The sequence below is a fragment of the Pseudonocardia sp. DxW genome (genome assembly GCF_058448985.1).
In genome coordinates, this window is record NZ_JBZFLK010000006.1 from 167046 (window position 1) to 279147 (window position 112102).

Annotated in this window: 111 protein-coding genes and 5 pseudogenes (2 of these 116 only partly in view); 50 read left to right on the forward strand and 66 right to left on the reverse strand. The window is 74.2% G+C overall.

Annotated features, from left to right (window positions below):
- From ACVJO7_RS11480 to ACVJO7_RS11500, 5 genes are all read left to right on the forward strand, one after another.
- Positions 1–636, forward strand: the 3' portion of a protein-coding gene (locus ACVJO7_RS11480; protein ID WP_491672845.1) for an NDMA-dependent alcohol dehydrogenase. The gene continues 492 nt to the left of window position 1, outside the view; 636 of the gene's 1128 nt are visible here — the last part of the coding sequence; its start codon lies off the left edge, out of view; it ends in the stop codon at positions 634–636.
- Positions 633–2246, forward strand: a complete 1614-nt coding sequence (locus tag ACVJO7_RS11485) for an AMP-binding protein (RefSeq protein WP_491672846.1) — start codon at positions 633–635, stop codon at positions 2244–2246. Before ACVJO7_RS11480 ends, ACVJO7_RS11485 begins: the two co-directional genes overlap by 4 nt.
- Positions 2239–2958 carry an SDR family NAD(P)-dependent oxidoreductase gene (locus ACVJO7_RS11490; RefSeq protein WP_491672847.1) on the forward strand — a complete coding sequence of 240 codons (720 nt, stop codon included), beginning with the start codon at positions 2239–2241 and terminating at the stop codon, positions 2956–2958. The genes ACVJO7_RS11485 and ACVJO7_RS11490 overlap by 8 nt, the downstream gene beginning before the upstream one ends.
- 23 nt (positions 2959–2981) lie before the next feature.
- Entirely contained in the window at positions 2982–4148 is a 1167-nt protein-coding gene (locus tag ACVJO7_RS11495; protein ID WP_491672848.1) for an acyl-CoA dehydrogenase family protein, read from the forward strand.
- 73 nt (positions 4149–4221) lie between these two features.
- A complete protein-coding gene (locus ACVJO7_RS11500) occupies positions 4222–4800 on the forward strand; it encodes a TetR/AcrR family transcriptional regulator (RefSeq protein ID WP_344020751.1) in 579 nt (192 codons plus the stop codon).
- Between the two features lie 53 nt (positions 4801–4853).
- Here the strand turns inward: ACVJO7_RS11500 and ACVJO7_RS11505 are convergent, their stop codons facing one another.
- The 4 genes from ACVJO7_RS11505 to ACVJO7_RS11520 are packed head-to-tail and all read right to left on the reverse strand — an operon-like array spanning position 4854 to position 9171.
- A complete protein-coding gene (locus tag ACVJO7_RS11505) occupies positions 4854–5906 on the reverse strand; it encodes a uroporphyrinogen decarboxylase family protein (protein ID WP_491672849.1) in 1053 nt (350 codons plus the stop codon).
- Positions 5907–5933: 27 nt separating this feature from the next.
- Positions 5934–6818, reverse strand: a complete 885-nt coding sequence (locus ACVJO7_RS11510; protein WP_491672850.1) for a fumarylacetoacetate hydrolase family protein — start codon at positions 6816–6818, stop codon at positions 5934–5936.
- 11 nt (positions 6819–6829) lie between these two features.
- Positions 6830–7909 (reverse strand): cupin domain-containing protein, encoded by a 1080-nt coding sequence (locus ACVJO7_RS11515; RefSeq protein WP_344020757.1) that lies wholly within the window; start codon positions 7907–7909, stop codon positions 6830–6832.
- The gene (locus tag ACVJO7_RS11520; RefSeq protein ID WP_491672851.1) at positions 7906–9171 is read right to left on the reverse strand and encodes an FAD-dependent oxidoreductase; all 1266 of its coding nucleotides are present in this window, start codon (positions 9169–9171) and stop codon (positions 7906–7908) included. The genes ACVJO7_RS11515 and ACVJO7_RS11520 overlap by 4 nt, the downstream gene beginning before the upstream one ends.
- A 58-nt stretch (positions 9172–9229) precedes the next feature.
- Between ACVJO7_RS11520 and ACVJO7_RS11525 the strand changes: the two genes are divergently transcribed.
- From ACVJO7_RS11525 to ACVJO7_RS11550, 6 genes are all read left to right on the forward strand, one after another.
- On the forward strand, positions 9230–10030 hold the full coding sequence (locus tag ACVJO7_RS11525; protein ID WP_344020761.1) for an IclR family transcriptional regulator: 801 nt from the start codon (positions 9230–9232) through the stop codon (positions 10028–10030).
- Between the two features lie 215 nt (positions 10031–10245).
- Entirely contained in the window at positions 10246–11211 is a 966-nt protein-coding gene (locus ACVJO7_RS11530) for an ABC transporter substrate-binding protein (protein WP_491672852.1), read from the forward strand.
- Between the two features lie 43 nt (positions 11212–11254).
- Positions 11255–12151, forward strand: coding sequence for an ABC transporter permease (locus ACVJO7_RS11535; RefSeq protein WP_344020765.1), 897 nt, complete (start codon positions 11255–11257; stop codon positions 12149–12151).
- Positions 12148–12981, forward strand: a complete 834-nt coding sequence (locus ACVJO7_RS11540; RefSeq protein ID WP_491672853.1) for an ABC transporter permease — start codon at positions 12148–12150, stop codon at positions 12979–12981. The genes ACVJO7_RS11535 and ACVJO7_RS11540 overlap by 4 nt, the downstream gene beginning before the upstream one ends.
- A 5-nt stretch (positions 12982–12986) precedes the next feature.
- Entirely contained in the window at positions 12987–13805 is an 819-nt protein-coding gene (locus tag ACVJO7_RS11545) for an ABC transporter ATP-binding protein (RefSeq protein WP_491672854.1), read from the forward strand.
- 14 nt (positions 13806–13819) lie between these two features.
- Positions 13820–15436 carry a thiamine pyrophosphate-binding protein gene (locus tag ACVJO7_RS11550; RefSeq protein ID WP_491672855.1) on the forward strand — a complete coding sequence of 539 codons (1617 nt, stop codon included), beginning with the start codon at positions 13820–13822 and terminating at the stop codon, positions 15434–15436.
- Positions 15437–15508: 72 nt separating this feature from the next.
- Here the strand turns inward: ACVJO7_RS11550 and ACVJO7_RS11555 are convergent, their stop codons facing one another.
- Genes ACVJO7_RS11555 through ACVJO7_RS11585 form a run of 7 tightly spaced genes read right to left on the reverse strand, consistent with a single transcriptional unit; the run spans position 15509 to position 21910 of the window.
- The gene (locus ACVJO7_RS11555) at positions 15509–15934 is read right to left on the reverse strand and encodes a MaoC family dehydratase (protein WP_491672856.1); all 426 of its coding nucleotides are present in this window, start codon (positions 15932–15934) and stop codon (positions 15509–15511) included.
- The gene (locus ACVJO7_RS11560) at positions 15931–16383 is read right to left on the reverse strand and encodes an FAS1-like dehydratase domain-containing protein (RefSeq protein WP_491672857.1); all 453 of its coding nucleotides are present in this window, start codon (positions 16381–16383) and stop codon (positions 15931–15933) included. Before ACVJO7_RS11560 ends, ACVJO7_RS11555 begins: the two co-directional genes overlap by 4 nt.
- A gap of 20 nt (positions 16384–16403) precedes the next feature.
- A complete protein-coding gene (locus ACVJO7_RS11565; RefSeq protein ID WP_491672858.1) occupies positions 16404–17621 on the reverse strand; it encodes an acyl-CoA dehydrogenase family protein in 1218 nt (405 codons plus the stop codon).
- A complete protein-coding gene (locus tag ACVJO7_RS11570) occupies positions 17618–18781 on the reverse strand; it encodes an acyl-CoA dehydrogenase family protein (protein ID WP_491672859.1) in 1164 nt (387 codons plus the stop codon). Before ACVJO7_RS11570 ends, ACVJO7_RS11565 begins: the two co-directional genes overlap by 4 nt.
- Positions 18763–20241, reverse strand: a complete 1479-nt coding sequence (locus ACVJO7_RS11575) for a class I adenylate-forming enzyme family protein (protein ID WP_491672860.1) — start codon at positions 20239–20241, stop codon at positions 18763–18765. The genes ACVJO7_RS11570 and ACVJO7_RS11575 overlap by 19 nt, the downstream gene beginning before the upstream one ends.
- Positions 20242–20252: 11 nt before the next feature.
- Positions 20253–20999 carry an SDR family NAD(P)-dependent oxidoreductase gene (locus ACVJO7_RS11580; protein ID WP_491672861.1) on the reverse strand — a complete coding sequence of 249 codons (747 nt, stop codon included), beginning with the start codon at positions 20997–20999 and terminating at the stop codon, positions 20253–20255.
- The gene (locus tag ACVJO7_RS11585) at positions 20996–21910 is read right to left on the reverse strand and encodes an amidohydrolase family protein (RefSeq protein ID WP_491672862.1); all 915 of its coding nucleotides are present in this window, start codon (positions 21908–21910) and stop codon (positions 20996–20998) included. Before ACVJO7_RS11585 ends, ACVJO7_RS11580 begins: the two co-directional genes overlap by 4 nt.
- 128 nt (positions 21911–22038) lie before the next feature.
- Here ACVJO7_RS11585 and ACVJO7_RS11590 point away from each other — a divergent pair, with 128 nt between their 5' ends.
- Entirely contained in the window at positions 22039–22758 is a 720-nt protein-coding gene (locus ACVJO7_RS11590; protein WP_491672863.1) for an IclR family transcriptional regulator, read from the forward strand.
- Positions 22759–22792: 34 nt separating this feature from the next.
- On the opposite strand, the gene ACVJO7_RS11595 is transcribed toward ACVJO7_RS11590, so the two are convergent.
- Positions 22793–23152, reverse strand: coding sequence for a hypothetical protein (locus ACVJO7_RS11595; protein WP_491672864.1), 360 nt, complete (start codon positions 23150–23152; stop codon positions 22793–22795).
- A gap of 74 nt (positions 23153–23226) precedes the next feature.
- A complete protein-coding gene (locus ACVJO7_RS11600; RefSeq protein WP_491672865.1) occupies positions 23227–23973 on the reverse strand; it encodes a GntR family transcriptional regulator in 747 nt (248 codons plus the stop codon).
- A gap of 119 nt (positions 23974–24092) precedes the next feature.
- On the opposite strand from ACVJO7_RS11600, the gene ACVJO7_RS11605 reads away from it, so the two are divergent.
- A complete protein-coding gene (locus ACVJO7_RS11605) occupies positions 24093–24377 on the forward strand; it encodes a hypothetical protein (RefSeq protein ID WP_491672866.1) in 285 nt (94 codons plus the stop codon).
- A 601-nt stretch (positions 24378–24978) separates the two neighbouring features.
- Here ACVJO7_RS11605 and dmpG read toward each other — a convergent pair.
- Genes dmpG through ACVJO7_RS11620 form a run of 3 tightly spaced genes read right to left on the reverse strand, consistent with a single transcriptional unit; the run spans position 24979 to position 27754 of the window.
- On the reverse strand, positions 24979–25989 hold the full coding sequence (dmpG, locus tag ACVJO7_RS11610) for a 4-hydroxy-2-oxovalerate aldolase (protein ID WP_344020822.1): 1011 nt from the start codon (positions 25987–25989) through the stop codon (positions 24979–24981).
- Positions 25986–26948, reverse strand: a complete 963-nt coding sequence (locus ACVJO7_RS11615; RefSeq protein ID WP_491672867.1) for an acetaldehyde dehydrogenase (acetylating) — start codon at positions 26946–26948, stop codon at positions 25986–25988. Before ACVJO7_RS11615 ends, dmpG begins: the two co-directional genes overlap by 4 nt.
- Complete coding sequence (locus tag ACVJO7_RS11620) at positions 26945–27754, reverse strand: 2-keto-4-pentenoate hydratase (protein WP_491672868.1); 810 nt, start codon at positions 27752–27754, stop codon at positions 26945–26947. The genes ACVJO7_RS11615 and ACVJO7_RS11620 overlap by 4 nt, the downstream gene beginning before the upstream one ends.
- Before the next feature lie 51 nt (positions 27755–27805).
- On the opposite strand from ACVJO7_RS11620, the gene ACVJO7_RS11625 reads away from it, so the two are divergent.
- Positions 27806–28585: an IclR family transcriptional regulator gene (locus tag ACVJO7_RS11625; RefSeq protein WP_491672869.1), complete on the forward strand. Its 780-nt coding sequence runs from the start codon at positions 27806–27808 to the stop codon at positions 28583–28585.
- Here the strand turns inward: ACVJO7_RS11625 and ACVJO7_RS11630 are convergent.
- Positions 28578–29480, reverse strand: coding sequence for a cyclase family protein (locus tag ACVJO7_RS11630; RefSeq protein WP_344020830.1), 903 nt, complete (start codon positions 29478–29480; stop codon positions 28578–28580). The genes ACVJO7_RS11625 and ACVJO7_RS11630 overlap by 8 nt on opposite strands.
- 55 nt (positions 29481–29535) lie before the next feature.
- Here ACVJO7_RS11630 and kce point away from each other — a divergent pair, with 55 nt between their 5' ends.
- From kce to ACVJO7_RS11675, 9 genes are all read left to right on the forward strand, one after another.
- Positions 29536–30465, forward strand: coding sequence for a 3,5-dioxohexanoate:acetyl-CoA acetone transferase (gene kce, locus ACVJO7_RS11635; protein WP_491672870.1), 930 nt, complete (start codon positions 29536–29538; stop codon positions 30463–30465).
- A gap of 20 nt (positions 30466–30485) precedes the next feature.
- Positions 30486–31187: a GntR family transcriptional regulator gene (locus ACVJO7_RS11640; protein WP_344020835.1), complete on the forward strand. Its 702-nt coding sequence runs from the start codon at positions 30486–30488 to the stop codon at positions 31185–31187.
- A 218-nt stretch (positions 31188–31405) separates the two neighbouring features.
- Positions 31406–32461 (forward strand): zinc-dependent alcohol dehydrogenase, encoded by a 1056-nt coding sequence (locus tag ACVJO7_RS11645; RefSeq protein ID WP_344020837.1) that lies wholly within the window; start codon positions 31406–31408, stop codon positions 32459–32461.
- A 37-nt stretch (positions 32462–32498) separates the two neighbouring features.
- Positions 32499–33311 carry an FAD binding domain-containing protein gene (locus tag ACVJO7_RS11650; protein WP_491672871.1) on the forward strand — a complete coding sequence of 271 codons (813 nt, stop codon included), beginning with the start codon at positions 32499–32501 and terminating at the stop codon, positions 33309–33311.
- Positions 33308–33829 carry a (2Fe-2S)-binding protein gene (locus ACVJO7_RS11655; RefSeq protein WP_491672872.1) on the forward strand — a complete coding sequence of 174 codons (522 nt, stop codon included), beginning with the start codon at positions 33308–33310 and terminating at the stop codon, positions 33827–33829. Before ACVJO7_RS11650 ends, ACVJO7_RS11655 begins: the two co-directional genes overlap by 4 nt.
- Positions 33822–36143: a xanthine dehydrogenase family protein molybdopterin-binding subunit gene (locus ACVJO7_RS11660; protein WP_491672873.1), complete on the forward strand. Its 2322-nt coding sequence runs from the start codon at positions 33822–33824 to the stop codon at positions 36141–36143. Before ACVJO7_RS11655 ends, ACVJO7_RS11660 begins: the two co-directional genes overlap by 8 nt.
- Before the next feature lie 54 nt (positions 36144–36197).
- The gene (locus tag ACVJO7_RS11665; RefSeq protein ID WP_491672874.1) at positions 36198–37466 is read left to right on the forward strand and encodes a Tm-1-like ATP-binding domain-containing protein; all 1269 of its coding nucleotides are present in this window, start codon (positions 36198–36200) and stop codon (positions 37464–37466) included.
- Between the two features lie 36 nt (positions 37467–37502).
- Positions 37503–38156, forward strand: coding sequence for a histidine phosphatase family protein (locus ACVJO7_RS11670; RefSeq protein WP_491672875.1), 654 nt, complete (start codon positions 37503–37505; stop codon positions 38154–38156).
- A gap of 59 nt (positions 38157–38215) precedes the next feature.
- Positions 38216–39256 carry a Dyp-type peroxidase gene (locus tag ACVJO7_RS11675; protein WP_491672876.1) on the forward strand — a complete coding sequence of 347 codons (1041 nt, stop codon included), beginning with the start codon at positions 38216–38218 and terminating at the stop codon, positions 39254–39256.
- Here ACVJO7_RS11675 and ACVJO7_RS11680 read toward each other — a convergent pair.
- Together ACVJO7_RS11680 and ACVJO7_RS11685 are read right to left on the reverse strand one after the other, a co-directional pair.
- The gene (locus ACVJO7_RS11680; protein ID WP_491672877.1) at positions 39253–40284 is read right to left on the reverse strand and encodes a GPP34 family phosphoprotein; all 1032 of its coding nucleotides are present in this window, start codon (positions 40282–40284) and stop codon (positions 39253–39255) included. The genes ACVJO7_RS11675 and ACVJO7_RS11680 overlap by 4 nt on opposite strands.
- Positions 40281–42569, reverse strand: coding sequence for a S9 family peptidase (locus tag ACVJO7_RS11685; RefSeq protein ID WP_491672878.1), 2289 nt, complete (start codon positions 42567–42569; stop codon positions 40281–40283). The genes ACVJO7_RS11680 and ACVJO7_RS11685 overlap by 4 nt, the downstream gene beginning before the upstream one ends.
- Before the next feature lie 147 nt (positions 42570–42716).
- On the opposite strand from ACVJO7_RS11685, the gene ACVJO7_RS11690 reads away from it, so the two are divergent.
- From ACVJO7_RS11690 to ACVJO7_RS11700, 3 genes are all read left to right on the forward strand, one after another.
- Positions 42717–43349: a TetR/AcrR family transcriptional regulator gene (locus ACVJO7_RS11690; RefSeq protein ID WP_344020857.1), complete on the forward strand. Its 633-nt coding sequence runs from the start codon at positions 42717–42719 to the stop codon at positions 43347–43349.
- A 76-nt stretch (positions 43350–43425) separates the two neighbouring features.
- Positions 43426–44736, forward strand: coding sequence for a flavin monoamine oxidase family protein (locus tag ACVJO7_RS11695; protein WP_491672879.1), 1311 nt, complete (start codon positions 43426–43428; stop codon positions 44734–44736).
- Positions 44737–44805: 69 nt separating this feature from the next.
- The gene (locus ACVJO7_RS11700; protein WP_491672880.1) at positions 44806–45213 is read left to right on the forward strand and encodes a hypothetical protein; all 408 of its coding nucleotides are present in this window, start codon (positions 44806–44808) and stop codon (positions 45211–45213) included.
- Positions 45214–45252: 39 nt separating this feature from the next.
- Here the strand turns inward: ACVJO7_RS11700 and ACVJO7_RS11705 are convergent, their stop codons facing one another.
- Positions 45253–46185, reverse strand: a complete 933-nt coding sequence (locus ACVJO7_RS11705) for a LysR family transcriptional regulator (RefSeq protein ID WP_491672881.1) — start codon at positions 46183–46185, stop codon at positions 45253–45255.
- Positions 46186–46258: 73 nt separating this feature from the next.
- On the opposite strand from ACVJO7_RS11705, the gene solA reads away from it, so the two are divergent.
- Together solA and ACVJO7_RS11715 are read left to right on the forward strand one after the other, a co-directional pair.
- The gene (solA, locus tag ACVJO7_RS11710) at positions 46259–47443 is read left to right on the forward strand and encodes an N-methyl-L-tryptophan oxidase (RefSeq protein WP_491672882.1); all 1185 of its coding nucleotides are present in this window, start codon (positions 46259–46261) and stop codon (positions 47441–47443) included.
- Positions 47444–47466: 23 nt separating this feature from the next.
- Positions 47467–48786, forward strand: coding sequence for an aromatic ring-hydroxylating oxygenase subunit alpha (locus ACVJO7_RS11715; protein WP_491672883.1), 1320 nt, complete (start codon positions 47467–47469; stop codon positions 48784–48786).
- 9 nt (positions 48787–48795) lie between these two features.
- Here ACVJO7_RS11715 and ACVJO7_RS11720 read toward each other — a convergent pair whose 3' ends face one another.
- Positions 48796–49371 (reverse strand): DinB family protein, encoded by a 576-nt coding sequence (locus tag ACVJO7_RS11720; RefSeq protein ID WP_491672884.1) that lies wholly within the window; start codon positions 49369–49371, stop codon positions 48796–48798.
- A 143-nt stretch (positions 49372–49514) separates the two neighbouring features.
- On the opposite strand from ACVJO7_RS11720, the gene ACVJO7_RS11725 reads away from it, so the two are divergent.
- A complete protein-coding gene (locus tag ACVJO7_RS11725; RefSeq protein ID WP_491672885.1) occupies positions 49515–49703 on the forward strand; it encodes a hypothetical protein in 189 nt (62 codons plus the stop codon).
- Here the strand turns inward: ACVJO7_RS11725 and ACVJO7_RS11730 are convergent.
- On the reverse strand, positions 49672–49911 hold the full coding sequence (locus ACVJO7_RS11730) for a MarR family transcriptional regulator (RefSeq protein ID WP_491672886.1): 240 nt from the start codon (positions 49909–49911) through the stop codon (positions 49672–49674). The genes ACVJO7_RS11725 and ACVJO7_RS11730 overlap by 32 nt on opposite strands.
- A gap of 660 nt (positions 49912–50571) precedes the next feature.
- On the opposite strand from ACVJO7_RS11730, the pseudogene ACVJO7_RS11735 reads away from it, so the two are divergent.
- The 3 genes and pseudogenes from ACVJO7_RS11735 to ACVJO7_RS11745 all read left to right on the forward strand — a co-directional run.
- Positions 50572–50970: pseudogene (locus ACVJO7_RS11735) on the forward strand (amidohydrolase family protein); the annotation flags it as partial.
- Positions 50971–50992: 22 nt separating this feature from the next.
- Positions 50993–51547, forward strand: a complete 555-nt coding sequence (locus ACVJO7_RS11740; RefSeq protein WP_491672887.1) for a hypothetical protein — start codon at positions 50993–50995, stop codon at positions 51545–51547.
- Positions 51548–51597: 50 nt separating this feature from the next.
- Positions 51598–51903: a BMC domain-containing protein gene (locus ACVJO7_RS11745; RefSeq protein WP_344020879.1), complete on the forward strand. Its 306-nt coding sequence runs from the start codon at positions 51598–51600 to the stop codon at positions 51901–51903.
- A gap of 13 nt (positions 51904–51916) precedes the next feature.
- Here the strand turns inward: ACVJO7_RS11745 and ACVJO7_RS11750 are convergent, their stop codons facing one another.
- From ACVJO7_RS11750 to ACVJO7_RS11785, 8 genes are all read right to left on the reverse strand, one after another.
- Positions 51917–54088: a helix-turn-helix domain-containing protein gene (locus ACVJO7_RS11750; RefSeq protein ID WP_344020881.1), complete on the reverse strand. Its 2172-nt coding sequence runs from the start codon at positions 54086–54088 to the stop codon at positions 51917–51919.
- A 13-nt stretch (positions 54089–54101) separates the two neighbouring features.
- On the reverse strand, positions 54102–55133 hold the full coding sequence (locus ACVJO7_RS11755) for an alcohol dehydrogenase catalytic domain-containing protein (protein ID WP_491672888.1): 1032 nt from the start codon (positions 55131–55133) through the stop codon (positions 54102–54104).
- Positions 55133–56440 carry a malate dehydrogenase gene (locus tag ACVJO7_RS11760; RefSeq protein ID WP_491672889.1) on the reverse strand — a complete coding sequence of 436 codons (1308 nt, stop codon included), beginning with the start codon at positions 56438–56440 and terminating at the stop codon, positions 55133–55135. The genes ACVJO7_RS11755 and ACVJO7_RS11760 overlap by 1 nt, the downstream gene beginning before the upstream one ends.
- A complete protein-coding gene (locus ACVJO7_RS11765; protein WP_344020884.1) occupies positions 56437–57069 on the reverse strand; it encodes a BMC domain-containing protein in 633 nt (210 codons plus the stop codon). The genes ACVJO7_RS11760 and ACVJO7_RS11765 overlap by 4 nt, the downstream gene beginning before the upstream one ends.
- A complete protein-coding gene (gene eutJ / locus ACVJO7_RS11770) occupies positions 57066–58073 on the reverse strand; it encodes an ethanolamine utilization protein EutJ (protein ID WP_491672890.1) in 1008 nt (335 codons plus the stop codon). Before eutJ ends, ACVJO7_RS11765 begins: the two co-directional genes overlap by 4 nt.
- Positions 58074–59480, reverse strand: a complete 1407-nt coding sequence (locus ACVJO7_RS11775) for an aldehyde dehydrogenase family protein (RefSeq protein ID WP_491672891.1) — start codon at positions 59478–59480, stop codon at positions 58074–58076. It lies immediately after the preceding gene.
- A 97-nt stretch (positions 59481–59577) separates the two neighbouring features.
- Positions 59578–59901 (reverse strand): BMC domain-containing protein, encoded by a 324-nt coding sequence (locus ACVJO7_RS11780; RefSeq protein ID WP_358484148.1) that lies wholly within the window; start codon positions 59899–59901, stop codon positions 59578–59580.
- A 24-nt stretch (positions 59902–59925) separates the two neighbouring features.
- Entirely contained in the window at positions 59926–60219 is a 294-nt protein-coding gene (locus tag ACVJO7_RS11785; RefSeq protein WP_491672892.1) for a EutN/CcmL family microcompartment protein, read from the reverse strand.
- A 235-nt stretch (positions 60220–60454) separates the two neighbouring features.
- Here ACVJO7_RS11785 and ACVJO7_RS11790 point away from each other — a divergent pair, with 235 nt between their 5' ends.
- From ACVJO7_RS11790 to ACVJO7_RS11810, 5 genes and pseudogenes are all read left to right on the forward strand, one after another.
- A complete protein-coding gene (locus ACVJO7_RS11790; RefSeq protein WP_491672893.1) occupies positions 60455–61453 on the forward strand; it encodes a DUF7064 domain-containing protein in 999 nt (332 codons plus the stop codon).
- Between the two features lie 7 nt (positions 61454–61460).
- A complete protein-coding gene (locus ACVJO7_RS11795) occupies positions 61461–62516 on the forward strand; it encodes an HAD family hydrolase (protein ID WP_491672894.1) in 1056 nt (351 codons plus the stop codon).
- A pseudogene (locus ACVJO7_RS11800) lies at positions 62513–62716 on the forward strand (tyrosine-protein phosphatase); the annotation flags it as partial. The gene ACVJO7_RS11795 and the pseudogene ACVJO7_RS11800, both read left to right, overlap by 4 nt.
- 106 nt (positions 62717–62822) lie before the next feature.
- A pseudogene (locus ACVJO7_RS11805) lies at positions 62823–62975 on the forward strand (tyrosine-protein phosphatase); the annotation flags it as partial.
- 62 nt (positions 62976–63037) lie between these two features.
- The gene (locus ACVJO7_RS11810) at positions 63038–63229 is read left to right on the forward strand and encodes a hypothetical protein (RefSeq protein WP_491672992.1); all 192 of its coding nucleotides are present in this window, start codon (positions 63038–63040) and stop codon (positions 63227–63229) included.
- Between the two features lie 48 nt (positions 63230–63277).
- On the opposite strand, the gene ACVJO7_RS11815 is transcribed toward ACVJO7_RS11810, so the two are convergent.
- The 5 genes from ACVJO7_RS11815 to ACVJO7_RS11835 all read right to left on the reverse strand — a co-directional run bounded on the left by ACVJO7_RS11815 (position 63278) and on the right by ACVJO7_RS11835 (position 68951).
- Positions 63278–65794, reverse strand: coding sequence for a pyruvate, phosphate dikinase (locus tag ACVJO7_RS11815; protein WP_491672895.1), 2517 nt, complete (start codon positions 65792–65794; stop codon positions 63278–63280).
- Positions 65795–65808: 14 nt separating this feature from the next.
- Positions 65809–66429, reverse strand: a complete 621-nt coding sequence (locus tag ACVJO7_RS11820; protein ID WP_344019383.1) for a hypothetical protein — start codon at positions 66427–66429, stop codon at positions 65809–65811.
- Positions 66430–66542: 113 nt separating this feature from the next.
- Positions 66543–67973 (reverse strand): hypothetical protein, encoded by a 1431-nt coding sequence (locus ACVJO7_RS11825; protein WP_491672896.1) that lies wholly within the window; start codon positions 67971–67973, stop codon positions 66543–66545.
- A 47-nt stretch (positions 67974–68020) separates the two neighbouring features.
- Entirely contained in the window at positions 68021–68440 is a 420-nt protein-coding gene (locus ACVJO7_RS11830; RefSeq protein WP_344019387.1) for a PEP-utilizing enzyme, read from the reverse strand.
- A gap of 181 nt (positions 68441–68621) precedes the next feature.
- Positions 68622–68951 (reverse strand): hypothetical protein, encoded by a 330-nt coding sequence (locus ACVJO7_RS11835; RefSeq protein ID WP_491672897.1) that lies wholly within the window; start codon positions 68949–68951, stop codon positions 68622–68624.
- A gap of 113 nt (positions 68952–69064) precedes the next feature.
- Here ACVJO7_RS11835 and ACVJO7_RS11840 point away from each other — a divergent pair, with 113 nt between their 5' ends.
- The 4 genes from ACVJO7_RS11840 (at position 69065) to ribB (ending at position 73238) form a co-directional block, all read left to right on the forward strand.
- On the forward strand, positions 69065–70030 hold the full coding sequence (locus ACVJO7_RS11840) for a sugar-binding transcriptional regulator (protein ID WP_491672898.1): 966 nt from the start codon (positions 69065–69067) through the stop codon (positions 70028–70030).
- Positions 70031–70098: 68 nt separating this feature from the next.
- Entirely contained in the window at positions 70099–71463 is a 1365-nt protein-coding gene (locus tag ACVJO7_RS11845) for a spinster family MFS transporter (protein WP_491672899.1), read from the forward strand.
- Between the two features lie 189 nt (positions 71464–71652).
- Positions 71653–72147, forward strand: coding sequence for a flavin reductase family protein (locus tag ACVJO7_RS11850; protein ID WP_344019401.1), 495 nt, complete (start codon positions 71653–71655; stop codon positions 72145–72147).
- A 65-nt stretch (positions 72148–72212) separates the two neighbouring features.
- The gene (gene ribB / locus ACVJO7_RS11855) at positions 72213–73238 is read left to right on the forward strand and encodes a 3,4-dihydroxy-2-butanone-4-phosphate synthase (protein ID WP_491672986.1); all 1026 of its coding nucleotides are present in this window, start codon (positions 72213–72215) and stop codon (positions 73236–73238) included.
- 20 nt (positions 73239–73258) lie between these two features.
- Here ribB and ACVJO7_RS11860 read toward each other — a convergent pair whose 3' ends face one another.
- Together ACVJO7_RS11860 and ACVJO7_RS11865 are read right to left on the reverse strand one after the other, a co-directional pair.
- Positions 73259–73948 (reverse strand): response regulator, encoded by a 690-nt coding sequence (locus ACVJO7_RS11860; RefSeq protein ID WP_491672900.1) that lies wholly within the window; start codon positions 73946–73948, stop codon positions 73259–73261.
- Positions 73936–75102, reverse strand: a complete 1167-nt coding sequence (locus ACVJO7_RS11865; RefSeq protein ID WP_491672901.1) for a sensor histidine kinase — start codon at positions 75100–75102, stop codon at positions 73936–73938. The genes ACVJO7_RS11860 and ACVJO7_RS11865 overlap by 13 nt, the downstream gene beginning before the upstream one ends.
- Before the next feature lie 131 nt (positions 75103–75233).
- Here ACVJO7_RS11865 and ACVJO7_RS11870 point away from each other — a divergent pair, with 131 nt between their 5' ends.
- From ACVJO7_RS11870 to tatA, 3 genes are all read left to right on the forward strand, one after another.
- Entirely contained in the window at positions 75234–75914 is a 681-nt protein-coding gene (locus tag ACVJO7_RS11870; RefSeq protein WP_491672902.1) for a CPBP family intramembrane glutamic endopeptidase, read from the forward strand.
- A gap of 283 nt (positions 75915–76197) precedes the next feature.
- Complete coding sequence (locus ACVJO7_RS11875; protein ID WP_491672903.1) at positions 76198–77199, forward strand: ferritin-like domain-containing protein; 1002 nt, start codon at positions 76198–76200, stop codon at positions 77197–77199.
- Positions 77200–77248: 49 nt separating this feature from the next.
- Positions 77249–77488: a Sec-independent protein translocase subunit TatA gene (gene tatA, locus ACVJO7_RS11880; protein ID WP_344019417.1), complete on the forward strand. Its 240-nt coding sequence runs from the start codon at positions 77249–77251 to the stop codon at positions 77486–77488.
- A 66-nt stretch (positions 77489–77554) separates the two neighbouring features.
- Here tatA and ACVJO7_RS11885 read toward each other — a convergent pair whose 3' ends face one another.
- Entirely contained in the window at positions 77555–78262 is a 708-nt protein-coding gene (locus tag ACVJO7_RS11885; protein ID WP_491672904.1) for a GAF and ANTAR domain-containing protein, read from the reverse strand.
- 68 nt (positions 78263–78330) lie between these two features.
- Entirely contained in the window at positions 78331–78987 is a 657-nt protein-coding gene (locus ACVJO7_RS11890; RefSeq protein ID WP_491672905.1) for a hypothetical protein, read from the reverse strand.
- 85 nt (positions 78988–79072) lie between these two features.
- On the opposite strand from ACVJO7_RS11890, the gene ACVJO7_RS11895 reads away from it, so the two are divergent.
- Positions 79073–79717: a TetR/AcrR family transcriptional regulator gene (locus tag ACVJO7_RS11895; RefSeq protein ID WP_491672906.1), complete on the forward strand. Its 645-nt coding sequence runs from the start codon at positions 79073–79075 to the stop codon at positions 79715–79717.
- Here ACVJO7_RS11895 and ACVJO7_RS11900 read toward each other — a convergent pair.
- The 9 genes from ACVJO7_RS11900 to ACVJO7_RS11940 form a co-directional block, all read right to left on the reverse strand.
- Positions 79679–80413, reverse strand: a complete 735-nt coding sequence (locus ACVJO7_RS11900; protein ID WP_491672907.1) for a TetR/AcrR family transcriptional regulator — start codon at positions 80411–80413, stop codon at positions 79679–79681. The genes ACVJO7_RS11895 and ACVJO7_RS11900 overlap by 39 nt on opposite strands.
- A 43-nt stretch (positions 80414–80456) precedes the next feature.
- Positions 80457–81686 (reverse strand): alpha/beta hydrolase, encoded by a 1230-nt coding sequence (locus tag ACVJO7_RS11905; RefSeq protein ID WP_491672908.1) that lies wholly within the window; start codon positions 81684–81686, stop codon positions 80457–80459.
- Positions 81686–82468 (reverse strand): maleate cis-trans isomerase family protein, encoded by a 783-nt coding sequence (locus tag ACVJO7_RS11910; RefSeq protein WP_491672909.1) that lies wholly within the window; start codon positions 82466–82468, stop codon positions 81686–81688. The genes ACVJO7_RS11905 and ACVJO7_RS11910 overlap by 1 nt, the downstream gene beginning before the upstream one ends.
- Positions 82465–82782, reverse strand: a complete 318-nt coding sequence (locus ACVJO7_RS11915; protein ID WP_491672987.1) for a hypothetical protein — start codon at positions 82780–82782, stop codon at positions 82465–82467. The genes ACVJO7_RS11910 and ACVJO7_RS11915 overlap by 4 nt, the downstream gene beginning before the upstream one ends.
- Before the next feature lie 5 nt (positions 82783–82787).
- Positions 82788–83438, reverse strand: coding sequence for a VOC family protein (locus ACVJO7_RS11920; protein WP_491672910.1), 651 nt, complete (start codon positions 83436–83438; stop codon positions 82788–82790).
- Positions 83438–85048 (reverse strand): FAD-dependent monooxygenase, encoded by a 1611-nt coding sequence (locus ACVJO7_RS11925; RefSeq protein WP_491672911.1) that lies wholly within the window; start codon positions 85046–85048, stop codon positions 83438–83440. The genes ACVJO7_RS11920 and ACVJO7_RS11925 overlap by 1 nt, the downstream gene beginning before the upstream one ends.
- On the reverse strand, positions 85045–86736 hold the full coding sequence (locus ACVJO7_RS11930) for a (2,3-dihydroxybenzoyl)adenylate synthase (RefSeq protein WP_491672912.1): 1692 nt from the start codon (positions 86734–86736) through the stop codon (positions 85045–85047). Before ACVJO7_RS11930 ends, ACVJO7_RS11925 begins: the two co-directional genes overlap by 4 nt.
- 51 nt (positions 86737–86787) lie before the next feature.
- Entirely contained in the window at positions 86788–88071 is a 1284-nt protein-coding gene (locus ACVJO7_RS11935; RefSeq protein ID WP_491672913.1) for an MFS transporter, read from the reverse strand.
- A gap of 135 nt (positions 88072–88206) precedes the next feature.
- Complete coding sequence (locus ACVJO7_RS11940) at positions 88207–89022, reverse strand: LysR family substrate-binding domain-containing protein (protein WP_491672988.1); 816 nt, start codon at positions 89020–89022, stop codon at positions 88207–88209.
- Between ACVJO7_RS11940 and ACVJO7_RS11945 the strand changes: the two genes are divergently transcribed.
- Both ACVJO7_RS11945 and ACVJO7_RS11950 read left to right on the forward strand, forming a co-directional pair.
- A complete protein-coding gene (locus tag ACVJO7_RS11945) occupies positions 88961–89716 on the forward strand; it encodes an acyl-CoA dehydrogenase family protein (protein ID WP_491672989.1) in 756 nt (251 codons plus the stop codon). The genes ACVJO7_RS11940 and ACVJO7_RS11945 overlap by 62 nt on opposite strands.
- Positions 89717–89752: 36 nt before the next feature.
- Positions 89753–90428 (forward strand): annotated as a pseudogene (locus ACVJO7_RS11950) (SDR family NAD(P)-dependent oxidoreductase); the annotation flags it as partial.
- A 43-nt stretch (positions 90429–90471) separates the two neighbouring features.
- On the opposite strand, the pseudogene ACVJO7_RS11955 reads toward ACVJO7_RS11950, so the two are convergent.
- Positions 90472–90876, reverse strand: a pseudogene (locus tag ACVJO7_RS11955) (isocitrate/isopropylmalate family dehydrogenase); the annotation flags it as partial.
- A gap of 335 nt (positions 90877–91211) precedes the next feature.
- On the opposite strand from ACVJO7_RS11955, the gene ACVJO7_RS11960 reads away from it, so the two are divergent.
- Positions 91212–92327: a type I restriction endonuclease gene (locus tag ACVJO7_RS11960; protein WP_344019429.1), complete on the forward strand. Its 1116-nt coding sequence runs from the start codon at positions 91212–91214 to the stop codon at positions 92325–92327.
- 21 nt (positions 92328–92348) lie between these two features.
- Here ACVJO7_RS11960 and ACVJO7_RS11965 read toward each other — a convergent pair whose 3' ends face one another.
- The 5 genes from ACVJO7_RS11965 to ACVJO7_RS11985 form a co-directional block, all read right to left on the reverse strand.
- The gene (locus tag ACVJO7_RS11965) at positions 92349–93521 is read right to left on the reverse strand and encodes a DUF418 domain-containing protein (RefSeq protein WP_491672914.1); all 1173 of its coding nucleotides are present in this window, start codon (positions 93519–93521) and stop codon (positions 92349–92351) included.
- A 112-nt stretch (positions 93522–93633) separates the two neighbouring features.
- The gene (locus tag ACVJO7_RS11970) at positions 93634–94584 is read right to left on the reverse strand and encodes a quinone oxidoreductase family protein (RefSeq protein ID WP_491672915.1); all 951 of its coding nucleotides are present in this window, start codon (positions 94582–94584) and stop codon (positions 93634–93636) included.
- Between the two features lie 112 nt (positions 94585–94696).
- Positions 94697–95278: a GNAT family N-acetyltransferase gene (locus ACVJO7_RS11975; RefSeq protein WP_491672916.1), complete on the reverse strand. Its 582-nt coding sequence runs from the start codon at positions 95276–95278 to the stop codon at positions 94697–94699.
- A 67-nt stretch (positions 95279–95345) separates the two neighbouring features.
- Positions 95346–96248, reverse strand: a complete 903-nt coding sequence (locus ACVJO7_RS11980; RefSeq protein ID WP_491672917.1) for an SDR family oxidoreductase — start codon at positions 96246–96248, stop codon at positions 95346–95348.
- A 34-nt stretch (positions 96249–96282) separates the two neighbouring features.
- A complete protein-coding gene (locus ACVJO7_RS11985) occupies positions 96283–97026 on the reverse strand; it encodes an SDR family oxidoreductase (protein ID WP_491672918.1) in 744 nt (247 codons plus the stop codon).
- A gap of 87 nt (positions 97027–97113) precedes the next feature.
- Here ACVJO7_RS11985 and ACVJO7_RS11990 point away from each other — a divergent pair, with 87 nt between their 5' ends.
- Positions 97114–97830 carry a TetR/AcrR family transcriptional regulator gene (locus ACVJO7_RS11990; RefSeq protein WP_491672919.1) on the forward strand — a complete coding sequence of 239 codons (717 nt, stop codon included), beginning with the start codon at positions 97114–97116 and terminating at the stop codon, positions 97828–97830.
- On the opposite strand, the gene ACVJO7_RS11995 is transcribed toward ACVJO7_RS11990, so the two are convergent.
- The 11 genes from ACVJO7_RS11995 to ACVJO7_RS12045 form a co-directional block, all read right to left on the reverse strand.
- Entirely contained in the window at positions 97831–99102 is a 1272-nt protein-coding gene (locus ACVJO7_RS11995; RefSeq protein WP_491672920.1) for an MFS transporter, read from the reverse strand. It abuts the gene before it with no gap.
- 54 nt (positions 99103–99156) lie between these two features.
- Positions 99157–100509: an SLC13 family permease gene (locus tag ACVJO7_RS12000; protein ID WP_491672921.1), complete on the reverse strand. Its 1353-nt coding sequence runs from the start codon at positions 100507–100509 to the stop codon at positions 99157–99159.
- Between the two features lie 112 nt (positions 100510–100621).
- Positions 100622–101818 (reverse strand): LLM class flavin-dependent oxidoreductase, encoded by a 1197-nt coding sequence (locus ACVJO7_RS12005; RefSeq protein ID WP_344019445.1) that lies wholly within the window; start codon positions 101816–101818, stop codon positions 100622–100624.
- A 23-nt stretch (positions 101819–101841) separates the two neighbouring features.
- The gene (locus tag ACVJO7_RS12010; RefSeq protein WP_344019447.1) at positions 101842–103092 is read right to left on the reverse strand and encodes a dipeptidase; all 1251 of its coding nucleotides are present in this window, start codon (positions 103090–103092) and stop codon (positions 101842–101844) included.
- Complete coding sequence (locus tag ACVJO7_RS12015) at positions 103089–104096, reverse strand: ketopantoate reductase family protein (protein WP_491672922.1); 1008 nt, start codon at positions 104094–104096, stop codon at positions 103089–103091. Before ACVJO7_RS12015 ends, ACVJO7_RS12010 begins: the two co-directional genes overlap by 4 nt.
- A gap of 5 nt (positions 104097–104101) precedes the next feature.
- Positions 104102–105691: an ABC transporter substrate-binding protein gene (locus ACVJO7_RS12020; RefSeq protein WP_491672923.1), complete on the reverse strand. Its 1590-nt coding sequence runs from the start codon at positions 105689–105691 to the stop codon at positions 104102–104104.
- The gene (locus tag ACVJO7_RS12025; RefSeq protein WP_491672924.1) at positions 105688–107325 is read right to left on the reverse strand and encodes a dipeptide ABC transporter ATP-binding protein; all 1638 of its coding nucleotides are present in this window, start codon (positions 107323–107325) and stop codon (positions 105688–105690) included. Before ACVJO7_RS12025 ends, ACVJO7_RS12020 begins: the two co-directional genes overlap by 4 nt.
- Positions 107322–108194, reverse strand: a complete 873-nt coding sequence (locus tag ACVJO7_RS12030; RefSeq protein WP_491672925.1) for an ABC transporter permease — start codon at positions 108192–108194, stop codon at positions 107322–107324. The genes ACVJO7_RS12025 and ACVJO7_RS12030 overlap by 4 nt, the downstream gene beginning before the upstream one ends.
- Complete coding sequence (locus ACVJO7_RS12035) at positions 108191–109177, reverse strand: ABC transporter permease (protein ID WP_344019457.1); 987 nt, start codon at positions 109175–109177, stop codon at positions 108191–108193. The genes ACVJO7_RS12030 and ACVJO7_RS12035 overlap by 4 nt, the downstream gene beginning before the upstream one ends.
- Positions 109146–110009, reverse strand: a complete 864-nt coding sequence (locus ACVJO7_RS12040; RefSeq protein ID WP_491672926.1) for an alpha/beta fold hydrolase — start codon at positions 110007–110009, stop codon at positions 109146–109148. Before ACVJO7_RS12040 ends, ACVJO7_RS12035 begins: the two co-directional genes overlap by 32 nt.
- A 23-nt stretch (positions 110010–110032) precedes the next feature.
- A complete protein-coding gene (locus tag ACVJO7_RS12045) occupies positions 110033–110821 on the reverse strand; it encodes an SDR family NAD(P)-dependent oxidoreductase (protein ID WP_344019461.1) in 789 nt (262 codons plus the stop codon).
- Between the two features lie 144 nt (positions 110822–110965).
- Here ACVJO7_RS12045 and ACVJO7_RS12050 point away from each other — a divergent pair, with 144 nt between their 5' ends.
- On the forward strand, positions 110966–111892 hold the full coding sequence (locus ACVJO7_RS12050; RefSeq protein ID WP_491672927.1) for a MarR family winged helix-turn-helix transcriptional regulator: 927 nt from the start codon (positions 110966–110968) through the stop codon (positions 111890–111892).
- Positions 111893–111960: 68 nt separating this feature from the next.
- Here the strand turns inward: ACVJO7_RS12050 and ACVJO7_RS12055 are convergent, their stop codons facing one another.
- Positions 111961–112102: the end of an aldehyde dehydrogenase family protein gene (locus ACVJO7_RS12055; RefSeq protein ID WP_344019465.1), read on the reverse strand. The gene runs 1352 nt beyond the window's last position; only the last 142 of its 1494 coding nucleotides appear in the window; the start codon falls outside the window, past its right edge — the gene reads right to left on this strand; the stop codon is at positions 111961–111963.

Consider the following 112102-nt stretch of genomic DNA (forward strand, 5'->3'; position numbering starts at 1 on the left):
AAGGCGGCGCTGGTCGGCTGCGGCGTCACCACCGGCTGGGGCTCGGCGTTCCACACCGCGGGCACCGAGCCGGGCGACACGGTGGTCGTCGTCGGCGCCGGCGGCATCGGGATGAACGCCGTGCAGGGCGCCCGCTACGCCGGGGCCCGCGACATCGTCGCCGTCGACACCGTGGAGTTCAAGCGCGACCGGGCCAAGATGTTCGGTGCGACGCACACCGCGGCGTCGGTGGCCGAGGCGTTCGAGCTGGTCCGGGAGCTGACCCGGGGCACGATGGCGCAGCGGGTCGTGCTCACCACCAGCACCGCCGACGGCGCGCTGATCGAGCCGTGCCTGCAGCTGGCCGGCAAGCGCGGGGTGCTGGTGGTCACCGCGATCGCCCCCGGCGACCAGCTGAAGGTGGATCTCGACCTGTTCACCCTCACCTGCTACGAGAAGCAGATCCGGGGCGGGCTGTTCGGGTCGGCGAACCCGCGGATCGACATCCCGCGGCTGCTCGACCTCTACGCCGAGGGCGAGCTGAAGCTCGACGAGCTGGTCACCGCCACCTACACCCTCGACGAGATCAACCAGGGCTACCGGGACATGCTCGACGGCCGCAACGTGCGCGGGCTGATCCGGTACGCGGACCTGTGACCGCCTGGGACGACGTCGAGCGGGGCCTGTCCCGGGACCCGGCGACCGGGCTGAACACCGCCCAGGAGGCGTGCGGCCGGTGGACCTCCGACCCGGGCCGGCTCGCACTCGTCGTCCGGCACCCGGACGGGTCGCGGGAGCGGTGGACGCACGCCGAGCTGTACCGCGCCGCCGCCCGCGCGGCCGGGGTGTTCGCCGGGGCCGGGCTGCGCCGCGGGGACCGGGTCGCCGCGCTGCTCGGCCGCCAGGTGGAGAGCTGGATCGTGGCGCTGGCCGCCTGGCGCAGCGGGCTGGTCCTCGTCCCGCTGTTCGGCGGGCTCGGCACCGACGCGCTGGCCTACCGGCTGCGCACCTCCGGCACCCGGTTGCTGGTCGTCGACCACGCCCGGCGGGCGGCCGCGGCGGCGGCACTCGCCGCCGCCGACAGCGACGCCGTCGTCCTCACCGTCGCGGCCCGGGACGGATCGCCGGTCGCACCGGGCGACACCGACTTCCGGTCCGCGCTGGCCGCCGCCGACGACGGCCCGGACCGGCACACCTCGGCCGCCGACCTGGCGACCCTGCTGTTCACCAGCGGGACCACCGGCGAACCGAAGGCGTGCACGATGCCGCACTCGGCGCTGCTGTCGGTGCTGCCGTTCGCCCGGTACTCGCTCGGGGCCGGGCCGCGCAGCACCGTGTTCACCGCCGCCGACCCGGGCTGGGCCTACGGGCTCTACTCGACCGGCGCGGCGCCGATGGCGCTCGGCTCGCCCCGGGTGCTCTACAGCGGCGACTTCGATCCGCAGGCGTGGTGGCGGGTGGCCCGCGAGGAGTCGGTGACCTGCCTGGCCGCCGCCCCCAGCGCGTACCGCAGGCTGCTCGGTCCGCTGCGCGAGCACGGCGCCCCGGCGACGCTGCAGGTGGCCGCGGCGGCGGGTGAGCCGCTGGACGCCGGGACCGCGACCGGCTGGCGGAGCGCCGGCGGGCCCGCCGTGCGGGACGGCTACGGGCTGACCGAGGTCGGCATGGTGCTCGCCGACCTCGCGGACGGGACGCCGCCGGAACCCGGCACCCTCGGCGGCCCGGTACCGGGGTTCGACGTGCTGCTGGTCGATCCGGCCGGCGACCCGGTCGAGCCCGGCGGGGACGGCCTGATCGCCGTGCGGCGGCCCCGCCACCAGCTCTGCGACGGCTACGAGAACCGGCCGCAGGCGTGGGCCGAGCGCCTGCGCGGCGACCTGTTCGTCACCGGCGACCGGGCCGCGCCCGCACCCGGCGGGCGGTGGCGCTTCCTCGGCCGGGACGACGACATGATCGTCGCCTCCGGCTACAACATCGGCCCGGTCGAGGTGGAACGGGTGCTGGCCGACCACCCGGCGGTCCGGGAGGCGGCGGCCGTCGCTGGGGCAGGGCCGGGCGGGGCCACCGTCGTCCGCGCCGTCCTGGTCCGCGACGCCGATCACCCGCCGGCCGAGGTGCTGGAGGGCGAGCTGCGCGACGCCATCCGGCAGCGGATCGGGGCGCACGCCCGGCCGCGACTGTTCAGCTACGTCGAGGCGTTGCCGCGCAACGAGGTCGGCAAGCTGCAACGGGCCCGGCTGCGGATGCAGGACGGCAGCGGTGGGTGAGCCGCGCACCACCCTGGTCACCGGGGCGTCCCGCGGGATCGGCGCCGGGATCGCCCGGCTGCTGCTCGACCGCGGCGGCCGGGTCGCCTGCACCTCGCGATCCGGGCACAGCGCCGTCAGCGAGCAGGCCGGCGGGCGGACCCTCCCGATCGCGCTGGACCTGGCCGATCCGGCCGGCCCGGAGCACGCCGTCGAACGGGTCCGGGAGCACTGGGGCCGGCTCGACTCGCTGGTGCTCAACGCCGGCGTCTGGCACGGCGGCCGGTTGTCCACGATGGACCCGGACCTGTGGTGGGAGGTCGTGCGGACCAACCTCGGCGGGACCGCGGCGCTGGTCCGCGCCGCGACCGGGCTGCTCACCCGGGGGACGGAGCCGAGCATCGTGCTGGTCGGGTCGGTGGTCGGCGAGGTCGGCTTCGCCGGGGACACCGCCTACGCCGCCGGCAAGGCCGCGCTGGTCGGGTTCGCCCGCTCGCTGGCCAAGGAGCTCGCCCCGGACGGGGTGCGGGTCAACGTGCTCGCCCCCGGCTTCGTCGAGACCGACATGACCTCGGCCGTCCCCGACCGGTCGCGGCAGCGGATCGCCGCGGCGACCCTGCTCGGCCGGTTCGGCACCGTCGACGAGATCGCCCGCGCCGCCGTCTTCCTCGCCGACGACGCCACCTTCTGCACCGGCTCGGTGCTCACGGCCGACGGCGGCTGGTCCCTGTGAACCCTTCAGGAGGTACCCCGATCATGGCCACCGGCCTGTCCGACGACGAGTACACCGCGCTGCGCGAGCGGGTGTTCGACACGATCTGGTCCGTGCTCGATCCGCTGGAGCGCGAGATCGAGGACACCGAGCGGATCCCGCTCGACGTCGTCATGCCCGCGCTGCGCTCGTGCGGCGCGCTCGGGCTGATCGTCCCCCGCCGCTACGGCGGCTCCGGCCTCTCGATCGCCCAGTACCTGCCGATCCTCGCCGAGTTCGCGAAGATCCAGGGCGGCATCCGGACCCTGGTGCACGTGCACAACTCGTTCGCGCACGCGCTGTCCGAGATCGGCGACGAGCAGCAGCGCGCGGAGATCCTGCCCGGCGCCGCCACCGGTGAACGCTCGCTCGCCTTCGCGCTCACCGAGCCGGGCAACGGCACCGGGATGGACCTGTCCACCACCGCCCGGCGGGACGGCGACGACTACGTGATCGACGGCCGCAAGTGGCTGATCACCAACTCCGACATCGCGTCGCACTTCCTGGTGCTCGCCAGGACCGGGCCCCGGGACGTGTCGGCGATCATCGTCGGCCGGGACACCCCCGGACTGACCATCGCCGCGCTGCCCGAGACGATGGGCTGCAAGGGCGCCGAGCACGGCGAGCTGACCTTCACCGGGGTCCGGGTCCCGGCCACCGGCCTGGTCGGCACCGAGGGCGACGGGATCGCGCACCTGGAACGCGCGCTGGAGATCAGCCGGGTGTTCATCGCGGCGTCGTCGCTGGGGACCGCGACCCGGGCGTTCGACCTGTCCCGGTCCTACGCGGAGCAGCGGGTCACCTTCGGCAGGCCGATCGCCGAGCGCCAGGCGGTGCAGCGCTACCTCGCCGAGATGGCCGTCGACATCTACGCGCTGCGCGGGATGCTCGCCGACGTCGCCGCCAAGTGGGACCGCGGCCGCCGCATCCCGGCCGAGGCCAGCCTGCTCAAGCAGTTCGGGCTGGAGGCCGTCGGCCGGGTCACCGACCGGGCGCTGCTGGTGCACGGCGGCATCGGCTACACCCGGGCGCACCCGATCGAACGCCTCTACCGGGACGCCCGGCTGAACTGGCTGGAGGAGGGCCCGCCCACCGTGCAGTACCTGGTCGCGGCCCGCGCGCTGCTCGACGGCTACACCTTCGACGACGCCTTCGATCCGCTGCCGGTGTGAGGCCGCCGGGCGGGGCACTAGCCTCGTCGCCGGGCCGGGTACAGCGAGACGGGGACAGGAGCGGGGGCGGGCGATGACGGTGATGTCGTACGACGTCAACCGGCGACGGGTGATCGCGGTCGCGGCGGAACTGTTCGCCCGCAACGGCTACCACGGCACCGGGATCGCCGAGCTCGGCCGCGCGGCCGGGCTCGGCCGGGGCGCGCTCTACCACTACATCGGCAGCAAGGAGGCCGTCCTCTACGCGATCAGCAAGGACCAGGTCGACTCGATGAACGCGGCCGCCGAGGAGGTCCTCGACCGCGGGCTGCCCGCCGACGAGCTGCTCCGCGAGATGGCCCGGGTGCTGGTGCGCAACATCTCCGACCACCGGTCCGAGTGGGCGGTGTTCTTCCGCGAGTACCGGGCGCTGACCGGGGAGCGGCGGGACGCGGTCGTCGCCGCCCGGGAACGCTACGAGGGCTACTGGCGCCAGGCCCTCGACCAGGGCGTGCGCAGCGGGCTCCTGCGGCCGACGCCGCGGCTGCTGGTGAAGGGGCTGCTCGGGATGCTGAACTACACCTACCTGTGGTTCACCCCGGACGGCGACCTGAGCCCGGAGGAGCTGGCCGATCTGTTCCTGGACGCGCTGATCGACGGCATCCGCCGCTGAGCCGGTGCGCGCCCGGCCCGGGTGTCACGGTCCCGGGCCGGGCGCGCCGCGCGTCAGGCGGCGAGCTCCGCGCGCAGGATCCGCGCGGCACCGGACATGGCGCGCATCTTCCCGTCGGCGACGGCGCGCGGGAGGTACTTCATGCCGCAGTCGGTGGCGATGACGATCCGCTCCGGGCCGGTGTGGGCGAACGCCCGGCGCACCCGCCCGGCGACCACCTCGGCCGTCTCCACCTCCGGATCCGACAGGTCGATCACCCCCAGGATGATCGTCTTCCCGGACAGGTCCGCCAGCACACCCAGATCCAGCCCGGACTGCGCCGTCTCGATCGACACCTGGTCCACCGGACAGTCCGCCAGCTCCGGCAGGAACGAGTACCCCTCCGGCCGCTCGTGGATGATCGCCGCATACCCGAAACAGATGTGCACCGCCGTCGTCCCCGACACACCCTCGAGCGCCGCGTTCAACGCCGCCAACCCGTACGCCCGCGCCGCATCCGGCCGCGCCTGCATGTACGGCTCGTCGATCTGCACCACGTCCGCACCCGCCGCGTGCAGGTCCCGGATCTCCGCGTTCACCGCCGCCGCATAGTCCATCGCGGCCGCCTCGGCGTCCGGGTAGTGGTCGTTCTGCGCCTGCTGGCTCATCGTGAACGGCCCCGGGATGGTGATCTTCGTGCCGGCCCGGGTGTGCTCCCGCAGGAAGCGCAGGTCCTCGACCTGGACCGGCCCGCGGCGGCGGATCGGGCCGGTGATCCGCGGGACCGGGTTCGGGTGCCCGCTGCGGTCCAGGGCGGTGCCCGGATTGTCGACGTCGACGCCGTCCAGCGCGGTGGCGAGATGGTTGGAGTAGCTCTCCCGGCGGACCTCGCCGTCGGTGACGATGTCCAGGCCGGCCTCTTCCTGGGCCCGGATCGCCAATAGGGTCGCGTCGTCGAGCGCCTCGGGCAGCAGGTCCGGCGCGACCCGCCACAGCTCCTTGGCGCGGACCCGCGGCGGGAACCGGTCGGCGAGCCGGGCGCGGTCGATCAGCCACTCCGGCTGGGCGTAGCTCCCGACCAGCGAGGTGGGCAGCAGGGGCAGGGCGGTCACGGCTCCGGAACTCACGGTTCTCCTGGGGGTCGGCGGGGCGGATCAGGTGACGGTGACGTCCATGGCGCCGATCCGGCTGATGCTCATCTCGAGCTTCTCGCCGGACGAGATCGGCCCGACGCCCGGCGGCGCGCCGGTGAACAGCAGGTCACCGGGGTTCAGGGTCATGATCGACGAGGCGTAGGCGACGATCTGCGCGACCGGGACGACGAGATCGCGGGTGTTCACCGACTGCCGGGTCTCGCCGCCGCACACCAGCTCGATGTCCAGGTCGGAGCCGTCGCCGATCTCGTCGGCGGTGGCGATCCACGGCCCGAGCGGGGTGAAGGTGTCGTAGCTCTTGCGCCGCGACCGGTCGGCGGCGCTGCGCACGGTGATGTCCAGCCCGGCGGTGAAGCCGAGCACGGCGTCGAGTGCGGACTCCGCCGGGATGTCCCGGCCGCCGCGGCCGATCACCACGACCAGCTCGGACTCGTGGTGCACCTCGTGCCCGGCGGCGACGACGTCGGGCGGCAGCACGATCGACGCGCCCGGCCCGACCACCGACGACGGGGCCTTGAGGAAGATGTCGAAGTTCATCATCCAGGACTCGACCCGGCCCAGCGTGCGCTCCTGGACGTCGTGCATCTCGGCGACGTGGTCGGCGTAGTTGGACGCCGCGGCGACGATCTTGGACGGGCCGAGCACCGGCGCCCGCAATGCGGTCCCGGACAGCGGGACCGGGGTGCCGGCCGCGGCGGCGTCGGCGAGCGCCGGGCCGAGCGTGTGGAAGTCCCGGCACAGACCGCGCCACCAGCCCGCGGTGACCGGATCGGGATCGTGCGGCCAGGGCAGGGCGGCGGTGACGTCGACGAGGGTCCCGGCGGCGTCGTCGACCACGCCGAGCCGGGCCGCCCCGTCGGCGCTGTCGAACAGTGCGATCTTCACGGTGGGTCTCCTCAGCGGGGGGTGAAGCGGTCGGTGACGGCCTGCGGTCCGGCGAGCGTCTGCTCCCGGTAGATCCCGAGTGCGCGCAGGATCGGGGCGTCGCTGAGCACGAACAGGTCGGCCTGCTCGTCGGCGGCGTGCTCGACGGCGGACCAGGACGGGACGACGAACATGTCCCCCGGGCCCCAGTCGAACCGCTTCTGGTCGATCACGCTGGACCCGCGCCCCCGGTACACGACGACGACGGCGTTCCCGGCCCGCCGCACCGGCGCGCTGCGGGCACCGCCGCGGACCCGGTGCACCGCGCAGGACAGCGTCGGCAGCACGCTCGCGCCGGTGACCGGGTTGGTGAACTCGACGACGGTCAGCGGATCGTCGTCGAGCGCGGCCAGCTCGGTGAGCCGGGCGTCGGTGTCGGTCCACCGGTAGACCAGCAGCGGCGAGTGCGCCGGATCGAGCGGCCCGTCGACGTGACCGGCGTGCAGTCCGCCGCCGGTGTGCGCCCGCTCGGAGCGGTTGTGCTCGGCCGGCTCGGGCTGCTGCTCCCCCGGCCCGGGATAGCCCTCGAAGAAGATCGCGTCGAGCGCCTCGACGACCGGCAGGTCCAGGCCGTCGAACCAGAACATCTCGGAGTCCCCGCCGTTGACGTGGTCGTGCCAGGCGTAGGCGGGGGTCAGCACCAGATCGCCGGGGTGCATGTCGCAGGCGTCGCCGTCGACGGTCGTCCAGACGCCGGAGCCCTCCAGCACGAACCGGATCGCGCCCGGCGAGTGCCGGTGCGCGGGCGCCGACTCGCGCGGGCCCAGGCACTGCAGCGCGCCCCACAGCGTCCCGGCGGCGTAGGGCAGCCCGCCGAGGCCGGGATTCTGCAGGCTGAGCACCCGCCGCTCGCCGCCGCGCTCGACCGGCACCAGCCGGATCGCGCGCCGGGCCAGCGGCTTCATCGTCTCCGCCGACCACAGCCAGGGCACCGCGCGCGGCCGCGGCGCCGGGGTGAGCAGCTGCTCGGTGATCGTCCACAGCGGACGGAGGTCGACCGCGTCGAGATCGCGGTAGAGCTCGTCCAGCTCGGTGTCGGCCGATGCGGTCATCGCGGCCCCTCCAGCTCCAGCTCGGCGGGCGGCGTCCCGATGCCGAAGCGCTGCACGCTCTCCAGCAGCGAGACCCGGCGGATGTAGGCGCGGGCGCGCTCCGGGTCGGCGGCGATGGCCCGCATGTCGTCCTGGTGGCGGCGGCGCACCGACTCGTCGCGCTCGCGCAGCCGGTCGGTGTTGCGCTGGGTGTCGGCCTGCACGTACTCGACGGCGACGGTGCGCCGGATCCGGTCGTAGGTGTCCAGTTCGGTTTCCGGATCGGCGCCCTCGCGCAGGATCCGGGCGATCCGGCGGGTGGCGTCCATCGCGTCGTGGATGCCGGAGTTGAGCCCGACGCCGCCGATCGGCGAGTTGATGTGCGCGGCGTCGCCGGCCAGCAGCACCGGGCCGGACCGGAACGACGACGCGACCCGCTGGTGCACGCCGTAGACCTGGTGGTCGATCACCGGGTAGCCGCCGGGGCGGGCGGCGACGGCCTGCAGCTGGCCCTGCAGCAGCTCCGGGTCGCGGGCCTCGTCGTCGGTCAGGCCGGGCGGGACCGGCCACACCACCCGCCACGACTCGGGGGTGCGCAGGATGAACAGCCACTGCTCCGGGTCCGCGACGTAGTTGACGTGCCCCAGGTCGGGCAGCAGCTCCTGCAGGTCGACCGACGTCGAGGTGATGGCGAACCGCTCGGGGTAGGTGAAGCCGTCGAACTCCACGCCGAGCGCGCCGCGCACGGTGCTGCGCGGCCCGTCGGCGCCGATCACGTAGGACGCGGCGATCTCGCGCTCGCCGTCCGGGCCCAGCACGGTGAGCAGTGCGCCGCCGTCGTCGAGCCGCAGGCCGGTCAGCCGGGTGCCGAACAGCAGCTGCGCGGTGGGCTCGGTGCGCAGCCGGTCGTGCAGCATCCGCACCAGGTGCTGCTGGTTGAGCTGCAGCCGGTAGGGGTAGCGGGTCGCGTCGGAGAGCAGCCGGAAGTCGAACTCGGCGACCAGCCCGTCGCGCCGGTCCCGGAACTGGTAGGTCGGCACGACGAGACCCTCGTCGTGCATCTGCGCGGTGATGCCGATGGTGTCGAGCAGCTCCAGGGTGGCCGCGTGGAAGGTGCTTGCCCGCCAGTCCGGCCGCGGCTCGTCGTTGAGCTCGACGAGCACGACGGGGACACCGGCGCACACCAGCGCCGCGGCGGCCGTCATCCCGACCGGGCCACCCCCGACGACGGCGACGGGCCGCTCGCCGGGCGGGACCGGAGGGAGGGCTGGGTCACGGGTCATACGGCGAGGTTAACCAGAGTTTTCCGGTATTGAGCACACTCTCGGCTACAGTTCCGCTATGTCGAACGAACTGCCGCAACCGACGGAACCGGGCATCGGATCACCGACCACGTCCGCGGACAACGTCCTGCTCCTGCTCCAGCTGATCGGCGAGCGTCAGGCGCTGCGCGTCGCCGAGGCGGCCGAGCTGCTCGGCGTCGCCCGGTCCACCGCGCACCGGCTGCTCACCACGCTGCGGCGGCGCGGGTTCGTCAGCCAGGACCGGCCCAACGGCGCCTACCGGCCGGGCCCCGCGCTCTACGAGGTCGGGCTCGCGGCGGTCAGCCGGATCGACATCCGGCGGGTGGCCCGCCCGGTCCTGGAGCAGATCCAGCAGGAGACCCAGGAGACGGCCAGCCTCGCCGTGCTGGAGGGCGCGACGATCCGGTTCGTCGACTGCGTGGAGAGCCCGCGCTCGGTGCGGGTCGGCAACCGGACCGGGGTGGTGCGGCCGGCGCACGCCTCCGCGGTCGGCAAGGCGATCCTGGCCGGCCTGCCGGACGAGGAGATCGACCGGCGCTATCCCGGCGACGAGCTCCCGGCAGCGACCACGCCGGCCGCGATGACGTCCGCGGCCGACCTGCGCGCCGAGCTCACCGAGATCCGCGCCCGCGGGTTCGCGGTCAACTGGGAGGAGAGCTCGGACGGCGTCTGCGCGGTCGCGGTCGCACTGCGCGACACCCTCGGGCACCCGCTGGCCGGGCTCGGCGTCGCCGCCCCGATCAGCCGGACCGGCTCCCGGGAGGCCATCACCGACTTCGCGCCGGTCGTGCTGCGCGCCGCCGATCTGGTGCGGGAGAGATTGCGGCGCCCGCACTAGCCTCTCGCTTGAATCGGTGCAATTCGACACTGCGGAATAACACCGAATATAAGTCCACATACGTAGACAGTTGCACGGTACCGCCTTACTGTGACTCGCATCTCGACCGGCGATCCAGGAGGCGCGAACCGCCCTCCGACGAGCTGACCTCCGGCACTGCGGCGCCGGTCCGCTCCCCTGCCGCAGTGGCCGCAACGACGCGTTCTGGAGGAACTGTGCGCAAGCGACTGATGGCCGGCGCCCTGGCGGCCACGATGTTCGTGGCGACCGCCTGCGGCACCGGCGGTACCGGCGGTGCCGACGGCGACCTGCGCGAGGTGACCGTCAACATCGTCCCGTTCTCGCCGAACGCCGTGCTGTTCCTCGGCATGGAGAAGGGGATGTTCGCCGAACGCGGGATCGAGGTGAACATCCAGCGCGCGGCGTCGCCGGTGCCGGTCGTGGCCTCGCTCGTCGCCGGGCAGGCCGACTTCGGCTTCGTCACCACCCCGGTCCTGATCAACGCCAACCGCGAGGGCACCCCGGTGCAGTGCGTCAGCCCGATCGACGGCCAGGTGAGCCCGGACCGCGACGCCAGCGCGCTGGTCGCCTCCGCCGACAGCGGCGTGCAGGAACTCGCCGACCTGGCCGGCCGGACGGTCGCCGTCGTGCAGCTCGCCAGCATCAACCTGATCGGCGCCAAGAAGATGATCGAGGACGCCGGCGCGACCGGCACAGAGTTCGTCGCGATGCCGTTCCCGCAGATGCCCCAGGCACTCGCCGACGGCCGGGTGGACGCCGCGGTGATCACCTCGCCGTACGTCGAGCAGGCCGTCGACGCCGGCGCGGTCACCCTGGCCAACCCCAGCTCGGACCTGCTGCCCAACAGCACCATCTACTGCTACGCCGCGACCGCGCAGGCGCTGGAGCGCGATCCCGAGCTGGCCCGCGACTTCCAGGCCGCGATGACCGAGGCGATCGAGTACGCCCGCGACAACGAGCCGGAGACCCTGGACACCCTCGTCGAGCACCTGGACCTGTCCCCCGAGGAGGCCAGGGCCCAGGTGATCCCGAGCAACTGGGTGCCCGAGATCAACGTCGAGTCGATCGGCACCATCCAGGACCTCATGGCCGAGCAGGGCGCGATCGACAGCACCGTCGAGCCCGGCGACCTGGTCTGGCAGCCGGGCGCGACCGGATAGGCCCGACCCCGCCCACCACAGCTCCGACGACAGGGACTTGCGGATGTCAACCCTCTGGCTCGACTCCCCGCACGGCACCGGTTCCGCCGGTGCCGGCGGGCCGGACGCGGACCGTGCCGCACCACCACGGCGCGAACCGTTCGTCGACGGACCGGTCTTCCGGGCCGGCGCCCGGGTGCTGGTGGTGGCCGTCCTGCTCGGGGCGTGGGAGGCGGTCAGCCGATCCGGGCTGGTCGACGCCGGCGCCTTCCCGAGCATGACGGCGACGATGGCCGAGCTGGGCCGCCAGCTCGTCTCGGCGGAGCTGTGGACGGCGATCGGCGACACCCTGCGGGGCTGGTCGGCCGGCGTGCTGATCGGGGTCACGCTGGCCGTCTCGGTCGGCACCCTGCTCGGGCTGAACCGCTTCGCCTACCTCAGCGTCATCCCGGTCGTCGAGTTCGTGAAGACGGTGCCGGTCATCGCGATCCTGCCGCTGGCGATCGTCGTGTGGGGCGCGACCACCGAGATGAAGGTCTTCCTGGTCGCCTTCGGCGTGTTCTGGCCGCTGGTCATCCAGGTCATCTACGGGGTGCGCGCGGTCGACCCGGTGGTCCGGGACACCGCGACCGTGCTGCGGCTGCGCGGGCTGCGCCGGTTCAGCACCGTGACCCTGCCGAGCGCCGCGCCGTTCGTCGCCACCGGCATCCGGGTCGCGGCCGCCGTCGGCCTGATCCTCACCATCATCGCCGAGCTGATCGGCGGCGCGGAGGGCCTCGGGCTGAGCATCCTCAGCTCGGTCAACGCCGGGCCCGAGCGGCTGCCCGCCACCTACGCCTTCATCCTCGTCACCGGGGTGCTCGGGGTGCTGGTGACCAGCGCGTTCAGCTGGCTGGAGCGCCGCGTCCTGCACTGGCACGAGAGCCAGCGCAACGCCGCCGCGAAGGGGGCCCGAGCGTGACCACCACCCGACCCGGGACCCGACCCGCCACCGCCCGGCCGGCCCGGCCGCCCGCGTGGCGGCGGCCGCTCACCCAGATCTGGCGGCTCTGGTTCTTCGCGCTCCTGCTGGTGCTGTGGTGGGTGCTGTCCGACACCAGCACCTCCACCTTCTTCCCGCCGCTGCGCGACATCGTCACCAGCCTGTACCAGCTGTGGATCGTCGGCGACGCCCGCAGCGAGCTGTGGTCCAGCCTGGGCCACTTCGCGATCGGCTACCCGCTCGCCGGGCTGCTCGGCGTCGGCATCGGGGCGCTGCTCTGGCGCTTCCACCGGCTCGGGCACGCCGTCTCCCCGGTGCTGTACTTCGTCTACGTGGTGCCGACCGCGGCGCTGCTGCCCGCGATCGTCGCGCTGATGGGCATCGGCTCGTCGATGAAGGTCACGATCATCGTGCTCGCCGCGATCTGGCCGACCCTGCTGAACACCCTGGACGGCATGCGCGGCGTCGACCCGGTCAAGCTCGACACCGCCCGGGTGCTGCACATGTCGCCGGCCCGCACGGTCGCCACCGTCGTGCTGCCGGGCGCGATGCCGCAGATCATGGCCGGGCTGCGGCACAGCCTGCAGATCGCCGTGATCATGATGGTGGTGAGCGAGCTCATCGCCTCCCGGGCCGGGATCGGCTTCTTCATCCTCGACGCCCAGCAGCGGTTCGCGATGACCGAGATGTGGACCGGGATCGTCGTCCTGGCCGTCGTCGGGAGCGTGCTGACCGTGGCGTTCATCGCCGTCGAACGTGTCGTTCTCGGCTGGTACATCGGCGCCCGCGCCGTCGAGCAGAAGGGCTGACCCCCATGACCGAACCCCTGACGACGCCGGCCGGGACCGGCCACACCCCGGCGGTCGAGCCGGTGCTGTCCGTGCGGTCGCTGCGCAAGAGCTACAACACCGGCCGGCCCACCGAGCGGCTCGCCATCGACGACGTCACGTTCGACGTCGGCCTCGGCGAGTTCGTCTGCGTCGTCGGTCCCAGCGGGGCGGGCAAGACCACCCTGCTGCGCTGCCTGAGCGGGCTGCTGCCGCCGACCACCGGCGAGGTCCGGTTCGAGGGCACCCCGCTGGACTCGGTGCCGGAGCGGTTGAGCGTGGTGTTCCAGGACTACAGCCGCTCGCTGTTCCCGTGGCTGTCGGTGAACCGCAACGTCGCCGTCCCGCTGAAGGTGGCGGGGGTCGGCCGCGAGCAGCGCGACGAGCGGATCGCCGAGGTGCTGCACGCCGTCGGTCTCGGCGACGTCGGCCGCAGCTACCCGTGGCAGCTCTCCGGCGGGATGCAGCAGCGGGTCGCGATCGCCCGCGCGCTCGCGCACCGGCCGGACATGCTGCTGATGGACGAGCCGTTCGCCTCGGTCGACGCGCAGACCCGGTTCGACCTGGAGGACCTCATCCTGCGGGTGCGCGCCGAGCTCGGCATCACCGTCGTGCTGGTCACCCACGACATCGACGAGGCCGTGTACCTGGCCGATCGCGTCGTCGTCCTCAGCGGGGCGCCGAGCCGGGTCGCCGAGATCGTCGACGTGCCGCTGGAGCGGCCGCGCTCGCAGCTCGCGACCCGGTCCGGCGAGGCGTTCGGAACCCTGCGCCGGCACCTGATGGAACTCGTCACCCACCCCTGACCTCCGGAGGACCCATGTCCCGGCCTGCCGCACAGGCGCTGCTCGACGTACTCCGCGACTGGGGGGTCGATCGGCTGTTCACCTGCCCCGGGAGCACCGAGGCGGCCGTGCTGGACGCGCTCGTGCACCGCAAGGACGTCGAGCCCGTGCTGACCACGCACGAGGGCGTCGCCGTGTCGATGGCCGACGGGCTGGCCCGGGTCACCCGGGAACCCGCGGTCGCCTACCTGCACGCCAACGTCGGGCTCACCAACGGCCTGAGCCACCTCTACGCGGCCCAGCTCGGGTACTCCCCGGTCGTGCTGCTCAACGGGCTCAAGCCGTCCTCGATCCAGGCCCGCGAGGGGTTCACCACCGGGCGCCGGATGCGCGACCTGGTGCACCAGTACGTCAAGTCGGACTGGCAGTCGCTGAGCAGTGCGGCCGTGCCCGAGGACGTCAACCGGGCCGTCCGGACCGCCGTCACCGAGCCGGCCGGGCCGGTGTGGGTCGGGATCGGGCAGGACCTCCTGGAGGACGACGAGCCGGTCCCGGTCCCCGAGGTCGCCCGGTTCCGCTTCGACTCGCGCACCGCGCCCGCGGCCGGCCCGGTCCGCGCGGCGGCCGATCTGCTCGTCACCGCCGACCGGCCGGTGCTGGTGGCGGGCAACGAGATCGCCCGGGTGCGCGCGGTCGGGCAGCTGGTCGCGCTCAGCGAGCAGCTCGGGCTGCCGGTGCTGCACGAGGACCGGCGCGGCTTCGAACGTCCCGGCTTCCCCACCGACCACCCTCACTTCCGCGGCCAGTACTCGCCGGACCATCCGCTGGTGCGCGACGCCGACCTGCTGGTGTTCCTCGGCGCCCGGCTGTTCAACGAGTTCGAGCCGGCCCGGGTGCCGCCGCTGCCCGAGGGGGTGCCGGTGGTGCACGGCCACGCCGACGCCCGGCACATCGCGATGATCCACGGCGTGGACGTCGGGCTGGTCGGCGACCAGGGCCTGGTCGTCGACGCGCTGGCGGCCGCGCTCGCCGACCAGCGGCCCCGGGACCTCCCGCCGGCCCCGGTCGCCCCCGCGCGCACCCCGTCCGGCGGCGCGGTGCTGCGGCCCGGCGAGGTCGTCGACGTGCTCACCGGTGCGCTGCGCGGCAGCGCGCTGGTCGGCGACGCCACGACCGCGGGCGGCATCCTGCAGCAGCGCGCCCACCAGGCGGGCGGCGACGACTACTTCGTGTCGACGTCCGGCTCGCTCGGCTGGGGCATGGGCGCGGCGCTCGGCATCGCGATGGGGATGCCCGGCCGCCGGGTCGCCGCCGTCCTCGGCGACGGCGTGTTCCAGTTCGGGCTGCCCGCGCTGTGGTCGGCCGCCCGCAGCGGCCTGCCGGTCACCTACGTCGTGCTCAACAACGGCGGTTACGCGGCCGTCGGCTCCGCGCTGCAACGCTTCGGCGGGGACGCGCTCGCCGCCGGGATCTATCCCGGCGTCGACATCTCCGGGCCGCGGATCGCCGACATCGCCACCGGGTTCGGGGTGCCCGGGCGCCGGGTCCACACCCTGGCCGAGCTGCGCGGCGCGCTCGCCGACTCCGCCGGCGTCGATCACCCGACGCTGGTCGAGGTGATGACCGAGCCGACGGAGTTCAGCCCGTCCTGACGTGCGGGCCGCGCCGGGCACTCGTCGCGCCGGGGCCCGGCGCCCGGCGATCGCCGCGCGCCGGGCCCGGGGTCAGCCGGTGCGCACCACGATCCGGGAGCGCTTGGCGTCGAGCACCGGCGAGCCGTCGGGCAGCTCCGCACCGACGGCGAGCACGGCGGTGCCGGGGGCGGCGCTCCCGTCGCTCTCCAGCACCTCGGCCCGCAGGGTCACGGTCGCCCCGACCGGGCAGGGGGCGCGGAAGCTGACCGAGGTGGACAGCACCCGGTCGTCGCCGCCGACCCACTCGCCGACCGCGCGGACCAGCAGCCCGAGGGTGAGCATGCCGTGCACGATCACCCCGCCGGTCGGGCCGGCCTGCGCGGCGTAGGGCTCGTCCCAGTGCAGCCGGTTGAAGTCGCCGGACGCGCCGGCGTAGCGGATCAGGTCGGCCTGCTCCACGGTGTGCCGCACCTCGGGCATCACGGTGCCGGGCCGCAGTGTCGTCGCGATGGTCATGCCGCGGCCCCCAGGTAGGCGATCGTCTGCCGGCTGGTGGCCACCGGCCGCTCCGACGACTCGTCGACGCACTCGATCTCCAGCGTCAGGTAGGTGTGCGCGCCCCGGTCGCGGATGTCGGTGATCGTCGGGGTGCAGCGCAGCACGTCGCCGCTGCGGACCCGGCCGTGGAACTCGTACTCCTGGCCGGCGTGCACGATCGCGCCGCTGCCGCCGAGGCCGTCGTCCTCCCGGAGCAGGGCGGCGCCGCGCATCACGGTGAAGCAGGCGGCGAACATCCCGGGCGCCTCCACCGGGGTGCCGACCGGTTCGTCCGGCACGGCGAACCCGACGGACGCGGCGTACTCCTCGATCTTGGCGCGGCTCACCTCGTAGCGGTACACCGGATAGCGGTGGCCGATGCGTCCCTTGTCGATCCTGCCCGGGTCGATCCTGCCTGGGTCGTTCACGGTTCCTCCTTCGGTCGTCGTCAGATGTGCGGGCGCGGCGGGTCCGGCCGCGGGGTGGCCGCGGCGGCGTCGAGCAGCCCGGCGCCGAGCAGCCGCTCCAGGTCCCGCCGGGAGCCGAACCGGTGCGCGAACGTGTGCCCGCGCTTCACCAGCACGTGCAGCTCGTGCTCCCAGGTGAAGCCGATGCCGCCGAGCGCCTGCAGGCAGTGCCGCTCGGCGGCACCGAACGCGCGACGGGCGAGGACGGCGGCGCAGGCGACGGACTCCTCCGCGACCGGGTCGCGGCGGTCCACGTCGGCGGCGGCACCGCCGACCGCGCTGCGGGCGATCTCGATCTCGACGTGGGTGTCGGCGAGCCGGTGCCGCACGGCCTGGAAGCTGCCGACCGGCACCCCGAACTGGACCCGGGTCCGCGCGTGCCCGACGGCGATCTCCAGCAGCCGCGCTGCGATCCCGACCAGGTGGGCGGCGCCACCGAGCCGGCCGAGCGTGACCGCGCCGAGCCCGAGCAGCGGCGGCAGCAGGTGCCCGCCCGGACGACCCGCGGGATCGCCGCCGGACGCCGGGACGCCGCGGCCGGGGCCGGGGCCGGGTGTCCGGCCCAGCGCCGACGGCAGCCGGAACGAGCGCTCCAGCCGATCCGATGTGGACACCCGCTCGGCGGTCGCCCCGGCGGGCCGGTCGGCCAGCAGGTCGCCGCGGGCGCCCGGCACGACCACCGCGGCGGCGACGTCCAGGTCCGGCGCCCGCCCGGCCGGATCGGCCGCGGTCGCGACCGCGCGGCCGTCGAGCACCCGGTCCAGCAGCGGATGGTCGCCGGCGGCCAGCGCGGGGACGGCGATCCAGAGCGTCTCGACCAGCGGTCCGGGCACCGGCACCCGCCCGGCCTCCTCGGTGATCGCCACCAGCTCGGACGGGGCGAGCCCGAGGCCGCCGCGGTCCTCCGGGAGCAGCGCGCCGAACAGGCCCGATCCGCCGAGGACCCGCCAGCCGGGCCCGGGCGGGCCGGCGACGCCCGAACCGGGACCCTCCCGGTCGGGGCCGCCCGGTGCCGGGCCGTCCGCACCGGGGCCGTCCGGTGCTGGGCCGTCCGGTGCTGGGGCGGCCGCACCGGGGGCGTGCGGCGCGGCTGCGCCGGATCCGGCCCGGGCCGCCGCCGCGAACACCGGCCGCGCGGCCTCGGCGAGCGCGAGCTGCTCCGCCGACGGCCCGGACAGCCGTGCCGCCTGCGACCTCACCGGGGCAGCCCGAGCAGCCGGTCCGCGACGACGGTCCGCTGGATCTCGGCGGCGCCGCCGTAGACCCGCCCGGCACGGCTGTGCCACAGGTCCAGGAACTCGGGGGTCCCCTCCGCGGTGCGCTCGTCGCCGAACAGGTCCAGCCCCAGCTCGACGACGTCGAGATCCAGCTCGGAGGAGTACAACTTCACCACGCTCGATCCGGCGCCGGGCTGCTCTCCCCGCCAGGCGGCGGTGACCCGGCGGTCGGTGTGGCAGCGGTAGCCGTGCGTGCGGGCGACCAGCGCGCCCAGCTCCCGTTCGACGCCGGCCCGGTCCCCCGGTCCGACATCGGCGACGGCAGCTGCGGCGACGTCGGCGGCCAGCGCCGCGAGCCGCCTGCGGCTGCGGGCCGGACCGCCCGCATCGGGCCCGCGCTCGAACGACAGCAGCCGCATCGCGACCGCCCAGCCGTCGTCCTCGTCGCCGATCCGGTCGGCGACCGGCACCCGGACACCGGTCAGGTACACCTCGGCGAAGCCGGCGCGTCCGTGTACCTGGCGGATCGGGCGCACGTCGACCCCGGGTGCGGCGAGGTCGATCGCGAGGCAGGTGAGCCCGCGGTGCCGCCCGCCGGACGGGCCGGTGCGGACCAGGGCGAACATCCGGTCGGCGTGCCGTCCGTAGGTGGTCCAGGTCTTCTGACCGTCGACGACGTAGCCGTCGTCACGGCGGACCGCCCGGGTCCCGACGGCGGCGAGATCGCTGCCGGCGCCGGGCTCGGAGAAGCCCTGGCACCAGATCTCCTCGGCCCGCAGCATCGGCGGCAGCCAGCGCGCCCGCTGTCCCGGATCGGCGGCGTGCATCAGGGCCGGCCCGAGGAAGCGCAGCGCGGGACGGGTGATCCGGACCGGCCCGCCGGCCCGCTCGTAGGCCTCCGCGAAGATCGCCTCGTGCAGCACGTCGCCGCCCGCTCCGCCGTACTCCCGCGGCCAGGACAGCCCGCTCCAGCCGGCGTCGGACAGCGTGCGCTCCCACTCCCGGTGCGCCGCGAAGCCCTCGTCGGTGTCGACGTCGGGCAGCTCCCGGACGTGGTCGTCGAGCCAGGCCGCGGCGTCGTCGGCGAACCGGTGGTAGGCGTCCGGTACCTCGACCGCGGTGCTCACCGGGCCAGCTGCCATTTCGCGACCTTGCCGGTCGCGGTCCGCGGGAGCGCGTCGACGAAGCGGACCGTGCGGGGCCGCTTGAACGCTGCGGCCTGCTCGGAGGTGAAGGCGCGCAGCTCCTCCACGGTGACCCGCTCGCCGTCGGCGGGCACCACCCAGGCAACGACCTGCTCGCCGAACCGCTCGTCCGGCTCACCGGTGACGGCGACGTCACGCACCCCGGGATGGCGGCGCAGGATCTCCTCGACCTCGGCGGCGGCGATGTTGAACCCGCCGGAGAGGATCATGTCCTTGGACCGGCCGGTGATCGACAGCCAGCCGTCGGCGTCCAGCTCGCCCAGGTCGCCGGTGGCGAACCAGCCGTCCGGGTCGGTGAACGGTGTCCCGGCGGCGGCGCCGACATAACCGGCGCCGACCGCGTAGCTCCCCGGCGCCCCGGACCGGACCAGCACCTCCCCCGCCCCGGAACCGGACCGCGGGCCGCCCTCGGGATCGCGCACGGCGAGCTCCACCCCGGGCAGCGCCCGCCCGGACGAGCCGGGCCGGGTGGTGAACGCGGCCGGCGGCAGCGCCGCGGCGAGCCCGGTCTCGGTGGAGGCGAAGAACGTCCACAGCTCGGTGCCCGGCAGCGCGGCGGCGACCGCCTCGCGCAGCTCCGGCGTGGTCGCCTCGCCGGTCACGCTCAGCACCCGCAGGCTGCGCATGCGGTCGCCGATCGCGCCGGAGCCGACCAGGTCGCGGGCGATCGTCGGGACCATCCCGGTGACGGTCACCCGGTGCCGCGCCACGGCGTCGACCAGGGTGGCCGGCCGGGCGTCGGCGCTGAGCACGGTGCGCCCGCCGGACAGCACCCCGCCGAGCAGCCGGACCTGCCCGACCCGGTGCCCGAGCGGGGTGGAGATCAGCACGGTGTCGGCGGCGGTGAGGCCGAGCAGGGTCGCCGGGCCGAGCCAGGTGCCGAACGCCTGGTTGGCGCGGCTCAGCGCGACGCCCTTGGGCAGCGCGGTCGTGCCGGAGGTGTAGAGCACGGCCGACTCGTCGGACCCGGTGGGGGCGACCGGTCCGGCGTCGGCGAGGGCGCGCTCGTAGTCCGGGCCGGTGGTGAGCACGTCGACGTCGCCGGACAGGCCGGCGAGCACCTCGGCCCGGTGCGCCGCGCCGTCGGTGACGACCAGCCGGACGTCGGCGTCGGAGACCAGATGGCGCACCTCGCGCTCCTGGTAGCGGTCGTTCACCGGGACGGCCGCCACCCCGGCCAGCTGGCAGGCGAAGAACGCCTCGGCCCACTCCCGCCGGTTCGCGAGGTAGAGCCCGACCCGCCCGCCCGCGTACCGGGCGAGGTGCCCGGCGAGCGCGGACGCCCGCCGGTGCAGCTCGGCGAAGCTCGACTCCCCGTGGTCGTCGACCAGCGCGACGTCGGTGGGCCGCCGGGCCGCGACCCAGCGGAGCTGCTCGGCGACCGTCCAGGGATGCACCGGGGTCCTCCTCAGATCGTCCGGCCGCCGTCGACGGACAGCACCGCGCCGGTCATGTAGTCGGAGTCGGACGAGGCCAGGTAGACCAGGCTCGGCGCGATGTCCTCCGGCGTGGCCCAGCGGCGCAGCGGGATCATCCCGAGGAACTTCTCCTCCAGCTTCGGGTTCTCCCGGACGGTCGCCGACATCTCGGTCGCCGCGATCGGCAGCAGCGCGTTCGCAGTGACGTTGTGCCGGGCCAGCTCGGCCGCCGCCGTCTTGACCAGTGCGACGACGCCGGCCTTCGCGGCCGCGTAGTTGCCGCCGCCGACCTGGCCGCGCACCGCCGCCGGGGAGGCGAGCGCGACGAACTTCCCGTGGCCGCGCCCGGTCCAGTGCGGAATCAGTGCGGTGAGGCAGACGAAGGTGCCGGTCAGGTTGACCCGCACGACGTTCTCGAACGACTCGAGCGTCATGTCCTTGAGCATCGCCGGGCCGACGATCCCCGCCGAGTGCACGAAGACGTCGACCCCGCCGGCCCACTGCACGGTCTCCTCGACGACGGCCGCGACCTGGTCCGGATCGACGACGTCGACCTTCCAGCCGCGCGCGTTCCCGCCGGCCTGCACGATCTCCTCGGCGACCGCGGCCGCGGCGCTGCCGTCGAGATCGAGCACGCCGACGGTGGCGCCCTCGGCGGCCATGGCGATCGCGCCGGCCCGGCCGATCCCCCGGCCACCGCCGCTCACCAGCACGGACACGTTCTGCAGTCGGCTCATCGGGTGGTCGCTCCCGTCGTGGTCTGCGGTGCCGCGGGGACCAGGCCCAGCGCGGTGACGGCGTTGTCCTTGAGGATCCGGGGCCGCACGTCGTCGTCGATGTCGAGACCGGCGAAGTCGCGCAGCCAGCGGTCCGGGCTGATCAGCGGGTAGTCGCTGCCGAACAGGACCTTGTCGGTGAGCAGCCGGTTCATGTAGCGCACGAGCTTGGGCTCGAAGTACTTCGGCGACCAGCCGGACAGGTCGATGTAGACGTTCGGCTTGTGCATGGCGACCGCCAGTCCCTCGTCCTGCCAGGGGACGGACGGGTGCGCCATGATGATCGTCAGGTCCGGGAAGGTCGCGGCGACCTCGTCGAGGTGCATCGGGTTCGAGTACTTGAGCAGGATCCCGCCGCCGCCGCGCAGGCCGGTCCCCATCCCGGTCTGCCCGGTGTGGAACACGACCGGGACGCCGGCCTCCTCGATCGCCGCGTACAGCGGGAAGAACCGGTGGTCGTCCGGGTAGAACGCCTGGGTGGACGGGTGGAACTTGAAGCCCCGCACCCCGTGCTCGGCGACCAGGCTGCGGATCCGGCGCAGCGACACCTGGCCGCGCCAGGGGTCGACGCTGCCGAACGGGATCAGCACGTCGTCGTGTGCGGCGGCGAGATCGGCGACCTCCTCGCTGGGGACGGGGGTGCGGCCGGTCGCGGTCTCGCTGTCGACGGCGAACACGACGGCGCCGATGTCACGCTCGCGGTAGTGGTCGGCCACCGAGTCGACGGTGGTCTGGGTGCCGCTGCCGAACACGGCCGCCGACGCCTGCTGGAACTCGCGGCTGGCGGCGTCGCGACCGGCCGCACCACCGCCCTCGGTGACGTGGACGTGCACGTCGATCGCCCGGCGGGCGAGGAACGCCTCCGTTGCCACGGTCTCCCTCTCGTCGTCGAGATGTGTCACGGTTGTTCTGTTGAGCAGGACGATTTCTTGTACTGTCCTGCTGTACGTGACAGTGCCCGAGACGGCGAGCGCTCGTCAAGGAGGGGGAGGATGTCGCGGTGACACACTCCGCACCGCCGGCCCGGCCGGCCTATCCGATCGAGTCGGTCGGCAACGCGCTGCGCCTGCTGCTGATGCTGCGCAGCCGCGACGAGCTGCGGATCTCGGAGTGTGCGCGGGAGATCGGGGTGGCGCGCTCCACCGCGCACCGGCTGCTGACCATGCTGGAGCACTACGAGTTCCTGTCCCGCAACCCGTCCGGCCGCGGCTACCGGTCCGGTCCGGCGCTGATCGGGCTGGGCATGGCGGCGGTCGGCGTGCTCGGGATCCGCGACCGGGCCCGTCCGCACCTGGAGGCGCTGCGCGACGAGCTGGACGAGACCGTCTCGCTGGTGCTCGTCGACGGGGCGACGGCCCGCTTCGTCGACGCGGCGGAGAGCGGGCGGCCGCTGCGGGTCGCCGGGCGGGTCGGGCTGGAGCTACCGGCGCACCGCACCTCGGCCGGGGTGGCGGTGATCGCCGCGATGGACGACGCGCAGCGCGCGGAACGGGTCGCCGGCCGGGCCGGGCTGGAGCGATCGGTGGCCGAGGCGCGCGAGCGCGGCTACGCCGTGGTGCACAACGAGAGCGACATCGAGATCGCCGCCGTCGGCGTCGCGGTCCCCGCGGCGCTCGCCGGGCTGGCCGTCGCCGCACCGGCCGGCCGGGCGACCGCGGAGGCGGTGACCCGCTGGGCCGCCGCCGCGAACGCGGCCGCCCGCCGGATCGCGCTCGGCTGAGCGCGACCCGGCGGGCGGGAGTGACGGTCGGGTATCAGGAGGTGGTGGTGGTCCCGGCGGACTCTCCGGCGGCACCGTTACGGCTGCGCAGCGCGATCGGGACCCCGGCCAGGTCCTCGTCGTTGCAGAGCAGTTTGACCTCGTAGTAGATGCCGTCCGGACTGTCGTCGTAGTCGAGATGGACGCCGATCACGTCGACCGGCTCCCCCAACCACTCCTGGACCTCCCGCAGCCAGAGCGCGGAACGCTCCAGTGCCGTGGGCAGGTCGTCGTCCCGGAATCCCACCGGGCGGAACGGTACGTCCTGGATCTCGTCGTGGCCGTGTGGCGGGCGGGGCAGGGCCCGGGCCAGTCCGGCGTCGTCGAGGTCCAGTGCGACAGACTTCTCGCTCACCCCACCAGCATGGCGCCGCGGCGGAGACGCTGGCAAGCCGGGGGGTTCATCCCGCCGTGGCCGGGCCGCGCCGGTCACTCCGCGGGCGCCTCGTAGTGGAGCTCGAACCGCTCGCCGATCATCGTGATCAGGTTGACCTCGACGACCCGGGTCGCGGTGTGCGCACGCCGGACGAGCCGCAGCAGCGGCGTCCCGGGCGTCGTCCGCAGCGCCGCGGCCTCGCTCTCGGTCGCCCGGCCGACCCGCACCGTCACCTCGTAGTGGGTGAGGATGTGCCCGGCCTCCTCGAGCCGGGCGTAGATCCCGCCGGGGCCGGAGTCCGGCTCGGCCATCGCGCCGGTCGCGATCGCCGCCGGGAGGTGGCTGGTGGCGAGCTGCACCGGCTCGTCGTCGGCGTACATCACCCGGTCCCTGACGAGCACCTCGTCGCCCTCGCCGATCCCGAGGTACACGGCGACCGTCGCGTCGGCCCGCTCGGTGCGCACCTCGACGTCGGAGCGGGCGGTCCAGCCGCCGCTGTGCGCATCGGTCGCGAACGTCCCGCGCCCGGCGACACGTTCGGCGCGGGAGAGCCGCAACCGGCCGGCCCGCAGCAGCTGCTGCGGGCCGCGGACGTACGAGCCGGCGCCCGCGCGGCTGGTGATCAGCCCTTCGTGCCGCAGCTGGGTCATCGCGTGCGTCACCGTCAGCTCGGCGACGCCGTAGCGCTCGGCGAGCGCGGCGCGGCTGGGCAGCCGGGAGCCGGGCGGCAGCTCCCCCGCCTCGATCGCAGCGCGCAGATTAGCCGCGATCTCGTGCGTCGGCCGCAGTCGTACAGCCATGTCGCGCACCGTACCTGCCCGTCCGGGTGCCGGTCCGGTGCCCGCACCGGCACCGGGCGGCTGGACACCGGCGGCGAAGGACGGGACCATGCAACCTGCTTAAACAAGTTGAGGGCGCTGTGGGTGTGTGGAGGTCCGACCGGTCGCGACCGGAGCGGGGCGCGCGGTTCTCGATCCGGATCACCGCCCTGGACGACGGTCTCGACCACCGGGTGGACGCCGACACCTACGTCGCGGACCTCGCCGGGGCATCGGGCCGGTTCCGCGTCCGGTGCGGCGCGCGGATCGTCCCGGTCGCGCTGTGCACGCCGCCGGGACCGGTCTGCGCCGCCTGTGTCTCGGGCTCGGGCACGGGCACGGGCACGGCCCCGGCCTCGGCCTCGGTGGAGGCCGATCCAGCGTGACCGGTGTCCGTCCCGGTTGACCGGCCGCACGGTCGACGGCGGCGCACCCGGAGCACGCCATCGCACCCCTTGGATCGGGACGCCGCACCCCCAGCGCGACCTCGCACCCCTTGGAGCGGGACCTCGCACCCCCAGCGCGACCTCGCACCCCTTGGAGCGGGTGCGACGAGCCGCCAGGGGTGCGACGGCGTGCCGGCGGTGCGACGGCGCGACGCGTCGCGACGGCCGGCCGCGGCGCGACGCCGAACGGGACTGCGACGCCTGCGCTGACAGTGCGACACCCGCGCCGACACTGAACAGTGCGACGCCCGCGCCCGCGACGCAATGACGCACCCCGCCGGAGGGGTTGCCGCGCCCCCAGCGCAACCCCGCACCGACTGGAGCGGGTGCGACGCCGTGCTGGGGGGCGAGATCCCGATCCAAGGGGTGCGACGCCGTGCACGGGGTGCGAAGCCCCGGGGCGGGCACGGCGACCAGCGCTGCGGACGCCCAGCGCCCCAGCGCCACCGCGCCCCAGCGCCCCGGGCCCCAGCGCCCCCGTGCCCCAGCGCCACCGCGCCACCGCGCCACCGCGCCACCGCGGACGTTCAGCCGCGGACGTTCAGCCGCGGGCCGCGGCCAGGTCCAGCGCGATGTCGACGATCATGTCCTCCTGCCCGCCGACCAGCCCGCGGCGGCCGACCTCGACGAGGATCTCCCGGGTGTCCAGGCCGTGCGCCCGGGCGGCGCGCTCGGCGTGCCGCAGGAAGCTGGAGTAGACGCCGGCGAAGCCCAGCGTGAGGGTCTCCCGGTCGACCCGGACCGGCCGGTCCTGCAGCGGCCGGACGAGATCGTCGGCGGCGTCCTGCAGCGCGAACAGGTCGCAGCCGTGCTTCCAGCCGTAGATGTCGGCGACCGCGACGAACGCCTCGATCGGGGTGTTGCCCGCCCCCGCGCCGTGCCCGGCCAGCGACGCGTCGACCCGGGTGACGCCCTCCTCCACCGCGACCACCGAGTTCGCCACCGACAGCGACAGGTTCTCGTGCGCGTGGATCCCGATCTGGGTGGCCGGGTCGAGCACGTCGCGGTAGGCGCGCATCCGGTCGCGGACGCCGGCCGGGGTGAGCCGGCCGCCGGAGTCGGTGACGTACACGCAGTGCGCCCCGGCGCGCTCCATGATCTTGGCCTGCGTCGCGAGGTCCGCGGCCGACGCCATGTGCGACATCATCAGGAAGCCGGACACGTCCATGCCCAGCTCGCGGGCACGGCCGATGTGCTGCACCGCGATGTCGGCCTCGGTGGCGTGGGTGGCCACCCGCACCGACCGGACGCCCAGGTCGTAGGCCTTCTGCAGGTCCTCCAGGGTGCCGATGCCGGGCAGCAGCAGGGTGGTGAGCACCGCGTTCTCGACGACCTCGGCGGCCGCCGCGATCCAGTCCCAGTCGGTGTTGCTGCCCGGTCCGTAGGTGATGCTGGCGCCGGCCAGGCCGTCGCCGTGCGAGACCTCGATGGCGTCCACCCCGGCGGCGTCCAGCGCGGCGGCGATCCGGCGCAGGTCGGCCGGGTCGAGCCGGTGCCGGATGGCGTGCATGCCGTCGCGCAGGGTGACGTCCTGGACGTACAGGTCGGTCATGCCAGTGCCTCCGTGGGCCGGGCCGCGCCGGACCGGGCGGCGACGAGCTGCTCCGCGGTCCGCAGCGCGGCCGAGGTCATGATGTCGAGGTTCCCGGCGTAGGCGGGCAGGTAGTGCGCGGCGCCCTCGACCTCGAGGAACACCGACACGCGCAGCGCCGGGCGCGGGCTGCCGGGGGCGAGCAGGGTGCCGAGCGGCTCGTCGTCGGCGACCGGCTCGATCTGCACCTCCTGCTTGAGCCGGTAGCCGGGCACGTACCGGGCGACCTCGGCGACCATCGTGGCGACGCTGTCCCGGATCGCCGCCGGATCGGCGTCGTCGACCAGGCAGAGCACGGTGTCGCGCATGATCATCGGCGGCTCGGCGGGGTTCAGCACGATGATCGCCTTGCCGCGCTCCGCCCCGCCGACCCGCTCGATGGCCGCCGACGTCGTCTCGGTGAACTCGTCGATGTTGGCGCGGGTGCCGGGGCCCGCCGACTTCGACGCGATGGAGGCGACGATCTCGGCGTAGCGGACCGGGGTGACCCGGCCGACGGCGGCGACCATCGGGATGGTGGCCTGGCCGCCGCAGGTGACCATGTTGACGTTGCGGGCGTCGGCGTGCTCGGCCAGGTTCACCGGCGGCACCACGAACGGCCCGATCGCGGCCGGGGTCAGGTCCACCAGGATCTTGTCGTGCGGTTCCAGCGCGCGGGCGTTCGCGATGTGCGAGCCGGCCGACGTCGCGTCGAACACGACGTCGATGTCGTCGAACACCGACATCTCCAGCAGCCCGTCGACGCCCTCGGCGGTGGTGGCGAAGCCGAGCCGCCGGGCCCGGGCGAGGCCGTCGGAGTCCGGGTCGATGCCGACCATCGCGGCCATCTCCAGGGTCTCCGAGAGCCGGACGACCTTCATCATCAGGTCGGAGCCGATGTTGCCGGACCCGACGATCGCCACCTTCGCGCGGCCGGTCACGAGGCACCTCCGGTGAAGCTCGCCCGGGCCTCGCCGAGGCCGGACAGGGTGGCGGTGAAGGAGCTGCCGGGCGCGACCGGCGTCATCGGGCCGAGCGCGCCGGAGAGCACGACCTCGCCGGCGCGCAGCGGGGAGCCGTACTCGCGCGACACCCGGGCCAGCCAGACCAGCGCGGCGACCGGGTCGCCGAGGCAGGCGGCGCCGGTGCCGGAGCTCAGCACCTCGCCGTCGGTGCCGGTCAGCGTCATCGCGACCTCGCGCAGGTCGCGGTCGCCGAGCTCGTGCCGGTCGTCGCCGAGCACGTAGAGGCCGCTGGAGGCGTTGTCGGCGACCGTGTCGACGATCGTGATGTCCCAGCCGGCGACCCGGCTGTCGACGATCTCCAGGGCGGGCACCACCTGGGCGACGGCGGCCCGGGCGGTGGCGGTGTCGATGTCGTCGTGGTCGAGGTCGGCGCCCAGCACGAACGCGATCTCGGCCTCGATCCGCGGCTGCAGCAGCCGGCCGATGTCGATCGGGACGTCCTGCGTGCAGGCCATGTCGGCGTAGAGCACGCCGAGGTCCGGCTGGTCCACCCCGAGCTGGGCCTGCACGGCGGGCGAGGTGAGGCCGATCTTGCGGCCCGCGACGGTGCGGCCGGCCTCCAGGTGGGCGGCGGTGAGCACGGACTGCACGGCGTAGCCGGTGGCGACGGTGGTGTCGGGCAGCAGGGCGCGGACCGGGTCGCACGGCGTGCCGCTGCGGGCCGCGTCGAGCAGCCGGTCCGCCGCCGTCCGCACCGCGTCGGTGGGTGTCGAGGTGGTCATGGCTCGACGGTGCCGTACGCGGTGCGCAACGATGGCACCGTGCGTTCCACTGTGCGAAACGCAGCCGGGGCGGACCGGCCGTCGATGCTCGGCCGCGCGATGCGGCTGCTCGCCGGGTTCCGGGCCGGGGAGCCCGAGGTGTCGCTGGCCGAGCTGGCCCGGCGCAGCGGCGTGGCGAAGCCGACGGCGCACCGGCTGCTCGGTGAGCTGGAGACCTGGTCGATGGTCGAGCGCACGCCGGGCGGCTACCGGCTGGGGCTGCGGGCGTTCGAGCTGGGCCAGGTGGTGCCCCGCCAGCGCGACCTGCAGGAGTCGGCGATGCCGATCCTGACCGACCTGCACGAGGCCACCCGGGAGACCGTGCACCTGGCCGTGCCGGACGGCGCGGACGTGATCTACCTGCAGAAACTGTCGGTCGCCGGCGGGCCGCGGCTGCCGTCGCGGCTCGGCGGGCGGATGCCGGCGCACTGCACCGGCGTCGGGAAGGTGCTGCTGGCGTTCGGCCCGCCGCAGCTGCTCGACGCCGCCCTGGAGCGCGGCCTGGTGCGCTGCACCCCGCGCTCGGTCACCGCCCCCGGCCTGCTGGCCGAGCGGCTCGCCGAGATCCGGGCGCGCGGGCACGCCGAGGAGTACGAGGAGTCCGCACCCGGTGTCGCCTGCGTCGCGGCGCCGGTGCTCGACCCGGACGGGATCGCGGTCGCCGCGCTCTCGATCACCGGCTGGTCGACCCGGTTCGCGCCGGCCCGGGTCGTCCCGGCCGTCCGCACCGCGGCGCTCGGCCTGTCCCGGGTGCTCGGCTGGGGCGGCGCCCCCCGGGACGCGGTCAGATGATCGCCACCGGATCGAGCATCGACCCGGTCGCCCCCTCGATCTTGATCGGCAGCGCGACGAACAGGAACTCGTACGCCCGGTCCCGGGAGAGCTCCTCCAGGTAGATGGACTCGAACAGGTAGATCGCGCTCTCGATGAGCAGCAGCGTGTGCACCGGCTGCGGGTTGGCGGGCTCGCCGGGGTCCGGCGCGGGCTGGACCTCGAAGGTCTCGGTGTCGCTGCCGGCCGCGACGACGCCGCGGTCGAGCAGCCAGCGGGCCGCACTGATGTCCGGGCCCGCCGTCGCGTGGCGGGCGAGCGCCTCGGTGTCCGGCCACTTGCCGAGGTAGCCGGTCCGGATCAGCACGACGTCGCCGGAGCGCACCTCGACGCCCTGCGCGTCGGCGACGGCGGCGAGCTCGTCGGCCGTCACCGGGTCGGACTTCGGGAGCGCGTCGACGCCGCGATGGGCGGCCACGTCGAGCAGGACGCCGCGGGTGATGAACGGCGGCAGCTTCGAGGCGTCACCGAGCCGGGGCCCGCCGTCGCCGAGGTGCTCGCGCGCGTTGCCCCCGCCGTACCAGTGGTCGTCCTCGCCGATCGTCATGTGCGCCAGCGCATCGACGTGCGCCCCGCAGTGCGAGGTGGCGCTCACGAGCTCGGCCATGTAGCCGAGGTTGACCTCGTTGCGCGGGCCCCACGGCTGCCGCCCCTCGGCCCGCAGGCCGCCGGGGGTGCGGGACATGCTCACCTGGAACGGCGGGTGCGCACCGAACAGCGGCATCCCGGTGAACCGCGGCACCGACAGCGAGTAGGTGATCCCGCGCCGGGGCAGTGCCAGCGCGGCGAGGGTCTCCTCCGGGGTCCGGAAGGCGGCGGGCCCGCGTTCGCGGTCGCCGGTCGTTGGCAACGGCATGATCGGAGGCTACCATCGATTATCGATAGTTCAACGACCCTTCCTGGAGGGACCGATGGCCAGCACGGCAGCGAAGCCCGCGATCATCACCTGTGCACCGACCGGCGCGATCCACACCCCGACCATGTCGCCGGCGCTCCCGGTGACCCCGGAGGAGATCGCCGAGGCGAGCCTGGCCGCGGCCGGGGCGGGTGCGGCGATCGCGCACCTGCACGTCCGTGACCCGCACGACGGCCGCCCGGTCCAGGATCCCGGCCTGTTCAAGGAGGTCCTGGCGATCATCAAGGACCGCTCCGACGTGGTCATCAACCTGACCACCGGCGGCAGCCCGCAGATGACCGTCGACGAGCGGATCGCGCCCGCCGTGCAGCTCGCCCCGGAGCTCGCCTCGCTCAACATGGGCTCGATGAACTTCGGGCTGTTCCCGATGCTCAACCGGTTCCCCGAGCTGAAGCACGACTGGGAGCACGCGCACCTGAGCAACAAGGACATCGTCTTCAAGAACACCTACGCCGACATCGAGCGGATCCTCAAGCTCTGCGGCGACCAGGGCACCCGCTTCGAGTTCGAGTGCTACGACACCGCGCACCTGTACAACCTGGCGTCGATGCTGGACCGTGGGCTGGTCCGGCCGCCGCTGTTCGTGCAGACGGTGTTCGGGCTGCTCGGCGGGACCGGCGCGGACCTGGAGGACCTGGCGCACATGCGCCGGACCGCGCACCGGCTCTTCGGTGACGACGTCGAGTGGTCGGTGCTCGGGGCGGGCTCGGCCCAGATGCGGCTCGGCACCATCGCGCTGACCCTCGGCGGCAACGCCCGGGTCGGCCTCGAGGACTCGCTGTGGGACGGCCCCGGCACGCTCGCGGAGTCCAACGCCGCGCAGGTCGAGCGGATCACCGCGATCGCCCGACTGCTGCACCGCGAGGTCGCGACCCCGGCCCAGGCACGGGCCCGGCTGGACCTGCGAGACTCGGTGGGCAGCTGACCGACGAAGGAGACCATCCGATGACCGCGAGCGGCCCGTCCCCCGACCTCGGTGGAGAGTTGCTGTCGGACAAGGTCAAACGCCTCGTCCTCGACCGCATCATCCACGGGCACTACAAGCCGGGGGAACGGGTCGTGGAGTTCCAGCTCGCGAAGGAGCTCGGGTTCAGCCAGTCGCCGGTGCGCGACGCGCTGCGCGAGCTCGCCGCGATCGGCGTCATCACCATGCACCCCCGCCGCGGCGCCCGGGTGCGGATGCCGAGCGCCAAGGAGCTCGCCGACGTCAGCCAGGTGCGCGCCGAGATCGACGCGCTCGCCGCACGGCTGGCCGCCGACCGGCTGTCCGCGGCAACCGTCGCCACCCTGGAGGAGCTGGTCGACCGGATGCTCGACCGGCTCGCCGACGGCGACTTCCCGGCCGTCACCGAGGCCGACGTGCGGTTCCACCAGCTGATCGTGCAGGCGTCCGGGAACCGGGCCCTGGAGCAGACCTTCGAGCAGCTCGCGCCGTTCGCCAGGACGTTCCTCACGCTGACCCTGCCCGACGTCGACGTGCACGAGATCCTCCTGGAGCACCGGGAGATCCTCACCGCGCTGACCGCACCGGACCCGGACGGCGCGGCCGACGCCGCCCGCAGGCACCAGCTGCACGTCCGGTCCCTGATGCTGAGCCGTGCGGCGACCGAGGACGGCGACCAGCTCGCCGCCGCCCGCACCTCCTGACCGGACGGGTCGCGGCGGGCCGCCCGGCGGTCGTCCCACCGACGAGGTCCACGACGATCAATCGATTATCGATAAAACGTTGCCGCTCCATCGCACACCTTGGTAGCTTTCGATTATCGATAGATGTAGTGGTCGCCATGACCGCATCACCCGGTCGGCCGGCGCCGCCCCGCTTCGCGGAGCGCGGCCTGCGGCACACCCGACGACGTGGAGCCACGATGACCGACACCATGCAGGCCCTGGTGGTCCTGGAACCCGGCGTTCTGGAGATCCAGGAGCAGCCGGTTCCCGAGCCCGGCCCGAACGAGGTGCTCGCCCGGGTGCGCTCGACCTCGATCTGCGGCACCGACGCGCACCTGATCAACGGTGACTACCCGGGCTTCTGGCCGCCGGCGTTCCCGTTCACCCCCGGCCACGAGTGGGCGGGCGACATCGTCGCACTGGGCCCGGGCGTCGCCGAGCTGGGCTGGGCGGTCGGCGACCGGGTCGCCGGCACCAGCCACAACGCCTGCGGCGTCTGCCAGAAGTGCGTGGAGGGCCGCTACAACCTCTGCGAGAACTACGGCAGGCCCGGCCTGCACGCCCAGTACGGGCACAACCACCAGGGCGTCGACGCCACCTACGCGGTGCACAACGTCAAGTGCATCTTCCGGCTCCCCGAGACCGTCTCCTACGATCTCGGCGCCGTCATCGACCCGGCCAGTATCGCGCTGCACGTCGCCCGGCGCGGCAACATCGAGCCGGGCGACACCGTCGTCGTCACCGGGGCGGGCGCGATCGGCATGCTCGCCGCGGACGGTGCGCGGATCTGCGGGGCCGCCCGCGTGATCGTGGTCGGCCGCGGCTACCGGCTGGACAAGGCCGCCGCGCTCGGCTCGGAGACGGTGGACTCCGAGGCGGGCGATCCGGTCGCCGCGGTCCGCGAGCTCACCGGGGGTCTCGGCGCGGACGTCGTGCTGGAGTGCGCCGGGGTCCCGCAGACCCTCGGCTGGGCGATGGCGATGCTGCGCCGCGGCGGCCGGTGCGCGATGGTCGGCATCCCCACCGAGGACGTGCTGCTCGCCTGCAAGCCGCTCGTCCTCGACGAGCTGGAGCTGGTCGGCTCGCGCGCCTCGGCCGGCGAGATGCGGCGGGTCATCCCGTTCGTCGCCGACGGCCGGATGCAGGCCGCCGAGCTGATCACCCACCGGTTCCCGCTCGCCGAGTACGAACAGGCCCTGGCCACGTTCAACGACCGGGCCAGCGGCGCGATCAAGATCATCGTCAATCCCTGATCCGGGCCGACCACGCGAAGGGACGGGATCGACGCCGATGTCCGTGTACCACCGCCCGCGAAGCCTGCCGGACGCGCTCGCGGCGCTCGCCGAACCGGGTGCCCGGGCGCTGGTCGGCGGCACCGACCTGCTGGTCGGGCTGCGGCACGGCACCGTCGTGCCGACCGTGATCGTCGACCTGAAGGCGCTCGACGACCTGCCCGATCCACTGCGGGTCACCGACGACGGGATCTCCGTCGGGCCGACCCTCACCCTCGGCGAGCTGGTCGCCGATCCGGCCGTGCAGGAGTGGTTCCCGGCGCTCGTCGAGGCCGCCCGCACCGTCGGTTCGGTCGCCATCCGGAACCGGGCCAGCCTGGTCGGCAACCTGTGCAACGCCTCTCCGGCCGCGGACACCGCGCCCGCCCTGCTGGTGCACGACGTCTCGGTCACCATCACCTCGCCCGGCGGCTCCCGCACCGTCGCACTGGCCGAGTTCTTCCACGGGCCGCGGCGCACCGCCTGCGGCCCCGGCGAGCTGGTCACCGGGCTGACGATCGGGCGTCCCGCGCCCGGCTCCGGCTCGGCGTTCCAGCGGCTCACCCGGCGCCGCGGCGTGGATCTCGCGACCGTCGGCGTCGCCGCCGCGGTCGACCGGTTCGGTTCGGTGACCCTCGGGCTCAGCGCCGTCGCGCCCACCCCGCTGCGGGTCCCCGTCGACGGGACCGTCGACGCGGCACTCGGCGCCGCCACCCCGATCTCCGACGTCCGGGGCGGGCAGGTCTACCGCACCGCGATGCTGCGGGTCCTCGCCCGCCGCGCGATCGACACCGCCACCGACCGCCGACGCCTCCAGGAGGTGACCCCGTGACCGCACCGACCTCACCGACCGCAGGGCCGACAGGGGCAGCAGGCAGCCAGCGCGTCACCGTCACGGTCAACGGGACGCGGCACACCCTCGCCGTCCCGGCGCACCGCACCCTGCTGGAGGCGCTGCGTGACGAGCTGGACCTGCCCGGTTCCAAGAGCTGCTGCACCGAGGGCGAGTGCGGGGCGTGCACCGTGCTGCTCGACGGCCGCGCCGTCAACGCCTGCCTGGTGCTGTGCCTGGAGGTCGAGGGCCACGAGGTGACCACGATCGAGGGCCTGTCCCGGGACGGCCTGACCGACCTGCAGCAGGAGTTCCTCGCCGCGGGCGCCGTGCAGTGCGGCTTCTGCATCCCCGGCCAGGTCGTCTCCGCCGAGTACCTGCTGCGCACCACCCCGGACCCGACCGAGCCACAGATCCGCGACGCGCTCGCCGGGAACCTCTGCCGCTGCGCCGGCTACCAGCGGATCGTCTGCGCGGTCCGGGCGACCGCCGACCGGCGGGCGGCCGCCGATGACTGACGTCCGCGAGCACGCGACCGGGCACCCGGCCGCCGACCCGCACCGGGAGGTCGGCGCACCGGTGCTGCGCTACGGCGGCGCCGACCGCACCACCGGCGCCCAGCGCTTCCTCGCCGACCTGCCGTTCCCCGGCGCCGCCCAGGTCGCGCTGGTGTCGGTGCCGGTCGGCTCGGCCCGGATCGACGCCGTCGACACGTCCGCCGCGCTCGCCGTGCCCGGCGTGGTCGCGGTGCTCACCGCCGCCGACCTGCCCGATCCGATGCCCCGGTTCGGGATCTCGCACCGGGACCGCCCGGTGCTGGCGACCGGCCGGGTCACCTACCACGGCGAGCCGGTCGCGGCGGTCGCCGCCGAGACCCTGGACGCCGCCCGCGAGGCGGCCCGGGCGGTCCGGATCGACTACACCGAGCTGCCCGGCGTCTACACCCTGGACGACGCGCTGGCCCCGGACGCACCGCTGGTCCAGGACCCGTCGGTCCGCCCGGACGGCGATCCGCTCGCCGGGGGCAACGTCCTCGAACACGTCCACTACGGCTGGGGCGGGGCCGCCCCCGAACCCGGCGCCGACACAGTCACAGATACCGAGCTGGTCGTCGAGGACGTCTACACCTTCCCGATGGTCACCCACTTCCCGATCGAGCCGGGCGGCACCGTCGTCGTGCCGACCGACCAGGGCGGGCTCGACGTCTACTCCCCCGTCCAGCACCCCTACCTGCTGCAACGCACGATCGCCGCGCTCGTCGACCTCCCGCTGAGCCGGGTCCGGGTGGTCGCGCCGGATCCCGGCGGCGGCTTCGGCGGCAAGCAGAACCCGCGGTTCGAGCCGCTGCTGGCCCATCTCGCACTGCGCACCGGACGCACCTGCCGGCTGGTGCTGTCGCTGGAGGACACGTTCCGGTCGATGCGCCGGGCCGGCTGCCGGGTGCACGCCCGCACCGGCTTCACCGCCGACGGCGCGATCACCTTCCACGACGTCCGGGCCGACTACCAGATCGGCGCCTACGCCGACGTCGCGCCTCGGGTGATGACCAAGGGCAGCTACGTCGCGGCCGGCCCGTACCGGATCCCGTCGGTGCGCATCGAGGGCCGCGCGGTGCTGACCAACACCACGCCGAGCACCGCGTTCCGCGGGTTCGGCAGCCCGCAGGTCTGCTGGGCCACCGAGAACCAGCTCGACGCCGCCGCCCGCCGGCTCGGCATCGACGGCCTGCAGATCCGGCGCCGCAACCTGGTCGCCCGCGGCGAGGAGTTCATCCGCGGCGGGTCGCCCGCCGCCGCCGACGGCGACTGGCGCCAGGCCCTGGACAAGGCCGCCGAGCTCGTCGGCTGGCACGAGCCGCCCGCGCCGAACCGGGGCCGCGGCATCGCCGTCGGCATCAAGCCCGGTGCGACGTCCGGGCTGTCGCAGAGCCTGGTCCGGCTGCTGTCCGACGGCAGCGCCATCGCCTACGCCGGCACCTCCGACATGGGCCAGGGCGCCCGCACGCTCTGGCAGCAGATCCTCGCCGACGAGCTGGGCGTCGGGCTGGACCGGGTCACCGTGGTCAGCGGCGACACCGCCACCGTCCCGTTCGACCTGCAGACCTCGGCGAGCCGGTCGACGGTGTTCATGGGGACGGCGGTGCTGCGCGCCTGCCGGGACGTGCGCCGGCAGGTGCTGGAGCTGTTCGCCGAGACCACCGGCACCCCGGAGGAGCTGCTCGACCACGCAGCCGGGGTGCTGCTCACCCCGGACGGGGAGCTGCCACTCGCCGACGCCGCCCGCACCGCGCTCGGCTCGCTGCACGGCGAGTTCATCGGGCAGGGCACCCGGCGGCTGCGCGGCCGCGCCGGGCACCCGCTCGGCGGCGACGCCGCGTTCTACGAGTTCAACGCCACCGCGATCGAGGTCGAGGTGGACCAGGAGACCGGCGAGCTGCTGCTGACCCGGCACGTCACCGTCGGCGACGCCGGCGCCGAGCTGAACCCGCTGCAGGTCGTCGCGCAGGACGAGGGCGCCGCGATCATGGGCCTCGGGCACAGCCAGATGGAGCAGCTGCTGCTCGACGAGCACGGCCGGATCCGGAACCTGGGCGCGCTCGACTACCGGATCCCCACCTTTCAGGACGTGCCGCTCGATCTCGTCTCGGCGGCGATCGAGAACCACGACGGACCCGGCCCGTACGGCTCCAAGGGCATCAGCGAGGGCGCCCTGCTCTGCACCGCCGGCGCGCTCGGGGCCGCGGTCGCCGACGCGACCGGGGTCGTCATCCGCGATCTGCCGCTCACCCCGGAACGGGTGTGGACGGCCCTGCACACCGAACCGGCCGACTGACCGGACCCGGGTCCCCACGGCCCAGCCAGCACGTCGTCAACGAAGGAGTTCACGATGTCCCGCACCCCCGTCGTCTGTCTCGCCGGAACCCTGGACACCAAGGGAACGGAGTACGCCTACGTCCGCGACGCGCTCGTCGCCGCTGGGGTGGACGTGCTCGTCGTCGACTGCGGTGTCCTCGGCGAGCCCTACATCACGCCGGACGTCCCGGCCTCGGAGATCGCGTCGCGGGCCGGCATCGATCTGGCCGACTTCACGCAGAGCGTCGAGGGCGCCGGTGGCCGGACCCTGGCGGTCAGCAAGATGAGCGAGGGCCTCCGCTCGCTGCTCTCCGAGCTCGCCACCGAGGGCCGGATCGACACCGTGCTCGGGCTCGGCGGCACCGGCGGCACCGACCTGCTCAGCGGTGCGTTCAAGAACCTCGAGATCGGCGTGCCGAAGCTCATCGTGTCCACGATGGCGTCGAACAACACCCGGCCCTACGTCGGCCACTCGGACATGATGATGATGAACGCGGTCACCGACATCGCCGGGCTGAACCGGATCTCCAAGCAGGTCCTGATCAACGCCGCGCACGCGGCCGCCGGGATGGCGCGGGGTTACGAGACGACCCGCTCGCACGCCCGGGCCAGCAAGCCGCTGATCGCGGTGTCGATGTTCGGTGTGACCACGCCCGGCGTGATGCGGATCCGGGAGAAGCTGGAGGCCGGCGGCTTCGAGGTGGTCACCTTCCACGCCGTCGGCGAGGGCGCCGGGATGGAGCACCTGATCGACTCCGGCGCGATCGACGGGCTGATCGACTACACGCTGCCCGAGATCCTCAACCACTGGAACCGGGGGATCTTCGACCCGGGCTGCGAGCGGATGGACGCCGCGATCCGGGCCGGGATCCCGCAGGTCGTGGTGCCCGGCGCCGCCGAGTGCTTCAACTTCGGCGCCCGCGACACGGTGCCCGCCGAGTTCGACACCGACGAGCGCAACATCATCATCCACAACCCGAACGTCACCTCGCTGCTGGCCACCGCCGACGAGATGCGTCGGCTCGGCGAGTACGTGGCCGATCACGTCAACCGGGCCACCGGGCCGGTCGCCGTCGGGATCCCGACCGACGGCCTGGACAACTACTTCCGGTCCGGCAGCCAGTGGCACGGCGTCGACGTCACCCCGCTGCTCGACGCGCTGCGGGCCGGCCTGGACCCGTCGGTCGAGGTCGTCGAGCGGCACACCAACATCAACGACCCGGAGTTCGCGGACGCCGTCCACGAGCTGTTCATGAAGCAGTGGGCCCGCCGCAGCGAGCTCACCGCCGCCGCCGCGGGCTGATCCCCTCCCGCCGGTCAACGAGGAAGGCCGCCGCCCATGACCCGTCTGCTCCTGTTGCGCCACAGCGAGGTCGCCTCGCACCGGGGCGACGTCCCGATCACCGACGACGGCATCCGGATCGCCACCGAGGCCGGGGCGCGGCTGGGCGCCCGGGAGGCCGGGCCGATCCGGATCGTCAGTGGGGAGACCCGCCGGGCGCGGGAGACGGCGGCCGCGATCGCCGCGGGTGCCCGCGGCTGCGGTGCCGCCGTCGTCGAGGACGGGGTGGCCTTCGCGCTGCGCAACCCGGACCTCTACCTGGCGGGCGTCCGGGTCGACATGGTGAGCAGTGCGGAGCGGTTCGCCGTGCAGGTCCCCGGGTTCGACGAGGCCGACGTGCGTAAGGTCCGGTTCTTCGACGACTGGCTGACCGTGCCCGACCGGGTCGGCTGGTGGGTGGCGCACCAGGACCCGCCCGGCGACACCGCCGCCGCCGTCGCCACCCGGATCCGGGCGTTCGCCGGCAGCTTCGCCGACCGGCCCGACCGAGCGGGCCTGGCCGTCGCCGTCACCCACTCGCCGGTGCTGCGGGCCTGCGCGCTGGCGCTCACCGGGACCGATCCCGGGGAGCCGGCGTGGGTGTCCGGGCTGCAGGCGCGGGTGCACGAGGACCGGTCGGTCACGATGGAGCTGCTCCCGCAGGCGCCCTGAGCGGGACCGCGCGGGAGTAGGTTGGCGCGCCCCACCACCACGACCCGCCCGGAGGCACCGTGCGCACCCCGCAGGACGTCCTCGCCCCGCTCACCGACAGCGCCCTGTTCCTCACCCTCACCGTCCGGCCCGGGCACGAGGCGACCGCGCACGACTTCCTGCCCGATCTCGACGGGCTGGTGCGGTCGGTCGCGTTCCCGCACCCGCGGGAGGACCTGACCTGCGTGCTCGGGATCTCCTCCGACGCGTGGGACCGGCTGCTGTCCGGCCCGCGCCCGGCCGACCTGCACCCGTTCCGGGAGATCGCCGGTGACCGGCACACCGCCCCGGCGACCGCCGGCGACCTGTTGCTGCACCTGCGCTCGACCCGGCCCTACCCCTGCTTCGAGCTGGGCAGGCGGGTCGTCGCCGCGCTGGGGCCCGCGGTGGAGGTGGTCGACGCGGTGCACGGGTTCCGCTACTTCGACCGGCGCGACCTGCTCGGCTTCGTCGACGGCACGGCGAACCCGACCGGCGACGACGCGGCCCGCTCCGCCCTGGTCGGCGACGACGACCCGGAGTTCGCCGGGGGCTCCTACCTGGTCGTCCAGAAGTACCTGCACGATCTCGCCGCCTGGACCGCGAAGCCGGTCGAGGACCGGGAGGCGTCGGTCGGCAGGCAGATGCTGGAGAACATCGAGATCCCGGACGACGAGAAGGCCCCCGACTCGCACGTCGCGCTCACCACGATCACCGACCCGGACGGCTCCGAGCGCGACATCGTCCGGGACAACATGCCGTTCGGGTCGATCGGGCGCGCCGAGTACGGCACCTTCTTCGCCGGGTACGCCGCCGATCCGTCGGTCACCGAACGGATGCTGACCCGGATGTTCGTCGGCGAGCCGGCCGGGACGACGGACCGGCTGCTGGAGGTGTCGACGGCCGTCACCGGCGGGCTGTTCTTCGTCCCGCCGGCCGAGCTGCTCGACGATCCCCCGCCGCTCCCGGAGCCCGGGCCGGCGGCCGCCGCCGGTGCCGGGCCGGCAGCCGGTGCCGGTGCCGGGCCGGCAGCCGGTGCCGGGTCGCTCGGCATCGGCGGGCTCCGGGCCGGGCCGGGCTAGCGGGTCACCGTGGTGACCACCACGGCGGCGCTCGCGGCGGTGTGCGGGTCGGGCTCGGCGCCCGCCTCCAGCACGTCGACGACGCGCTGCCGCAGCTCGGTCTCGTGCGCCGAGCCGGTCGAGGGCAGCCGGGTCGTCGGGATCAGCCCGAGCAGGCGCTTGCGCTCGCGGCGGATGAACCCCCGCTGCAGCAGCCGCTCGGACAGCGGCGTCCACAGGTCGCCGAGCTCGGCGAGCACGTAGATCAGCGTGCCCGCCCCGGCCGGGGAGCCCGACCTGTCGTCGAGCATCAGCAGCAGGGTGTCCTCGACGATCAGCGTGTCGTCCCGCATGTCCTCCGCCTCCTGTGGGGCCTGTCCCTCGCGCCCTGGACCCAGTCGACACCATGCCGCTGCGGCACGGTCAAGCCGCGCGCACCGATCGGGTCTGAGCCCGGTCCACAGCGTCTCGGCGTCGAGCACCCGGTTGCGGCGCAGGGTGAGCAGCCGTTCGGTCGCGGCCAGCGCCCCCGCGACGAGCAGGGTCGCGTTCAGCCAGGCCGGCAGCGACACCGGTGAGGTGAACGTGCCGACGAGCTCGGCGATCCGGGGCTGCGCGGTGATCAGCTCGAGCCCCTGCGGCACCGCCAGCACCAGGTTGACGGCCAGGATCAGCACCGCGGTCACCGCGATCGCCCGGCTCACCCCGGGCCGGCGCCGGGCCAGCCGGGCGCGCCGGTGCTCCAGGGTGCCGGGCACCGGGCTCAGCCGGCGCTCGGGCCCGGAGTCGGGGACCAGGTGGATCCGGGTGATCCCGTAGAGGCCGGCGTCGACCTCGATCCGGCCGCCCGGGACCGGGAGCCGGGCCGGCATCTCGGCCGTCGCCACCCGGCGTCCGTCGAGGTGCAGCCGGGCGTCCCAGCCGGCGCCGATGTCGATCTCGACCGTCCAGGTCGCCGGGCGGCCGTCCAGGCCGGGATGGCCGATCTCGTAGAGGAACCGGTGCAGGATCTCGTGGCGCCGCAGCGGGCGCAGCCGCTCGCCGCTCACGGCGCCGCCGGCCCCAGCGCGCTGCCGGGCGGCAGCGGCATCGGCGCCAGCCGGTAGACGGGCGGCTCGGTGCCGTGCAGGTGCCGCACCAGGTAGTCCCAGGTCCGGCGCTGCACGTGGTGCATCGTCAGCAGCAGCGAGTGCTCCCCACCGGGGACGATCAGCAGGTCGACGTCGCGATCGGCGTCGATCAGCGCGTTCACCAGGCGCAGCGTGTGGTACGGGTGCACGTTGTCGTCGAGCTCGCCGTGGATCAGCAGGAGCTTGCCGGTCGGGCCGGCCGCGATGGCCGGCGTGGAGATCGCCTGCCTGCCCTCCTCGCTGACGTCGCCGTGGTACTGCTCGGCCCACATCGGCAGGTAGAAGCCCGGATCGTGGTTGCCGGCCACGGACACCCCGACCGAGAAGAAGTCCGGGTGCGCCAGCAGCGCCCGCGCGGTGGCGTACCCGCCGCCGGAGTGCCCGGTGATCCCGACCCGGCCGGTGTCCAGCCACGGGTACCGGTGCCCGAGCTCGCGGATCGCGGCGATGTGGTCGTCCAGCGCGCCGTCGGCGAGGTTGCCGTAGGAGTGGTCGTGGAACGCCTTGCTGCGCCCGGCGGTGCCGCGCCCGTCGATGGCGACGACGGCGAACCCGAGCGCGGCGAACGCCTCCGGCTCACCGGAGTGCGGCGAGTCGAACCCCGGCCCGGCCCGGTACACCTGCGGCGCACCGTAGATGTGCTCGACGATCGGGTAGCGCCGCTCCGGGTCGAAGCCGTGCGGGCGCCACAGCAGGCCGTACACCGGGGTGCGCCCGTCGGCGGCGGTCGCGGTGAACCGCTCCGGCGGCGACCAGCCGAGCGCGGCCAGTGCCTCGGTGCCCGGCGCCTCCAGCTCGACCAGTACCTGCCCGTCGCCGCCGAGCACCCGCGAGCGCGGGGCCACCGACACCGACGACGCCCGGTCCACCAGGTAGCCGCCCTCCGGCGGGCTGGTCGCGTCGTGATCGAGGTCGTCGTCGGTGAGCCGGGTGAACCCGCTGCCGTCCAGCCCGATCCGGCAGATCTGCCGCAGGTAGGGGTCGTCGTCGACGAGCCCGGCGGCGACGAACCACAGCTGCCTGCGCTCCTCGTCGACCCACAGCACCGAGCGGACCGGCCACTGGCCGCGGGTCACCCGGGTGACCTCCGAGCCGTCGGCGGAGTACAGGTAGAGGTGTCCCCAGCCGTCGCGCTGGGACCACCAGAGGATCTCCCCCGAGTCCAGCACCCGCGCCATCGGCGGGTCGCCGAGCTGCGGGGTCGGGTCGACCCGGGTCTCGCCGGTCTCCCGGACCAGGACGGTGGTCTCGCCGGTGCCGGGATCGAACCGGTGCAGCTCCAGCGCGCGGGCGTCGCGCGGCGCGCGCAGGAAGTGCACGGCCTCGCCCTTCTCGCCGGTCCACCAGGCGTAGACCAGCGCGGTCGGGTGCACGATGGTGGCCGGCTCGTCCTGCTGGCGGACGATCGTGCGCTCCGCGACGTCGATGACGTTCCAGGTCATCGTCGCCTGGGCATCGTCGCCGGGCATCGGATAGCGGTAGCGGTGCTCGACCGGGCGCCCGCCGCCGGGCGGGGACGACTCGACCAGCACCTGCTCGGGCAGGCCGCGCTGGTCGAGCCGGTGCACGAGGATCCGGGTGGAGTCCGGCGACCAGGTCAGCAGCCCGAACGGGGCCAGCCCGAACGCCCGCATCAGCGCCCGCCCGCTCATCGGGTCGGGCAGGCTGCCGTACTCGTGGCCGGGCTCGGCGTCGTCGGTGAGCGCGATCTCCTCGCCGTCGTCGCGGTTGCGGACGTGCACGTTGCCGTCCCGGGTGAACGCGACCCACCTGCCGTCCGGGGAGACGATCTCGCCGGGTGCGACGGCGTCGTCGTCGACCCGGACGCACTCGCCGCCGCCGTCGGACCACTCCCAGCGCTGCTCGAACGCGGTGAACCGGACGACGTCGTCGGCGCGGCCGGGGAGATCGAACTCGACGTGCTGCAGCGGCAGCGCGTCGGCCTGCACCGGGTGCCCGGAGGCGGTGGACAGCGCGGCGGCGAGCCGGTCGTGGTCGAACGCGGGCCGGCGGACGCCCTCGGCCGGATCGACCAGCAGGTGGCGGTCGGCGATCCGGTAGCGGAAGCGGGCGCCGCCGCGCTGCCACTGCGGCCGCACCGCCGGTACCTTCCGCGACCGGTAAGGCAGCAGCATCTGCTCGGCGCGGGCGTAGTCGGACTCGGTGAGCCGGGTCATGTCGGGCGTCCCCCTCGCTGTGGTCACGCGTCACGGTGTTCACGCGTCATGTCGTCACGCTCGACGGGACACCCGGCCGCCGCGGCACACTCAAGGTGATGTGACGCAGGCCACTCGATGGTCGGGCGTAATCTTGGACCTGGTCGTTCGTCCGAGTTGGTTGGAGGGATCCCGATGGCACACGTCCCCGCGGTGGACCGCGAGAAGGAGATCGTCGCGGCCGCGATCCGGGTGCTGAGCCGGGCCGGGGTCGCCGGGGCCACCACCCGGGCGGTCGCGGCCGAGGCCGGCATCCCGCTGGGCACGCTGCACTACGTGTTCCCGTCCAAGGACCGGATGCTCATGGCCGTGGTCGATGCGGTCGCGGACGAGGTGCTGGACACCGTGCGCCGCGGCATGGATCCCGGCCGCGGGGTGGCGCACGCACTGCGGCACGGCGTCAGCACGTTCTGGGAGACCCTGGTCGAGGACCGGGTCGGGCTGCAGATCATGCAGTACGAGCTGGCGATGTACTCGGCCCGCCGGACCGGCGCCGGGGACTCCGGGTCGCTCGGCCGGTCCCAGGTCCGGCGCTATACCGGCCTGGTCGGCGAGCTGTGCGAGCAGGCCGCGCGGGCGGCCGGTGAGCGCTGCGCGGTCGACGCCGACACGCTGGGCCGGCTGCTGCTCGCAGTGCTGGACGGCCTGGTGGTCCAGTACGTCGCCGATCCCGACGCCGGGCGGGCCCGGCGCGATCTCGACCGTGCGACGGCCATGCTGGTCGGCTACGCCGATCCGCGCCCGATCGGCGCGCCGATCCCCTCCTGACCGCCGGTTGCCGGGCCGCGATCCGCTGGTCTACCGCCGACTCGGTCGGTTGACCGAGTCAACTTCGGAGGTGGCGATGGAGGAGGTGGACGTCGTGGTGATCGGCGCCGGGCTGTCCGGCCTGGTCGCCGCGCGGGAGCTGCACCGGCGGGGCGTCGACGTGCTCGTCCTGGAGTCGGCCGACCGGCCGGGCGGGCGCGCGCTGACCGAGACCACCGCGCTCGACTCCCGGGTCGATCTGGGCGGCCAGTGGATCGGCCACGGCCACCACCGGATCACCGCGCTGGCGGCCGAGCTCGGCGCGACCTCGTTCCGGATGCACACCGGGACACGGCCCACGGTGCTCGACGGCGGCCGGGCGCTCCCGGCGGCCGCGCCGCCGGTGCTCGTCGCCGGGCTCGCGCTCGCCGGGATCGAGCTGCTCTCCCGCACCGGCGTCCCGCGGCGGGCCGGCGACCACACGCTGCGGTCGCTGCTGGACCGGGTGCCCGGGCGCACCGCGCGCCGGCTGCTGGAGGTCGCGCTGTCCGCAGCGTGGACCGCCGATCCGGACCGGTTCTCGGTCCGGGCGATGACCCGGATGGTGCGCAGCCAGGGCGGGCTGCGCGCCGCGCTGGGCACCCGCGGCGGCGCCCAGCACACCCTGCTCGTCGAGGGGATGGGTGCGCTGGTCGACGGTCTGGCCGCCGGACCCGGGGAGCGGCTGCGGCTCGGGGAGCGGGTCGTCGCGGTCACCGACGACGGGACGGGCGTCACCGTGCACACCGCCACCGGCCCGGGCAGCGGCACCGTGCGGGCCGGGCGGGTGGTGGTCACCGCACCCCCGCCGACGGCCGCCCGGATCCGGTTCGATCCGCCGCTCCCACCGGAGCGCGCCGCGCTCGGGACGGACCTGTACATGGGTTCGGTGCACAAGGCGATCGCGGTCTACGAGCGCCCGTTCTGGCGGGACCGCACCAGCGCGGAGCTGCTGGTCCTGGATCCCCCTGGCCGGGCGGTGTTCGACAGCGGACCGCCGGACGGGCCGGGGCACCTGTGCGTGCTCGTCGCCGGTCCGGCGGCACGGGAGATCGACGGCCTGGACCCGGCCGAGCGCCGCGAGCGGCTGCTCGGGCCGCTCGCCGCGCACCTCGGCGAGCAGGTGCGCGAGCCGGTCGGCTGGCACGAGAAGTCCTGGCACCTCGACGAGCACGCGGGCGGCGGCTATCTCGCGCTCCCGCTGCCCGGCACCACCGACGGGTTCCCGCCGGTCCCGTCCGCACCGGTGGGGAACGTGCACTGGGCGGGCAGCGAGACCTCCGCCGGGCATCCCGGCTACCTGGAGGGTGCGGTCGCGGCCGGCCTGCGGGTGGCCGGCGAGCTGCATGATCACCGTCCCGGTGCGTGACACCGCGGAATCCGCGGCCCTGCGCACCACGACGGCGATCTTCCGTGCGCGGGGCGGTAGCGTCACGGGATGAGTGACGTCGGGACGGTCGCGGCCCGGGCGCTGTACGAGACCCGCAACGGCGGGACGGCGGTACTCGGCTCCGACAGCGGGGCCCGCGCCGTCGTGCAGTGGATCTGCTTCGGACCGCGGGGCTACGTGTTCGAGGTACCCGATCCGGCCAAGCACCGCCCCGGGTGGCTGCAGCGCTCGGTCGGGCGGCTGCTCGGCCGGGCCGACGCCGATCCGCCCGGCCTGGACGAGCGCCAGGTCCGCGGCCTGGAGGCGCTCGGCTTCGTCCCGGGCGAGCACGGCCACGAGCGAGAGCTGCGGGCCGGCGAGCTCGGCCAGGACGGGCTGGTGCATCTCGTCGTCGGCGCGCTGGAGGCGGTCGGCCTGGACGGCGATCCGCTGTCCTGCGAGGTCTTCGACACCTGATCTTCCGGCGATCCCGGAAAGATCCTCACCGGACCCTGTTCACTCGTCGGACGGTCGCAGCAGGTCCGACAGCGCCGCGCAGGACTCGCGCAGCGCGTCCAGGCCGGCGCTCACCACCGGCCGGTGCTGTGACCCGGCGCGGACCGCGGCGATCACCCGGCGGATCGGCATCGGCGGCGCCCCGATCCGCAGCCGCCGGGTGTCGTGCCGGGCCGGCAGGTCGGCCAGCCGCGGGACCAGCGCCACGCCGAACCCGTGGGACACCAGCGCGGCGCCGGTGTCCCACTCGTCGGCGAAGTGCGCGATGTCCGGCGCGAACCCGGCGCCGGCGCAGGCCAGGGTGACGAGCTGGTGGTAGGCCCGGCCGGGGTTGCTGCAGATCCAGCGGTCGGCCGCGACGTCGTTCAGCGCGACGTCGTCCCGACCGACCAGCGGATGGTCCGGCCCGACCAGCAGGTCCAGCGGCTCGTCGTAGAGCGTCCACTGCTCGAACGCCGGATCGGTCACCGGCGGGATGCCCGCCGTCGCCACCACCACGACGACGTCCGTCTCGTCGGCCGCGAGCAGCTCGAACGCCCGGGCCGGCTCGGTCTCGCGCAGCTGCAGCCGCACCGCCGGGTGGCTGCTGCGCAGCCGGTCGAGCGTCTGCGGGACGACCGCCGCGGCGGCCGTGGAGAACCCGCAGAACCGCAGCGCGCCGCCCATCTCGCCGTGCCGGTGCGCGTCCAGCTCGGCCCTGGCCCGCTCCCACTGCGCGGCCATGGTCTCGCCGTGCACCAGCAGGGTGCGCGCGGCCGGGGTGAGCCGCACCCCGCGCCCGTCCGGCTCCAGCAGGGTGACGCCGAGCTCGCGGGCCAGCGCCTGCATCTGGTGCGACGCCGCCGACGTCGTCATCCGGCAGACCTCGGCGGCGGCGGTCACGGTGCCGTGCCGGGCGATGGCCCCGAGCACCCGCAGTCGCCGGTCGATCATCTCGGAACTGTACAAGATCCCTAGTTCAACTCTGCGATGGACGTGAACGCTCCGCGTTCCGACACTGGCCCCCGTGAGCACCTACCACGCGATCGTCGTCGGGCTCGGCGGACTGGGGTCGGCGGCGCTGCACCGGCTCTCCCTCGAACACGGCCCGGGCGTGCTGGGCGTCGAGCAGTTCGAGCTGGGACACCACCGCGGCGCCTCCCAGGACCACTCCCGGATCATCCGGCTCGCCCAGCACCAGGAGCACTACGCGGCGCTCGCCGCGCCGGCGTACAAGGCGTGGGCCGAGATGGAGGCCGAGTCCGGGCAGCAGCTCGTCACCCGCACCGGCGGGCTGGTGATCGAGGACCGGATCGCCCGCGCCGGCACCGCGACCGGCACCCGCAACATCGAGGGCTACACCGCGATGTTCGACCGCTTCGGTGTCGGCTACGAGCTGCTCGACGCCGACGAGCTCGCCCACCGCTGGCCGCAGTTCCGGCCCGCGGGCGGTGAGCAGGCGCTCTACCAGTCCGAGTCCGGCATCGTCGACGCCGCCCGGGCGAACGCGGTGCACGTCGCGCTCGCCCGGGCGCACGGCGCCGCCGTCCGCACCCACACCCCGGTCCGCGCGATCCGCCCGGACGGCGACGGCGTCGCCGTCGTCACCGACGACGGGACGCTGCTCGCCGATCGCGTCGTCGTCACCAGTGACGCCTGGACCAACCAGGTGCTCGCCGGGACCGGCGTGACCCTGCCGCTGACCGTCCTGCAGGAGCAGGTCACCTACTACGCCACCCCGCACCTCGCGGAGTTCGCACCGGCCCGGTTCCCGGTGTTCATGTGGCACGGCGAGCACAACTTCTACGGCTTCGGCGTCTACGGCGAGGTCGCCACCAAGCTCGGCCAGCACATGGGCGGGCACGAGACCACCGCCGACGACCGCTCCTTCGAGCCCGATCCGGTGCGCCGCGACCGCTACGCGCGGTTCCTCGACCGGCACCTCCCCCGGTTCGGCGGGCCGGAGCTGTACTCGAAGACCTGCCTCTACACCGTCCCGCCGGACCAGGACTTCGTGCTCGACACCGTGCCGGGGCACCCGCAGATCGTGGTCGCCGTCGGGGCCGGGCACGCGTTCAAGTTCGCCGCGCTGATCGGCGGGCTGCTCGCCGACCTGGCGGCCGGTCGCGCACCCGCGCACCCGCTCGATGCCTTCTCGATCACCCGGCCGGCCCTCACCGATCCGGCCTTCCCGCGCAGCTTCCACACCTGAACCACCCCGGGAGGGGGAACCCGATGTCCACCGACGCCGTCACCACCGCGTCCGGCGGCAGCCCGCACGACGCGCTGCCCGCCCGGCCGATGAACCCGGAGCTGTTCACCGACGAGCTCACCTACCGGCACACCCGGCTGCCGGTGGACCGGGCGTCCACCCTGCTCCCGGACGCCTACACCTCCCCCGCGTTCTTCGCCCTGGAGCGGGAGCGGGTGTTCGCCTCCGGCTGGGTCGCCGTGGGGTTCGTCGCCGACGTCGACCGGCCGGGCGCCTGCGTCGTCGTCGACGTCGCGGGCCGGTCGGTGATCGTCACCCGCAACCGGCACGGCGAGCTGCGCGGTTTCCACAACGTCTGCCGGCACCGCGCGACCCGGCTGCTCGACGCCGACGCCCGCGAGGTCGGGCGGCGCGGCCGGATCCGCTGCCCGTACCACAGCTGGACCTACGACACCGACGGCGCGTGCCTGGGCACCCCGCTGTTCGAGGGCTCGGACGTGCCCCGGGGCGAGGAGGCGGTGTTCGACACCTCGGCGGCGGCCGCGTTCGACCGGGCCGACATGGGCCTGCTGCCGGTCGCCGTCGACACCTGGGGTTTCCTGCTGTTCGTCAATCTCGATCCGGCACCGGGGACGCTCGCCGCGCAGCTCGGGGACCTGTCGTGGCGGTTCGCCGACCACCACCTCGACGGCTGGGTACCGCTGCGGCGCCGCAGCTACGACGTCGCCGCGAACTACAAGCTCGTCGCCGAGAACTTCATGGAGTACTACCACCTGCCGTGGGTGCATCCCGAGCTCAACAAGGTGTCCCGGTTCTCCGACCACTACCGCTGGCAGGGACCCGGGATGTACACCGGCATGTGCACGACGCCGGTGTCGCGCAACACCGACGCCGGCGGCTGGGACGGCCTCCCCGCGCTGAGCACGCTCGGCGCGCGCGACGCCGATGCCGGCCGCTTCGTCTGGCTGTTCCCGAACACCGCGCTCGTCGTGCTCCCGAACCACGCGTTCGTGCTGCTCAACCGGCCGGTCGCGGCCGACCGGACGGTGGAGACCGCGGTGCTGCTCACCCATCCCGAGGCGGCCGCCGCGCCGGACGCCCAGGACGGGCTCGACCAGCTCGAACGGTTCTGGGACCTGGTCAACACCCAGGACCTGGAGATCGTCGAGCGGGTCCAGCAGGGCATCTCCGATCCCGCCTACACCGGCGGCCGGATGTGCTTCCGCTTCGAGGAGCCGCTGCACCGCTTCCAGAACATGGTGATCGACCGGATGGTCGGGATCGACCGGGTGCCCGCCGGTGACGACGAGACGATGACCCGAATGTTCCCGGATCCCGCCTGACCGCAGGGCTCACCCCCGGTGCGCCCGGACGGCCGCGTCGATCCGGTCGTACAGCGCCGGCGACGTCGCCTCGTCGGCGAGATTGCCGACCTCCGCCCGGTGCCCGATCGCGCCGTCGACCGTCTCGCGCAGGATGTCGGCGTGCCCGGCGTGCCGGTGCGTCTCCGCGACCAGGTGCACCAGCACCCGGTGCAGGGTGACCGTGGCGCGCTCGGCGGGCCAGTGCGGGACGGTCCCCTCCGCGTCCGGCGCGAGCGCGGCGACGGTCGCGTCGGAGTGCGCCCACACCCGCCGGTAGAGGTCGACGACGTCGGCGCGGGACTCGCCGGGCGCCGCGAACAGGTCGACGACCGGATCGGTCCACACCTGCTCCATCCAGGCCGGGGCGTCCGGGAACGGGCGACCGAACGTGCTGCCCAGGTACCCGGCCTCGACCAGCGCGAGATGCTTGACCAGGCCGAGCAGGTTGGTCCCGGACGGGACCAGCGGGCGGCGGACGTCGTACTCGCCGAGCCCGTCCAGCTTCCAGAGCATCACCTCGCGTCCGGTCTGCAGGTATCCGCGCAGCGTCTCCTTGTCGTCCATCCCCGGGACCCTGCCCCCTCGGATGGGGGATGGCGACCCGTACCTCCCGCCGTCCACGGGATGGGAGCGGCCCTCCCGGCGGCGGACGCTCGTCGTATCCGCGACATGCGACTCCACGAGATACGGCACAGAGGACACCTGCGATGACCGACCAGCTCACCACCACCGAACCGCTGTCGTTCGACGGCACCCTGCTGCACCCCGGCGACCCCGGATGGGACGACGCCCGCCGCGCCTGGCAGCTGCGCGCCGACCAGCACCCCGCCGCGATCGTCCGGGCCGGCTCGGTCCGCGACGTGATCACCACCGTCCGCCTGGCCGCGGAGGGGTGAGGGCGTCGACCAGCACCGCGCGCACCGCCCGGTCGTGCCGCCCGCGCACCTGCTCGACGAATGCGCAGCCGCTGCGGGTCACCGCGACGGCGACGCCGCGCCGGTCGCCGCGGGAGCGGGTGCGGCGGACCCAGCCGCGCTCCTCGAGCCGGGCGACGGCGTGCGCGAGCCGCGCTGCGCGAGCGGGCCGCCTCGTCGGCCAGCGCACCCATCCGCAGCGGGGTCCCCGGTCGCGCGGCGAGCACCGCGAGGATCTCGAAGTAGGTCAGCGGGATCCCGGCGTGGTCCAGCAGGTCCCGCTCGACGTGCTCGACGAGCAGCCGGCCCAGGCCGCGCAGCGAGGCCCGGGCGGCGCGCTCCGGCCCGCTCAACGCGCCACCGGCGACGGCTCCGGGTGGATCGGGCGGGACCGGCAGCACAGCTGGGTCGGGCGGGCCGGCCGGTGCGGCCGGGGCGGGGCGGGTCCCCGGGGCGAGCCGTGGCATGGCGTGGTTCTCCCTGGTCGGTGGTCCTCCCAGGGTCGCGCCGGTCCCCCGGCCGGCCCATCCCGTGCCCGGCGGGAAGCACGCCGGGCCCCTCCCCCATCGGCGGGGGCGCCCCGGGAACGGACCCGGCCGCGCGGGATCGGCACGGGCCGCCGTCCGGCGGACGCTTGCGGTGGCAACGACCCGAGCGAGGAGAGATCCCATGAGTACCCGAACCCTGATCACCGGGGGCGTCGTCGTCCCCGTCGACCCGCAGGTCGAGAGCGGCCCGGTGTCGACGTCCTGATCGACGGCGGCCGGATCGCCGACGTCGGCCGCGATCTCGGCCACGTCGACGCCGAACGGATCGACGCCACCGGCACCGTCGTGCTCCCCGCTTCGTCGACACCCACCCGCACACCTGGGAGACCGTGCTGCGCGGCGCCCTGCCCGCGACCACCCTGGACGGCTACCTCGGCCACCTCGCCGGGGTGGTCGGCCCGGTCTTCCGCCCGCAGGACGTGTACGCGGGCACCCTGCTCGGCGCGCTGGAGGCGCTCGACGCCGGCATCACGACGCTGCTGGACCGGGCGCACGCCAACAACACCCCCGAGCACGCCGACGCCGGCGTGCGGGCGCTGACCGAGGCGGGCATCCGCGCGGTGTACGCGCACGGCACCCCGGCCCGCGGCGACTGGTGGCTCGGCTCCGTGCACCCGCATCCGGCGGACGCCCGCCGCGTCCGGGAGCGCTACTTCGCCTCCGACGACGGGCTGCTCACCTTCGCGCTCGCCGACGGTCGCGGTCCGCATGCCGGTGACCCGCATGCCGACGTGCACCGAGATCCGAGCGGCCAGGTCGCGGGCGAGCCGCCAGTCGGCGGCGACCACCTCGGGGGTGGTGAACCCGGGGCCGCTGGACGCCGCCGGCCTGCTCGGCCCGGACACCACCTACATCCACGCCAACACCACCACCGACGCCGAGCTGGACCGGATCGCCGCCACCGGCGGCACCCTCTCGATCGCCCCCTACGTGGAGATGCTGATGGGCCACGGGCATCCGCCGATCGGCCGGGCCCGGGACCGCGGTCTCGCGCCGTCGCTGTCGGTCGACGTGGCGACCTCGGTGCCCGGCGACATGTTCACCCAGATGCGGACCGCGCTGGTGGCCGGCCGGATCGCCGGGCTGGGGTCGGGGTGGACCTGGCCCGGCTGCGCGCGCTCGCCGAGGACAGCCGCGACGCGGTGCTCGGCGGCGTGCCGGTGGGGGCGTCCGCCTGAGCGGCACCGCCCGAACCCGCCTCGGCCCGCTCCGCGCGGACAACCGGGGGGCCCGCGGTTGTCCGGCCGGGACAGCGTGCGGCCCGCCCGGCGGACCTAGGGTCGGGGTCGGTCCGGCGACGACGCCGGCGTCGGGAAGGAGACGGCTCCATGGCGGAGGCACGACGGACCGGGGGCGCCCTCGGGATGATCGAGACCAAGGGCCTGGTCGGGGCGGTCGAGGCCGCGGACGCGATGGTGAAGGCGGCCAACGTCGAGATCGAGGGCTACCGGACCCTGCGCAACGGGCAGGTCTCGGTGCTGGTGCGCGGCGACGTCGGCGCGGTGAACGCGGCGATCGCCGCCGGTCGGGCCGCCGCGGTCCGGGTCGGCGAGCTCTACAGCAGCCACGTCATCCCGCGCCCGCACGGCGACACCGAGCAGATCGTCACCGACGCGATCCAGCCGACCCGCTGACGGGGCCGCGGCGTCAGCGTTCCGGCTCGGACCCGGCGCCGTCGGCCTCACCGTCGGCCCGGGTCACCTGCAGCAGCCGGAGCGCGAAGTCGGCCCGCATCCGGTCCTCGTGCCGGCCCAGGTCCAGCCCGGTGAGCTGGCGGATCCGCTCCAGCCGGTAGCGCAGCGTCTTGTGGTGCACGAACAACCGGTCGGCGGCCAGCTTCTGCGAGCAGTCGGCGTCGAAGAACGCGCGCAGCGTGCGCACCAGCGAACCGTCGTTGTCCCGGTCGTAGTCGAGCAGCGGGCCGGTCACCTCGTCGACGAAGGTCTGCAGGTCCGGGTCGTCGCCCGAGCCCAGCAGCAGCCGGACGATGCCGAGCTCCTCGTAGAGGAACACGTTCCGCCCGCCGAACCGCTTCGCCGCCGAGAGCGCGGTCCGCGCCTCGTTCAGCGCGCTGGGGAGGTCCACGACCTCGGCGTGCTCCCGGCTGATCCCCCAGGTCAGCTGCAGCTCCGGCACCTCCTCGTGGATGGCCGCCGCGAACGCGTTGACCAGGTCCTTGGCGCCGCTGCGGTCGAGATCGGCGGCGATCGCGACGAGCAGGTCGCCGCGCAGGCTGGCCAGCGCCAGCCCGCGGCCCTGCAGGGTCCGCACGGTCCGCAGCACCCGCCTGCGGACCCGGTCGGTCTGCGAGGTGTCCCAGCCGAGCCGGCTGGCGAGGCCGTCGATGTCCTCGATCCGGCCGTGCAGCACCCGCAGCCCGCCGGCCAGGTGCACGTTGAGCTGCTGCGCCCGCGTCCGGGCGGCGAGCCGGTGCTCGACCGGTCCCTGCAGCAGGTCCCAGAGCACCTGCTCGGACGCCTCGGCGCGGGCCCGGCTCGCCGCCCGCTCGCGCAGCAGCGCCAGCGAGCAGGCCATCGCCACCTGCACCGCGACCGCGTCGAGGAGGTCCCCGGTCCGGTCGGTGCGCACCAGCAGCACCTGGCCGACCTGGTCGCCGTCGGCGTAGACCGGCCGGGCCAGCGCCCGCCGGTCGGTGAGCGCCGGCCCGGCGGTGCCGACCGGCAGGGCGTCCGGCAGCTGGGACACCAGATCGCGGGCGCGGTGCCCGGCGATCCGCACCCCGTCCGGCCCGTACACGCCGATCTCGCAGCTCAGCTCGGTGGCGACGGTGCGGGCGATGGCCGGCAGCCCGCCGCCGCCGATCACGATCTGCAGCAGGTCCTGCTGCAGCCGGGAGGTCCGGTCGAGCACCGAGACCTGCTGCTGGAGCGCGTCCCGGGCGCGGCCGAGCCGGTCGGCGGCGGCGGCCTGCTCGTCGTAGAGCCGGGCGTTGTCGATCGCGATCGTCGCGAAGTCGGCGAGGGTGACCATCCGGCGCATGTCCCGGTCGGTGAACACCGAGCGTCGCCGCCGCCACACCTCCAGCACGCCGAGGAACTCGCCGCGCAGCCGGAGCGGGACGGCCAGCGCCGACCGGGTCTCCTCGCGTTCGGCCAGCGACATGAAGTCGTCGCTGATCGTGCGGTCCTCGAGGTAGGAGTCGACCTTGGCCGGTTCGCCGGTGAGGAACACCAGCCCGGCGACGCCCTGGCCGCGGCGCATCTGCAGCCGGGCCGTCTCGGTGGAGCGGTTGCCGACGCAGGCGCGCATCTGCACGACGTCGCCGTCGCGGAGCATCACCCCGCAGATGTCGGACTCGAGCAGCCGCAGGGTCTGCTCGGCGACGGTCAGCAGCACCTCGTCGAGGTCGCGGACGGTGAGCAGCCGCCGGGACACCTCCCGCACCGCGTCGGTCTCGGCGGCCGCCGCGTCGACGTCGCTGCGGGACCGGGTGCGGATCAGTTGCAGCGACAGCCAGGCCCGGCCCTGCCGCAACCGTTCGACGACGTCCGGGCCGAGCGCGGCGTCCGGGTCCCAGCAGAGCGCGGCCGGGCCGTCCGCCCCGACGATCAGGCCGGACCGGGCGGGGACCGACGCCGGTCCGCCCGGCGGCAGCCCGGCCGACCCGACACCGGATCCGGCCAGCACCTGCCAGCGCTCGTCGCACCAGGCCGCGACGGTCACCGGGGTGCCGGCGAGCATCGCCGCCTGGGTCGCGAGGTCGTCGGCGGCGCGCTCGGTGTCCGCCGGCACCGAGGCCAGCAGCCGGGACAGCCCGTCGGGCCGGGATCCGACGCGGGCCGGGTCGAGTGTCGTCATCCCACCCCCGCCGTCAGAGCGCGATCAGTGACTTGAGGGTACGTCGCTGCGCCATCCGCCGGTACGCGTCCGGGGCGCCGTCGAGCGGCACCGTCTCCTCGGCCACCACGGCCGGATCGACGGCGCCGGACCGGACCAGCGCGAGCAGCTGGTCGCCGTCGCGCATCAGGTCGCCGATGGCGAACCGCAGCGACAGCTCGTCGGCGAAGGCCCGGCCGGCGGGCAGCGACCAGTCACGGGTGTGCACCCCGACCGACACGACCGTGCCGCGCCGGCGCACCAGGTCGAACGCCGCGTCCAGCCCGTGCGGCCCGCCGACCGCGTCGATCACCACGTCGGCGCCGCGGCCGTCGGTGAGCAGCCGCGCGGTGCGCGGCGCGTCGGCCGGGTCCACCGCGACCGAGCCCTCGCGGCCGGCGAGATCGCGCCGGGCGGCGACCGGTTCGACGAGCAGCACGGTGCCCGCGCCGCAGGCCTGCGCGGCCAGCGCGGCGAGCTGCCCGACCGGTCCGCCGCCGAGCACGGCGACGGTGTCGCCGGGCAGCGGATCGGCGCGCCGGAGGGCGGCGTAGCCGGTGGCCAGGGTGTCGCCGAGGAAGACGGCGGCGTCCGGGGAGATCCCGTCGGGCACCGCCCGCAGGACGGTGTCGGCGAACGGGACCCGGACCAGCTCGGCCTGGGCGCCCGGCAGCGGCGGCCCGAACGCGGTGCCGGTGCCGAAGAAGCGGCGCTGCGGGCACTCCCAGTGGTCGCCGCGCCGGCACCACCAGCAGGAACCGCAGGCGGTGAAGTCGGCGCCGACGACGGTGTCGCCGGGCCGGTGCGCCGCCACGGCGGCGCCGGTCTCCACGACCTCCCCGACGAACTCGTGGCCGAGCACGGCACCGACGTCGAGCCCGTCGCCGTGCGCGACGGTGTGGAGGTCGGTCCCGCAGACGGCGGCCCGGCGGACCCGCACGATCGCGTCCGCGGGCTGCTCCAGCCGCGGGTCGGGCACGTCCGACACCCGGACCGTGCCGTCGCCGGCGAAGGTGACCGCGCGCATCACGCCGCCGCGGCGAGCTCGGCCACCCGTTCCCGGATGCGGTCGGCCGCCGCCCGCAGCGCGGTCAGCTCGTCGGGCCGCAGGTCCAGGGTGACGATCTCGCGCAGCCCGTCCCGGCCGAGCCGGGCCGGCAGCCCGACGTAGACGTCGGAGATGCCGTAGCTGCCGTCGGCGAGCACCGCGGCGGGCATCACCTCGCCGGTGTCGGCTGCCATCGCCAGCACCATCCGGGCCGCGGACATCCCGGGCGCCATGAAGGCGCTGCCGGACCGGAGCAGCCCGACGACCTCGCCGCCGGACCCGCGGGCCCGGGACACGACGGCGTCGAGCTCGGCGGCCGGGACCGCCGAGGCCAGCGGTTTCCCGTCGACGGTGGCCCGGGAGAGCGGGATGACCATCTCCTCGCCGTGACTGCCCAGCGCCCACGCCTCGATCCGGTCGGCGCGGGCGACGCCGGTCAGCGCGGCCAGCGCCTGGAAGCGGGCGGTGTCGAGCACCCCGGCCATCCCGAGCACCCGGCCGGACGGCAGCCCGGAGGCGGCCCAGGCGTGCTGGGTCATCTCGTCCAGCGGATTGGTGACGACGACGATCACCGCCCGCGGGGAGGTCGCCGCGACCTGCCGGGCGACGTCCCCGACGATCGCCGCGTTCGTGCTGATCAGGTCGGAGCGGCTCATCCCCGGTGTGCGCGGCTTCCCGGCGGTGATGATCACGTAGTCGGCCGGGCCCGCCTCGGCCACGGTCGCCGCACCGCGCACCCGGGTGCCGAACCCGGACAGCGCCGCGGTGTGGGTCAGGTCCAGCGCGATGCCCGCGGCCCGCCCCGCGTCGATGTCGACCAGCACGACCTCGGCGAACACGTCCGCGTCGGCCAGCCGCATCGCGGCGATCATGCCGACGTTCCCGGCCCCGACGACGACCACCCGGCCGGTCGCGCCGCTCCCCGGCCCGGCCGAGGGGGCGGTGGCCGCGCCGGGCAGCACAGTGCGCGGCAGCGGGGCGCCGCGCCGGAACAGCGCACCCGACGGCGGCCGGACCGGTGGCGGCGGGCCGCCGGGCAGCGGGGCGGCGGGCGCCGCGCCGCCGGATGCCGGGCCGGTCGGTGTCGGCACCGCCCCGGCGGCCCCGGATCCCGTGGCCGGGGGTGCCCCGGCCACCGCTGCCGCGGCGGGCGGCGGGCCGGTCACGATCTGCACGGCCAGCTCCCGGGCCCGCTCCCGGGCCAGCGGGGTGACGATGTCGCCGGGCCGCACGTACAGCGTCCCGCCCGCGGCGGCGTCCACCGACGCGGCTCCGTGCACGGTCATCGCCGGTCCTCCCGCCCGTGGATGCCCTCCAGCGCGGCGACCGCGGCGTCCCGGGCGGCCTGCACCGCGCTCTCGGTCCCGGACAGGAACATCCGGCCGAACCGGCCCACGGCGCGCAGCTCGATGACGGTGATGTCGGCGGCCTTCTCCGCCTCGTTCGCGGCGACCGCGATGTAGGCGGCCGGGGCCACCTCCATCACGAACAGGCTCTGCCCGGGCATCAGCATCGAGCCCTTGCGCCACTTGTTGAGCAGCTGCGCCTGGTAGGGGTGCACGTTGGTGATGAACTGGGTGGAGGCGATCGTCGGGCGGATCCGGTCGGCCTCGGTCATCCCGAGTTCGTCGAGGATGGCCTGCCCGGACGCCAGCACCTCGGCCTGCTGCTCGGAGTGGATCTCCAGCAGGCCGAACTCGCGCTCGATGATCTGCAGCGCGGGCCGCACCCCGGCGGCCTTGAGCGCGATGTCGGCGGCCCGGAACACCTCGTTGCCGGGTGCCATCTCGATGTAGAGCTCGGCCATCCCGGCGAGCGGGACGTCGCCCGGGCTGGTCGCGGCGATGTGCGCCGCGCACTGCGGCTGCATCCGGTCGACGAAGGCGTAGGTGCGCAGGGTGGGGGTCGCGCTCATGCCCGCGCCCCCGCCCTGGCGATCCCGACCGGGGTGATGAGCAGGGCGTGCGGATAGGTCACGACGGTTCGCTCCAGGTAGCCGGCCAGCACGTCGTCCGCGCCGGGGATCATCAGAGCGCCGCCCGCCAGGTGCAGCGGCAGGTCCTCGGCGCCCGCGGTCAGTGCGCGGACGTTCTCCGCGATCCGTTGCAGCCCGGGGACCAGGATCGGGAGCGCCTCGCGGGGCTGCGACCGCTTGCGGGCCTCGGCCTCCTCGACGCCGATCCCGAGCGCCCCGGCCAGCACCAGGTCGAGGTGGTGGCCGCCGCCGGGGCGGTCGTCGAGCCGGACCAGCTCGCCGTCGCGGTAGACGCCGACCCCGGTCGAGCCGCCCCCGACGTCGACGACGACGCCGTCGTGCACCTCCAGCGTGCGCTGTGCCGCACCGACCTCGTCGACCAGGACGACCTCGTCGAACCCGGCGGACTCGCAGACGTAGGTGCAGGCGCGGGCGTCCGCGACCGGGATGCACGGCGGGTAGGCGGTGGCCGCGCTGCGCAGCTCGACGCCGAGTGCGGCCTCCGCCCGCTCGCGGAGCCGCCGCACGGTGGCGGTGGCCCGGGCGAAGTCCACGACGACGCCGTCGGCCAGCGCGCCGGACGGATGGCTCTGCACCCAGACCGGGTGCTCCCGGCCGTCCGGGGCCACCGCGAGGACGACCAGCACGCATCCGGCCGTCCCGAGATCGACCCCGGTCCGGAGGGTGTCCGCGGCGGCCACCGCGGCGATCGCGGACCGGTCCGGCCCGCCGTCCCCGCCGATCGCCGCGGCGGTGGCGGCCGCCGCGGCGAGCAGCGCCCGCGGGCCGGGCGCCGGCCCCGGGCGGCGGGCCCGCGAGCCCCGGGGCGTCCGCCGCCGGGCGGTGCCGACCGCGGTCGTGCCGGCAGTGGCGGTGCCGGCAGTGGTGGTCCCGGCAGTGCTGGTGCCGGCAGTGGTGGTCCCGGCAGTGGTGGCGGCGGCCATCTACAGCTCCACCGGGTCGTAGACGGTCCGCCACGGGCGCACCTCGTGCGCGATCCGCTTGATGTTGATCAGGTGCAGCGGGGTGACGTTGTCCGAGCAGATCGAACCGCTCCAGGTACCGGTACCGAGCTGGAACGACGGGTCGACCTCGGTCGAGTAGCCCATCCCGCCGAACAGCGCCGGCGTGTTGATCACGATCCGGCCGGCCGGCAGCGCCCCGAACGGGGCGATCTCGGCCGGATCGGCGGCGTGCACGGCGGTGGTGTGCCCCTCGCCGTCGAGCGCCAGGATCTCCCGGCACCGCCGCCATCCGGCCGCGGCGTCGGGCACCTGGTACACCGACAGCACCGGGCCGAGGATCTCCCGGGACAGCGGGGTGTCCGCGCCGACCGTGTCCAGCCGGCAGGCGAGCACCCGGGTCGACGACGGCACGGTGAACCCGGACAGCTCGGCCAGCCGGACCGCGGTCTGCCCGACCGAGGCGGGTCGCATCGCGCCTCGGTCGTCGAACAGCACCCGGGCCAGCGCGGCCTGCTGGGGCGGGTTCATCCAGTAGGCGCCGCGCTCCTCGAAGGCCGCGAGGAACGCGGGCGCCACCGCGTCGACGACGACCACGGACTGCTCGGCGACGCAGGCCGTCCCGTTGTCGAAGGACTTCGAGGTGATGATCATCTCGGCGGCCTCGGCCGGGTCCGGCACGCTGACGCCGACGTAGGCGGGCACGTTCCCGGCACCGACCGCGATGGTCGGCTTCCCGCTGGAGTACGCGGCCCGCACCATCCCCGGGCCGCCGGTGGCGAGCACCAGGGCGATCTCGTCGCGGCTCATCAGCTCGCGGGTGGCCGGCAGGGTCGGGTTCTCCAGGCAGGACACCAGCCCCTCGGGGGCGCCGGCGGCGACCGCGGCCTCGGCCATCACCTGCACGGCGCGCAGCGTGCAGCGCGCCGCCCGCGGGTGCGGTGCGTGCACGATCGCGTTGCCCGACTTCACCGCGGCCAGCGACTTGAACAGCGCCGTCGACGTCGGGTTGGTGACCGGGATGATCCCGGCCAGCACCCCCATCGGGGACCCGACGGCGGTGACCCGGGCGTCGTCGTCGATCCAGAGCACGCCGACCGCCCGCCGCTCGAGCATCCACTTCGCGACGAAGCCGGTGTTGTAGCGGTTCTTGTAGATCTTGTGCTCGTAGACGCCGTACCCGGTCTCGTCGACGGCGAGCCGGGCGAGCTCCTCGGCGGCCTTCGTCCCGGCCAGTGCCATCGCCCGCACGTAGCGGTCGAGCGTCTCCTGGTCGGTCCCCTCCAGCTCGGCGAACGCCGCGGCGGCGGCGCGGACCTTCGCCCGCACGTCGGCGATTCCGGCCAGGTCGGCGTCGAGCCGTGGATCGGGGGCGGTGGCTGCGGTCATCTCCACACCTCGGGTTCGTCAGTGGTCGACGTGGGCACGCCCGGCCGCCGCTCCGGCGGGACGCCGGGGCGGTGCGACGGACGGGGGTGGGAGCGGCTCAGCCCTTGGGCCGGGTCAGGACGGCGAGGATGCCCTCGGTCTCGTCGTGCGGCCGCGGGATGACGTGCACCGACACCACCTCGCCCGCCTTCTCCGCGGCGACCGCGCCGGCGTCGGTCGCGGCCTTCACGGCGCCGACGTCGCCCCGGACCATCACCGTCACCAGACCGCCGCCGATCTCCCGGTGCCCGAGCACCTGCACGTTGGCGGCCTTCACCATCGCGTCGGCCGCCTCGATGGCGCCGACCAGCCCCTTGGTCTCGATCAGGCCCAGCGCGCCGCGCAGGGCGGGGGCGGCCGGGTTCGCAGTCGTCGGAGCCATGGCGTCCTCCTGGTGTGATTCGGTTCAGGTCTTCTGGTAGCTGACGGTGCCGGAGCGGACGACGGTGTCCGCGATCCCGACGACGGCCAGGTCGGTGGGCGCGTCCGCGCCGGCGGCCACCCGGGCCGCCCCGCCGGTCACCACCAGCACGATCTCGCCGACCCCCGCACCGACGGTGTCGACGGCGACCAGGGTCGGGCCGCCGTCCCGCTCGGGATCGTCGGCGGCGGCCTCCTGCACGAGCAGCAGCGTGAACCGCTCGAGCCCGGGGCCCTTGATCGTCGAGACGACCTGCCCGAGCACCTTGGCCAGCCGCATGCCCGGGCCACCTCCGTCGGTAGACACGTGGTGGCCGGGCGTGCGCCGGACCACCGCTGGCCGGGACAGTAGGTCCGGCACGTTCCCGCGGGCCTTATCCGTCCGGGACAACGTCACGGCCGGTCGTTGTCCATCGGCGCTGTGGCCGGGCGGGGGTCCGCACGGGAGCGTGCTGGATGTCAGGCACAGCCCCGTCGCCCGGCGGCCGGGCCCGCACGCGCCAGGAGGTTCACCGGTGATCCGCCCCGAGGACGCACAGTTCCACGCCCCGACCAGCGACGACCCGCTCTGGGCCGAGACCAACTACTTCGGCCTGTACGCCGGCCAGGACACCGACCGGCCGCTCAACATCGGCCTGTACGGGCTGTTCCGGGAGCCGCTCGGGGTCGTCGGGTCGACGGTCTCGGTGAACAGCCGCCGGGTCACCGCGCCGTGGGAGGCCGAGTACTGGGACGCCTGGGAGCACCTGGTCGTGCCGCAGCCGTCGAACCTGCTCGACTACGAGCTGGCGAACGGGCTGAAGGTCGTCGCCACCGACCCGCACCGGATCTGGGACGTGTCCTACTCGGACCCGGCCGCCGACCTGGAGATCCGGTTCCGGTACACGGCGCTGCACGAGCCGTACGACATCAACGACCCGGACCAGGACCCGCTCGCCGCCGACCGGGACATGGCGAAGACGTGGGGGCACGCCTACGCCGGGCACTTCGACCAGACCGGCCACTACGAGGGCGAGATCCGGCTCCGCGGCCGGACCACCCCGATCGACTGCGTGTCCACGATGGACCACAGCTGGGGGGTCCGGGCGGAGCGGCAGACCTCGCGGCTGAGCTGGCTGCACGCGCACGCCGGCCCGGACCTGGCGGTGCACGGGCTGTTCGACTTCAGCACCGAGAACGGGCCGGACGGCGAGTCCCCGCTGCGGCTCACCCACGGCTACGTCCTGCACGACGGCGAGCTGCGCGGCCTCGCAGCGGGCTCCGGCCTGACCAAGCGGTCCCGGCTCTACCCGGAGCAGATCTCGATCAGCGTCACCGACTCGGCGGGCCGGGTGTGGGAGGCCGAGGGGCAGGCGCTGACGTCGTTCCCGTGGCAGTCCCAGCCGGGCGTCGTCGGGCACAACGCGCTGCTGCGCTGGACGCTGGACGGGCGGACCGCGTACGGCGAGTGCATGGACTTCATCGGGATGGGCGAGCTCGGTGCGATCTACGACCGGGTGCACGGCGGCTCGTGAGCACGGCATGAACGCGCCCTCCGCGACGCCCCGGGTCGAGGCGGTGCTCTTCGACCTCGACGGCACGCTGGTCCAGACCCGCATCGCGTCGTGGACGGTGTTCTCGACGATCAACGACCGGTTCGGGCTCGGCGTCGACGGCCCGGAGCAGTACTTCGACCTGTTCCGCGGCAACGTCTACGACTCGATCGCGAAGCTCTGCCGGGACGAGGAGCAGGCCGCCGAGGTCAAGGAGGCGTTCCTGGCGCTGCTGCGCGCGGAGTACTCGCCGCCGCTGGTGCCCGGCGTCGGGGACGTGGTGCGGCGGCTGGCGGGGCACTGCACGCTCGCGGTGATGTCGTCGAACGCGATGCAGGTGATGCGCCGGGTGCTGACCGACAACGACCTGGCGTTCTGCTTCGCGCACGTGTTCGGCGGCGACGTGATCCCGGACAAGCGGGCCGCCGTGCGGACCTTCCTCGCCGACTCGGCGAACACCTTCGGCCGCCGCTGCTCCGCCGACTACGACGAGGGCGGCCTGCGCCAGGCCCCCGATCTCGCCAGCACCGTGCTGGTCACCGACACCGCCGGGGACGTCCGGGATGCGGTCGAGGTCGGGATCCGCGCGGTGGGGGTCGCCTGGGGGATGCACTCCGCGGAGGAGTTGGTCGCGGCCGGAGCCGAGTTCGTCGCGCTGTGGCCGCAGGAGCTCACCGCGCACCTGCTCGGCGACGCCGCGACCCTGCCCCCGGGCGGAGCCTGCGCCATCCCGCCGGACGGGGCCCGCGCGATCCCTCCCGGCGGCGCCGGCCCGGTCCCGCCCGGCGGCCCCGGCCCGGCTCCGGCGGCCGGGGCTCCGGCCGGCACCGCCGCGGACCCGGGCACGGTCGCCACCGGCGGCTGCGGGTGCGGCTGCGCCGGGGAACCCGATCCGGCGGCCGCCGGACGGGTGCGCCGCGACCGGCGGCGGACCGCGGCCGGCACCCGTGCCGCCCCGGGGCCCGAGGCCCCGGGCCCGACCGCGGCCCGGCCCGGCCCGGCGGACGAGATGCTCGACGCGGTGCGGCGGGTGATGCGCAGATGAGCGCGCACGAGCCGGAGGGCGCGTTCAACTTGAGGGACCTGGGTGGACTGCACGCCGGGCCGGACCGGCGGGTCCGGCCCGGCGTGCTGTTCCGCAGCGACACCCTGCAGGCGCTCACCCCGGCCGACGTCGATCACCTCACCGACGTGCTGGCGCTGGAGCTCGTCGTCGACCTGCGGATCGGCCCCGAGGCCGTCGAGGAGGGCCGCGGCCCGCCCGGTCAGCTACCTGAACGCCCCGCTGCGCGACCTGCCGGTCTCCGACCTGCCGGCCCGCGAGCAGTCGCTGTCGTTCTACCGGGAGCACCTGTCGTCGCCCGCGTCGCCGCTGGCGACGATCGTGCGCGTGCTGTGCGCGATGGCGGGCCGCCCGACCCTGCTGCACTGCGCCGCCGGGAAGGACCGGACCGGCCTGGTGTCGGCGATGACGCTGCGCCTGCTCGGCGTGGACGACGACGACATCGTGGCCGACTACCTGCGCTCCGGGCCGAACATGGCACGCGTCATGGACCGGTTCCGGACGTGGCCGCGCTATCGGGATCACATGGGGGCCGCCCGTCCGAGGTCTACCAGGCGCAGGAGTACACGATCCGCGGGTTCCGCACGGCCCTCGACCGGGACCACGGCGGCGCGTCCGGCCGGGCGGGGCGGCGCGGGATCGGAGCGGCGGAGCTGCAACGGCTCCGCGACGGGCTGCCGGTGCCCACCGGCTGAGGATGCAGCAGGCCGGACCCGGATACCTCCCGGGCCCGGCCACCGGGCTCATCCGGCCTGCGCCGCCTTGCCCAGCGCCAGCACCAGCGGGCGTGCCCCGTCGGCGTCCACCGCGAAGCGCCGGAACCCCAGACCGAACAGCTGCGCGGCGGCTTCCTCGGGGACCTCACCGGACAGCCGCATCCCGACCGTCCGGCCGTCCCGCACCGCGCCCGCGACACCGTCGAGCAGCCCCCGCACCACCTGGTCGAGCTCGGTCCGCGGGTCCACCGCGAGCAGGCCGCGGCGGAGGTACCCGTCGAGCGGCTCGGCGGTGAGCAGCTGGCGGGCCGGGATCCCGAACACGGCGGCCTGCAGCGCCCGGACCTCCACCCACACGACGTCGACGGCGGCCGCGATCCGTGACGCGCCGGCGACGGCCCGCGGGCTGGTCAGGTAGGCACCGACCGAGACCGCGACCGGGCCGCCGGACCCGCCGCCGGACTCCTCCGCGGCCTCGCCGGCGATCGCGCGCAGCGCCGCGGCCTCCGCCGGGTCGCAGACGTGCCGCAGGGCCAGATGTACCCCCGACGTGCGGCCCGCGGCGGCCGCGGCCCGGGCGAGTCCCCGCAGCTGCGCGCGGACCAGCGCCGGGCGGCCCAGCGGCATCGCCAGCTCCGGGTGCCGGGTGGTGACCGCGGTCTGCTGCAGCATCTCGCGGGCCTCGTCGGCGACGAGATCGATGGCGCGGACCCCGACCTCCAGGTCCCCCGCCGCGGCGAGCAGCGGCGTGAACTCCAGCTCGACGAGCTCGGCGACCCGGTCGAACGGGCCGTCCGCCTCGGCGTCGTCGAGCAGCCTGCGGACCAGGCCGTCGATGTGCCCGCTCGCCGCGAGGACGTCGTCGACCGCGGTCACCAGCCCGTGTGCGCCCGCGTCCCGGGCGTGCTGCACGTCCGCGGGCAGCGTCACCCGGACCAGCACCTCGCAGCCGGACGCCCCGGCCGCGGTCGCGAGCACCGAGCCGAGCGACCCGGTGGCGACGGCCGGCGTCGCCGTGCTGATCCGGCCGAGGAACAGCTCACCGCCGGCACCGTCGAGCGACACCTCCTCGCCCTCGGCCACGGTCCGGTCGCCGGTCGTCAGGGTCCGGGCCGCACCGTCGACGACGATCGCCCCGGCGCCGACCACGCAGGCCGTCCCGAGCGCCCGCGCGACGACGGCCGCATGACTGGTCGAGCCGCCGGTCGCGGTCACGATGCCGCGCGCCGCGATCATCCCGTGCAGGTCGGCGGGGCTGGTGACGGCCCGCGCGAGGATCACGTCCTCGCCGGCGTCGGCCCGCTCCTTCGCCCGGTCCGGATCCAGCACGAGCATTCCGCTCACCTGGCCGGGGCAGGCCCCGATGCCGGTGGTGAGCAGCCGGCCCGCCGAGCGCGCCTGCTCGGTCTCCTCGTCGTCGAACCCCGGCCGCTGCACCTGACGGACGTGCTCCGGGGTGAGATGGCGCAGCGCCGCGGCGGTGCCCACCTCGCCCTCGGCGAGGAAGTCGGCGGCGATCCGCACCGCGGCCTCCGGGGTCCGTTTGGCGCTGCGGACCTGCAGGAAGTAGAGGACCGACCGCTCGACGGTGAACTCGATGTCGAGCACGTCGCCCTGGGCGCGTTCCAGCTCGGCGCAGGTCCGGCGCAGCTCGTCGAGCAGCCCCGGGGCGAGCGCGCGGTCGACCGGATCGGGCGTCCGGGTGCCGGCGACGACGTCCTCGCCCTGGCTGTGCGCCAGGTACTCGCCGAACAGGCCGGGCTCGCCGGTGGCCGGGTTCCGGGTGAACACCACGCCCGAGCCGGAGTCGTCGGAGAGGTTGCCGAACACCATCGACTGCACGACGACGGCGGTGCCCAGATCGTGCGGGATCGCGTGGAAGTCGCGGTAGGTGCGGGCCCGGCGGGTGTTCCAGGACCGGAAGACCGCCTCGACCGCGCCGAAGAGCTGGGCGCGCGGATCGGCCGGGACGGACTCGCCGTCGGAGGCGGCGAGCGCCTCCTCGCAGGCCCGCCAGATGCGGTCGTGGACCTCGCCGGCATCGTCGCCGGGGCGCACCTGCGCGACGAGCTCGTCGATGCCCTCCCCGGGATCGAGCGCGCCGAGCACGGTCTCGGCGTACATCGCGTGGAAGCGGGCGGTCAGGTCGGCGACGAACCGGCTGTCCCCGGTGGCCGCGCCGAGCGCGACGGCGGCGGCCCGGTCGAGCCCGAGATTGAGGATCGTGTCCATCATCCCGGGCATCGAGACCGGCGCGCCCGAGCGCACCGACAGCAGCAGCGGGACCGGCCCCGCGCCGAGCGTCTTCCCGGTCCGCCGCTCCAGCTCCGTGAGCCGGGTGGTGATCTCCCCGGCCAGGCCGTCGGGCAGCGCGCCCTCGCGCAGGTAGCTCCGGCAGGCGGCGGTGCCGATGACGTATCCCGGAGGGACCCGCAGCCCCTGCTGGCTCATCCGGGCCAGTCCGCTGCCCTTGCCGCCGAGCCAGTCGACGTCGGCCGGGTCCGCCTCGGCGAAGGTGCGGGTGAGACCCGCGGATGCGGTCACGGTGCCCGGCCCGGTCACTCCGCCCGCTCCCGGCCCAGCGTCCGCAGCAGGTCCTCGTGGAACTCGAACCAGATGTTGTGCACGGAGTCGATCGTCGGCGACGACACGAACTCGTGCTGCCCGCGGTCGATCGACCCGAGTGCGGCGGCGAACCGCTCCGGGTAGCGGGCGAACCGGGCGTCGTGCCCGGCGAGCGCGTCGAGCAGCGGGGTCAGCCGGGCGACGAGCTTCTCCAGCCGGGCGACGACCTTGTCGTCGTAGTCGGGGTCGGAGTGGTCGTTGGTGACCTTCCGCCCGCCGACGTCGATCTGCTGCCAGGACGACATCGTCGTCAGGAACCGGGCGTTGGTCGTCTCGAACCGCTCGACGAGCGCCAGCACGTCGGCGTCGGAGCGCACCCCGGCGTAGAACCGGGCCGCGGCGGCGGTGAGCGCCGGCTCGGCGTCGTCGGTGGGCAGGACCGATCCGCCCGCGACGACGACCAGGCCCAGGCCGGTCAGCCGCTCCAGCACCGCGTCGACCCGGTCCGGGGCGACCCCGGAGGCGGTCGCGACGACCTGGGTGGTCGCCATCTTCTTCAGCGCGACGACGTCGAGCACGTCGTAGTCGGTCTTGTCCAGCACGACTGCGGTCATGGGGCTCCCTTCACGGGGCCGGGCGGCGCGGCGAGGAGCGCCGCGCCGCCCGGCCGGGTCGGCTCGTGGTGGTCGGACCGCACCGCCGCCGGGGCGGCGCGGTCACCCGGAGGTCAGAGCCAGCGGCCCTTGGAGCTGCGCAGGTCCGCGTCGTCGGAGAAGGGCAGGTAACCGGCCCCGGAGAAGATCTTGCTGGGCACCGTCTCCTGGGCGAAGCCGCGCTTGGTGATGTCGTAGTAGTAGTTCGACACGCGCTGGTCGATCTCCCACAGGTCGTAGTCGCGGCAGGCCTTCTCGTAGGTTCCCGCCTTGCGCAGGTGCGGCAGGATCATGTCGATGTAGTAGACGTACTGGCCGTTCCAGATGAGATCGCGGCGGCACATCTTCGACGTCTTGGTGTAGAGCTTCAGGGTCGCCTGCTGCACCCGCCCGAGGTGGTCGCCGAGCTCGTCGATCTTGATCGGGTAGACCTCGCCCATCGGCGTGTCCCACTTCTCGCGGGCGAACACCGCCCCGCCGATGATCGCCTCGATGTAGTTCTTCGGCCGGGTGAAGGTGGTCGAGATGTCGTTGACCCGGATCTCCTCCAGGCCCATCCGCTCCGGGTCGATGATCATCGCGAGGGTGTAGGCGTGCGGCAGCCGGGCGTCCTCGCTGACGTCGGACCAGTGGTAGATCTCCTCGTTGACGAACAGGTCCCGCAGGATCAGCAGGTTGCCGTCCGGGAGCTCGTAGGGGCCGGTGTCGCCGAGGCCGAGCCGGTTGTCGTAGTGGTGCAGGAACGCCAGCAGCTCGGTGGCGGCGTTGAACTGGGTGAACGCCCCGTGCTTGGGACTGCCGGGCTCGAGCGTCTCGACCTGGGCGGTCAGCTGCTGGAGGAAGTCCTCCTCGTGGATCCGGCAGCGGTAGCGGTCCTGGGAGTTGAGGATGAAGCCGTCCTGGCGCTTGCCCCACAGCACGCGCTGCATGAACTTGAGGATCTCGTTGGACTCGGCGACGTAGTCGTCCGGCCCGATCGCCTCCAGCGCGAGCAGGCCGCACCGGCCCATCCCGAAGCCGACCGCGCCGATGCACCAGTCGTGCACCGAGTTGACCTTGGTGCCGATCTCCCGCCGGGCGGACGCACCGACGTCCATGACGCCCTGCGCGCCGACCTCCCGGGTGGTCATCCGCAGGATCTCCGGCCACCGGTAGAACTCGTGCATGAAGGCCAGGATCTCGTACTCCTGGCGCGGGATCATGCCGCTGACGCCCTCGGTGGCGCGCATGACCAGCACGTCCCAGATGTTCCAGGCGAGGTAGTTGTTCAGGTCGTTGAGCTCGTCGATGCTGAACTGCGGGTTCAGGACGTCGTCCTTGGACACCTTCTCCAGCACGCCCGACTTCGCCCGGGCCTTCAGCATCTTGTCGCCCTTGATGCCGTCGGTGACGGGCTCCAGCCCGACGAAGTTGCCGGTGTAGGTGAGGTCCTGGAACCGGAGGCCGTCGTCGCCCTCCTCGTAGCGCTTCTTGTAGGTCGCCTTCTTGCCCTCGGTGGTCGTCACTGCGTTGTGCTCCTGTCCGGATCGGCGGCGTGCGGGAGGGGAGGTGGTCAGTCGTCCGCGACGACCCGGCCGACCTCGTGGTCGGTGCAGTCCAGCCGGACCTTGCGGCCGTCGAGCGCCGTGGCGATCTCCTCGAAGTGCGAGGGATCGGTCGCGCCGACGACGTAGCGGGACTCGCTGGAGGTCAGGTAGGCCGTCATCACGCAGGGGGTCTGGAACTCGCGGGACAGGATCCCGAGGTGCGACTCGGGGGCGCCGGACATGGTGATCACGCCGAGTGCGCCCATGCTGAGCGCCGGTGCGAGGAAGGTCGTCGTCCCGCCCTGGACCAGCAGGATGTGCTCGCCCAGCTTGCCGGACTGGATCAGTGAGATCACGTCTGCCGGCGAGGACAGGTACTTCACGGTCCCGCTGGGTGACTTGGCGGTGTCGAAGACGTTGTAGCCCTCCGCCAGCACTTCGGCCATGGAAGTTCCTCCTTGAACTCTGTGGGACTGTCGCCTGCCCGAGGATCTGCCGGACGTCGGCATCACGACGTTGCGTGGGTCACAGTGCCGTCAACGACCACGCTGTCCGATGGAACCCGCGGACAAAAGTGTTGGTGGCACTTGTCCTGCGGGGACAGCCCCGGGGGAACGCGCGGCGGCGTCAGCCCGACGACGAGGCGGGCGCGGCGAGCAGGATCAGCTCGGTGGTGCCGCCGTCCGGCAACTCGACCGCGACGCCGCGCCCGTGCCCGACGTGCACGACCTCGTTCGGCCCGAGCGTCACGACCGGGCCGCCGGCCACGAGCACCCGCACGGTCCCGGTCAGCACGACCAGCAGCCGGTCCGCCGCGCGCGCCCCGCCGTGCCAGGTGCCGGTGAGGGTGAGCCGCTCCAGGGCGATGTCGCCGTAGCCGTCGTCGGGGCCGACGAGCAGCAGGCCGCCCGGCGTGGCCGGTTCCGTCCGGGCCGGCGCGTGGACGACGTCACTCACGGGCGTGGCGCTCCCCTCGGCTCTCAGATGAGCGGTGTGCTCGCCCTCCAGTAAATGATCCAGCCGATGACGAGGTCAACGAACCAGTGGAATCGGCGGGGTACGGTGCTCATATGAGCGCACTCGACTGGGGTCCGGCCCACCGGTTGCAGGTCGCCGAGATCGCCGACCGGTACTTCCGGCGGCAGCAGACGAAGGTGACGATCGCCGCCGAGACCGGGCTCAGCCGGTTCCGGGTGGCGCGCCTACTGGAGGCCGCGCAGGAGCGGGGGATCGTCCGCGTCGCGATCGACCCGGGTGCCGATCTCGACGCCGCCCGGTCGGCGCGGCTCGGCGCCGCCTACGGGCTGCGGCGGGCGCTCGTCACGGCCGAGGGCCCGGCCCGGACGGCGCCGGACCGGGTCGCCGCGCTGGGCGCGGACCTGCTGTGCGAGACCGTCCGGCCCGGCGACGTGCTCGGACTGGCCTGGTCCCGGACGGTCAACGACGTCGTCGGGCACCTGCACCGGCTCGCCCGCTGCACGGTCGTCCAGCTGTGCGGCGCCTACTCGCTGCCGTGGCGGCGGGACGGATCGGCCACCGCGGTGTTCCGGGCGGCCGCGCTCTGCGGCGGCGAGGCGTACCCGATCTACGCCCCGCTCGTGCTCCCCGACCCGGAGACCGCCCGCACCCTGCGCGAGCAGCCGGGCGTCGCCGACGCCTACGCCCGCTTGGGCGAGCTCGGCACCGCCGTCGTCGGGATCGGCGCCTGGCGCGACGGCGGCTCGACCGTGCACGACGTGCTCAGCACGCAGGAGCGCAGGCGGCTCGGCGGGCGCGGGGCGTGCGGCGAGATCGTCGGGCTGCTCGTCGATCCGGACGGCCGGGTGCTCGACACCGGGCTGTCCCGGCACCTGGTCGCGATCGGGGAGGCCCAGCTGCGCGCGGCGGGCGAGGTCGTCGCGCTGGTCCGGGACCCGGAGCGGGCCGCGGCCACCGACGCGGTGCTCCGGTCCGGGCTGGTGCACACGCTGGTCTGCGACGCCGCGACGGCCGACGCGCTGCTCGGACACGCCGGGGAGCCGCTCGCACCCCGGTGACGGATCCGTCCGGTTCGGGCAGGCTGTCCCCGACCACAAGGATGTGGACACCGGTAACGGAGGGGTCGATGACGAGCGGACGCCCACGCGAGGACTTCCTGCCCACCGGGAAGGACGAGCAGGGGGCGCAGGCGTCCAACGCCGGGCGGTTCCTGCTGCTGCTGTTCGCCGCGAACACCTTCAACTTCTACGACCGGGCCATCCCGGCGATCGTCGCCGAGCCGATCAAGATCGAGTTCGGATTGTCCGACCTGCAGATCGGAGTGCTCGCGGCGGCGTTCACCGTCGTCTACGCACTGTTCGGGCTGCCGCTGGGCAGGCTGGCCGACAACCGGTCCCGGGCGAGGATCATGGGCTGGGGCATCGTCGCCTGGAGCCTGCTGACCGCGGCCAGCGGCGCCGCCTGGAACTACGTCTCGCTGCTGCTGATGCGGGTCGGGGTGGGCATCGGCGAGGCGAGCTACGCCCCCGCCGCGAACTCGACGATCGCCGACCTCTACCCGGCCCACAAGCGCGCTCGCGCGTTCGGCCTGTTCCAGCTGGGCCTGCCGGTCGGGCTGATCCTGGCGTACTTCTCGGTCGGCGCGATCACCGAGGCGTTCGACTCGTGGCGGGCCCCGTTCGTGCTGGCGGCGATCCCCGGCCTGCTGATCGCGATCGGCTTCTTCCTGGTCCGCGAGCCGCGCCGGGGAGCGTCGGAGAAGGTCGCGGCGCCCACCACCGCGGAGAAGGTCGACCGGCCGTTCCGGCGGATCCTCGCGGTGCCGACGATGTGGTGCCTGATCATCGCCGGGATCGGCGCCAACCTGGCCGCCTACTCGGTCAACACGTTCACCGTCCCGCTGTTCCAGCGCTACTTCGGCGTCTCGCTCACCACCGCCGCGGTGCTGACCGGCGTCGTCGTCGGGATCACCGGCCTGATCGGGCTGCTGGTCGGCGGCTGGGTGTCCGACCGGGCAGCCGGCCGGTCCACCGGGGCCCGGGTCATGGTCGGTGCGGTCGCGACGCTGCTGTCGGTGCCGCTCACCTGGACCGCGCTGACCCTGGGCCCGGACGCGACCGGGCTGTTCGTGCTGCTGTTCGGCGCCGGCTGGCTGCTGCAGTACCTCTACTACACCTCCGCCTACCCGGCGGTCGCCGACGTCGTCCCGCCGCGGCTGCGGTCCACCGCGACGGCCGTCTTCTTCGCCGCGTTCTACCTATTGGGCGGCGCGATCGGCCCGGTCATCGCCGGTGCACTGTCCGACTCGTTCGCCGCGGCCGCGCTGGCCGCCGGGGCCGGGGAGGCCGAGGCGGCGGCGACCGGGCTGCGCCAGGCGCTCGCCGTGATCGTCCCGATCTCGATGGCGATCACCGCGGTCGGGCTGTTCCTGGCGGCGTCCCGGGTGGGCCGCGACAACGCCGCGATGAAGGCCGCCGTGGAGGCGGGCTGACCGGAGTCAACCCCCTTGCCCCAGCGCTTCCGGGACACTCGTCACACCTGAGTCACAGCGTGAACGGAGGTCATCCGGCGTTGAATGGATACGACCGTACGTTTTCAGGACAGTCACACCGCCGGTCGCCCGGTTAGCGTCGGCGGACGGGTGCAGGCACTGCCGCCGGCACCGGAGGGAGAGGCAGCGATGTCCGTGATCGAGCCGGTGACCGCCGGTGAACAGCTCCGCCAGGCCTTCGGCTGCTTCCCGTCGGGTGTGACGGCGGTGTGCGCGGAGGTCGACGGTGTCCCGGTCGGGCTGGCCGCGAGCTCGTTCACCTCGGTCTCGATCGAGCCGCCGCTGGTGTCGGTGTGCATGCAGCACAGCTCCACCACGTGGCCGAAGCTGCGCGGGCTCCCCCGGCTCGGGCTCAGCGTCCTCGCCGAGGGCCAGGACGACGCCTGCGGCCGGCTGGCCAGCAAGAAGGGCGACCGGTTCGCCGGCACCCCGACCACGGTCGCCCCCGACGGCGCACTGTTCGTCGACGGCGCGACGCTCTGGCTGGACTGCACCGTCCACGCCGAGGTCCCCAGCGGCGACCACGACATCATCCTGCTGAACGTGCACGGGATCCGTGCCGATCCGGCGACCCCTCCCCTGGTCTTCCACGGCAGCCGTTTCCGGCGCCTGGCCGCGATCTGACACCGGAGCCCCCCGTGCACCCGCTCGACACCGTCTCCCCCGGCACCGATCCCGCCGAAGCCCGCGTGCGCGCCGCGCTCGTCGCGATCGCCGCAGGTCAGCCCGTCGTCGTCGTGGACGACGCCGACCGCGAGGACGAGGGCGACCTGATCTTCGCCGCCGCGCTCGCCACCCCCGCGCTGGTCGCCTTCACCGTGCGGCACACCTCGGGATTCATCTGTGTCGCCCTGCCCGACGACGAGTGCGACCGGCTCGACCTCCCGCCGATGCACCATCGCGACGGCGACCGGTTCAGCACCGCCTACCGGGTCACCGTGGACCGGGCCGGCACCGGGACCGGGATCTCGGCGACCGCCCGGGCGGCGACGATCGCGGCGCTCGCGGCGCCGACGTCGGTCCCGCGCGACTTCGTCCGGCCCGGGCACGTGGTGCCGCTGCGGGCCCGCCCCGGCGGCGTGCTGACCCGGCCCGGGCACACCGAGTCCGCCGTGGACCTGGCCCGGCTCGCCGGGCTGCCGCCGGCCGGCGCGCTCTGCGAGATCGTCTCCACCGAGCGGCCCGGCACGATGGCCCGCGGCGCGGAGCTGACCCGCTTCGCCGACGAGCACGGCCTGGCGCTGGTGTCGGTGGACGACATCATCCGGTACCGGCTGCGCACCGAGGCGCAGGTCGAGCGGGTCGTCACCACCGCGCTGCCGACCGAGCACGGCCACTTCCGGGCCGTCGGGTACCGGGCCACCGACGGCGCCGAGCACGTCGCGCTGCTGGCCGGCGAGCTCGACGACGTCACCGAGGACACCCCGGTGCACGTGCACGTCGAGTGCCTCAGCGGCGACGTGCTGCGGGCCAGCTCCTGCGACTGCGGGCGGTCGCTCACCGAGGCGATGGCCCGGTTCGCCGCCGAGGGCCGCGGAATCATCACCTACCTGCGCCCGGTCGGCGGGGTGCGGGCCTGCGGCCTGCAGTCCGATCCGGCCGTCACCGGCCGGGACGGGCGGCTCCCGATCGTCGCCGAGTGGATCCTGGCCGACCTGCGATCGCGGTCCGGCGCCCCGGTCGTCACCGGGCCGGTGCGGCGGCTCGCCGGCTGACCCCCGGCGCGGGCGTCCGGTCAGCCGGGTGGTTCGATCCCCGCGTCGTGTACCAGCAGCGCCACCTGGACCCGGTTGTTCAGGTCCAGTTTGGTCAGGATCGCCGACACGTGCGTCTTGACGGTCGCGAGGCTGATGTGGTGCCGCGCGGCGATCTCGGCGTTGGACCGCCCGGCGCCCAGCTCCAGCGCGACGGCCCGCTCCCGGTCGGCGAGCAGCCCCAGCCGCCGGCGCGCGGTCTCCCGCGCGCTGTCGCGGGTGGACCCGGCGACGTGGTCGATCAGCCGCCGGGTCACCTGCGGCGAGAGCACCGGGCGGCCCTGCGCGGCGTGCCGGACGGCGAGCACCAGCTCATCCGGCGGGGTGTCCTTCAGCAGGAACCCGGCCGCACCGGCGCGCAGCGCGCGCAGCACGTGCTCGTCGGCGTCGAAGGTGGTGAGCACGACGACCTGCGGCGCCCCCGGGTGCCGGCGCAGCGTCTCGGTCGCGGTGAGCCCGTCGGTGCCGGGCATCCGGATGTCCATCAGCACCACGTGCGGCGCGTGCCGCCGGGCCAGCTCGATCGCCTCGGCGCCGTCGCCCGCCTCGGCGACCACCCGCAGATCGGGCGCACCGCGCAGCATCATGGTGAGTCCGAACCGGACGACCGGGTCGTCGTCGACGACGAGCACGTCGATGGTCGGCCCGGGTCCGTCGGTCACGGCGGCCACGGTAGCCGCATCCCGACCCGCCAGCCGCCCGAGCCGGTCGGCCCGTGCTCGAGCGCGCCGCCGACCAGCGTGGCCCGCTCGGCGAGGCCGCGCAGGCCCGCGCCGGAGCCGGCCGGCGCGGCCGGAGCCGGACCGGTGGGCGCGCCGTTCTCCACCTCGGCCTCGATCCGGTCGCCGGGTGCGCCGGTGATGCGCACGACGACCGGGGCGCCGGGGGCGTGCCTGCGGGCGTTGGTCAGGCTCTCCTGGACGAACCGGTAGAGGGTGCGGCCCGCGGTCGCAGGGACCGGCCGTCCCCCGGTCGTCACACCGTGCTCGTCGTGCAGCTCGACCGGCGTCCCGGCGCGGACGGTCTCGCCGACCAGCTCACCGATGTCCCCGACGTCGGGCAGCGGGACCTCGCCGACCGGGGCGCGCAGCACGCCGATCACCTCGCGCAGGTCCTGCAGCGCGCGGTGCGCGTTCTCCCGGATCACGTCCGCGGCACGGGCGGCCTCCTCCGCCGAGGCGGCCCGGTGGTAGGCGAGCGCCCCCGCGTGCACGCTGAGCAAGGACAACCGGTGCCCGAGGGCGTCGTGCATCTCCCGGGCGAGGGTCTCGCGCGCCTCGTGCTGGGCGCGCTCGGAGCGCAGCGCGGCCTCGATCTCGGCGGCGGCGGCCCGCTCGCGCAACGACTCGATGAGCTCGTACCTGCTGCGGACCAGCATGCCCCACCCGACCACGGCCGCGTGCACGGTGACGAGCAGCAGGACCAGCGCCCACAGCGGCACCGCCGGTTCCGGGCGCAGCACGAAGTACAGGCCCAGCGCGAGCAGGCTCGCCAGCGCGGTGGCCGCCGCCGTCCGGGCGGGGCAGCGGCTCGCCACGGTGAACACCGCGGCCAGCGCCGCGATCGACGCCACCTCCGAGAACGTGGACAGGACGATCAGCACCGTGGCGACGTGCAGCGGGTGGCGCCGCCGCCACCACAGGCCGAGACAGCCGAGCAGCCCGATCGCCATGTCCGCGTAGACCAGGGCGGGCGGCACCGCTCCCGGGACCGCCAGCCGCAGGGCCGCCGCGTACAGCCCGACCAGCGCGCAGAGCACGATCAGCGCGACGTCGGTGACCCGTGGCCGCCAGGCGCCGCGCCGTCGGTCCGGATCCGGTTCCACGGCGCCGAGCCTAGGCCGCTCGGCCGGGCCGGTTCCTCCGTCGCACGGCTCCCGGCACTCCGACTTCGGTCGGAACGGCCTCGCCGCTCAGCCGATCCGCGGCACCCGGCGGCGTCCCTACCGTCGGCGCCATGTCCGGCTCGACGTTCCTCCGCACGCAGGCCCCGCCACCGGGATGGCCGGAGACCGTCGTCGCGCTGGTGATCGCGGGGGTGGTCGCCTTCCGGGTGCCGCCACTGCTCGCGCAGCACCAGATCGCGCTCGGTCCCGTGCTGCACGACCTGGTCCTGGTGGCGCTCCCCGGGGTCGCCGGGCTCGCCGGTTTCGCCGCGGCCGCGCGGGTCCGGGTCCGCCCGTGGGCGGCCTTCGGGCTGGTCCGGACGACCCGGGACCAGCTCGTCGTCGCGGCCACCGCCGGCCTCGTCTGCTCGTTCGTCTCGATCGGGGTGGCCGCCGCGCCCGGTCCGGGACCCGCCGCCGGTGCCGGCGGGCTCCCGGCCGCGGCGGCGCTGCTGCTGGTGGTGCTCGTCGTGCCGGTGGGGCAGGAGCTGCTGTTCCGCGGGATCGTCACGACGGTCCTGCTCCGCCACGGCGCCGTGGCCGGGGTGCTGGGCAGCGCGCTGGTGTTCGCCGCCGCGCACGGCCCGACGCACGCCGCCGTGACCGCGCTGGTCCTCGGCCTGGTCACCGCGGAGCTGCGCCGGCGCAGCGGATCGGTGTGGCCGGCGATCGTGGCGCACGCCGCGCACAACCTCGTCCTCGTCCTCGTCGCACCGGCCGTCCTGCTGCCGGGGTCCCTCGGCGCGGCCTGAGCGGGCCGCCCGCCTCCGTTCATGATCCGCGTTCCGGGAGTGTGGGGACGCTGTCGAGGCACGAGGACTCCCGAAACAGGGATCATGAACGGAGGGCCGCAGGCCGCTCACCCGCATCCACGACCTGGCGCCGCCCGCTGCCCGCTGTAGATCCGTAACCGTTGCGCGGCCGAGTCGTTGTGGGGGGACGGGCATCACGCACGTGCCCGTCCCCCGCCCGGCCGACACGCGACGACCCCGGACCCCGGTCGTCCCCCGCGCCGGGCCTGCACGAGGAGACCTCGTGTTCCACGGATTCACCAAGAAGTTCCTGCACGACTCGATCGAGCGCAGCTCCGAGAACGCGATGGACCGTCGCCGGTTCCTCCGGGCCGCCGGGCTGACCGGCGCCGGTGTCGCCGGCCTGGGCGTCCTGGGTGCCGGCGTCGCGTCGGCCTCCGACGGTGGCCTGCTCGGCGGCGTCCTCGGCGGCTCCGGATCCGGCTCCGGTTCCGGTTCCGGGAGCGAGTCCCAGGTGTCGGACGCCGCGGTGCTCAACTTCGCGCTCAACCTGGAGTACCTGGAGGCCGAGTTCTACCTGCGCGCGGTCACCGGTGCCGGCCTGGCCGACTCCCAGGTCGACGGCCGCGGCGAGCTCGGCGGGGTCACCGGCGGCTACCAGGTCGCCTTCGAGACCAAGATCGGCCGCCAGTACGCCGAGGAGATCGCCCAGGACGAGCGGGCGCACGTCGACTTCCTGCGGGCCGCCCTCGGCGACGCGAAGGTCTCCCGGCCGGCGATCGACCTGCAGGACGCCTTCACCGCCGCGGCCACCGCGGCCGGCGTGATCAAGCCGGGCCAGACCTTCGACCCGTTCAAGGACGAGACGAGCTTCCTGCTCGGCGCCTTCATCTTCGAGGACGTCGGCGTCACCGCCTACAAGGGCGCGACGCCGCTGATCGACAACAAGACGTTCCTGGAGGCGGCGGCCGGCATCCTCGCCGTCGAGGCCTACCACGCCGGCCTGGTCCGCACGCTGCTGCTGCAGGGCGGCGCCGCCGACGTCGTCGGGCAGATCTCCGACGCCCGCGACTCGCTCGACGGCCCGTCCGATCTCGACCAGGGCATCGTGGACCGCAACGGCAACGCCAACATCGTGCCGGCCGACGAGAACTCGATCGCCTTCTCGCGCACCCCGGGCCAGGTCCTCAACATCGCCTACCTGAACCCCGACTCGGTCACCTCCGGCGGGTTCTTCCCGGCCGGGGTGAACGGCGAGGTCAACACCAGCGACGCGAACGGCTGAGTCCGCGCGGGTCCCGCACACCGAATCCTCTGTTCCGAAGGAGACGCCGATGGGCGCCATGAGTCCCACCCACTGGTTGATCGTCATCGCCGTGTTCGTGCTGCTGTTCGGCGCGAAGAAGCTGCCGGAGCTGGCGAGGTCGCTCGGCCAGTCCACCCGGGTGCTCAAGGGCGAGATGCGGGGCCTGCGCGACGACGAGGCGGCCCGCTCCGGCGAGCTGCCCGCCGCAGAGCGGACGGACACCGGCCGCGAGCCGACGTCCGCCCGGACCGTGCCCACCGAGGTCTGATCCGGCTGTACGCGCGGGATGCCCCGCCGCCCGCTCCGGGCGGCGGGGCATCCGTGCGTCCGGGACCTACTCGGGCGTGAACTCGGCCGGGCCGATCCGCCGGTCCACGACGGCCGCCGCGACCTCGCTCAGCGAGTGCCCGCCGCGACGGGCGTGCGCACGCAACAGCCCGAAGGCGTCGTCGATGCCCAGACCGGTCTGCGCCGAGAGGACCCCCTTGGCCTGCTCGATCGGGATCCGGCTGCGCAACGCGTCCTGCAGCTGCCTGCGCTCCAGGTCGATCCGGTCGAGCTCGGCCGCGAAGCCGATCGCACCGCCCGTCGCACCGGCCAGCAGATCGGCGGCGCGCAGGTCCGGGACGGTGTCCCGCCCGCCGAGCAGCAGCAGCGCCCCGACGGTCGTCCCGGAGCCGGACCGGATCGGGAGCGCCCACGCCCCCGTGACACCGGCCGTCGCCGCCTTCGCCACGAACGCCAGCCAGCGCAGGCGTTCGCGGGTCAGGTCCGCACACAGGACGGGGCGGCCGCTGCGCGCGGCCTCCCCGCCGGGGCCCTGGCCGAAGGCGGCGGGGACCGCCCCGCACGGGCCGTCGGGTCCGGCGGAGGCGACACCGTGCACGGCGCCCTCGGAGATCAGCGCGGCACCGGCGGCCACGCCGAGGAGCAGGTGCGCGGTCTCGGCCAGCCTGCCGAGAGCGGGTGCGGGATCCCGGGCGTCCGTCGTGGCCAGCGCGAGCGTCGCCGCCGCGACGTCCAGGGCGCTCGAGTCCTCCATTCACAGACATTCGGTCGCCGCGGACCTCCGGTTCTCCCCCGCCCGGCACATCCCGCCGTTCATGACGATCAGTTCCCTCCGGCGTCGAGCAGCCAGTGGTAGCGCAGCCGCAGGGCGCGCTCCCAGCTGGCGAACGCGGCACCGAGGCCCAGGGCGATGTTGAGCCAGAGCGGCAGGTGGATCGGCGACACGAAGACGCCGACGTTCTCGGCGATCGGCGGTATCGACGACACCGGCTCCAGCAGCTGGAGGACGTTGACACCGATACCGACGACCAGCAAGGCCACCGACACGGCACCCAGGATCACGCCCGCCGACGGGTGATCGCGCTGGAAGCGGGCCCGGCGCCCCTCGCCCGATCGCGGATCGGGCGTGAGCTGGTGCTCGGCCCCGCCGTCGGTGACGTAGTGGGCGCGCCGGACGCCGAACCCACTCGTCGCGACCTCGATCTCCCCGCCCTCGACCGGGAAGACGGCGGGCACCTTCGACACCGCGTGCTGCCGGCCGTCGCGGTACAGGCGGGCCCGCACCACACCGTCCTCGCCGTCGCCGTGGTAGCGCACGTCCACCGAGTACCGGACCGGGTGCCCGTCGGCCGCAGTCAGGTCCAGATGGAACAGCGAACGCCCCGTGATCATCTGCCACCAGCGGAGCCGCTTCAGCGGGCTCCCGTCGCCGCCGGTCAACCGCCGGGCCGCCAGACGCCGCCGCCACTTCGTCATCATGTCGCCCCCAACGTACTAACACACTGTACTAATCCCTGGTAGGGAATCTAGCACGGTGTGCTAGTAGAGTGTCCGTGGAGGCGATATGACGACGCACGGCACCGACCGGATCAGCAGCCGGGACAAGATCCTCCGGGCGGCCATGCAGCTGTTCGGAGAGGACCCGGCCGCGCGGCTGAGCGTGCGTGCTGTCGCCGCGCGGGCCGGGGTGAGCACGGGCTCGCTGCGCTACCACTTCCCGACCCAGCGCGAGCTCCAGGACGAGGTGCTCACCCGCGTCTACGACCTGGCGATCCCGGACGACCCGATCAACGACCGGTCGGTGCCCGCCCGGGAACGGCTGCTCGGCTGCCTGCGCCAGGTGCTCTCCGGTGCCGGGGTCGGCGAGGACGCCCGGGCCAACCTGCGCCGGGTCGTCGACGACTTCGTCGAACCCGAGCCGGGCGAGGAGACCCGCGCGGGCTATCTCGCGATCGAGCGGGAGATCCGCCGCCGGATCGAGTACTGGCTGACCGTGCTCGCGAAGGAGGGCGCCCTCCCCGAGGGCGACCACACCCGGCGGGCGCGCTTCCTGCTGACCGTCGTCAACGGGCTCAGCATCGAGCGGGCACTGCCCGCGGAGCACACGCTCCTGCAGTCCGAGACCGACACCCTGCAGATGGCCGTCGACGCGGTCCTGACCGGTCCGGGCTCAGCCGGGACCGGGCTCCGGGAGGGTGTCGGCGAGTGAGTGCTCGAGGTGCGCCAGCTCCTCCTTGAGCCGCGCGACCGCGGCCCACGGACCGGGGTCGACCCGCCGGTCCCCGCTGCGCTGCACGCCGACCAGCGCCATGTCGACCAGCGTGGCCGCCAGCTCCTCGGCGTCGCCGTCGTGGTCGGGCCGGTACCACCAGGCCACCCAGTTCGCCGTGCCCAGCATGCCGAGGGCCGCGGTCCGCGCCGGGACCGGCCGGAACGAGCCGGCCCGGATCGCGTCGTCGACGAGGGTGCTCAGCAGGTCGAGGACGCGACGGCGGGCCTGCCGGTGCAGCTCGGCGATCTCGTCGGGCAGGTCGGGTTCGCTGCGGTCGAGCAGCCGGAAGCGGGTCGTGTTCCGCGCGTTGTTGACGATGATCCGGTGCAGGGCCAGCGCGACCCGCTCGTCCTCGGCGAGATCGGTCCGCGCCGTCACCTCCTCCAGGATCTCCACCACCCGCTCCAGGACGTCCCGGACGAGCGCGGCGAGGATCTCCTCCTTGTTGCTCACGTAGTGGTAGAGCGCCGACCGGCTGATGCCCATCGAGTCCGCGATGTCCTGGAACGACGTGCTCGCGTACCCCTGGCGGGCGAACAACCGTGCCGCGTGCTCCAGCAGCTCGTGCGAGACGAGCCGCCCGGAGCTGTGCCGCTGCGCCACACCCACCCCTTCCCCCGGATCCCCGGTCATCGTGCCCGACCGGGTGCCCGCCCGGGCAGGCCGGGGGCAGTGTTCAGGGCAGGTCCCGCAGCCAGGGCACCAGCAGCGCGGCGGCCCCGCCGCGGGCGCCCCCGCCGACCGGTACGCCGTAGTGGTCGGCCGCGATCGTCGCGACCTGCCGGTCCGAGCTGCCGATCGCGGCGAGGATCCCCTCGACGTCACCCGGGAAGACACAGTTGTCCGCGCCGTAGCCGACCACCATCGTCGGCAACGTCATCTCCGGGCCCGCCTTCGCGATCGTGGCGTTGGACGACAGCGCGGACCAGGTGGACAGCCACGCGTCCGGCGTACTGGTCCGGCCGAATCCCACGACGCCGTAGTTCGTCACCTCCGGGCGCGGGCCGAACACCGAGCCGTAGCTCCGGTCCGACGGGTCCAGCCCGAGGTCCACGGCACGCAGGTCGGCATCGGTCCGCCAGACCGTCAGCAGCCGGGCGGTGCCGGCCCGCCGGCTCCGGGCCGCGGTCGCGGAGCCCGCCTGCACCGCGCGGCGGGCGGCGAGCGACTCGGCGACGTGCTCGCGGGCGACCGCGTCGATCCGGGCGACCCGGTCGAGCTGCGCCGCGCGGTAGCGCCGCACGAAGTCCGGCGCGTAGCGGGAGCTCTCCGGCGCCGGGCGGTAGCCGTTCTTCTCGTCGAACGGGTCGAGCGCCGGATCGGCGGAGAACGGATCGGCCTCGACGGTCACCGACGGGTCGATGCACCGGGACAGCAGCGGGCCCTGCCCGGGATGCGGCGCCAGGTAGGCCAGCGCGTCCAGCCCGGGCAGTACGGCGCGGTCCAGCGAGCTGGGCCGCCCGGCCGGGGTCCGCGCGATCCGGTCCGCGGGTGCCCGCAGCGACTGCTGCACGTAGTAGGTCAGCAGCCCTCCGCCGCCGGAGTTGCCGAGCCCGACGGTGCGCCGGAACCCGCGACCGTGCAGCCACTCCAGCCCGGCGCCGAGGTCGAGCAACGCCTGCTCGTGGACGAGCCGCAAATCGCTGCCACTGTCCCGGGACTGCTGGGCGTGCACCGCGAACCCGGCCTCCAGCAACGCCGGGATCAGGTAGTGCCGGGAGAAGTCGACCCGCGGATGCATGAGGACGACGACGGTCGTGTCCCGGGGCGCACGACCGGCCGGGGTGTACAGCGTCGCCTTGGCCGCGTTGCCGTCCACGGTCACGACGGTCTGCAGCTGCACCCCGGTCCCGGCGGGCAGCGAGCCCGGGTGCCAGTCGACGTTCAGCCCGGGATTGGCCGCCATCAGCGGGCCCCGACCGGACTGTCGAGCCGCAGCAGCCCGCCGGCCCCGGGCAGGTCGACCGGCAGGTCCAGGCTGCGCAGCAGGGTGAACGCGCCCGCCGTCGCCGCGGAGAGCACCGGCAGTCCCAGCTCGTCCTCGGCGCGCTGGACCAGGTCCAGCGACGGCATCTGCACGCAGGCGGAGAGCACCAGCGCGTCGGCCCCGGCGAGGTCCAGCGACCGCGCGGCACCGAGCACCCGGTCCCCGGCGATGCAGCCGACCTCGGCGTTGTCGCCGACCTCCAGCGCACGCCAGTCGGTGATCGTGACCCCCTCCGCCTCCAGGTAGCCGACGACGAGCTCGGCGACCGGTCGCAGGTAGGGCATCACCAGCGCGACCCGGGACGCGCCGAGCGCGGTCAGCGCGGTGACCAGCGCACCGGCGCTGGTGGTGACCCGGGCCGCGAGACCCCGGTCGGTGAGCTGGTCGACCACGGCCCGTTCGACGTGGTCGTGCTCGCCGCGCCCGTCGGTGTGCCCCTGGGCCATCAGCGCGACCAGGCAGGCGTAGAGCACGGCGTCGATCCCGGCGTCGGCGATCTCGTCGACGCACCGGCCGCGCTGGGCGTTCATCGCGCGCAGCTCCTCCGGCGACACCGTGTGCATCCGCATCCGGCTCGCGTGGAACGAGAACGTGGCGCCGGTGTGCCGGCCGAGCAGCGCCGGCATCTCGGTCTCGACGGTGACGTTGGAGCTGGGCACGACGAGCCCGATCCGGTGGTGCGGGACGGCCGGTGCGGTCATCGCTCCTCCTCGGCGCGGGGGACGACCCGCAGCGCGTTCTTGTCGTGCTGGGCGATCCGGGCGCGCTCCAGCCCGGCGACGCCGGAGTACCAGACCGCGTGCCGGCATCCGGTCGCGCGCCGGTCGATGACGATCTCGCCGGGCCCGCTGGTGCGGCCGGCGCCGAGCGGGCCGTCCTCCGGGGCCGGGGTGGCGGCGGTGACGTCGGAGGCGACGATCCGGAAGTACGGGCCGACCTTCTCGACCCCGAGCAGCGGATCCTGCTCGGCGACCCGGACCAGGCCGTCGTTCTCCGGCACGTCGAGGACGAACATCGCGGTCACGACGACGCCCCCCGCCCGGCCGGCTGCCGCGCGGACTCCCACGCCGGTGCCCGCTGCACGATCAGCTCGGCCTTGCGGGTGAGCAGCTTCTCCAGTGACGGCTCCGGCGCGCCGGCGATCTCGCAGAGCGCGTCGACCGTCAGTTCGGCGTCCAGATCCTCCTGCGAGGTGACCGGTCGCAGCGCCCTGGTGAGCTCGATCATGTAGCCGTTCGGGTCGTGCGTGTAGATCGACTCGATCGTCTCGTGCATCACCTGCATCTCGCAGGGCCACTCGCTGTCGTCGAGCCGGCGGCGGTACTCCAGCAGGTCGTCCTCGGAGCCGACGTGGATCGCGAGGTGACGGGAGTTCGCGAAGAACTCCGGGGTCCCCTCCGGCAGCCGCGCCCAGGCGTCCCCCCGGGCGGACGGGTCGCCCACCGGCTCGTGCCCGAAGTAGTAGAAGAACGCGATCCGGTCGTCGTTGCCGATGTCGAAGAAGAAGTGGATGAAGTCCGGGTGCTGCTGCGGGCCCCAGCCGGCGGCGCAGATCGAGTGCACCACCGGGAACTTCAGGACGTCGCGGTAGAACCGCACGGTCGCGGCGGGATCGAAGGTGGGGAACGCGGCGTGGTCGACGCCGCGCACCCGGTGCTCGTCGGTGCTCATCATGTCCTCCCGGTCGGGTTGGTTCCGTGGATGCCGTCGGTCGTGCACACGAGGTCGGTCCGCCCGGAGGCCAGACCGGCGGCGAGATCGGTCCGGTGTCCCGGCCCGGCCTCGACGACGACCAGCCCGTCGGTCTCGGCGCGCAGCCGTTCCCCGATGTCGAGCCGGGTCAGCACGGCGGCCCGCTCGTCCGGCCCGGTCAGCCAGAAGCCGTCCCAGCCCCGCTGGGTCAGGTCGTGCAGGCTCTTCACCAGGACGTCGCCCTCGCCCGACCACGGCTCGGTCAGCGCCACCCGGACCCGGGCCAGCCGGCCCGCTCCCCCGGATCCGGGCTCGGCGGAGAGCTCTGCGCGGTCCGCGGGCCCCAGCAGCCGCGACGACCGGTCGTACCGGTCGTGGTGCAGGGGCCGGCCGAACACCCAGTCGACGACGCCCTCGGTCGGCACGTCGGCCGGGTCGGTCCCGGCCCAGCCGGCCAGCGCACGCCGCACGACGTCCGGGTTCGTCCCGGCGAACCGGTCGAGCGCGACGTTCCCGGTGCGCGTCATGTAGGCGACCATCAGCTGGTCGACGGGCAGGTGGGTGCGCCGCGGGAACGAGTCCCACCACAGCCGGCTGCGGCGGGCCAGCTCCTGCAGCCGCTCCACCTGCGGGCGTCGCTGTTGCTCGTAGGCCGCGAATGCGGACGGGAGATCACCGGCGGCGGTGACCGCGTCGCAGAGGGCGATCGCGTCCTCCATCGCGAGCTTGGTGCCGGAGCCCACCGAGTAGTGCGCGGTGTGCGCCGCGTCGCCGAGCAGCACCGCGTTGCCGCTGGTCCAGCGACGGCAGTGCACGGTGCGGAAGCGCTGCCAGCGGGTCCGGTTCCCGATCAGCCGGTGGCCGCCCAGCAGCTCGGCGAACGCGTCGGACAGGTACTCCAGCGCGACGGTGTCGGAGGCGTCGGCCGGGGTCGCGTCGGTCGAGGCGTCGAAACCGGCGGCCCGCCAGGTCGCCTCGTCGGTCTCGACCAGGAAGGTCGAGCGGTGCGGCGAGTACGGGTAGGCGTGCGTGACGAAGGTGCCGTGCGCGGTGCGCGCCGGGGAGAACACCGCGGTCTCCAGGGCGAACTCGGTGCCGGCCCACAGGTAGAGCCCGTCGGCGACGTCGACCCGGGCGCCCAGCTCATCAGCCAGGTCGGTCCGGGTCCGGCTGCTCACCCCGTCGGCGACGACGACCAGCTCGGCGTCGAGCTCGGCGAGTTCGGTGCGACGGCCGTACCGGATCTCCACCCCGGCGTCGAGCGCGTGCCGGGTGAGGATCGCGAGCAGCTCGGGGCGGGCGATACCGATCAGCGCGCCGTTGTGCACCCGCGCCTCGGCGTCGCCGACGAGCATCCGCATGTCGTGCGGGCACCCGGCCGCGACGACGTCGTCGAGGGTCCGTGGATCGGCCGCGGCCAGGTTGCGCTGTGTCCGCGAGGCGACGGCGACGCCGAAGCCGAACGTCGACTCCGGGGTGCTCTGCTCGTGCACGACGACCGTGGCGGCCGGGTGGGCGAGTTTGAACAGTCGTGCTGCGTAGAGCCCGCCGGGCCCGCCACCGAGCACCGCGACACTGGCCGGTCTCACGACGGCACCTCCTCGTTCTCGTTCTCGATCCGGTTCAGCAGGTCGGCCCGCAGGTCCTTCTTGGACACCTTCCCGACGTTGGTGAGCGGGAACGCGTCGACGATCTCCAGTCGTTCCGGCAGCTTGAACTTCGCGATGCCCTGCTCCAGGAGGAACACGCAGACCTCTGGCAGCGTCGGCGGGTCGCCGCCGGGCACGACGTAGGCGCAGACCCGTTCGCCGAGCACCGGATCGGGCATCGCGACGACCGCCACACCGCGTACCGCCGGATGCCGGACCAGCAGCTCCTCGATCTCCTCGGCGTGGATCTTCTCGGCGCCCCGGTTGATGACGTCCTTGATCCGGCCGTCGATCGAGTAGTGGTCGACGCCGTCCACCAGGTGCCGGGTGACCAGGTCGCCGGTGCGGTAGAAGCCGTCGGAGGTGAAGGCTGTCGCGTTGTGCGCCTCGGCGTCGAGGTAGCCCGCGATCGTGTACGGGCCGCGGCAGGCGAGCTCACCGACCTGCCCGTCCGGCACCTCGTCCTCCGAGCCGATGTCGAGCACCCGCACCTCGTCGGCGGCACAGATCCGGGTGCCGACCATTCCCCGCCGGACCTCGGCCGGGCTGTCCGGCGGGGTGTAGAGGAACAGGCCCTCTGCCATGCCGAACATCTGCAGCGCTCTGATCCCGCACTCCGCCTCCAGCCGGTCGATCAGCTCCGACGGTGGCCGCTGGCCGCCGATCACGAACCGGGTCACGCTGGTGAGGTCGGTCCGCCGCGCGTCCGGGTGCTCCAGCAGCCGGATCGCAACGGCCGGAGGGACGACCGGCAGCGTGGTGACCCGCTCGCCGGCGATCAGGCCGAGCACCTCGCCCGCGTCCGCCGTCGCCGGCAGCACCAGGGTGCCGCCGACGAGGTGGGTGGGTTGCAACGCCGCGACGATCCCGGCGTTGTGCATGATCGGCAGCGGGTGCAGCACGACCGAGTCCGGGCCGAGATCCAGTGCGGTGGCCCAGAGCCGCGCGTTGCAGGCGTACTCGCTGTGGAACCGCGGGGCGACCTTCGGCAGGCCGGTGGTGCCGCCGGAGAGCTGCAGCGCGACCAGCGCGTCCGGGTCGATCTCCAGCCGGTCGAGCGCCCGGCGCGCGGCACGATCCGATCCCGCGTCGAGGAGGTCGTCGAGCGTGACGGCGCCGGCCGGCGCCGCCCCGCGGACGACGACGAGTTCCTCGACGGCCGGGACGGCGGCGCGCAGCCCGGCCGCGAGTGCGGTCAGGTCCCGGTTGCGGAAGTCGGCCTGGACGAGGTGACCACGGGCGCCGGTGTGCGCGGCCAGCGCGGCGATCTCCCGCTCACCGTGCTGCGGCAGCGTGCACACCGGGACGATGCCCGCCTTGACCGCGCCATAGTAGGCGACGACCGTCTCGGCGACGTTGCCCGACTGGAACATCATCCGGTCACCGGGACGCAGGGTGGTCCGGGCGAGCAGGCCGGCCGCGACGGCGTCGGTGCGCTCGTCGAGCTCGCGGTGGGTCCACCGCACCCCGTCGGCGACGAGGGCGGGATGGTCCGGGCGCCGGGCCGTCGCCGCTCGGAGTGCGGCGCCGAGCGTCTCGTGACGCCAGAGTCCCTGCTCGAGGTAGCGCTTCCGCAGCCCGGTCGCCGTTCCGGGCGGCGCAGGTGGACGGGCGAGGTCGGTGGTCATGGCGGTCCTCCCAGGGTCCGGGGGGTCGACGGTGGTGGTCGGCACGGCCGGTCAGCCCGCAGCGGGGGCACCGGCCGGGGCCGGACCGGCCGGCGGTGCCGCCGTACCGCCGGCCGGGTCGGCCGGGTCCCCGGTCGGTCTCGGGACGAGGGCACAGGCGACCGCTCCCACGACGGCGACCGCGGCGAACACACCGACGTTGCCTGCCAGCCCGACACCCGCCGTGAGCAGCGCTCCGCCGACGGCCGGGCCGCTGACCGCGCCGAGCCGTCCGATCCCGCTGCTGAGCCCGAGCGCCGTGGCGCGGTTGCCCGGCGGATGGTGCGCGGCCACGTAGCCGTAGACGACGATCTGGTTCCCGGTTGTCGCGGCGCCCGCCACGAACACCAGCAGGTAGAGCACGGCCGACGGGAGCGGGACGGCGATCAGCCCGAGCGAGGCGACGGCGAGCACGAACAGCGACGTCGCGACCCAGCGGCTGCCGAACCGGTCCGCCATCGCCGATCCGGCCAGTCCACCGACGACCGCTCCGAGGTTGAGCACCAGCAGGAATGCCAGCGCGGAGCCGAGCTCGTAGCCTGCGCCCCGCATCAGCTGGGGCAGCCAGGTGTTGAGCCCGAACACCAGCAGGAAGCCGCAGAAGTTCGCGACCACGAACAGTCCTGTCGCCCACGCCGCCCGGCCGCGGAGCAGGCCGGTGATCTCCGTCCGGCGTCTGCCGCGACCGGCACGGACGAACCCCGGGGACTCCGGCAGGAACAGCACCGCCAGCGGGACGAGCGTGACCAGCGGTAGCGCGCCGATCGCGAACAGCACCCGGAACCCGGCCGGTTCGAGCAGCACGATCGCCGCGAGCGCGGCGATCGCGCCGCCGATCGGGAAGCCGCAGAGCATCAAGCCGTTGATCATGTGCCGGCGGGCTGCCGGAGCGACCTCCATGACCAGCGCGATCGCCGTCGGCGGGATGCCGCCGAAGCCCAGACCGGCGAGGAACCGGAACAGGCCCAGCGCCCACGGCGTCGGTGCGACGGCCGCCAGCAGCATCATCAACGAGAACCAGGTCAGCGCGATGATGAACAGCTTCCGGCGCCCGACCAGGTCGGTCAGCATGCCCGAGGCGATCGCGCCGACGAACATGCCGAGCAGCGCGTAGCTGCCGATCGCGCCGACGGCGGCCGGCGTGAGGGCCCACGGCTCGTAGGCGAGCAGGGCAGGCACCGCCGAGCCGAAGACGATCAGGTCGTACCCGTCGAAAACAATTGCCCCGAAGCAGATCGCGACGGCGACCGCGGCCGTCCTCGGGCTCACCTGCTCGGTACTGGCGGATGTCGACATTCGAGCCTCCTTGCTCCCTGGGTCACCCCGGATCCGCGACAGGTAGCACTCTGACCTGCTGTCACACGGTTGTCAATATTTCGACAATCATGTTCCGACGTTGGTCGGGCCCGACCGGACGGCGGCCCCGCCGGGTCAGCCGGGCAGCGCCCGCTCCGCTGTGTCCAGCACCCGGCGCAGGACCGGATCACCGTCGTCCCGCCAGATCAGGTGGATGGAGACGGCGGGCAGCTCGCCTGCCATCTCGCGCACGACGACGCCGTCGAGCGACATGTGCTCGACGGCGCCGGCCGTGGTGACGTGCAGCCCGACGCCCGCCGCCACCAGCGCCATGCAGGTCCACGAGTCGGGGGCGAACTGGACGAACCGGGGCGTGAACCCGGCCTCCTGGCAGCGCCCGACGAGCTGGCTGCGCACCATCGATCCGGCCGACTCGGGCAGCCCGACCAGCGGCTCGTCCCAGAGCTCGGCCGGCGCGATCTCCGCTCCCGCCGCCAGCCGGTGCCCGGTCGGCAGCGCGATCACGCACCGGTCCTCGACGATCCGGCGACTGCGCACGCCCGCCGGCGGCTCGACGAACCACGCCAGCACCAGATCGACGTCGCGCCGGTGCAGGGCCGCCATCGCCGTCGTGCCGTAGCGACCCGGCACCAGGTCGAGATCGACCAGCGGATGGTTCTCCCGGACGGCGCGGGCCAGTCGCCCGACGTAGACCTGCGCGGACGGCCCGGCGAAGGCGATCCGCACCCGGCCGCTGCGGCCCTCGGCGGCCGCGGTCACCGCGTCCACCGACGAGCAGCGGACCACCTGGCTGGACCGCATCGCGTCCGGTGAGGTCGTCGCCTCGTTCGCGCTGACCGAACCGGGGGCCGGCTCCAATCCGGCCGGGCTGCGGACGCGGGCCCGCCGGGACGGCACCGACTGGGTGATCGACGGCCAGAAGCAGTACATCACCAACGCCCCGTCCGCCCACCTGTTCGTGGTGTTCGCCCGCTACGCCGAGCCGGAGCCGGGCAACCCCGGCATCGCCGTGTTCCTGGTCCCGGCGGACACGCCCGGCGTCACCGTCGGCCCCAAGGACGCCAAGATGGGCCAGGAGGGCACGTCGACCGCCGACGTGCACCTCGACGCGGTCCGGGTGCCGGCGGACGCGCTGGTCGGCGGCGACGCGGCGACCGGGTACGCCGCCGCGATGACATCGCTGGCCCGTGGCCGGGTGCACATCGCCGCGCTGGCCATCGGGACCGCCCAGCGGGCGCTCGACGAGTCGGTCGCCCACGCCGCGCAGAGCACCCAGGGCGGGCAGCGGATCGGGGACTTCCCGCTCGTCCAGGCACACCTCGCCGACATGCAGACCGGGGTCCTCGCCGGCCGGGCGATGGTCCGTGAGGCGGCCCGCGCCTACGTCGACGGCACCGACCGCCGGATCGCGCCGTCGGCGGCGAAGCTGTTCTGCACCGAGATGGTCGGACAGGTCGCCGATCTCGCCGTCCAGGTGCACGGCGGCGCCGGCTACATGCGCGAGATCCCGGTCGAGCGGATCTATCGCGACGTCCGGCTGCTGCGGCTCTACGAGGGCACCAGCGAGATCCAGCGGCTGATCATCGGCGGCGGCCTGGTGCGGCAGGCGGTGCGCCGGTCGTGACGACCCCCGCGCGGCCAGGACGACCGGGACCGGACCGTGCCTGAGCCCCGGCCGACCGTCGCGATCGTCACCGGGGCGGGCCGTGGGACCGGGGCCGCCACCGCACGGCGGCTGTCCGACGACGGCATGCACGTCGCCGTGCTCGATGTCGACGAGCGGGCCGCGCGGTCCACCGCCGACGCGATCGCCGTCCACGGCGGTGTCGCGGTCGCGGTGGGCGTCGACGTCAGCGACGGCACCGGCGTGATCGACGCCGTCGCGCGGGCCGCGCAGGAGTTCGGCCCACCCACGGTGCTGGTGAACAACGCCGGCATCACCCGCGACGACCCGATCTTCCGGATGACCGACCGGGACTGGGACGCGGTGATCGGGGTGCACCTGCGCAGCGCGTTCCTGATGAGCCGGGCCGTCCAGGACCACATGGTCCGCGCCGAGTGGGGGCGCATCGTGAACCTCTCCTCGACCTCCGCGCTCGGCAGCCGGGGCCAGGCCAACTACTCGGCCGCCAAGGCGGGCCTGCAGGGGTTCACCAGGACCCTCGCGATCGAGCTGGGCCGGTTCGGCGTGACGGCGAACTGCGTGGCGCCCGGATTCGTCGCGAGCGACATGTCCCGCCCCACCGCGGCGTCTCGGCGTCGGCTGGCAGGAGTACCTGCGCGACCGCGCCGCGGCCGTCCCGGTCCGGCGGGCCGGCCGGGTCGACGACGTCGCCGCCCGGCGTACTCACCCTCGCTGTTCTCCCGGACGACGACCCAGCCCAGCTCGGTGGTGTCGGCCTTGCGCAGCGGCGAGTCGACGCCCGGGTGGAAGTGCACCGGGCGGACGTTGGCCCACTGGTCGAAGTTCTGGCAGATCTTCAGCCGCAGGCCCCACAGGCTGACGTGGTCCGGGACGGTCGGCCAGCCGACCGCGCCGAAGTAGAGTGCGTCGAAGTCCTTCAGAGTCTCCAGGCCGTCGTCGTCCATCATCCGGCCGGTCCGCTCGTAGTGCCCGCACCCCCACGGGAACTCGGTCCAGGAGAACGCGAAGCGACCCTCCGAGCGCTCCACCAGCGCGTCCAGCACCGCCCGGCCCGCGGCGACGACCTCCTTCCCGACCCCGTCGGCGGGGATCGCGGCGATCCGGAAGGTGCGTGGGGAGCCGGTCGGCTGGCTGGTCATCGGTGACACTCCTTCGTCGGATCTCGGGCTCCGGCCAGTGAAGTCGTGGGCCACCGGACCGGTCCGATACCGGCTGCCGATGCGGCCGATAGGGACCGCCTATCCGTGCCGGACGGGCCCGGGTGCGGCGTCGCGACCGGTCCGGGGCCTGGGGTGAGCAGCCCGTCCACCGTGGTCGCACCGTCACCCCGGGCCCTCCCCCCGGTGACCTCCCGTGACCGCCTCATCACAATTGAGGAGGGGAGAAATACGACGTAACGGACCGTCGACGTGACACCGATGCTCTGTGCGACAGGCCCTCGCGCCCGGGGGCAACACCGCGAGGAGGCCCCACCTTGAGCATCAACGACCGCGTCTACGAGCTGGCGACCAAGGTCCGTCAGCAGAAAGCCGCCATCGAGACCGAGGAGGCGACCAAGAACGCGTTCGTGATGCCCTTCATCGGCACCGTCCTGGGGTACGACGTATTCAACCCGTCCGAGGTGATCCCCGAGTTCACCGCCGACGTCGGCGTCAAGAAGGGCGAGAAGATCGACTACGCCCTGGTGCACGGCGGCCAGGTGCAGATCCTGGTCGAGGCCAAGAAGGTCGGCCAGCCGCTCAGGCTGGAGCACTCGTCGCAGCTCTTCCGGTACTTCGCGGTCACCAACGCCCGGGTCGCCGTGCTGACCAACGGCGAGGTCTACGAGTTCTACACCGATCTCGACGCCCCCAACAAGATGGACGCCAAGCCGTTCCTCGTCCTCGACCTGGCCGCCGTCGACGTCACCCTGCTGCCCGAGCTCGCGAAGCTGACCAGGGAGTCCTTCGACCTCGACTCGGTGATCAACGCCGCCGGCGAGCTCAAGTACATCGGTCAGATCAAGCGTGCCCTCGCCACCGAGTTCCGCACCCCCAGCACCGACTGGATCAAGTTCTTCGCCTCTCGGGTCTACGAGAAGAACGTGACCTCCAAGGTCCGCGAACAGTTCGAGACACTCGTCCCCAAGGCTGCCACGCAGTTCCTCAACGAACAGGTCAACGCACGGCTCAAGACCGCGCTCGGCGACGACGCCGCAGCCTCCCTCCCGGCGTCGGCCGAACCGGCGCCGGCCACCGCCGTCGATGTCGAGGACGCCGCCCCGGCCGACGAGACCGAGGAGACCAGGTCGACCCGGCTCGTGGTCACCACCGACGAGGAGATCGAGGGCTTCCAGATCGTGCGCGCGATCGTCTGCAGCGAGGTCGCGGTGGAACGGGTCGCGGCGCGCGACACCCAGACCTACTTCGGCGTGCTCCTCGACGACAACAACCGCAGGCCGATCGCCCGGCTCTGGTTCAACCGTGCGCAGAAGTACCTCGGCGTGTTCGACGAGAACAAGAGCGAGACACGCCTTCCCATCGACTCGCCGCAGGACATCTACCACCACGCCGACGCGCTCCGGAAGACGGTCGCGTTCTACCTGAGCTGAGCGGCAGGACGGGCCCGGGGTCTAGCCGAGCCGGGAGGATGCGGCGACACCGCGCCGGCCGCCGTAGGTCAGGTACCGCAGCAGGGTCTCCGCCGGCCCCCGCCGCCCGGCCCGCCCCAGCACATCGGCGACGACGACGGTGCCGATCCAGGTCGCGACGGCGACCGCGGCGGCCGTCGCCGCACCCAGCCGGCCACCGAGGTCGAGCAGCGAGGGCTCGGTCATCACCAGCCACACCGGCGACTGGGCGAGGTAGCAGGTCATGGACCGGCGGCCGCACGCCACCAGCGCGGTCGTCACCGGGCCTCGCCGGTCCCCGATCCGGCCGGCGACGAGCGCGATGACCGCCATGAACGCGAGCCCGCCCGCGATGCCGGTCACGGCGAACACCGCCACCGCGAGGGCGCCGACCGCGGCGCTGCCCGGGCTCCACAGACCGATGGCCTGCAGCGCGACCGGCTGCGCCCCCAGCACGGCGACCGGGAACCCGATCAGCGCGACGCGGCGCAGCAGCGGCACCCGGCGGGCGTCCTCCAGCAGGCGCTGCCGGCCGGCCCAGATCCCGAGCAGCACCGACGGCGCCACCGCCAGTGCGGCGACCGGCAGCACCGGCAGCGCCATAGCGCGCAGCGCCGCGCTGTCGAGGAGGGTCGGCCCGACCGGCAGCGGCACGTCGGCGCCGGCCGCGAACTGGAGCGCGGTGGCGGCGAGCACGCCGACGACCAGTGTCACCCCGGTGACCACCCACAACCGGCGACCCGGCCAGCTCACCGCCCCGGCGAACATCACCGCGAACGCGCCGTAGGCGCCGATGACGTCACCGGCGTAGAGCAGCACCACGTGTGCGACGCCGAACACGACCAGCCAGATCCCGCGCCGGCGGATCAGCCGCCGGGCCCCGGCCGGGTCGCTGTCGGGCCCGGTCAGCCGCCGGGTCATCTGGACGAGGCCGTAGCCGAACAGCAGCCCGAACAGCGGCGCCGCCCGGCCGTCCACGAAGGACGTCAGCAGCCACTGCACGGCGACGTCGGCCGGGCCGCCCCCGGCGGGAGTGGTCAGCGAGTTGCCGCCCGCGTGCAGCATCCGCGAGTGCGCGAGCGCGATGAGCAGCAGCATCACCCCCCGCGCGAGGTCCGGGGCGAGCAGTCTTTCCGAGGCCGGCGTCGGCGCGGTCACGCCGCGAGGTCCTGACATGGACCGGACGGTAGGGCCGCCGGCCGGTGCCGCGGATCGGCCGCGCGGCCCGCGCCCGTCCGACCGAAGTCGGGGTGGCGCCAGCCGTCGGACGGAGCTGATCCGGGCCGGGTCAGAGCGTCATGTCGATGACGACCTTGCCGGACGCGTGGTGCGACTCCACCAGTGCCAGCGCCTCCGCCGCCCGTGCCAGCGGGTAGGTCGCCGTGATGCTCGGATCCAGCACGCCGGTCGTCATCAGCCCGGCGACCTGCTCGATCCCGGCGCGATCCAGCCGGCGGCGGACGAACTCGCCGCCGATCCCGGTCACCGAGCGGTCCCCCACCGAGACGACCGCCCCCGGCGTCGACGCCAGCCGGGTGACCCCGCGCAGGGAGGCACCGCCGACGGTGTCGACGACGCCGTCGAACCCGTCCGGGGCGTGTGCCCGGAGTCGGTCCACGACGTCCCGGGCGGTGTAGTCGACGAAGCCCGCCCCGATCGCCGTCGCGCGGTCCCGCTTGGCGGCGCTGCCGGTGCCGACCACGGTCAGGCCGCGGTCCCGGGCGATCCGCGCGACCGCCGACCCGACACCGCCACCGATCCCGTTCACCAGCAGCGACGCACCGACCGGCAGGGCGAGCTGGTCGAGCACGTCGAGCGCGGTGGTACCGGAGACCGGGATCGTGGCGGCCCAGGTGTCCGGCACCGAGTCGGGGATGCGGGCGGTGGATGCGCCGAACAGCAGGGTCGTGCCCGCGTAGGTGCCCGCACCGGTCAGCGCGAACCCGGCGACCCGGTCGCCGACGCTCAGCCCGGTCACGTCGGCGCCGACCGCGAGGACGGTCCCGGCCGCCTCCATCCCCAGTACCTGGGGGAAGGGCAGGTGGCCGTTCAGCTCGCGGACGTGTCCGGAGCGGAGCAGGTGGTCGAGCGGGTTCACCCCGGCCGCCGCGACCCGGACCAGGACCTCGGCGGGGCCGGGCGCCGGATCGGGCCGGTCGATGAACTCCTGGACGTCGGCGCCGCCGAACGCCCGGTACCCCAGTGCCGTGCTGTGCTCTCTTCCCGGTTCTCTCGTCACCGTCGCGACGCTAGGAGCTGACACCGGTGTCAGGTGCTCGCGGATGTGACGCGCGGAACGTCGGGTTCGATCCGGGGCTCCCGATCGGCAGGCGTCGTGTCGCCCGCCCGGATCAGGGGGGCGACAGCAACCGCATGACCACCCGGGGGAACCCGCCGGACACCCCCGACGTCGGCGACGCCATGGTGAACCCGGCCGCCTCGAACAGCGCCCGGGTGCCGACGTAGGCCATCGTCAGGTCGACCTTGCGCCCGCCGTTGTCGACCGGGTAGCCCTCCACCGCGGGCGCGCCGTGCCCGCGGGCGAACGCCACCGCGCCGTCGAGCAGGGCGTGCGCGATCCCGCGGCCGCGGTGCCCGGCGCGGACCCGGAAGCACCACACCGACCAGACGTCGAGATCGTCGATCCGCGGGATCGTGCGGGACCGGGCGAACGGCAGCTCCGCCCGCGGGGCGACCGCGGCCCAGCCGACGACGTCGTCGCCGTCGTCGTAGGCGAGCACGCCGGGCGCCGGCTCGCGTCCGGTGAGCTCCCGGACGTACTCCCCGCGGGCCCGCCCCACCAGCGACCGGTGCTGCGCCGCCGGGAGCCGGTGCGACAGGCACCAGCAGACGCTCGCGTCCGGGTTCTTCCGCGGGCCGAGCAGGGTCGCGACGTCGTCGAACGAGACCGCCGGACGGACGTCGAAGGGCACCCGGCGAGGATAGGCGTCCGGCCCGGACCCGGCCCGCCGCGACGCGGGACGGCCCGGGCCGCCGGCCTCACTCCGCCCCGTGACCAACCGGGTCGAGCACGTCGGCGAGCCCCATCCGGGTGAGCAACCGGGCCCGCTGCGCCACCGACACCGCACTCACCGGCTCGTCGCCGAAGTCGGAGAAGTCCACCGAGGTGCGGTACGGCCGGCTCCCCCGCGGCAGGCCGACGACCCGGGCGATCTCGTCCGCGACGGCCTGCACGTCCTGCTCCACCCCGGCCGGGAACAGCCCTTCGGTCGCTTCGCCGTTGCGCGCCAGGGTCTCGCCGTAGAGCTCCCGGTAGGCGTCGGCGACCTGCTCGTCGCGCGGCGCGGCGGCGTTCGGGAAGTGCTCCGTGCCCTCGGTGAACGGCCCCGGCGCGACGATCGAGGTCTCGATCCCGTACCGGGCCACCTCCACCGCGACCGACTCGGCGAACGAGTCGAACGCCGCCTTCGCCGCGGTGTAGGGCGCCAGGAACGGCGGGACGACGAAGCTGGTGCCGCTGCCGACCCAGACCAGCAGGCCGGACCGCTGCCGGCGCATGACCGGCAGCACCGCGCGGTTCACCCGCAGCGCACCGACCGCATTGGTGTCGAACGCGCTCAGCACCTGTTCCGGATCGAACGCCTCGGTGATCCCGACGTACAGGTGCGCGGCGTTGTGCACGACCACGTCCAGACCGCCGGACCGTTCGACGACCTGCCCGACGGCCGCGGCCGCCGACGCCTCGTCCAGCACGTCGAGCTCCACCACCCGCAGGTCGTGGCCGTGCTCGCCGGCCCAGCCCTCGAGGTCGGCCGCCCGCGTGCGGTTGCGTACGCGCGGATCCCGCATCGACGCGTACACCGTGTGCCCGCGGGCGGCGAGGGTGCGTGCGGCCAACCTGCCCATCCCGGTTCCGGAACCGGTGATCAGTACCCGAGCCATCGTGGTGGCCCTCCTTCTTCTCGTGCGGGGGTCCTCAGACCATTCCGCCGTTGACGTAGAGCACCTGGCCGTTGATCCAGCGGCCCGCTCCCGCGAGCAGCGAGACGACCTCGGCGATGTCGCCGGGCGTGCCGAGCCGCTCCAGCGGGTTGAGCTTCGCCATCCGGGCGACGACCTCGTCGGACTTGCCGTCGAGGAACAGCTCGGTCGCGGTCGGACCGGGTGCGACCGCGTTGACGGTGATGTCCCGGCCGCGCAGCTCCTTGGCCAGGATGAGGCTGAGCGCGTCGACCGCGCCCTTCGACGCGGCGTACGCGGCGTAGGTCTCCAGCGCGAGCTTCTTCACCGAGGTGGAGAAGTTGACGATCGCGCCACCCGGCCTGACCTGCCGGGCCGCGAGCTGGTCCACCACGAAGGTGCCGCGGACGTTCGTGCGGTGCATGCGGTCGAAGGCGTCGAGATCGAAGTCGGCCAGCGGGCCGAGGATCATCACCCCGGCGGCGTTCACGACCACGTCGACCCCGCCGAAGCGGTCGGTGGCCTCGCCGAACAGCGCCGCGACCGACGTCTCGTCGGCGACGTCGACCCGGACCGCGTGCGCCCGGCCGCCCTTCGCCTCGACGGCGGCCACCGTCTCGGCCGCCGACCGGTCGTCGCTGCGGTACCCGACGACGACCGCCAGCCCGTCGGCGCCGAGCCGCTCGGCGACCTCGCGGCCGATCCCGCGCGAGCCCCCGGTCACGATCGCGACGCGGGTCGTCAGATGGTTCTCGGTCATCACATCTCCTTGTTGTCAGCGACCACGCTTCCGTGTGGCCGCTGGAAACGTTACCAACGAAAACAGAAAAGCGGTACCGTTGACCTCATGAACGTGGAGCAGGCACCCCCGGCGCCGGCACGACCGGAGACGGCCGGCCGCCGGGAGGCGATCGAGACGGCCGCCCTGGAACTCCTGGACTCCGAGGGTCCGGACGCCGTCACGACGCGGGCGGTCAGCGCGAAGGCCGGTGTCCGGCCGATGACCATCTACCGGCTCTTCGGCGACATGGACGAGCTGGTCCGGGCCGCCACGGCGCGCGGCTTCGACCGGTACATCGCCGCGAAGCACGATCTCCCGCCGACCGACGACCCGGTCGACGCGCTGCGCGCGGGATGGGACCTGCACGTCGGCTACGGGCTCGACCACCCGCAGGTCTACGCCGTGGCCTACGGCCGGTACACCCCCGGCGTGCCGCAGCCGGCGCTGGACGCCGCCGCGCGGATCCTGCGGACCCTCGTCGAACGGGTCGCCGAGGCCGGCCGGTTGACCCAGGACGTGGACCGGGCCGCGCAGGTCATCCACTCGGCAGGCTGCGGGGTGACGCTCACCCTGATGGCGCTGCCCGCCGACCAGCGGGACATGTCCGTCTCGGTGACGTGCCGGGAGGCGGTGCTCGCCGCCGTCACCACTGGCGCCACCCCGCAGTCCGGCCGGGACGTCGCGCGGCACGCGGTCGCGCTGTCCCGGCTACTGCCCGACGACGCGACGTTCAGCCCCGGCGAGCGGCTGCTGCTCGACGAGTGGCTGGCCCGGCTGTCCTGATCACCGGGTCGCCGGCTGCGGGACGGGCGACTCGCTCGCACCCGTCCCGGCGACCGGGAACCGGGGCAGCGTGGCCAGCAGCACGGCGGCGAACACGAGGAACCCGAGCGACACGATCAGCGGCAGGCCGTAGCCGCCGGTGGCGGCCCGCAGCTCGGCCAGCAGCAGCGGCCCGGCGCCGATCCCCAGCGTGAACGCCGCGTACAGCATCCCGAAGATCCGGCTGTAGTGCGTGATGCCGTAGTAGCGCGCGGTGATGTAGCCGAGCAGATCGACCTCCGCGCCCAGCGCCAGGCCGATGCCGACCGCGGCGGCCGCCGCGAAGCCGGGCCCGCCGACGAGCAGCACGAGATAGCCGAGCGAGGCGAGCACGAGCACGCCGATCCCGACGTACGGGGCGAAGAACCGGTCCACGAGCAGGCCGACGCCGAGCCGGCCGACGATGATGGCGATACCGATCAGGCTCGCGGTCGCCGCGGCGGAGCCGGCGTCCACACCGGAGTCGCGCAGCAGCGGCACCAGGTGCGAGGTCATCCCGCCCACCGCCAGCGACAGGGTGAGGAAGACCAGCGACAGCCGGACGAACAGCGAGGTCCGGACCACCGACCAGACCGACCCGCGGATCACCGTCGCCGGGATGCCCGGGCCGGTCGATGCCGGTCCGCCGGCCCGGTCCCCCCGGCCCGGCATCAGCAGCAGCACCAGCAGCGCGCCGACCAGGGTGACGATGCCGAGGATCTGGTACCCGGCTCGCCAGTTCTCGGCGATCGTGGTGCCGAGCAGCCGCGGCGCCAGGAAGGCGACCACGCCGCCACCGGCGAAGGTGACCCCGAGCGCGATGCCGCGCCTGCGGTCGAACCGCTCGTTGATGACCCGGCTGAACGACACCGCGGTCGACGCGGACGCCAGCAGGTACATCGAGGCGAAGAGGGCGGCGTACCCGAGGAACGACCCGCCGTTCAGGCTGAGCAGCAGGAACGACGCCGCGAGCGCGACCAGCGACAGCGAGGCCGGTACCCGCGCACCGAACCGGTCGACGACGACGCCGACCAGCGGGGCGGTCAGGATCAGGATCACCGACCCGATCAGCGGGAGCGAGGTGAGCTCGGCGCGGGTCCAGCCGAACTCGGCCTCGAGCTCGGGGATGAACAGGCCGTTCGTGTAGAACGGCAGCACGACGATGCTGGTGGCCGTGCCGATCGTCGCGGCGCTGAGTGCGCGCCAGTGCCGCCGGAACTCGGACCCTGGTGCAGACGTGTCGACTGTGGACATGTGACGGGGACCCTCTCGACTCTGAACGGGGAACAGCGACGGAATCTCGTGGCGCTACAGGGCCACGAAGACCAGGACGGACAGCACCGGGGCGACGAGGATCATGCTGAAGCCCCAGATCAGCAGGGCGCGGAACAGCCGCGGCGCGCTGCCCTTCGGCGCCGCGGCGACGGTGAGCGCACCGACCGAGGAGAACGGGCTCGCGTCGACCAGCGTCGAGGACAGGCAGATGGCGATCACCAGCCCGACCGCGCCCAGGCCGCCGTCGGCGATCAGCGGGACCGCCAGCACCACCGCGGTGCCGATGGTGGCCGTGCTGGACGCGAAGGCGGACACCAGCGCCGCACCGAAGCAGACCAGCAGGGCCGCGACGACCGGCGAGCCGACGCCGGCGAGCCCCTCGGCGACCCGGTCGAAGGTGCCCGCGCGGGTCATCACCGCGATGTAGGTGACGAGCCCGCAGATCAGCAGCAGCACGTTCCAGTTGATGCCGTCCATCGCGTCCGGGCGGGGGAACAGCAGGTGCAGCAGCAGCGCCACGGCCAGCGCGAGCGCACCGAGGTCCAGCTCCAGGGCCACCGAGCCGAGCAGCACGAACAGGAAGCCGGCCAGCGTGGCCGCCACCGCCAGGTCGATCGGCCGGCGCGGCGGCAGGTCGACCGGGTCGAGCGAGCCGCCCGGACCGGCGGAGTCGGCAGAGCCGAGGGGGTCGGCGGAGTCGGCAGAGCCGAGGGGGCCGGCGGGGCCGGCCGGACCGGCGGGGCCGGCCGGACCGACCGCCGCGGGCACCGGACGGGCCGTCCGCCGCCGGGCCCGCAGCCCCTCGAACACGATCACCGACGCCGCCAGCACCAGGTTCGCCGCCAGCACCCCGGCGAACAGCGCCGCCGGCTGCGGTTCGAGCCCGTTGTCCCGCATGCTCTGGTTCGCGATGGCCGCCAGGATGTTCAGCGGCGAGAAGCTGCCGCCGCAGACCCCCAGGATGACCATGAGCCCGGCGACGAACGGGCTGATCCCGCAGGACCGGCCCAGCCGGATCCCGATCGGGGCCAGCATCACGACGGCCACCTGGGCCGGGGCGCCGAAGGCGGTGATCACGGCGGCCCCGGCGAACAGGCCCGTCGGCACCGCGACGGCGCGCCCGCGGACCGCCCGCGCGGCGACGCCGATCACCCACTCCATCGTCCCGTTGCTGTTGGCGACCGAGAACAGGTAGGTCACCCCGAGGATCAGCAGGAACAGCGACGCCGGGAACCCGGCCAGGATCTCGGTCGTGCTCTCCCCCATGGCGAACCCGCCGAGGGCGAAGGCGGCCAGCAGGCCGAGGACCCCGATGTTGGCGCGGGTGGTCGTCCCGAGGACGAACACCGCGACGAGCAGGAGACCGGCGAGCACATCGATGTGCATGGACGTCAACGTCCTTCCTCGACCACTCTGAGTTTGTACGTATACGGAGTGATTGGGAAATCTACGGAGCTTTCACCTGCTCGTCAACGACCGAACGGAATAGTTGGTGTAGCTACCATGAGTAGTTCCGGGCGGCCGGCGGCCGCCACACCCCGGCCCGCTCCAGATGCGGCAGCACCTCGCGCAGCCGGGCCACCTCGGACGGCGCCCACAGCGGGAAGGTGAGCATGTAGTTCGCCAGGCCGGTGTCGCGATAGGACTGGATCAGCTGCTCGGCGACGTCGGCCGGGCTGCCCACCAGCATGCGCGCCCCGGCCGCCAGGCCGATCCGCCTGGCGACCCGGTCGACGTCGTCACCGAAGTCCTTGCGGTAGGACTGGCTGCCCGCGAGGAAGGTCCGCGCCCAGCCGCGGGCCGCGTCCAGGTCGACCTGGGCGGAGATCCACTCCAGCTTCTCCTTGGCGGCCTCGGTGGTCGAGTCCAGGACGACGCCGATCGACCCGACGATGCCCACCGAGCCCGGCTCCCGCCCGGCCTCGGCGACCCGGTCGGCGACCTGCCGGACCGTCGCGCGGACCTTCTCCTGGTCGTCGACCACCGCGTAGAAGGCGTAGTCGGCGTGCTGGGCCAGGAACGCCTGGCCGGCCGGCGACACCCCGGCGTTGAAGATCAGCGGGGAGTCCTGCACCGGATAGGGGCCGCGCGGGGTGCCGCGCAGCGTGTGCTGCCGGCCCTCGAACTCGATCGGGCTCCCCTTCGCCCCCCACAGCGCGCGGACCGCCTGCAGCGTCTCGGCCACCGCGGCGTACCGGTCGTCGTGCTCGCCGATCTCCATCCCGAACAGCTCGGCCTCGGAGCCCTTGGAGCCGGGCACGATGTTCCAGCCCCACCGGCCGCCGCTGAGCACGTCGAGATTGGCGCCGAGCCGGGCCAGCACCACCGGCGACAGGTAGCGGGCGTGCATGGTCGTGACCACGCCGATGTGCTGCGTCGCGGACATCACGATGGGCGCCCAGATCGGCGCCGACACGCACGGCTCGCCGTGCCCGACGCGGGCGTTGTGCTCGCCGTGGTGGGTGTAGCCGTCGGCGAAGAACACGAAGTCGACGCCGGCCTCCTCCGCGGTGCGGGCCAGCTCGACGTGCGTGTCGACGTCGAGCACGTCCGGGTTCGCCTCGGCGATCGTCCGGGACGTCACGAACGGCGACGGCGAATTCGGCCACATCAGGCCGAAGCGCATCGTCCCGTCGTGCAGGCGGGGCTTCGGGGTGCGGCGCCCGGTGGCGAGCGGGCGGGCTGTGGTGGACATCGGCTGCTCCTTCGTCGGGGGGTTCATCGGGGCCAGACCTGCCGCAGGACGCGCAGCGTGTTGCCGCCCGCCACCTTCTGCAGGTCCTCGTCGGCGTAGCCGCGGGCGACCAGCGACGCCAGCAGGTTGCGCATCGCCTCGGTCGGGTCCTCGACGCCCTCCACGTGGGACACCGGATCGGGGACCGGGTTGGTGACGCCGGTGCGGCTGATCGCGTCGTCGGCGGGCGGCCCGGCCGGATCGGCGTTGCGGAAGACCATCGGCATCGCCTCGTGGAACGCCGAGTGATCGGCGTAGATGGTGTCCGGGCCGAACGTCACGTGGTCGATGCCGAGCAGGTCCACGCAGTACTCGAAGTGGTCCAGCACCGACTCGATCCGCTGCTTCGGGTGCTGCGGGGACACCGTCGACCGCGGCGCGGCCTCGATCCCGATCACGCCACCGGAGTCCGCGATCGCGCGCAGCACCACGTCCGGCTTCATCCGCTCCGAGCCCCACACGCCGCGCGCACCGGCGTGCGTGGCGACGACCGGGGTCTCGGAGACCTCGCAGGCCTGCAGGCTGGTCCGGTCCCCGGCGTGCGAGACGTCGATCAGCATGCCGAGCTGGTTCATCCGGCGGACCGCGGACCGGCCGAACCGGGTGAGCCCGCCGTCGCGGTGCTCCTTCAGGCCGCCGCCCAGGCCGTTGGCGTCGCTGTAGACCAGGCCCATCTGCCGGATGCCGAAGCCGTAGAGCATGTCCAGCCGGTCCAGCTCGTTCTCGATCATGGTGGCGGACTCCAGCCCGAGCACCATCGCCACCCGCCCGTCGCGCTGCGCGGCGAGGATGTCCTCGACGGTCGTCGCGAGCACGACGAAGTCCTGCTTGGCCAGGTCGGCGAGCCGCAGCCCGATCTCGTGCACGGTGTCCGACCACTTCCAGCCGTGCGCGCTGGTCACGCAGCCGGTGGGGCCGTTGAGGTTGTCGAACACGGCCGTCAGGCCCGAGCGGCTCAGCCCCTCGTAGCCGACCTCGACCCGGCCGTCGCGGCAGTACGCGGCGATCTCCGACGGTCGGGACGGGTAGACGGTCACGTGGTCGTGCAGGCTGATCACCGGGTGCTCGGCGAGGAGCCGGTCGAACCGGGCGCGCCCGGCGTCGTCGAGCTCGACGACGTACTCACCGACCCGGTTGCGCTGCGGGACCAGGTCGTAGCGCCGGAAGTCCTCGCCGGGCCGCAGGTAGTCGAAGGAGCGGTAGCCCCGGTAGCGGGTCGTCGCGGGCTGGGTCATGCGATCTCCTGTCCGATCGGCGCCGGCCACTCGGCCGGCCGGAGGTTGTCGTGGGTGAAGGACCGGCGATCGGACTCCAGCTCGGTGAGCTGCCCGTCCAGCCGGGCGAGGTGGTGCGCCGGCAGGCCGTGCGCGGCGGCGGCCCGGCGCAGGTCGGCCAGCTCGGTGTGCGCCTCGGTGCGCCGCCCGCGCACGGCGATGTCCCGGAACGGGCCGACCCGGACCTTCGTCACCCCGCGCTGCCAGGCGACGAGATCGTCCAGGCAGCCGCCGGGATCGTCGGCCAGCCGGGCCGGGTCGAAGTAGCCGAGATCGCGCAGCGTGACGCCCTCGGCGGCGGCGATCGCGCGGACCTCCGCGGCGACGGCGAGCATCAGGTCGCGGTGCCGGTCGATCACGTCCGCGGTGTCCGCGTCGACCAGGGCGGTCAGCGTGTACATCGCGGCGAGCACCCGCTTGGACCAGATCAGTCCGCGCACGTCGTCGGTGGTCTGCACCACCTCCGGCAGCAGCGCCGCCAGCGCGGCGGCCCGGCGGCCCGGGCCGCCGCCGGGCTCGCCGACGACCAGCCGGGTCACGCCGCCGCTGCGCACCGTCCCGGGCCCGACGACGTCCGCGGCGATGTCCACGAACGCGCCGAGCACCCGGTCCGGCCCGACCACCCCGGCGAGCACGTCGGAGTTGCCGCCGTTCTGGCAGGACACCAGGTGGCCGTCGGCGGTGAGCCGGGGTGCCACCCAGCCGGCCGCGGCCAGGGGTTCCTGCGACTTGACCGCGAGCAGCACGGTCGTGCAGCGCACCCCGGTGAGCGGGTCGGCGGGATCGACCACGGCGGCCGGGCGGACGGTGGTGGCGGTGCCGTCGGCGCCGGTCACGGTGATCCCGCGGGCGGCGATCGCGTCGCGGTGCGCGGTGTCCCGCTCGACCACCGTCACCTCGGCGCCGGCCAGGGTGAGGTGCAGGGCCAGCGTGCCGCCGACGGCCCCGCACCCCACGACCGTCACCGCGGTCATCCGGCCCGCCAGAGGCCGGACAGCAGCAGGCCGTTGGTCGCGTCCAGCTCCACGCCCTGCACCCGCGGGTTGGCCGCCATCGGCAGGATCAGCTCGTGGATCGGGATGTTGTAGCCGCGGTCCAGGATCATCCCGCTCGCCTCGTCCACCAGCTCCTGGCGGCGGTCCTCGTCGGTCGCCTGCCGCTGCGCGGTCAGCACCGCGTTGAGCTCGTCGTCACCGCGGTAGATCTGCGACTCGAGCACACCCGGATCGGCCCGGGTCAGGCCGGACATGCGGGCGTCGAAGTCCAGGTTGCGCTGTCGCTCGGTGCCCACCGCCAGCGGCACCGGCTCGAGGTTCATCTCGATCCCGATCTCGCCGTACTGCTGGCGCATCAGCTCCAGCAGCGGCACGTAGAGCAGGTAGATGGGGGTGAAGTACATGACGTCGAAGCTCGCCCGCTGCCCGTCGCGGACCCGGACGCCGTCCGGGCCGGGGACCCAGCCCGCCTCGTCGAGGGCCTGCGTCGCCCGGGCGGCGTCGAACCCGAGCCGGTCCGCCATGTCGGTGTACATCGGGGTGGTGCTGGACAGCACGGCGGTCGACGGGACGTCGGTGACGTCGAGCGCGGTCGGCACCACCACGGCGCGGTCGAACCCGACCTGGAGGGCCTCGCGGATCGCCGGGTCGTCCAGCGGCGCCCGGTCGGCGTTGACGAACAGGCTGTTGGTGAACCCGGGGTTCGGCCGCAGCACCGGCGTCATCCCGGCGGCCTCGGCCTGCGCGATGTCCTGCGGCTGCATCTCGACGGTGAGGTCGATCTGGTTCGACAGCAGGCTGCCGAGCCGGACCGAGGCGTCCGGGAACTGGCGGAACTCGACGGTGTCGAGATGCGCCTCGCCCTGGTTGGCGAAGGCGGCGGGCGCCCAGGCGTACCCGTCCCGGCGGGCCAGCTCGACCCGCTGCCCGGACACGAAGTCGGTCAGCGTGAACGGGCCGGTCCCGACGATGCCGCCGCGGCACCGGTCGTCCGGCGTGCCGGCCAGGGTGGCGGCGCCGACGATCCCGAGCGACGGCGTGGACAGGCCCTGCAGCAGCTGCGCGTCCGGCTCGGCGAGCGCGATGGTGACCCGGTCCGGGGCGTCGACCGTCACCTCCTGCACGTTGCGCAGGTAGGGGCCGGCGACGATCGCCCGGGCGCCCATCTCCAGGACGGCGTCGATGTTGCCCTTCACGACCTCGGCGGTCAGCGGCGTGCCGTCGCTGAAGGTGACGTCGTCGCGCAGGTCGAAGGTGTAGCTGCGGCCGTCCGGGCCGACCGTCCACTCGGCCAGCCACGGCTCGATCCGCCCGGTGTCGGTGTCCTGGTGCACCAGCGAGTCGGTGACCTGGCGGGTGATGGACAGCATCGCCCGCTGCTGGAGCTGGTGCGGGTCGATGCAGCCGGGATCGACCGGCGTGCCGATCACGGCGGTGCCGCCGCGGACCGGCTCGCCGCCGGCCGGACCGGCCGGCCCGGCCGCGCCGGCACAGCCGGTGAGCAGCATCGCGATCGCGAGTGCGGTGGCGGCCAGTACCGGCCGCCGTCGGGTACCGATGATCATCGGGGGTCCTCGTCTGCTGGGGTGAGGAGCCGCCGGCCGGGGATGGCGCCGACGAGCTCGCGGGTGTACGCGGTGCGGGGATCGGTGAGGACGTCGGCGGCGGTCCCGGTCTCGACGGCCCGGCCGTGCTGCATGACCAGCACCCGGTCCGAGACCTGCTGGACCACGCCGAGGTCGTGGCTGATGAACAGGTAGGTGAGGCCGAGCCCGGTCTGCAGCTCGCGCAGCAGGTCCAGGATCTGGGCCTGGATCAGCACGTCCAGCGCGGAGACCGCCTCGTCGAGCACGACGACCTCCGGCCGCACGGCCAGCGCGCGGGCGATCGCGACCCGCTGCCGCTGCCCGCCGGAGAGCTCCCGGGGGTGCGCGGCCGCGGTGGCCGCGGGCAGCCCGACCTGGTCGAGCAGCTCGCGTACCCGCGCGGACCGCTCGGCCCGGGTGCCGATCCGGAAGCCGTCCAGCGGCTCGGCGATGGAGCGGCCCACGCTGAACCGCGGGTCCAGCGAGGCGTACGGGCTCTGGTAGACCATCTGCAGCCGCCGGCCCCGGTCGCGCCCGGTCCCGGAGACCGGTTCCCCGGCGAGGCGGACCTCGCCCGCGGTGGGCCGTTCCAGGCCCATCACGATCCGGGCGACGGTGCTCTTGCCCGAGCCGGACTCGCCGACGATCGCGAACGTCGAGCCGCGCGGCACGCCGAACGACACGCCGTCCACCGCCCGCACCGAGCGGGCGCCGCCCGCGGTGCGCGGCAGCGCGAAGTCCTTGGTCAGCCCGCGCACCTCGAGCAGGTCCGGGTTGTCCACCGGCGGGCGCCGGACCGCGGCCGGCGCCGCGGCGACCAGCCGGCGGGTGTAGTCCTCCCGCGGGCGCAGCAGCACGTCCGCGCTGGTCCCGGCCTCGACCACCCGGCCGTCGTTCATGACGACCACCCGATCGGCCCGGTCGGTGGCCACGCCGAGATCGTGGGTGATCATCAGGACCGCCGTGCCGTGCCGGGCCCGCACCTCCTCGATGTGGTCGAGGATGCGCCGCTGCACGGTCACGTCCAGTGCGCTGGTCGGCTCGTCGGCGATCACCAGGCGCGGCCGGCAGGCGAACGCCATCGCGATCAGCACCCGCTGCCGCATACCGCCGGAGAGCTGGTGCGGGTACTGCCGGGCGCGGGCCGCCGGCTCGCTCAGCCCGGCGTCCGCGAGCAGCGCGACGGCCGCCTCCCGGGCCTGCGCCCGGCCGGCCGCGCCGTGCGCCCGCAGCACCTCGGCGATCTGGTCGCCGACCCGCAGGACCGGGTTCAGCGAGTTCATCGGGTCCTGCGGCACGTGCCCGATCTGCGAGCCCCGGACCTGCCGGAACTCCTTCTCGGTCGCCCGGGCGAGGTCGCGCCCGGCGAACCGGATGCGGCCGTCGTCGATCCGGCCGCCGGCCGGCAGCATCCCGGTGATCGCGGTCGCGACGGTGCTCTTGCCGGAGCCGGAGCCGCCGACCAGCGCGACGACCTCGCCCGGCTGCACCGTCAGGTCCACGCCGTGCACGACCGCGGTCCGGCCGTAGGACACCCGCAGCCCCTGCACGGTGAGGATCGGGCCGGTTCCCGCGGCGGCGGGATCGGTACGCGGGTCCGTGGCCGCCGTCATCGACGTCCTCCTTCGACCGAGTGGGCGAGCTGGTTGACCGTCAACGTCACGACCGCGATGACCAGGCCGGGCATCGCCGACATCCACCAGGCCGTGCCGAGGAAGCCGCGGCCCGCCGACACCAGCGAGCCCCATTCGGGCGCGGGCGGCGGGGTGCCGAAGCCGAGGAAGCTGAGCGTGGAGATCGCGAGCAGCGCGGTGCCGAACTCCAGCGTGGCCAGCACCAGCACCGGGCCGAGGGTGTGCGGCAGGACGTGCCGGCGCAGCACCGACGCGCGGCCGAACCCGGCGGACCGGGCGACCTCGACGAAGGCCATCGAGCGGATCCGCAGCACCTCGCCGCGGACCAGCCGGGCGAACGCCGCGGTGCTCACCACCCCGACCACGACCGCGACGTTCACGGTGCCGAAGCCCAGCGCGGAGACCAGTGCGAGGGCGAGCAGCAGCGGCGGGATCGCCAGCACCACCTCGAGCAGCCGCATCACCGCGGCGTCCACCACGCCGCCGAGGAAGCCGGCGACCAGCCCCAGCGCGGTGCCCGCGACCAGGGCGATCGCGACCGCGATCGCGGCGCTGCCGAGCGAGGCGCGGGCGCCGTGCACGATCCGGGCGAACTGGTCGCGGCCGAGCTGGTCGGTGCCGAACCAGTGCCGTCCGCTCGGCGGCTGGAGCCGGTCGGCCGGCACGGCGAGCTGCGGGTCCACCGAGGTGAACAGGGTCGGGAAGAAGGCCGCGGCGAAGGCGAGCAGCAGCACCGCCACGCCGACCGCGGTCAGTGCCCGCGGCCGGCGGCCGCGGCGCGGGCCCGCGGTCGCCGCGAGCGCCGGATCGGTGGCCGGGGTCGGCGCGGCCGTCGCCGGGGCGCTCATCGGCCGGCCCCGGAGGTGAGCCGCACCCGCGGGTCGAGCACCGGGTACAGCAGGTCGACGAGCAGGCCCGCCAGCACGTACACCACCGCGCCGACGACGACGAGCCCCTGGATGACCGGGATGTCCTGCAGGTCGACGGCGTCGACGGTGACCCGGCCCAGCCCGGCGCGGGAGAACACCGTCTCGATCACCACGGCGCCGGCGACGACGTTGCCGACCAGCAGGCCGAGCATCGTCACCGGCGGGACGAGCGCGGTGCGGGCGGCGTGCCGGACGTGCACGGCGACCGGGCCGAGGCCCTTCATCCGCGCGGTCTCCACGAACGGCTCGGCCAGCGACTCCCGCATGCTCGCGATGAGCATCTGGGTGTACATCGCCCCGGCCGGCAGGGCCAGGGTCACGCTCGGCAGCACCAGCCCGGCCGGGCCGGCGTCGCCGACCGAGGGGAACCAGCGCAGCTGGAAGCTGAACACGGTGAGCAGCACCAGCCCGACCCAGAAGGTGGGGACCGAGATCCCGACCGCGGGCAGACCGATCAGCACCCGGCGCGCCACCCGGCCGGGGACCGCGGTGGCGACCAGGGCGAACAGCGTGCCGGCCAGCACCGCACCGCCCAGCGCGGTGGCGGCGAGCAGCAGGGTCGGCGGCAGCGCGCCGCCGATCACCTCGGTCACCGGGACGCCGGTGCGCACCGACACCCCGAGGTCGCCGGTCGCCAGCCCGCGCAGCTGCTCGCCGTACTGCACGGGGAGCGGGCGGTCCAGCCCGTACTCGGCGCGCAGCGCGGCGACCTGCTCCGGCGGGACGTCGGCGCCCTCGCCGGTGCCGCCGAGCCGGGCGACGACCGCGTCGCCGGGCAGCCACCAGAGCATCAGGAAGGTCAGCGAGAACGCCGCCCAGATCACGAACAGGCCCTGCAGGATCCGCGACCCGAGGTAGCGGACCCGGGGGTCAATGGCGGGCCACGAAGTCGCGGATCTCATCCGCCACCTCCACCGGGTACTCGCGGTGCGGCCAGTGACCGGACCGGTTGATCATGTGCAGGCGCAGCGCGTCGACGTGCGGCTGCATCACGTCGAACAGGTCCAGGGCGTCCGACGACCGGGTGGTGGGGTCCCCGACCCCCCACAGGATCAGGGTCGGCTTGCGGTGCCCACCGCCGATGAACCACTTGAGGACCTGGTTCTTGAGCACCTCGAACTCGGCGTACATCTCCTCGGCGACCCGCGTGAACGCGGTCCGGGCCTCCTGCGACTTGGGCAGGGCGGAGATCTCGGCGCGGGACGCGACGAACTCGTCGGTGAGGTGCTCGAAGGTCGAGGACATGATGCGCAGATCGGTCGGCACGTCGCCGGTCATCGTCTGTGCGTAGGTCTTGTGGGTGAGGGTTCCGGGCACCCCCTCGGCCGGGTACTTCACCGAGATCGTCGCGCTGTTGACGATGACCAGCCGGGCGCAGAGATCGGGGTTCTCCAGCGCGATCCGGGAGGCCACGAAGGCTCCGCGGGACTGCCCGCCGAGGGTGGCGCCGGTGATCCCGAGGGACCGGACGAACGCGGTCGCGTGCGCGACCACCGCCGACATCCGGTAGTCGTCGTCGGTCCGGGGATTGTCGGTCATGCCCTGGCCGAGGCGGTCCACCACGACCACCCGGTGCCCGGCCGCGACCAGCACGTCGATCATCTCGTCGCGCCAGGTGTCCGCGCCGCCCGCACCGAACTCGCCGCCGTGGAACAGCACGATCGGATCGCCGGTGCCCTCGTCCTTGTACCGCGTCCGGTAACCGTCGACGGTGGTGTACTTCCAGTCGCTCATCGCTGGGGCGTCCTCTCGGGGGTTCATCCGTTGTTGCGCGGCAGCGCGAACCGGCCGGCGCTGCCGCCACCGTCGACGCTGAGCAGCGCCCCGGTGACGTACCCGGCCTCGGCCGAGCACAGGAACTCGATCGCGGGCAGCACGTCCGCGGTCGTCGCGGTGCGCCCCCACGGGATCGTCGCGGCGATCGCCGCCGCGTACTCGGGGGTGACGAACTCCCCCATGCCCGCGCGCCGGCCGTGGTCGACGAAGCCGGGCGAGACCAGGTTGACCGTGATCCGGTGCTCGGCGAGCTCCAGGCAGGCCACCCTGGCGAGCATCTCCAGGCCCGCCTTCGACGCCGAGTACGGACCGGCGCCGCGCCGCGCGGACCGGGCCGCGAAGCTGGTGACGCAGCAGATCCGGCCGCCGTCGCCCTGCCGGACCATCTGCCGGGCGGCCGCGCGCAGCACGTGGAAGGTGCCGTCCAGGTTGGTCCCGACGACCCGTCGCCACTCGGTGTCGGGCATGTCCAGCAGCGGGGTGCTGCTGGCGACGCCGACGTTGCTCACGCACACGTCGAGCCGGCCGAGCCGGGCGACGACCTCGTCGAACGCGGCGGACACCGACGCCGGATCGGCGACGTCGGCGGTCACCGCGACCGCGTCGGCGCCGGTGCCGACGAGCTCGGCCGCGGCCGCGGTCACCCGGCCGGCGTCGACGTCGAGCAGGGCGACCCGATCGCCCCGCGCCGCGAACCGATCCGCGACCGCGCGCCCGATGCCGGCTCCGGCCCCGGTCACCAGCACCACCCGGGCCCCGTCCGCTGTCATGTGAACTCCGTTCGCCTGCCAATTGTTCGTGTACGTAGCGATGTGGACAGTATGGGCAGGCCACCAGGTCGTCAACAGGCTCCTAGCGACTTACCAGGGCCGTAACAATTAATTCGTACACGAACAACATGCTAGTCTCGGCGGGTGTCGTCGCAGTCATCCGGCAGTGCCGGCCCCGCGGGCGCCCTGCTCCACGAGCTGTTCGCCGCGGACGTCGGGTTCCTCCTGCGCACCGCCAAGAGCGCCGTGCAGACCGCCCAGGCCCGGTACGCCGGCGGGCCCGCGGAGCTCACCCCGGCCCAGTTCTCGGTGCTGTTCGCGGTGGTCCGGGTCCCGGGGGCGACGCTCGGGCAGGTGTGCGAGCTGGCCTCGCTCAGCCCGGCGACGAGCAGCGTGCAGCTGGCCCGCCTCGCCCGGGAGGGCAAGGTGGTGGCGGTGGCCGGCGAGCAGGACCGCCGCCGCGCCTTCCACCACGCCACCGCCCCGGCCGCGCGGGAGGTCGAGCGCTACCTGGAGCGGCTGCACGCCGCCGAGGAGGCGATGCTCGCGGTGCTCGACCCGCCGGCCCGGGACCGGCTGCTGACCCATCTCGACCGCACCGCGTTCAGCGACCGCGGCCGGCACGCCGGCACCCTCGACGGGACCCCGGAGGCGGCGTCCGCCGTGCGCGAGACGCACGCGTTCGGCCGGCTCGTCCGGGTCGGGCTGCAGCGGTACGGATCGGCCTGGACCGCCCGCGCCGGCACCCACACGCCCAGCGCGCACGCGCTGCTGCGGGTGGTCGACGCCCGGCCGGACCGCCCGCAGCGGGAGGTCGGGGACGGTCTCGCGATCGACGCGACGTCGGTGGCCGGGCTGGTGTCCCGGCTGCGCCGCAAGGGCCTGCTCACCGTCCGCACCGGACCGGACGACCGCAGGCAGCGGCTGCTCGCGCTGACCCCGCAGGGCCGGGAGCTGCTGGTGCGGTCGGAGGCGCTGCGCGCCGAGATCGAGGCCGACCACCTGCGCCCGCTGGACGCCGCGGCGACCCGGGACTTCCTGCGGCTGCTCGCCCGGGTCGTCCTGCGCTGACCCTCGGCACGCAGCGAGGGGCCCACCGTCGTGCCGGACGGTGGGCCCCTCGCTGCGCGGGGAGCGGACTACAGCGCGACGGTCACCGACTTCACCCGGGTGTAGCTGAGCAGCTCGTCGAGCCCCTCCTCGGTGCCGGTGCCCGAGTTCTTCCAGCCGCCGTAGGGCAGGCCGAGGTAGTGCGGACCGGCCGTGTTGATCCACACGAAG

Coding starts and splice junctions, on each gene's coding strand:
- ACVJO7_RS11520 (WP_491672851.1), bottom strand. CDS start 9,171: ATGACCCGTGACCCAGCCCTCCCTCCGGTCCCGCCCGGCGAGCGGCCC.
- ACVJO7_RS11905 (WP_491672908.1), bottom strand. CDS start 81,686: ATGGCGGCCAATCCCGGGCTGAACGTCGACTGGCACCCGGGCTCGCTG.
- tatA (WP_344019417.1), top strand. CDS start 77,249: ATGGGCGCCATGAGTCCCACCCACTGGTTGATCGTCATCGCCGTGTTC.
- ACVJO7_RS12025 (WP_491672924.1), bottom strand. CDS start 107,325: ATGACGGCGGCCACGGACCCGCGTACCGATCCCGCCGCCGCGGGAACC.
- ACVJO7_RS12005 (WP_344019445.1), bottom strand. CDS start 101,818: ATGTCCACCACAGCCCGCCCGCTCGCCACCGGGCGCCGCACCCCGAAG.
- ACVJO7_RS11535 (WP_344020765.1), top strand. CDS start 11,255: ATGTCAACCCTCTGGCTCGACTCCCCGCACGGCACCGGTTCCGCCGGT.
- ACVJO7_RS11715 (WP_491672883.1), top strand. CDS start 47,467: ATGTCCACCGACGCCGTCACCACCGCGTCCGGCGGCAGCCCGCACGAC.
- ACVJO7_RS11885 (WP_491672904.1), bottom strand. CDS start 78,262: ATGGAGGACTCGAGCGCCCTGGACGTCGCGGCGGCGACGCTCGCGCTG.
- ACVJO7_RS11515 (WP_344020757.1), bottom strand. CDS start 7,909: ATGACCGCATCGGCCGACACCGAGCTGGACGAGCTCTACCGCGATCTC.
- ACVJO7_RS11500 (WP_344020751.1), top strand. CDS start 4,222: ATGACGGTGATGTCGTACGACGTCAACCGGCGACGGGTGATCGCGGTC.
- ACVJO7_RS11705 (WP_491672881.1), bottom strand. CDS start 46,185: ATGATCGACCGGCGACTGCGGGTGCTCGGGGCCATCGCCCGGCACGGC.
- ACVJO7_RS12020 (WP_491672923.1), bottom strand. CDS start 105,691: ATGATCATCGGTACCCGACGGCGGCCGGTACTGGCCGCCACCGCACTC.
- ACVJO7_RS11845 (WP_491672899.1), top strand. CDS start 70,099: ATGACGAGCGGACGCCCACGCGAGGACTTCCTGCCCACCGGGAAGGAC.
- ACVJO7_RS11720 (WP_491672884.1), bottom strand. CDS start 49,371: ATGGACGACAAGGAGACGCTGCGCGGATACCTGCAGACCGGACGCGAG.
- ACVJO7_RS12000 (WP_491672921.1), bottom strand. CDS start 100,509: ATGCACATCGATGTGCTCGCCGGTCTCCTGCTCGTCGCGGTGTTCGTC.
- ACVJO7_RS11665 (WP_491672874.1), top strand. CDS start 36,198: ATGTCCCGCACCCCCGTCGTCTGTCTCGCCGGAACCCTGGACACCAAG.
- ACVJO7_RS11820 (WP_344019383.1), bottom strand. CDS start 66,429: ATGACCGCAGTCGTGCTGGACAAGACCGACTACGACGTGCTCGACGTC.
- ACVJO7_RS11940 (WP_491672988.1), bottom strand. CDS start 89,022: ATGTACTGCTTCTGGCCGTCGATCACCCAGTCGGTGCCGTCCCGGCGG.
- ACVJO7_RS11870 (WP_491672902.1), top strand. CDS start 75,234: ATGTCCGGCTCGACGTTCCTCCGCACGCAGGCCCCGCCACCGGGATGG.
- eutJ (WP_491672890.1), bottom strand. CDS start 58,073: ATGGCCGCCGCCACCACTGCCGGGACCACCACTGCCGGCACCAGCACT.
- ACVJO7_RS11550 (WP_491672855.1), top strand. CDS start 13,820: ATGTCCCGGCCTGCCGCACAGGCGCTGCTCGACGTACTCCGCGACTGG.
- ACVJO7_RS11785 (WP_491672892.1), bottom strand. CDS start 60,219: ATGCGGCTGGCCAAGGTGCTCGGGCAGGTCGTCTCGACGATCAAGGGC.
- ACVJO7_RS11660 (WP_491672873.1), top strand. CDS start 33,822: ATGACTGACGTCCGCGAGCACGCGACCGGGCACCCGGCCGCCGACCCG.
- ACVJO7_RS11930 (WP_491672912.1), bottom strand. CDS start 86,736: ATGACCACCGACCTCGCCCGTCCACCTGCGCCGCCCGGAACGGCGACC.
- ACVJO7_RS11780 (WP_358484148.1), bottom strand. CDS start 59,901: ATGGCTCCGACGACTGCGAACCCGGCCGCCCCCGCCCTGCGCGGCGCG.
- ACVJO7_RS11900 (WP_491672907.1), bottom strand. CDS start 80,413: ATGACCGGGGATCCGGGGGAAGGGGTGGGTGTGGCGCAGCGGCACAGC.
- ACVJO7_RS11670 (WP_491672875.1), top strand. CDS start 37,503: ATGACCCGTCTGCTCCTGTTGCGCCACAGCGAGGTCGCCTCGCACCGG.
- ACVJO7_RS11555 (WP_491672856.1), bottom strand. CDS start 15,934: ATGACCATCGCGACGACACTGCGGCCCGGCACCGTGATGCCCGAGGTG.
- ACVJO7_RS11545 (WP_491672854.1), top strand. CDS start 12,987: ATGACCGAACCCCTGACGACGCCGGCCGGGACCGGCCACACCCCGGCG.
- ACVJO7_RS11580 (WP_491672861.1), bottom strand. CDS start 20,999: ATGAGCCGACTGCAGAACGTGTCCGTGCTGGTGAGCGGCGGTGGCCGG.
- ACVJO7_RS12010 (WP_344019447.1), bottom strand. CDS start 103,092: ATGACCCAGCCCGCGACGACCCGCTACCGGGGCTACCGCTCCTTCGAC.
- ACVJO7_RS11650 (WP_491672871.1), top strand. CDS start 32,499: ATGTCCGTGTACCACCGCCCGCGAAGCCTGCCGGACGCGCTCGCGGCG.
- ACVJO7_RS12035 (WP_344019457.1), bottom strand. CDS start 109,177: ATGAGATCCGCGACTTCGTGGCCCGCCATTGACCCCCGGGTCCGCTAC.
- ACVJO7_RS11910 (WP_491672909.1), bottom strand. CDS start 82,468: ATGACCGCACCGGCCGTCCCGCACCACCGGATCGGGCTCGTCGTGCCC.
- ACVJO7_RS11795 (WP_491672894.1), top strand. CDS start 61,461: ATGAACGCGCCCTCCGCGACGCCCCGGGTCGAGGCGGTGCTCTTCGAC.
- ACVJO7_RS11645 (WP_344020837.1), top strand. CDS start 31,406: ATGACCGACACCATGCAGGCCCTGGTGGTCCTGGAACCCGGCGTTCTG.
- dmpG (WP_344020822.1), bottom strand. CDS start 25,989: ATGACCGACCTGTACGTCCAGGACGTCACCCTGCGCGACGGCATGCAC.
- ACVJO7_RS11890 (WP_491672905.1), bottom strand. CDS start 78,987: ATGATGACGAAGTGGCGGCGGCGTCTGGCGGCCCGGCGGTTGACCGGC.
- ACVJO7_RS11765 (WP_344020884.1), bottom strand. CDS start 57,069: ATGAGCGCGACCCCCACCCTGCGCACCTACGCCTTCGTCGACCGGATG.
- ACVJO7_RS11695 (WP_491672879.1), top strand. CDS start 43,426: ATGGAGGAGGTGGACGTCGTGGTGATCGGCGCCGGGCTGTCCGGCCTG.
- ACVJO7_RS11570 (WP_491672859.1), bottom strand. CDS start 18,781: ATGGCAGCTGGCCCGGTGAGCACCGCGGTCGAGGTACCGGACGCCTAC.
- ACVJO7_RS11630 (WP_344020830.1), bottom strand. CDS start 29,480: ATGCCGTTGCCAACGACCGGCGACCGCGAACGCGGGCCCGCCGCCTTC.
- ACVJO7_RS11965 (WP_491672914.1), bottom strand. CDS start 93,521: ATGTCAGGACCTCGCGGCGTGACCGCGCCGACGCCGGCCTCGGAAAGA.
- ACVJO7_RS11760 (WP_491672889.1), bottom strand. CDS start 56,440: ATGACCGTGCACGGAGCCGCGTCGGTGGACGCCGCCGCGGGCGGGACG.
- ACVJO7_RS12030 (WP_491672925.1), bottom strand. CDS start 108,194: ATGAGCGCCCCGGCGACGGCCGCGCCGACCCCGGCCACCGATCCGGCG.
- ACVJO7_RS11995 (WP_491672920.1), bottom strand. CDS start 99,102: ATGTCCACAGTCGACACGTCTGCACCAGGGTCCGAGTTCCGGCGGCAC.
- ACVJO7_RS11700 (WP_491672880.1), top strand. CDS start 44,806: ATGAGTGACGTCGGGACGGTCGCGGCCCGGGCGCTGTACGAGACCCGC.
- ACVJO7_RS11840 (WP_491672898.1), top strand. CDS start 69,065: ATGAGCGCACTCGACTGGGGTCCGGCCCACCGGTTGCAGGTCGCCGAG.
- ACVJO7_RS11600 (WP_491672865.1), bottom strand. CDS start 23,973: ATGGCTGTACGACTGCGGCCGACGCACGAGATCGCGGCTAATCTGCGC.
- ACVJO7_RS11525 (WP_344020761.1), top strand. CDS start 9,230: ATGTCGAACGAACTGCCGCAACCGACGGAACCGGGCATCGGATCACCG.
- ACVJO7_RS11755 (WP_491672888.1), bottom strand. CDS start 55,133: ATGCGCGCGGTCACCTTCGCCGGCGACGGCACGGTCCGGGTGTCGGAC.
- ACVJO7_RS11745 (WP_344020879.1), top strand. CDS start 51,598: ATGGCGGAGGCACGACGGACCGGGGGCGCCCTCGGGATGATCGAGACC.
- ACVJO7_RS12040 (WP_491672926.1), bottom strand. CDS start 110,009: ATGAGCGACTGGAAGTACACCACCGTCGACGGTTACCGGACGCGGTAC.
- ACVJO7_RS11740 (WP_491672887.1), top strand. CDS start 50,993: ATGCCGACGTGCACCGAGATCCGAGCGGCCAGGTCGCGGGCGAGCCGC.
- ACVJO7_RS11985 (WP_491672918.1), bottom strand. CDS start 97,026: ATGACCGAGAACCATCTGACGACCCGCGTCGCGATCGTGACCGGGGGC.
- ACVJO7_RS11920 (WP_491672910.1), bottom strand. CDS start 83,438: ATGAGCACCGACGAGCACCGGGTGCGCGGCGTCGACCACGCCGCGTTC.
- ACVJO7_RS12045 (WP_344019461.1), bottom strand. CDS start 110,821: ATGACAGCGGACGGGGCCCGGGTGGTGCTGGTGACCGGGGCCGGAGCC.
- ACVJO7_RS11620 (WP_491672868.1), bottom strand. CDS start 27,754: ATGACCACCTCGACACCCACCGACGCGGTGCGGACGGCGGCGGACCGG.
- ACVJO7_RS11980 (WP_491672917.1), bottom strand. CDS start 96,248: ATGGCTCGGGTACTGATCACCGGTTCCGGAACCGGGATGGGCAGGTTG.
- ACVJO7_RS11640 (WP_344020835.1), top strand. CDS start 30,486: ATGACCGCGAGCGGCCCGTCCCCCGACCTCGGTGGAGAGTTGCTGTCG.
- ACVJO7_RS11895 (WP_491672906.1), top strand. CDS start 79,073: ATGACGACGCACGGCACCGACCGGATCAGCAGCCGGGACAAGATCCTC.
- ACVJO7_RS11850 (WP_344019401.1), top strand. CDS start 71,653: ATGTCCGTGATCGAGCCGGTGACCGCCGGTGAACAGCTCCGCCAGGCC.
- ACVJO7_RS11775 (WP_491672891.1), bottom strand. CDS start 59,480: ATGACCGCAGCCACCGCCCCCGATCCACGGCTCGACGCCGACCTGGCC.
- ACVJO7_RS11725 (WP_491672885.1), top strand. CDS start 49,515: ATGACCGACCAGCTCACCACCACCGAACCGCTGTCGTTCGACGGCACC.
- ACVJO7_RS11750 (WP_344020881.1), bottom strand. CDS start 54,088: ATGACGACACTCGACCCGGCCCGCGTCGGATCCCGGCCCGACGGGCTG.
- ACVJO7_RS11495 (WP_491672848.1), top strand. CDS start 2,982: ATGGCCACCGGCCTGTCCGACGACGAGTACACCGCGCTGCGCGAGCGG.
- ACVJO7_RS11690 (WP_344020857.1), top strand. CDS start 42,717: ATGGCACACGTCCCCGCGGTGGACCGCGAGAAGGAGATCGTCGCGGCC.
- ACVJO7_RS11990 (WP_491672919.1), top strand. CDS start 97,114: ATGAACGTGGAGCAGGCACCCCCGGCGCCGGCACGACCGGAGACGGCC.
- ACVJO7_RS11935 (WP_491672913.1), bottom strand. CDS start 88,071: ATGTCGACATCCGCCAGTACCGAGCAGGTGAGCCCGAGGACGGCCGCG.
- kce (WP_491672870.1), top strand. CDS start 29,536: ATGGCCAGCACGGCAGCGAAGCCCGCGATCATCACCTGTGCACCGACC.
- ACVJO7_RS11915 (WP_491672987.1), bottom strand. CDS start 82,782: ATGTTCGTCCTCGACGTGCCGGAGAACGACGGCCTGGTCCGGGTCGCC.
- ACVJO7_RS11830 (WP_344019387.1), bottom strand. CDS start 68,440: ATGGCCGAAGTGCTGGCGGAGGGCTACAACGTCTTCGACACCGCCAAG.